This is a genomic window from Micromonospora sp. A202 (genome assembly GCF_006715105.1).
Classification (GTDB): Bacteria; Actinomycetota; Actinomycetes; order Mycobacteriales; family Micromonosporaceae; genus Micromonospora; species Micromonospora zamorensis.
In genome coordinates, this window is sequence record NZ_VFMP01000001.1 from 5,624,565 (window position 1) to 5,735,979 (window position 111,415).

At 71.7% G+C, this 111,415-nt stretch carries 110 protein-coding genes and 2 tRNA genes (2 of these 112 only partly in view); 45 read left to right on the plus strand and 67 right to left on the minus strand.

Annotation, left to right across the window (positions count from 1 at the left end):
* The 3 genes from FBZ33_RS25925 to FBZ33_RS25935 form a co-directional block, all read right to left on the minus strand.
* On the minus strand, positions 1–571 hold the 5' portion of the coding sequence (locus FBZ33_RS25925) for a zinc-binding dehydrogenase (protein WP_088950004.1). 392 nt of this gene lie to the left of the window's left edge; 571 of the gene's 963 nt are visible here — the first part of the coding sequence; the start codon lies at positions 569–571; its stop codon lies off the left edge, out of view.
* Positions 572–701: 130 nt separating this feature from the next.
* Positions 702–1,880: an NADP-dependent malic enzyme gene (locus tag FBZ33_RS25930; protein WP_141911006.1), complete on the minus strand. Its 1,179-nt coding sequence runs from the start codon at positions 1,878–1,880 to the stop codon at positions 702–704.
* A 143-nt stretch (positions 1,881–2,023) separates the two neighbouring features.
* Positions 2,024–2,389 (minus strand): S24/S26 family peptidase, encoded by a 366-nt coding sequence (locus FBZ33_RS25935; RefSeq protein WP_172862103.1) that lies wholly within the window; start codon positions 2,387–2,389, stop codon positions 2,024–2,026.
* Between the two features lie 69 nt (positions 2,390–2,458).
* Here FBZ33_RS25935 and sodN point away from each other — a divergent pair, with 69 nt between their 5' ends.
* The 3 genes from sodN to FBZ33_RS25950 are packed head-to-tail and all read left to right on the plus strand — an operon-like array spanning position 2,459 to position 3,821.
* Positions 2,459–2,863: a superoxide dismutase, Ni gene (sodN, locus tag FBZ33_RS25940; protein ID WP_099848348.1), complete on the plus strand. Its 405-nt coding sequence runs from the start codon at positions 2,459–2,461 to the stop codon at positions 2,861–2,863.
* Positions 2,860–3,381, plus strand: a complete 522-nt coding sequence (locus FBZ33_RS25945; protein WP_141911007.1) for a GNAT family N-acetyltransferase — start codon at positions 2,860–2,862, stop codon at positions 3,379–3,381. Before sodN ends, FBZ33_RS25945 begins: the two co-directional genes overlap by 4 nt.
* 32 nt (positions 3,382–3,413) lie before the next feature.
* The gene (locus FBZ33_RS25950; RefSeq protein ID WP_099848352.1) at positions 3,414–3,821 is read left to right on the plus strand and encodes an ATP-binding protein; all 408 of its coding nucleotides are present in this window, start codon (positions 3,414–3,416) and stop codon (positions 3,819–3,821) included.
* A 21-nt stretch (positions 3,822–3,842) separates the two neighbouring features.
* Here the strand turns inward: FBZ33_RS25950 and FBZ33_RS25955 are convergent, their stop codons facing one another.
* On the minus strand, positions 3,843–4,232 hold the full coding sequence (locus FBZ33_RS25955) for a hypothetical protein (protein WP_088950010.1): 390 nt from the start codon (positions 4,230–4,232) through the stop codon (positions 3,843–3,845).
* A gap of 43 nt (positions 4,233–4,275) precedes the next feature.
* On the opposite strand from FBZ33_RS25955, the gene FBZ33_RS25960 reads away from it, so the two are divergent.
* Both FBZ33_RS25960 and FBZ33_RS25965 read left to right on the plus strand, forming a co-directional pair.
* Positions 4,276–5,226, plus strand: coding sequence for a diacylglycerol kinase family protein (locus FBZ33_RS25960; RefSeq protein ID WP_088950011.1), 951 nt, complete (start codon positions 4,276–4,278; stop codon positions 5,224–5,226).
* Between the two features lie 448 nt (positions 5,227–5,674).
* Positions 5,675–5,932, plus strand: a complete 258-nt coding sequence (locus tag FBZ33_RS25965; protein ID WP_088950012.1) for a WhiB family transcriptional regulator — start codon at positions 5,675–5,677, stop codon at positions 5,930–5,932.
* Positions 5,933–6,017: 85 nt separating this feature from the next.
* Here FBZ33_RS25965 and FBZ33_RS25970 read toward each other — a convergent pair whose 3' ends face one another.
* The 5 genes from FBZ33_RS25970 to FBZ33_RS25985 all read right to left on the minus strand — a co-directional run bounded on the left by FBZ33_RS25970 (position 6,018) and on the right by FBZ33_RS25985 (position 10,644).
* Positions 6,018–6,830 carry a sirohydrochlorin chelatase gene (locus FBZ33_RS25970; RefSeq protein ID WP_370453045.1) on the minus strand — a complete coding sequence of 271 codons (813 nt, stop codon included), beginning with the start codon at positions 6,828–6,830 and terminating at the stop codon, positions 6,018–6,020.
* Positions 6,812–7,573 carry a phosphoadenylyl-sulfate reductase gene (locus tag FBZ33_RS25975; RefSeq protein ID WP_088950013.1) on the minus strand — a complete coding sequence of 254 codons (762 nt, stop codon included), beginning with the start codon at positions 7,571–7,573 and terminating at the stop codon, positions 6,812–6,814. The genes FBZ33_RS25970 and FBZ33_RS25975 overlap by 19 nt, the downstream gene beginning before the upstream one ends.
* On the minus strand, positions 7,570–7,731 hold the full coding sequence (locus FBZ33_RS32960) for a hypothetical protein (RefSeq protein WP_185755415.1): 162 nt from the start codon (positions 7,729–7,731) through the stop codon (positions 7,570–7,572). The genes FBZ33_RS25975 and FBZ33_RS32960 overlap by 4 nt, the downstream gene beginning before the upstream one ends.
* The gene (locus tag FBZ33_RS25980) at positions 7,728–9,440 is read right to left on the minus strand and encodes a nitrite/sulfite reductase (RefSeq protein WP_099848354.1); all 1,713 of its coding nucleotides are present in this window, start codon (positions 9,438–9,440) and stop codon (positions 7,728–7,730) included. Before FBZ33_RS25980 ends, FBZ33_RS32960 begins: the two co-directional genes overlap by 4 nt.
* Before the next feature lie 292 nt (positions 9,441–9,732).
* Entirely contained in the window at positions 9,733–10,644 is a 912-nt protein-coding gene (locus FBZ33_RS25985; protein WP_141911008.1) for an ArsR family transcriptional regulator, read from the minus strand.
* Between the two features lie 62 nt (positions 10,645–10,706).
* On the opposite strand from FBZ33_RS25985, the gene FBZ33_RS25990 reads away from it, so the two are divergent.
* Both FBZ33_RS25990 and FBZ33_RS25995 read left to right on the plus strand, forming a co-directional pair.
* Positions 10,707–11,732 (plus strand): aldo/keto reductase family protein, encoded by a 1,026-nt coding sequence (locus FBZ33_RS25990; protein WP_141911009.1) that lies wholly within the window; start codon positions 10,707–10,709, stop codon positions 11,730–11,732.
* Between the two features lie 36 nt (positions 11,733–11,768).
* On the plus strand, positions 11,769–13,277 hold the full coding sequence (locus FBZ33_RS25995; RefSeq protein ID WP_255509044.1) for a glycosyltransferase family 39 protein: 1,509 nt from the start codon (positions 11,769–11,771) through the stop codon (positions 13,275–13,277).
* 26 nt (positions 13,278–13,303) lie between these two features.
* On the opposite strand, the gene FBZ33_RS26000 is transcribed toward FBZ33_RS25995, so the two are convergent.
* On the minus strand, positions 13,304–14,896 hold the full coding sequence (locus FBZ33_RS26000) for a PAS domain-containing sensor histidine kinase (protein ID WP_088950015.1): 1,593 nt from the start codon (positions 14,894–14,896) through the stop codon (positions 13,304–13,306).
* Between the two features lie 25 nt (positions 14,897–14,921).
* Positions 14,922–15,953 carry an SIS domain-containing protein gene (locus FBZ33_RS26005; RefSeq protein ID WP_088950016.1) on the minus strand — a complete coding sequence of 344 codons (1,032 nt, stop codon included), beginning with the start codon at positions 15,951–15,953 and terminating at the stop codon, positions 14,922–14,924.
* Between the two features lie 189 nt (positions 15,954–16,142).
* On the opposite strand from FBZ33_RS26005, the gene FBZ33_RS26010 reads away from it, so the two are divergent.
* Positions 16,143–17,981 carry a tetratricopeptide repeat protein gene (locus tag FBZ33_RS26010; RefSeq protein ID WP_141911010.1) on the plus strand — a complete coding sequence of 613 codons (1,839 nt, stop codon included), beginning with the start codon at positions 16,143–16,145 and terminating at the stop codon, positions 17,979–17,981.
* Between the two features lie 74 nt (positions 17,982–18,055).
* Here the strand turns inward: FBZ33_RS26010 and FBZ33_RS26015 are convergent, their stop codons facing one another.
* The gene (locus FBZ33_RS26015; RefSeq protein ID WP_141911011.1) at positions 18,056–19,645 is read right to left on the minus strand and encodes an MDR family MFS transporter; all 1,590 of its coding nucleotides are present in this window, start codon (positions 19,643–19,645) and stop codon (positions 18,056–18,058) included.
* Positions 19,646–19,756: 111 nt separating this feature from the next.
* On the opposite strand from FBZ33_RS26015, the gene FBZ33_RS26020 reads away from it, so the two are divergent.
* Complete coding sequence (locus FBZ33_RS26020; protein ID WP_088950019.1) at positions 19,757–20,380, plus strand: TetR/AcrR family transcriptional regulator; 624 nt, start codon at positions 19,757–19,759, stop codon at positions 20,378–20,380.
* Positions 20,381–20,392: 12 nt separating this feature from the next.
* Here the strand turns inward: FBZ33_RS26020 and FBZ33_RS26025 are convergent, their stop codons facing one another.
* Positions 20,393–20,902, minus strand: coding sequence for a GNAT family N-acetyltransferase (locus FBZ33_RS26025; RefSeq protein ID WP_088950020.1), 510 nt, complete (start codon positions 20,900–20,902; stop codon positions 20,393–20,395).
* On the minus strand, positions 20,899–21,114 hold the full coding sequence (locus tag FBZ33_RS26030) for a biotin/lipoyl-binding carrier protein (RefSeq protein ID WP_088950021.1): 216 nt from the start codon (positions 21,112–21,114) through the stop codon (positions 20,899–20,901). The genes FBZ33_RS26025 and FBZ33_RS26030 overlap by 4 nt, the downstream gene beginning before the upstream one ends.
* Before the next feature lie 189 nt (positions 21,115–21,303).
* Between FBZ33_RS26030 and FBZ33_RS33820 the strand changes: the two genes are divergently transcribed.
* A complete protein-coding gene (locus tag FBZ33_RS33820; RefSeq protein ID WP_370453046.1) occupies positions 21,304–21,417 on the plus strand; it encodes a 50S ribosomal protein bL37 in 114 nt (37 codons plus the stop codon).
* 121 nt (positions 21,418–21,538) lie between these two features.
* On the opposite strand, the gene rsrA is transcribed toward FBZ33_RS33820, so the two are convergent.
* From rsrA to FBZ33_RS26055, 5 genes are all read right to left on the minus strand, one after another.
* Complete coding sequence (gene rsrA / locus FBZ33_RS26035; RefSeq protein ID WP_088950022.1) at positions 21,539–21,826, minus strand: mycothiol system anti-sigma-R factor; 288 nt, start codon at positions 21,824–21,826, stop codon at positions 21,539–21,541.
* A gap of 1 nt (position 21,827) precedes the next feature.
* Positions 21,828–22,652, minus strand: a complete 825-nt coding sequence (locus FBZ33_RS26040) for a sigma-70 family RNA polymerase sigma factor (protein WP_141911012.1) — start codon at positions 22,650–22,652, stop codon at positions 21,828–21,830.
* 226 nt (positions 22,653–22,878) lie between these two features.
* The gene (locus FBZ33_RS26045; RefSeq protein ID WP_141911013.1) at positions 22,879–23,496 is read right to left on the minus strand and encodes an alpha/beta family hydrolase; all 618 of its coding nucleotides are present in this window, start codon (positions 23,494–23,496) and stop codon (positions 22,879–22,881) included.
* Positions 23,497–23,548: 52 nt separating this feature from the next.
* Positions 23,549–23,941, minus strand: a complete 393-nt coding sequence (locus tag FBZ33_RS26050) for a WhiB family transcriptional regulator (protein ID WP_088951995.1) — start codon at positions 23,939–23,941, stop codon at positions 23,549–23,551.
* Between the two features lie 197 nt (positions 23,942–24,138).
* Positions 24,139–24,849, minus strand: a complete 711-nt coding sequence (locus tag FBZ33_RS26055) for an SOS response-associated peptidase (RefSeq protein ID WP_141911014.1) — start codon at positions 24,847–24,849, stop codon at positions 24,139–24,141.
* A 104-nt stretch (positions 24,850–24,953) separates the two neighbouring features.
* On the opposite strand from FBZ33_RS26055, the gene aroA reads away from it, so the two are divergent.
* The 4 genes from aroA (at position 24,954) to FBZ33_RS26075 (ending at position 29,148) form a co-directional block, all read left to right on the plus strand.
* Complete coding sequence (gene aroA / locus FBZ33_RS26060; protein ID WP_141911015.1) at positions 24,954–26,255, plus strand: 3-phosphoshikimate 1-carboxyvinyltransferase; 1,302 nt, start codon at positions 24,954–24,956, stop codon at positions 26,253–26,255.
* 136 nt (positions 26,256–26,391) lie between these two features.
* Positions 26,392–27,387 carry a ribosome small subunit-dependent GTPase A gene (gene rsgA / locus FBZ33_RS26065; protein ID WP_141911016.1) on the plus strand — a complete coding sequence of 332 codons (996 nt, stop codon included), beginning with the start codon at positions 26,392–26,394 and terminating at the stop codon, positions 27,385–27,387.
* Between the two features lie 28 nt (positions 27,388–27,415).
* The gene (gene hisN / locus FBZ33_RS26070) at positions 27,416–28,234 is read left to right on the plus strand and encodes a histidinol-phosphatase (RefSeq protein WP_099848376.1); all 819 of its coding nucleotides are present in this window, start codon (positions 27,416–27,418) and stop codon (positions 28,232–28,234) included.
* 59 nt (positions 28,235–28,293) lie between these two features.
* The gene (locus FBZ33_RS26075; protein ID WP_370453106.1) at positions 28,294–29,148 is read left to right on the plus strand and encodes a hypothetical protein; all 855 of its coding nucleotides are present in this window, start codon (positions 28,294–28,296) and stop codon (positions 29,146–29,148) included.
* Positions 29,149–29,173: 25 nt separating this feature from the next.
* On the opposite strand, the gene FBZ33_RS26080 is transcribed toward FBZ33_RS26075, so the two are convergent.
* Positions 29,174–30,373: a glycosyltransferase gene (locus FBZ33_RS26080; protein ID WP_141911017.1), complete on the minus strand. Its 1,200-nt coding sequence runs from the start codon at positions 30,371–30,373 to the stop codon at positions 29,174–29,176.
* Positions 30,374–30,596: 223 nt separating this feature from the next.
* Between FBZ33_RS26080 and FBZ33_RS26085 the strand changes: the two genes are divergently transcribed.
* From FBZ33_RS26085 to FBZ33_RS26095, 3 genes are all read left to right on the plus strand, one after another.
* Positions 30,597–31,595 (plus strand): SDR family oxidoreductase, encoded by a 999-nt coding sequence (locus FBZ33_RS26085; RefSeq protein WP_185755416.1) that lies wholly within the window; start codon positions 30,597–30,599, stop codon positions 31,593–31,595.
* 59 nt (positions 31,596–31,654) lie between these two features.
* A complete protein-coding gene (locus FBZ33_RS26090; protein ID WP_255509045.1) occupies positions 31,655–32,395 on the plus strand; it encodes an ATP-binding protein in 741 nt (246 codons plus the stop codon).
* Positions 32,396–32,484: 89 nt separating this feature from the next.
* Positions 32,485–33,057 carry a DUF5709 domain-containing protein gene (locus FBZ33_RS26095; protein ID WP_141911020.1) on the plus strand — a complete coding sequence of 191 codons (573 nt, stop codon included), beginning with the start codon at positions 32,485–32,487 and terminating at the stop codon, positions 33,055–33,057.
* A gap of 6 nt (positions 33,058–33,063) precedes the next feature.
* Here the strand turns inward: FBZ33_RS26095 and FBZ33_RS26100 are convergent, their stop codons facing one another.
* The gene (locus FBZ33_RS26100; protein ID WP_141912955.1) at positions 33,064–33,717 is read right to left on the minus strand and encodes a response regulator transcription factor; all 654 of its coding nucleotides are present in this window, start codon (positions 33,715–33,717) and stop codon (positions 33,064–33,066) included.
* A 14-nt stretch (positions 33,718–33,731) separates the two neighbouring features.
* Entirely contained in the window at positions 33,732–34,874 is a 1,143-nt protein-coding gene (gene macS / locus FBZ33_RS26105; protein ID WP_141911021.1) for a MacS family sensor histidine kinase, read from the minus strand.
* Between the two features lie 119 nt (positions 34,875–34,993).
* Here macS and FBZ33_RS26110 point away from each other — a divergent pair, with 119 nt between their 5' ends.
* Positions 34,994–35,449, plus strand: coding sequence for an ATP-binding protein (locus FBZ33_RS26110; protein WP_141911022.1), 456 nt, complete (start codon positions 34,994–34,996; stop codon positions 35,447–35,449).
* A 96-nt stretch (positions 35,450–35,545) separates the two neighbouring features.
* Here the strand turns inward: FBZ33_RS26110 and FBZ33_RS26115 are convergent, their stop codons facing one another.
* On the minus strand, positions 35,546–36,484 hold the full coding sequence (locus FBZ33_RS26115) for a ribose-phosphate pyrophosphokinase (RefSeq protein ID WP_141911023.1): 939 nt from the start codon (positions 36,482–36,484) through the stop codon (positions 35,546–35,548).
* A 101-nt stretch (positions 36,485–36,585) separates the two neighbouring features.
* On the opposite strand from FBZ33_RS26115, the gene glpK reads away from it, so the two are divergent.
* Entirely contained in the window at positions 36,586–38,070 is a 1,485-nt protein-coding gene (gene glpK / locus FBZ33_RS26120; protein WP_141911024.1) for a glycerol kinase GlpK, read from the plus strand.
* Positions 38,071–38,085: 15 nt separating this feature from the next.
* Here the strand turns inward: glpK and FBZ33_RS26125 are convergent, their stop codons facing one another.
* Complete coding sequence (locus tag FBZ33_RS26125) at positions 38,086–38,919, minus strand: phosphoribosylaminoimidazolesuccinocarboxamide synthase (RefSeq protein ID WP_088950037.1); 834 nt, start codon at positions 38,917–38,919, stop codon at positions 38,086–38,088.
* A gap of 138 nt (positions 38,920–39,057) precedes the next feature.
* Here FBZ33_RS26125 and FBZ33_RS26130 point away from each other — a divergent pair, with 138 nt between their 5' ends.
* Entirely contained in the window at positions 39,058–40,389 is a 1,332-nt protein-coding gene (locus FBZ33_RS26130) for an ABC transporter substrate-binding protein (RefSeq protein ID WP_255509046.1), read from the plus strand.
* 56 nt (positions 40,390–40,445) lie between these two features.
* Here the strand turns inward: FBZ33_RS26130 and FBZ33_RS26135 are convergent, their stop codons facing one another.
* From FBZ33_RS26135 to FBZ33_RS26160, 5 genes are all read right to left on the minus strand, one after another.
* Positions 40,446–40,694 (minus strand): hypothetical protein, encoded by a 249-nt coding sequence (locus FBZ33_RS26135; protein WP_141911026.1) that lies wholly within the window; start codon positions 40,692–40,694, stop codon positions 40,446–40,448.
* Between the two features lie 204 nt (positions 40,695–40,898).
* Positions 40,899–40,972, minus strand: a tRNA-Met gene (locus FBZ33_RS26140).
* A 123-nt stretch (positions 40,973–41,095) separates the two neighbouring features.
* Positions 41,096–41,169, minus strand: a tRNA-Met gene (locus FBZ33_RS26145).
* Positions 41,170–41,540: 371 nt separating this feature from the next.
* Positions 41,541–44,531, minus strand: coding sequence for a UPF0182 family protein (locus FBZ33_RS26155; protein ID WP_141911027.1), 2,991 nt, complete (start codon positions 44,529–44,531; stop codon positions 41,541–41,543).
* A 96-nt stretch (positions 44,532–44,627) separates the two neighbouring features.
* Positions 44,628–45,641, minus strand: a complete 1,014-nt coding sequence (locus FBZ33_RS26160) for a PDZ domain-containing protein (RefSeq protein ID WP_172862105.1) — start codon at positions 45,639–45,641, stop codon at positions 44,628–44,630.
* Between the two features lie 114 nt (positions 45,642–45,755).
* On the opposite strand from FBZ33_RS26160, the gene FBZ33_RS26165 reads away from it, so the two are divergent.
* The gene (locus FBZ33_RS26165; RefSeq protein ID WP_185755417.1) at positions 45,756–47,045 is read left to right on the plus strand and encodes a zinc-dependent metalloprotease; all 1,290 of its coding nucleotides are present in this window, start codon (positions 45,756–45,758) and stop codon (positions 47,043–47,045) included.
* Positions 47,046–47,177: 132 nt separating this feature from the next.
* On the opposite strand, the gene FBZ33_RS26170 is transcribed toward FBZ33_RS26165, so the two are convergent.
* Positions 47,178–47,786 carry a hypothetical protein gene (locus FBZ33_RS26170; protein WP_141911028.1) on the minus strand — a complete coding sequence of 203 codons (609 nt, stop codon included), beginning with the start codon at positions 47,784–47,786 and terminating at the stop codon, positions 47,178–47,180.
* A gap of 303 nt (positions 47,787–48,089) precedes the next feature.
* Complete coding sequence (locus FBZ33_RS26175; RefSeq protein ID WP_099848410.1) at positions 48,090–48,620, minus strand: M48 family metallopeptidase; 531 nt, start codon at positions 48,618–48,620, stop codon at positions 48,090–48,092.
* A 512-nt stretch (positions 48,621–49,132) separates the two neighbouring features.
* Here FBZ33_RS26175 and FBZ33_RS32965 point away from each other — a divergent pair.
* The 3 genes from FBZ33_RS32965 (at position 49,133) to FBZ33_RS26185 (ending at position 51,974) form a co-directional block, all read left to right on the plus strand.
* Positions 49,133–49,303 (plus strand): DUF5679 domain-containing protein, encoded by a 171-nt coding sequence (locus FBZ33_RS32965; protein ID WP_167457767.1) that lies wholly within the window; start codon positions 49,133–49,135, stop codon positions 49,301–49,303.
* A gap of 215 nt (positions 49,304–49,518) precedes the next feature.
* Positions 49,519–50,631 (plus strand): TOMM precursor leader peptide-binding protein, encoded by a 1,113-nt coding sequence (locus FBZ33_RS26180; RefSeq protein WP_141911029.1) that lies wholly within the window; start codon positions 49,519–49,521, stop codon positions 50,629–50,631.
* The gene (locus FBZ33_RS26185) at positions 50,628–51,974 is read left to right on the plus strand and encodes an AarF/ABC1/UbiB kinase family protein (RefSeq protein WP_099848412.1); all 1,347 of its coding nucleotides are present in this window, start codon (positions 50,628–50,630) and stop codon (positions 51,972–51,974) included. The genes FBZ33_RS26180 and FBZ33_RS26185 overlap by 4 nt, the downstream gene beginning before the upstream one ends.
* 293 nt (positions 51,975–52,267) lie before the next feature.
* On the opposite strand, the gene FBZ33_RS26195 is transcribed toward FBZ33_RS26185, so the two are convergent.
* The 3 genes from FBZ33_RS26195 to FBZ33_RS26205 all read right to left on the minus strand — a co-directional run bounded on the left by FBZ33_RS26195 (position 52,268) and on the right by FBZ33_RS26205 (position 55,307).
* Entirely contained in the window at positions 52,268–52,633 is a 366-nt protein-coding gene (locus FBZ33_RS26195; RefSeq protein WP_088950048.1) for a WhiB family transcriptional regulator, read from the minus strand.
* A 131-nt stretch (positions 52,634–52,764) separates the two neighbouring features.
* The gene (locus FBZ33_RS26200) at positions 52,765–52,980 is read right to left on the minus strand and encodes a hypothetical protein (protein WP_185755526.1); all 216 of its coding nucleotides are present in this window, start codon (positions 52,978–52,980) and stop codon (positions 52,765–52,767) included.
* 155 nt (positions 52,981–53,135) lie between these two features.
* Positions 53,136–55,307, minus strand: coding sequence for an ATP-dependent DNA helicase UvrD2 (locus tag FBZ33_RS26205; RefSeq protein WP_141911031.1), 2,172 nt, complete (start codon positions 55,305–55,307; stop codon positions 53,136–53,138).
* 92 nt (positions 55,308–55,399) lie between these two features.
* On the opposite strand from FBZ33_RS26205, the gene FBZ33_RS26210 reads away from it, so the two are divergent.
* Positions 55,400–55,642: a mycoredoxin gene (locus FBZ33_RS26210; protein ID WP_141911032.1), complete on the plus strand. Its 243-nt coding sequence runs from the start codon at positions 55,400–55,402 to the stop codon at positions 55,640–55,642.
* Positions 55,643–55,710: 68 nt separating this feature from the next.
* Here FBZ33_RS26210 and FBZ33_RS26215 read toward each other — a convergent pair whose 3' ends face one another.
* Complete coding sequence (locus FBZ33_RS26215; RefSeq protein ID WP_141911033.1) at positions 55,711–57,003, minus strand: MFS transporter; 1,293 nt, start codon at positions 57,001–57,003, stop codon at positions 55,711–55,713.
* A 216-nt stretch (positions 57,004–57,219) separates the two neighbouring features.
* On the opposite strand from FBZ33_RS26215, the gene FBZ33_RS26220 reads away from it, so the two are divergent.
* From FBZ33_RS26220 to FBZ33_RS26230, 3 genes are all read left to right on the plus strand, one after another.
* On the plus strand, positions 57,220–58,200 hold the full coding sequence (locus FBZ33_RS26220) for a helix-turn-helix transcriptional regulator (RefSeq protein ID WP_141911034.1): 981 nt from the start codon (positions 57,220–57,222) through the stop codon (positions 58,198–58,200).
* 78 nt (positions 58,201–58,278) lie between these two features.
* Positions 58,279–58,518, plus strand: coding sequence for a DUF397 domain-containing protein (locus tag FBZ33_RS26225; RefSeq protein ID WP_088950053.1), 240 nt, complete (start codon positions 58,279–58,281; stop codon positions 58,516–58,518).
* 213 nt (positions 58,519–58,731) lie between these two features.
* Positions 58,732–59,007, plus strand: coding sequence for a hypothetical protein (locus FBZ33_RS26230; RefSeq protein WP_141911035.1), 276 nt, complete (start codon positions 58,732–58,734; stop codon positions 59,005–59,007).
* A gap of 128 nt (positions 59,008–59,135) precedes the next feature.
* On the opposite strand, the gene nudC is transcribed toward FBZ33_RS26230, so the two are convergent.
* The 3 genes from nudC to FBZ33_RS26245 form a co-directional block, all read right to left on the minus strand.
* Positions 59,136–60,095, minus strand: coding sequence for an NAD(+) diphosphatase (nudC, locus tag FBZ33_RS26235; protein ID WP_141911036.1), 960 nt, complete (start codon positions 60,093–60,095; stop codon positions 59,136–59,138).
* Between the two features lie 76 nt (positions 60,096–60,171).
* On the minus strand, positions 60,172–61,515 hold the full coding sequence (locus tag FBZ33_RS26240; protein WP_141911037.1) for a pitrilysin family protein: 1,344 nt from the start codon (positions 61,513–61,515) through the stop codon (positions 60,172–60,174).
* Positions 61,516–61,570: 55 nt separating this feature from the next.
* Positions 61,571–62,881 (minus strand): pitrilysin family protein, encoded by a 1,311-nt coding sequence (locus FBZ33_RS26245; protein ID WP_141911038.1) that lies wholly within the window; start codon positions 62,879–62,881, stop codon positions 61,571–61,573.
* Between the two features lie 152 nt (positions 62,882–63,033).
* Between FBZ33_RS26245 and FBZ33_RS26250 the strand changes: the two genes are divergently transcribed.
* Entirely contained in the window at positions 63,034–63,333 is a 300-nt protein-coding gene (locus FBZ33_RS26250; protein WP_185755418.1) for a hypothetical protein, read from the plus strand.
* Positions 63,334–63,364: 31 nt separating this feature from the next.
* On the opposite strand, the gene FBZ33_RS26255 is transcribed toward FBZ33_RS26250, so the two are convergent.
* Positions 63,365–64,480, minus strand: coding sequence for an LLM class flavin-dependent oxidoreductase (locus FBZ33_RS26255; RefSeq protein ID WP_141911039.1), 1,116 nt, complete (start codon positions 64,478–64,480; stop codon positions 63,365–63,367).
* A gap of 173 nt (positions 64,481–64,653) precedes the next feature.
* Between FBZ33_RS26255 and FBZ33_RS26260 the strand changes: the two genes are divergently transcribed.
* From FBZ33_RS26260 to FBZ33_RS26275, 4 genes are read left to right on the plus strand one after another with little or no spacing between them, the layout of a single operon-like run.
* Positions 64,654–65,718 carry an ABC transporter substrate-binding protein gene (locus FBZ33_RS26260; RefSeq protein ID WP_141911040.1) on the plus strand — a complete coding sequence of 355 codons (1,065 nt, stop codon included), beginning with the start codon at positions 64,654–64,656 and terminating at the stop codon, positions 65,716–65,718.
* Positions 65,715–66,494 (plus strand): ABC transporter ATP-binding protein, encoded by a 780-nt coding sequence (locus tag FBZ33_RS26265; RefSeq protein ID WP_141911041.1) that lies wholly within the window; start codon positions 65,715–65,717, stop codon positions 66,492–66,494. Before FBZ33_RS26260 ends, FBZ33_RS26265 begins: the two co-directional genes overlap by 4 nt.
* Positions 66,484–67,368, plus strand: coding sequence for an ABC transporter permease (locus tag FBZ33_RS26270; protein WP_141911042.1), 885 nt, complete (start codon positions 66,484–66,486; stop codon positions 67,366–67,368). The genes FBZ33_RS26265 and FBZ33_RS26270 overlap by 11 nt, the downstream gene beginning before the upstream one ends.
* Before the next feature lie 3 nt (positions 67,369–67,371).
* Positions 67,372–67,824: an Rrf2 family transcriptional regulator gene (locus FBZ33_RS26275; RefSeq protein WP_141911043.1), complete on the plus strand. Its 453-nt coding sequence runs from the start codon at positions 67,372–67,374 to the stop codon at positions 67,822–67,824.
* 108 nt (positions 67,825–67,932) lie between these two features.
* On the opposite strand, the gene FBZ33_RS26280 is transcribed toward FBZ33_RS26275, so the two are convergent.
* The 8 genes from FBZ33_RS26280 to dapE form a co-directional block, all read right to left on the minus strand.
* Positions 67,933–68,133, minus strand: coding sequence for a hypothetical protein (locus FBZ33_RS26280; protein ID WP_088950064.1), 201 nt, complete (start codon positions 68,131–68,133; stop codon positions 67,933–67,935).
* A gap of 201 nt (positions 68,134–68,334) precedes the next feature.
* On the minus strand, positions 68,335–69,651 hold the full coding sequence (locus FBZ33_RS26285) for a DEAD/DEAH box helicase (RefSeq protein ID WP_141911044.1): 1,317 nt from the start codon (positions 69,649–69,651) through the stop codon (positions 68,335–68,337).
* A gap of 223 nt (positions 69,652–69,874) precedes the next feature.
* A complete protein-coding gene (locus tag FBZ33_RS26290) occupies positions 69,875–70,078 on the minus strand; it encodes a cold-shock protein (RefSeq protein WP_007464836.1) in 204 nt (67 codons plus the stop codon).
* 226 nt (positions 70,079–70,304) lie between these two features.
* Positions 70,305–73,709, minus strand: coding sequence for an ATP-dependent helicase (locus FBZ33_RS26295; protein WP_141911045.1), 3,405 nt, complete (start codon positions 73,707–73,709; stop codon positions 70,305–70,307).
* Positions 73,706–77,287: an ATP-dependent DNA helicase gene (locus FBZ33_RS26300; protein WP_141911046.1), complete on the minus strand. Its 3,582-nt coding sequence runs from the start codon at positions 77,285–77,287 to the stop codon at positions 73,706–73,708. The genes FBZ33_RS26295 and FBZ33_RS26300 overlap by 4 nt, the downstream gene beginning before the upstream one ends.
* A 189-nt stretch (positions 77,288–77,476) precedes the next feature.
* Positions 77,477–78,022, minus strand: a complete 546-nt coding sequence (locus tag FBZ33_RS26305) for a TIGR00730 family Rossman fold protein (RefSeq protein WP_088950067.1) — start codon at positions 78,020–78,022, stop codon at positions 77,477–77,479.
* Positions 78,022–78,885 carry a TIGR00730 family Rossman fold protein gene (locus FBZ33_RS26310; RefSeq protein WP_099848436.1) on the minus strand — a complete coding sequence of 288 codons (864 nt, stop codon included), beginning with the start codon at positions 78,883–78,885 and terminating at the stop codon, positions 78,022–78,024. The genes FBZ33_RS26305 and FBZ33_RS26310 overlap by 1 nt, the downstream gene beginning before the upstream one ends.
* 387 nt (positions 78,886–79,272) lie before the next feature.
* Positions 79,273–80,346: a succinyl-diaminopimelate desuccinylase gene (dapE, locus tag FBZ33_RS26315; RefSeq protein ID WP_141911047.1), complete on the minus strand. Its 1,074-nt coding sequence runs from the start codon at positions 80,344–80,346 to the stop codon at positions 79,273–79,275.
* 78 nt (positions 80,347–80,424) lie between these two features.
* Between dapE and dapD the strand changes: the two genes are divergently transcribed.
* Positions 80,425–81,384 carry a 2,3,4,5-tetrahydropyridine-2,6-dicarboxylate N-succinyltransferase gene (gene dapD / locus FBZ33_RS26320; protein WP_141911048.1) on the plus strand — a complete coding sequence of 320 codons (960 nt, stop codon included), beginning with the start codon at positions 80,425–80,427 and terminating at the stop codon, positions 81,382–81,384.
* 51 nt (positions 81,385–81,435) lie between these two features.
* On the opposite strand, the gene FBZ33_RS26325 is transcribed toward dapD, so the two are convergent.
* Positions 81,436–84,795 carry a S8 family serine peptidase gene (locus FBZ33_RS26325; protein ID WP_141911049.1) on the minus strand — a complete coding sequence of 1,120 codons (3,360 nt, stop codon included), beginning with the start codon at positions 84,793–84,795 and terminating at the stop codon, positions 81,436–81,438.
* A 137-nt stretch (positions 84,796–84,932) separates the two neighbouring features.
* On the opposite strand from FBZ33_RS26325, the gene FBZ33_RS26330 reads away from it, so the two are divergent.
* A complete protein-coding gene (locus FBZ33_RS26330) occupies positions 84,933–85,490 on the plus strand; it encodes a sugar O-acetyltransferase (RefSeq protein ID WP_141911050.1) in 558 nt (185 codons plus the stop codon).
* A 66-nt stretch (positions 85,491–85,556) separates the two neighbouring features.
* Here FBZ33_RS26330 and FBZ33_RS26335 read toward each other — a convergent pair whose 3' ends face one another.
* From FBZ33_RS26335 to fdxA, 5 genes are read right to left on the minus strand one after another with little or no spacing between them, the layout of a single operon-like run.
* Positions 85,557–86,204, minus strand: a complete 648-nt coding sequence (locus tag FBZ33_RS26335; RefSeq protein ID WP_141911051.1) for a nucleoside/nucleotide kinase family protein — start codon at positions 86,202–86,204, stop codon at positions 85,557–85,559.
* Entirely contained in the window at positions 86,204–86,854 is a 651-nt protein-coding gene (locus FBZ33_RS26340; protein WP_141911052.1) for an SIMPL domain-containing protein, read from the minus strand. Before FBZ33_RS26340 ends, FBZ33_RS26335 begins: the two co-directional genes overlap by 1 nt.
* A 10-nt stretch (positions 86,855–86,864) precedes the next feature.
* Entirely contained in the window at positions 86,865–87,893 is a 1,029-nt protein-coding gene (locus FBZ33_RS26345; RefSeq protein WP_141911053.1) for a prephenate dehydrogenase/arogenate dehydrogenase family protein, read from the minus strand.
* Positions 87,894–87,909: 16 nt separating this feature from the next.
* Entirely contained in the window at positions 87,910–89,016 is a 1,107-nt protein-coding gene (gene dapC, locus FBZ33_RS26350) for a succinyldiaminopimelate transaminase (RefSeq protein ID WP_141912961.1), read from the minus strand.
* Entirely contained in the window at positions 89,013–89,339 is a 327-nt protein-coding gene (gene fdxA, locus FBZ33_RS26355) for a ferredoxin (protein WP_091422126.1), read from the minus strand. The genes dapC and fdxA overlap by 4 nt, the downstream gene beginning before the upstream one ends.
* A 79-nt stretch (positions 89,340–89,418) precedes the next feature.
* Here fdxA and FBZ33_RS26360 point away from each other — a divergent pair, with 79 nt between their 5' ends.
* Entirely contained in the window at positions 89,419–90,510 is a 1,092-nt protein-coding gene (locus tag FBZ33_RS26360) for an N-acetyltransferase (RefSeq protein WP_141911054.1), read from the plus strand.
* 263 nt (positions 90,511–90,773) lie between these two features.
* On the opposite strand, the gene FBZ33_RS26365 is transcribed toward FBZ33_RS26360, so the two are convergent.
* From FBZ33_RS26365 to mshB, 3 genes are all read right to left on the minus strand, one after another.
* The gene (locus tag FBZ33_RS26365; RefSeq protein WP_099848448.1) at positions 90,774–91,238 is read right to left on the minus strand and encodes a hypothetical protein; all 465 of its coding nucleotides are present in this window, start codon (positions 91,236–91,238) and stop codon (positions 90,774–90,776) included.
* Between the two features lie 82 nt (positions 91,239–91,320).
* On the minus strand, positions 91,321–91,755 hold the full coding sequence (locus FBZ33_RS26370) for a hypothetical protein (RefSeq protein ID WP_141911055.1): 435 nt from the start codon (positions 91,753–91,755) through the stop codon (positions 91,321–91,323).
* Between the two features lie 17 nt (positions 91,756–91,772).
* On the minus strand, positions 91,773–92,699 hold the full coding sequence (gene mshB / locus FBZ33_RS26375) for an N-acetyl-1-D-myo-inositol-2-amino-2-deoxy-alpha-D-glucopyranoside deacetylase (protein ID WP_088950075.1): 927 nt from the start codon (positions 92,697–92,699) through the stop codon (positions 91,773–91,775).
* An 86-nt stretch (positions 92,700–92,785) separates the two neighbouring features.
* On the opposite strand from mshB, the gene FBZ33_RS26380 reads away from it, so the two are divergent.
* Positions 92,786–94,930, plus strand: coding sequence for a prolyl oligopeptidase family serine peptidase (locus tag FBZ33_RS26380; protein ID WP_141911056.1), 2,145 nt, complete (start codon positions 92,786–92,788; stop codon positions 94,928–94,930).
* Between the two features lie 377 nt (positions 94,931–95,307).
* Here FBZ33_RS26380 and FBZ33_RS26385 read toward each other — a convergent pair whose 3' ends face one another.
* The 3 genes from FBZ33_RS26385 to FBZ33_RS26395 form a co-directional block, all read right to left on the minus strand.
* Complete coding sequence (locus FBZ33_RS26385) at positions 95,308–95,682, minus strand: DUF805 domain-containing protein (protein WP_141911057.1); 375 nt, start codon at positions 95,680–95,682, stop codon at positions 95,308–95,310.
* Positions 95,683–95,821: 139 nt separating this feature from the next.
* Complete coding sequence (locus tag FBZ33_RS26390; RefSeq protein ID WP_141911058.1) at positions 95,822–96,025, minus strand: DUF6188 family protein; 204 nt, start codon at positions 96,023–96,025, stop codon at positions 95,822–95,824.
* 174 nt (positions 96,026–96,199) lie between these two features.
* Complete coding sequence (locus tag FBZ33_RS26395; RefSeq protein WP_141911059.1) at positions 96,200–96,598, minus strand: helix-turn-helix domain-containing protein; 399 nt, start codon at positions 96,596–96,598, stop codon at positions 96,200–96,202.
* Positions 96,599–96,703: 105 nt separating this feature from the next.
* Here FBZ33_RS26395 and FBZ33_RS26400 point away from each other — a divergent pair, with 105 nt between their 5' ends.
* A complete protein-coding gene (locus FBZ33_RS26400; protein WP_141911060.1) occupies positions 96,704–97,606 on the plus strand; it encodes an NADP-dependent oxidoreductase in 903 nt (300 codons plus the stop codon).
* 31 nt (positions 97,607–97,637) lie between these two features.
* Here the strand turns inward: FBZ33_RS26400 and FBZ33_RS26405 are convergent, their stop codons facing one another.
* Positions 97,638–98,810, minus strand: a complete 1,173-nt coding sequence (locus tag FBZ33_RS26405; RefSeq protein ID WP_255509047.1) for a helix-turn-helix domain-containing protein — start codon at positions 98,808–98,810, stop codon at positions 97,638–97,640.
* A complete protein-coding gene (locus FBZ33_RS26410) occupies positions 98,800–98,964 on the minus strand; it encodes a hypothetical protein (protein WP_185755551.1) in 165 nt (54 codons plus the stop codon). The genes FBZ33_RS26405 and FBZ33_RS26410 overlap by 11 nt, the downstream gene beginning before the upstream one ends.
* A gap of 152 nt (positions 98,965–99,116) precedes the next feature.
* Here FBZ33_RS26410 and FBZ33_RS26415 point away from each other — a divergent pair, with 152 nt between their 5' ends.
* A complete protein-coding gene (locus FBZ33_RS26415) occupies positions 99,117–99,899 on the plus strand; it encodes a helix-turn-helix domain-containing protein (RefSeq protein WP_370453047.1) in 783 nt (260 codons plus the stop codon).
* Between the two features lie 86 nt (positions 99,900–99,985).
* Positions 99,986–100,453, plus strand: coding sequence for a nuclear transport factor 2 family protein (locus FBZ33_RS26420; RefSeq protein ID WP_141911063.1), 468 nt, complete (start codon positions 99,986–99,988; stop codon positions 100,451–100,453).
* An 11-nt stretch (positions 100,454–100,464) separates the two neighbouring features.
* Here FBZ33_RS26420 and FBZ33_RS26425 read toward each other — a convergent pair whose 3' ends face one another.
* A complete protein-coding gene (locus FBZ33_RS26425) occupies positions 100,465–101,004 on the minus strand; it encodes a GNAT family N-acetyltransferase (RefSeq protein WP_141911064.1) in 540 nt (179 codons plus the stop codon).
* Positions 101,005–101,296: 292 nt separating this feature from the next.
* Here FBZ33_RS26425 and FBZ33_RS26435 point away from each other — a divergent pair, with 292 nt between their 5' ends.
* Together FBZ33_RS26435 and FBZ33_RS26440 are read left to right on the plus strand one after the other, a co-directional pair.
* The gene (locus tag FBZ33_RS26435; RefSeq protein ID WP_141911066.1) at positions 101,297–101,545 is read left to right on the plus strand and encodes a type II toxin-antitoxin system Phd/YefM family antitoxin; all 249 of its coding nucleotides are present in this window, start codon (positions 101,297–101,299) and stop codon (positions 101,543–101,545) included.
* Positions 101,542–101,925 carry a PIN domain-containing protein gene (locus tag FBZ33_RS26440; RefSeq protein WP_141911067.1) on the plus strand — a complete coding sequence of 128 codons (384 nt, stop codon included), beginning with the start codon at positions 101,542–101,544 and terminating at the stop codon, positions 101,923–101,925. Before FBZ33_RS26435 ends, FBZ33_RS26440 begins: the two co-directional genes overlap by 4 nt.
* A 122-nt stretch (positions 101,926–102,047) precedes the next feature.
* Here the strand turns inward: FBZ33_RS26440 and FBZ33_RS26445 are convergent, their stop codons facing one another.
* The 5 genes from FBZ33_RS26445 to FBZ33_RS26465 all read right to left on the minus strand — a co-directional run bounded on the left by FBZ33_RS26445 (position 102,048) and on the right by FBZ33_RS26465 (position 107,992).
* On the minus strand, positions 102,048–103,790 hold the full coding sequence (locus FBZ33_RS26445; protein WP_141911068.1) for an ABC transporter substrate-binding protein: 1,743 nt from the start codon (positions 103,788–103,790) through the stop codon (positions 102,048–102,050).
* A 146-nt stretch (positions 103,791–103,936) separates the two neighbouring features.
* Positions 103,937–104,923 (minus strand): ABC transporter permease, encoded by a 987-nt coding sequence (locus FBZ33_RS26450; RefSeq protein WP_088950090.1) that lies wholly within the window; start codon positions 104,921–104,923, stop codon positions 103,937–103,939.
* Between the two features lie 11 nt (positions 104,924–104,934).
* Positions 104,935–105,942, minus strand: coding sequence for an ABC transporter permease (locus tag FBZ33_RS26455; protein ID WP_099848476.1), 1,008 nt, complete (start codon positions 105,940–105,942; stop codon positions 104,935–104,937).
* Positions 105,939–106,940, minus strand: a complete 1,002-nt coding sequence (locus FBZ33_RS26460) for an ABC transporter ATP-binding protein (RefSeq protein WP_141911069.1) — start codon at positions 106,938–106,940, stop codon at positions 105,939–105,941. The genes FBZ33_RS26455 and FBZ33_RS26460 overlap by 4 nt, the downstream gene beginning before the upstream one ends.
* Positions 106,937–107,992, minus strand: coding sequence for an ABC transporter ATP-binding protein (locus FBZ33_RS26465; protein ID WP_185755529.1), 1,056 nt, complete (start codon positions 107,990–107,992; stop codon positions 106,937–106,939). Before FBZ33_RS26465 ends, FBZ33_RS26460 begins: the two co-directional genes overlap by 4 nt.
* A 277-nt stretch (positions 107,993–108,269) precedes the next feature.
* Here FBZ33_RS26465 and FBZ33_RS26470 point away from each other — a divergent pair, with 277 nt between their 5' ends.
* The 3 genes in view from FBZ33_RS26470 to FBZ33_RS26480 are tightly spaced (at most 33 nt apart) and all read left to right on the plus strand, a layout consistent with a single transcriptional unit that may run on beyond the window.
* On the plus strand, positions 108,270–108,818 hold the full coding sequence (locus FBZ33_RS26470) for a Uma2 family endonuclease (RefSeq protein ID WP_099856703.1): 549 nt from the start codon (positions 108,270–108,272) through the stop codon (positions 108,816–108,818).
* A 33-nt stretch (positions 108,819–108,851) separates the two neighbouring features.
* The gene (locus FBZ33_RS26475) at positions 108,852–110,288 is read left to right on the plus strand and encodes a TldD/PmbA family protein (protein ID WP_141911071.1); all 1,437 of its coding nucleotides are present in this window, start codon (positions 108,852–108,854) and stop codon (positions 110,286–110,288) included.
* On the plus strand, positions 110,285–111,415 hold the 5' portion of the coding sequence (locus tag FBZ33_RS26480; protein ID WP_141911072.1) for a TldD/PmbA family protein. Its footprint extends 267 nt past the window's final position; 1,131 of the gene's 1,398 nt are visible here — the first part of the coding sequence; its start codon is at positions 110,285–110,287; its stop codon lies beyond the right edge, outside the window. Before FBZ33_RS26475 ends, FBZ33_RS26480 begins: the two co-directional genes overlap by 4 nt.

Consider the following 111,415-nt stretch of genomic DNA (forward strand, 5'->3'; position numbering starts at 1 on the left):
GCTTGGCGGCGTCGCGGCTGGTCGCGTACACCCGCTTGCCCATCGCGACAGCGAGCGCGACGGCCGCGGTGGCGACGCCACCTCCCGCCCCCTGCACCAGCACGCTGTCGGCGTCCGCGACACGGCCCTTGGTGGTCAGCATCCGCCACGCGGTCAGCCAGGCCGTGGGCAGGCACGCCGCGTCGGTCGCCGACATGCCGTCGGGCAGCGGGATCAGGTTCGACCGGGGTACGGCGACCCGCTCGGCGAGCGTCCCGGCGAAGTGCTCGGAGAGGATGGAGACCCCGCGCGGGTCACCGGGGGTGACGACCACCGGGTACACGACCACCGGGCGTCCCTCCGGGTCCAGCCCGACCGCGTCGCAGCCGAGGATCATCGGCAGCTGGGCCTCGGTGAGGCCCACCCCGCGCAATGACCAGAGGTCGTGGTGGTTGAGCGAGGTGGCGCGCAACTGCACGGTCACCCAGTCGTCGGCCGGGTGGGTCGGCTCGGGCTGCTCACCGACAGTGAGCGCGGTGAGCGGGTCGGCGTCGTTGAAGCGGGAGGCGAAGGCAGCACGCATGATCGGCACGGTAACAAGCTGAGCGCCCGTTAAGAAGCCGTGCGCACAGGCCGGCGGCGCATGCTGCGCCGAAGCGCCCCCGGCCCATGCGTGCGCACACACCGGCGGCGCATGCTGCGCTCCCCCGGCCCGTGCGTCCTCAGCGGCGGGCGACGCCGTCGCGGCGGGCTGCCTCGGCGACCGCCTCGGCCACGGCCGGCGCGACGCGCGGGTCGAGCGGAGACGGGACGATCGCGTCGACGGTCAGCGACTCGGCCACCACGCCGGCGATGGCGTCCGCGGCGGCGACCTTCATCGCCTCGGTGATCCGGGTGGCGCCGGCGTCGAGCGCGCCGCGGAACACCCCGGGGAAGGCCAGCACGTTGTTGATCTGGTTGGGGTAGTCACTGCGCCCGGTGGCGACCACCGCGACGTGCCGGGCCGCCACCTCGGGGTGCACCTCCGGGGTCGGGTTGGCCAGTGCGAACACGATCCCGTCGGGTGCCATGCCGGCCACCGCGCTCTCGGGGATCTGCCCACCGGAGACCCCGATCAGCACGTCCGCGCCGCGCAGCGCCTCGGTGATGTCGCCGTGGCGACCGTCGGCGTTGGTGCTCGCCGCCAGCTCGGCCTTGGTGCCGGTCAGCTCGGTGCGGTGCCGGCCGATGATCCCCTTGGAGTCGCAGACCACCACCTGGTCGGGGTTGACGCCCCCGGCGATCAGCATCTTCGTCACGGCCACCCCGGCCGCGCCCGCACCGCTCACCGCGACCCGCAGGTCACCCAGCTTGCGGTTGAGCAGAGTGGCAGCGTTGCGCAGCGCGGCGAGCACCACGATCGCGGTGCCGTGCTGGTCGTCGTGGAAGACCGGGATGTCCAGCGCCTCGTCGAGCCGGCGCTCCACCTCGAAGCAGCGCGGCGCACTGATGTCCTCCAGGTTGATCCCGCCGAACGACGGGGCCAGCGCCCGCACCACGGCGACGATCTCGTCCACGTCCTGGGTGTCCAGACAGATCGGCACCGCGTCCACCCCGCCGAACTGCTTGAACAGCACCGCCTTGCCCTCCATCACCGGCAGCGCCGCGCGGGGGCCGATGTTGCCGAGCCCGAGCACCGCCGAGCCGTCGGTGACCACCGCGACGGCGTGCGCCGCCCAGGTGTAGTCGTCGGCCAGGTCGGGGTCGGCGGCGATCGCCTCACACACCCGGGCCACCCCCGGGGTGTACGCCAGGGAGAGGTCTTCCCGGCTGGTGAGCGGCACGGTCGAGGCGACGGCCATCTTGCCGCCCCGGTGCAGCAGGAAGACGGGATCAGCGGGGTCCACGGTGGACGAAGACATGGTGGTGACTCCAGTATCTGTCGAGCAGACGGGGCGGCCGGCCCTGCCGCGAGGTGGGCGGCGAGCGGTGGCACGCTGTGCGGGGGGTCACCCGGGCACTTTCCGAGCATAGTGTCGGCACTGCCCGTCGGATGTGAGCAGGGTCATATCCGACGACGAGGAACCCTCCCCGGACGCGGCCAGTAACGGGCCACCACCCGCCCCCGCACGTCGGCCACCCCGTACGCCCGGGAGTCGTCGGTGATCAGGTCGTTGTCCCCGTGCAGCCACCAGCCGCCGTCCTGCGGCCGGACCGCGCGCTTCACCACCAGCAGCTCGGGACGGGTCCGGAAGACCGCGACCACCACGTCCCCGGGTCGGATCGGGCGGCCACCGGGGCGTACCAGCACCGCGTCGCCGTGGCGCAGCGTCGGTGCCATGGACGGTCCGGTCACCAGAACGGCGGTGAGCGGTCTCCGCAAGCGGGCCGCCTCACCCGGGTGATCGGTGCCCACTGGTTTCACCTCCACCCGGTTCGGGGAGCATTCCCAGGAGTAATGTCGCCTTTGATCATCGCAAACTTCCCATGGAGGATCCCGATGCGACTTCCGCGCATCCTTGCGCCCCGCGTCACCGCGAGCGCTCACTGCGACCTGCCGTGCGGTGTCTACGATCCGGCTCAGGCTCGGATCGAGGCCGAATCGGTCAAAATGATCTGCGAGAAGTACCAGGCGAACACCGACCCGGAGTTCCGCACCCGCGCCATCATCATCAAGGAGCAGCGCGCCGAGCTGGTCAAGCACCACCTGTGGGTGCTCTGGACCGACTACTTCAAGGCGCCGCACTTCGAGAAGTACCCGAACCTGCACACCCTGTTCAACGAGGCCACCAAGCTCGCCGGCGCCGGTGGCGTCAAGGGCAGCCTCGACCCGGCCACCGCCGACAAGCTGCTCGGGAAGATCGACGAGATCTCGAAGATCTTCTGGGAGACCAAGAAGGCGTGACCACCCCGGTCATCCCGACGATCCGGCCGGTACGTCCCGAGGACGTACCGGCCGTCGTCGCCATGGTGCACGAGCTGGCGGAGTACGAACGTGCCCCGGAGCAGTGCCACCTGAGCGTCGACCAACTGACCTCGGCCCTGTTCGCGACTGTTCCAGCGCTCTTCGGGCACGTCGCGTTGGACGAGCGCGACGAGCCGATCGGCTTCGCGCTGTGGTTCCTCAACTTCTCCACCTGGGCCGGGGTGCACGGCATCTACCTGGAAGATCTCTACGTCCGGCCGGCCGCTCGCGGCTCCGGGGCCGGTCGGCTGCTGCTCGCCACCCTGGCCGACATCTGCGTACGACGCGGATACCGGCGACTGGAGTGGTGGATGATCAACTGGAACCCGGCCGCCGGGTTCTACGCCTCGATCGGGGCCGAGCAGATGAGCGAGTGGGTCCCCTACCGACTCAGCGGGGACGCCCTGAGCCGGTTGGCCGGCCAGGCCACCAACGTCGGCACGCGTACGGGCGACTGACCGGGTAGAGTCCCCGACCGGGGGGATGAGGCGTGACTCAACTGACTGGCCAGGCAGCAACCGACGACGACGTGGTGCACCTCACGGTGCCCGCCGACGGCGGTTACCTCGGCGTGCTCCGCACCGCCACCGCCGGTCTGGCGGCCCGGTTGCAGTTCGCGCTCGACGAGATCGAGGATCTCCGGATCGCGGTCGATGAGGCGTGCGCCATGCTGCTCGCCATTGCCACCCGCGACGCCGAGCTGGAGTGCCGCTTCGCGGTCACCGAGGACGCGCTGACCGTCGAGGTGACAGTGCCGACCGTGCGGGGCGCCACGCTGCCCGGCGAGTCGTCCTTCGCCTGGAAGGTGCTCACCGCGCTGACCACCTCGGCATCGGCCACGGCCGCCGACGGTCGGGCCACGATCGCGCTGCTCACCCGCCGCTCCGGCAGTTACTGACCGACCCGACCGAGCCGGCAGTCACTCGAAGCCGAGCGCCCGGGTCGTCGGAGGGCTGACCAGCAGCCAGCCCACGCCCAAGCCGAGCGCCATCAACGGCACACCCAGCCAGGCCAGCCCGGCCTGAATCATGAACCACCCGATCGGCAGCAGCATGAGCTGGAGCACGATCGCGGGGGCCCGTGCGCCCGCCTGGAGGCGCAGCAGGGCCCGGCCCAGCGCCCAGAGCACCACCGCAGCCCCGATGGCGAACACCGTCACCAGCAGCGCCGACAGCAGATCGGTGGTGGTGGCCGTGAGGTCGGCCCAGATCAGCCACACGGCGATCAACCCGACGACGGCGGCCTCCGCCCACAGCAGCCGGACCGCCCAGCGGAGCGTGACGGGAAACGGGGCCGAGTCGATGGTCACGCGCGCCACGATACCCGGGCTTTCGGGAGGTACAGTGCCGCCCATGCGGGCCGTCCTGGTGGTCAATCCAAAGGCCACCACCACCAGCGAACGCAGCCGGGACGTGCTTGTCCGGGCGCTGCGCAGCGAAGTCGATCTCAGCGTGCGCTACACCCGCCGACGCGGGCACGCCATGGCGTTGGCCCGGGAGGCCGCCGCGGAGGGGGTCGACCTGGTCGTCACCCTGGGTGGCGACGGCACGGTGAACGAGGTGGTGAACGGCCTGATGACGGCCGACCCGCCGACCGGTGCCGACGACGCCCCGATGGCCGAGCGACTGCCGGCGCTGGCGACCGTTCCGGGCGGATCCACCAATGTCTTCGCCCGCGCCGTGGGTCTGCCCCGGGAGTGGCCGGAGGCGACCAGCATGATCCTGGAAGGGCTGCGGCTGGGTCGGAGCCGGACGGTCGGGCTGGGCCTTGCGGACGACCGCTACTTCACCTTCTGCGCCGGGTTCGGCCTGGACGCCGCGGTGATCCACCGGGTGGAGCAGGCCCGGCGCAAGGGGCGGGTGTCCACGCCGTCGCTCTACCTGCGCTCGATCATGAACCAGTATTTCTTCGCCTCGGACCGCCGGCATCCCGCGATCACGTTGGAGCGCCCAGGCGAGCAGGCGGAGGCGGAGCTGGCCACCGTCATCATCCAGAACACGGCGCCGTGGACGTACCTGGGCGACCGGGAGGTCAACCCGAACCCGTCCGCGTCGTTCGACCTCGGGCTCGATGTGCTGGCACTGCGTCAGCTCCGGGTGGCTAGCACAACACGGACAGTGACGCAGTTCCTGGGTCGGCAGCCTGATCCACGGGGTCGGCAGGTGTTACGACTCCATGACACGGCGGAGTTCACCCTGCTCTCCAGTCGTCCGCAGGCGTTCCAGCTGGACGGCGACTATCTCGGCGAACGGGAAAAAGTCAGATTCACCTCCGTTCCCGCCGCACTGAGAGTAATCTGCTAGGTCTCGGGTACTGCCGTAGGTCGACACGGTGACCGCAGCCACACCGGCCGATCACCGCCACACCGAGGGGCAGGTGCCGGAAATGTCAGCAATGTCACGCGGACTGTACTATATTGATCCTCGACTGTGGCACGGCGGGTAACCAGGAAAGCACTGGAACCCGGACAAATGGGTTGTGGGCTTGCTCACCGCCCGGAGTTTTTCCGAGCGTCACCCTTGACATCACGAGCGTTCGTGAAAGTATTCACAAGCGAACTTGAGTTACCGGGACATTGCCTGGATATGCTCGTCAGGTTGAGCTGTTCCAGCAGGTCCCCGGCACTAACTGCCTGCTCACGCACTGCCGAATGGTCGGACGCTAACTGTCACCATCGGCACGCGGATGCATATAGGAAAAGCACGACCAAGCAATTGTTGCCACCCATCCAGAATGAGGAGTGTTGCCGCCATGGACTGGCGTCACCATAGTGTCTGCCGCGACGAGGACCCGGAGCTGTTCTTCCCGATCGGGACGTCCGGACCGGCTCTCCTGCAGGTCGAGCAGGCAAAGGCCGTCTGCAGGCGCTGCTCCGTGACCGACCAGTGCCTGCAGTGGGCACTCGAGTCTGGTCAGGACGCTGGCGTCTGGGGCGGAATGAGCGAGGAGGAGCGGCGCGCTGTCAAGCGGCGCGGCGGTCTCCGGGTGCTGCGCGCTCACTCCGCCTGATCCCCAACACACAGCTGTACGCCCCGGTGGGTTCGCCCACCGGGGCGTTCCGCTGTCCGACGCAGGATCACCGCGCCGACACAGGTCACCCGATCGGCGTGACCATCGGCCGGCAGGGCCGGTCGTCGACCCGGCGCAGCACCAACTCGACCAGCTCCGGCGCGTCGGTCAACGGCGCGGCGACCGACACGGCGCCGGCCGCCCGGGCCGCCTCGGCCACCACATCATGGAAGAGGCCCGGCGCCAGGAAGTACGCGCACACCGCGACCCGACGCGCGCCGGCCGCCCGCAGCCGGGACACCGCCACGCCGGCCGCCGGCGGAGCCGCCGAGGCGTACGCCACCCGGCAGGGCACCCCGAACTCCACAGCGAGCGCGTCCGCGACCTGGCCCACCGAGCGACGCGCCCGCGCGTCCCGAGTGCCAGCGGCGGCCAGCACCAACGCGTCGAAGCGGCCCGGGTCCGCCTCACCGAGCCTGCGGCGCAGCCCGCCCAGCAGCCCGGCATCGACAGTGCCGTCCGCCGGGCCGAGCACGTCGGTCACCCGTACCGTCAGGGGTGGCCCGGCCTGCGCCGCCGCGGCGACCGCCGCCGGAATGTCCACCCGATGGTGGTACGCGGCGGTCAGCAGCAGCGGCACCAGCACCGCCTGACGGTGACCGGCCAGGGCCAGGTCGCGCAGGACCGCTGTCGGCCCTGGCTCGGTGTGGTCCAGCCAACTCGCCCGGACCGGTGTGCCCGGTCGGGCCGCCGACACGGCTCGCGCGAGCGCCCGGGTGGCATCGGCCGCTCGTGGATCACGACTGCCGTGCGCGACCAGCACCACCGGAGTCACCCCGCCGGCCGCGCCAGGGCCGGTCGGGGTCGTCGTTGGCGAGGTCAGACGTGCAGCCCGCACTCGGTCTTCTCGAACATGGCCCACCGGCCGGCCCGCGCGTCCTCGCCGGCCTTCGTGCGGCGGGTGCACGGCCAGCAGCCGATCGACCCGTACCCCTGCTTGAACAGCTCGTTGACCGGCACGTTGAAGCGGGCGATGTAGGCGTCCACGTCCCGCTGCGACCACGCCGCGATCGGGTTGACCTTGACCTTGCCGCGCCGCGCGTCGAAGGTCACCACCGGCGTGTTCGCCCGGGTCGGCGACTCGTCCCGGCGCAGACCCGCCGCCCAGGCGTCGTACCCGGTCAGGGCCCGCTCCAGCGGCTCCACCTTGCGGAGCTGGCAGCAGTCGTCCGGCGACTTGTTGAACAGCCGGGGGCCGTACTGGCCGTCCTGCTGGCCGACGGTGAGCCGGGGCCGGATCGACCGGACGTTCACCGGCAGCGTCCGGGCGACCTCGTCGCGCACCCGGAGCGTCTCGGGAAAGTGCAGGCCGGTGTCGAGGAAGACCACGTCCACGCCCGGGGCCACCCGGGACACCAGGTGGGCCAGCACGGCGTCGGCCATCGAGCTGGTGACGCAGAACCGGTCGCCGAAGGTCTGCGCGGCCCAGCGGGCGATCTCCAACGCCGGGGCGCCTTCCAGGTCCCGGGCAGCCTGCTCGGCCAGGACGCGAAGCTCGTCCGGGTCGCGCCGGGCCGGATCGGTCGGCGTCGGGCCACCCGGCCCGACCAGGCGCAGGTTCGCTGCGGAGACGAGGCTCATCGGGTCACCGACCGGGAGAGCAGCCCGGAGAACTTCACCGAGAAGACCCGGGTGCAGGCGCGGCACTCCCAGGCGCCGTGCCCCGCCTCGTTCGGCCGCAGGTCCTCCTCGCCGCAGTACGGGCAGTACAGGGGTGCCGCTCGGTTCTCGCTGCTCACCGCAGTTCCTCCTCGTCGACTCTGATCACCCAGTTGGCGAACGTCTCGCCCTCGCTCCGACCGGCCAGGTAGCGACGGGCCAGCCGTTCCACGTACTCCGGAAGCTCGTCCGCGGTGGTCTTCAGGCCGCGCAGCTTGCGGCCGAAACCGGCGGTCTGACCCTGGGCCATGCCCAACCCGCCGCCCAGGTGCACCTGGAAGCCCTCCACCTGCTGCCCGTCCGGGCCGACCACCAGTTGACCCTTGAGCCCGATGTCGGCCACCTGGGTCCGTGCGCAGGCGTTCGGGCAGCCGTTGATGTGGATCGAGATGTCCGCGTCGAAGTCGCGCAGCCGCTGCTCCAGCCGGGCCACCAACTCCTCACCGCGGGCCTTCGTCTCGACGATGGCCAACTTGCAGTACTCGATGCCGGTGCACGCCATGGTGCCGCGCCGCCAGGCCGACGGCCGGGCCTCCAGACCGATCCCGCGCAGCGCGTCGACCAGCGACTCCGTCCGCTCCGACGGCACGTCGAGCACCAGCAGCTTCTGGTACGGGGTGAGCCGCACCCGGTCGCTGCCGTGCGCCTCCACCACGTCGGCCAGTTGGGCGAGCTGCGTGCCGGAGACCCGCCCGACCACCGGTGCGGCGCCCACGTAGTGCCGCCCGTCGGCCTGTTCGTGCACGCCCACGTGGTCGATCGGCTTCGACGGCAGGGTCGGCGCCGGACCGTCGAGCAACGTGCGACCGAGGTAGTCCTTCTCCAGGACCTCGCGGAACCGCTCCACACCCCAGTCGGCCACCAGGAACTTCAGCCGGGCCCGGTTGCGCAGCCGGCGGTAGCCGTAGTCGCGGAAGATCCCCACCACACCGGCCCACACGTCCGGAATCTCGGCCATCGGCACCCAGACGCCGAGCCGCTGGGCGAGCATCGGGTTGGTGGAGAGACCACCGCCCACCCAGACGTCGAAGCCGGGGCCGTGCTCGGGGTGGTCGACACCGAGGAAGGCGATGTCGTTCGACTCGTACGGGGTGTCGACCAGCCAGGAGATCGACGTCTTGAACTTGCGGGGCAGGTTGGAGAACTGCTTGTCGCCGACGTACCGGGCGACGATCTCGTCGACCGCCGGGGTCGGGTCGAGCAGCTCGTCGCGGGCGACCCCGGCGACCGGGCTGCCCAGCACGATCCGCGGGCAGTCGCCGCACGCCTCGGTGGTCTGCAGGCCGACCGACTCCAGCCGGCGCCAGATCTCCGGCATGTCCTCGACGCGGATCCAGTGGTACTGGATGTTCTGCCGGTCGGTGATGTCGGCGGTGTCCCGCGCGAACTCCCGGGAGATGTCCGCGATCACCCGCAGCTGGGCCAGGCTGAGCTGGCCGCCGTCGATGCGGACCCGGAGCATGAAGAACTCGTCCTCCAGCTCGTGCGGCTCCAGCACGGCGGTGCGCCCGCCGTCGATGCCCGCCTTGCGCTGGGTGTAGAGGCCCCACCAGCGGAACCGGCCGCGCAGATCCTGCGGGTCGATGGAGGCGAAGCCGCGGTGCGCGTAGATGGTTTCGATCCGGGCCCGGACGTTGAGCGGGTCGTCGTCCTTCTTGATCCGCTCGTTGGGGTTGAGGGGCTCGCGGTGGCCGAGCGCCCATTGACCCTCACCCCGGGGCCGGCGCGGCGCCCGGGCCGGGCGGGTCGTCGGGTCCTCGGATCGGGCCGGCGTGCTGCTGACCGCCATCGCGGCGTCCTCCGTTGTCTGCTGTGCCTCGGGGCACGCGGGGCGCGGCGGCCGACCCGGCGAAGCGGGCGGGACAACGGTGTCTGAGACAGCCGGCGCGGAGCGCGCCCGAGACGGATTGGTCGGGCGTCGTCAGTAGGCCGGACAGATCGCGCTGCGCACGCGGCCGTAATCGACGTGGCGACGAGCCACGAAGCGGCGGACGACTGCGGCGGTCATGGGGCTCATGCTGCCACACCCCATGGGGGCCGGCCAATGTCCGCGTGCTGGATCCCACATCACGGGCCGGGGGTCAGCCGACCAGCTGGTCACCGAGGATAGTTCGGGCATAACGCACCACCCGCCCCTGTCGTACGCCGACGATCAGCCCGTTGTCCCGCAGCGTGGTGAGGTGGTGCGACGCCGTCGCCGGCGCGAGACCCAGCATCGCGGCCAGCTCGCCGGTGCTCAGCGGCGAGTCGAGCAGGGATAGCGCCGCCGCCCGGGTACCGCCCAGCAGGGCGCCCAGCGCCGCTCTGGGCGCCGGCGAATCCCACAGCCCACCCAACCCGACGGGCGGATAGCAGAGGGCGGGCCCGGCATCGCCCTCCATGATCGCGTGCACCGTCGGCCCGGAGAACGCGGTGGGCAGCAGCGTCCACGGGCGCCCGTCCAGGTCGGCCGGCAGGGTCGTGCCGACGGCAACCCGCAGCGCAGCGCCGTCCCACCGGATCAACGGGTGCACCTCGCGCAGCAGGGTGCGTCCGCCCTGCTCGGCGGCGAGCAGCGTCCGCCGCCGAATGTCGGCCAGCGCGAGCGCCCGCAGCCGGGGCCAGTCCGGTGCGATCAGCAGAGTGAAGTACCGGTGGAGCTGCGCGACCAGCTCGTCCGGGGCCAGCCGGGGTGCGCCGGCCCGCTCCAGTTGCCGGCGCACCCTGGACGGGTGGGTGCCGGCGACCGCCCGCAACTCGGCGGCGAGGTTCGGCGCCACCCCGATCGGGGTGAGGAAATCCGGCACGTAACCGTTGGACGACCTGAGCACCGCCAACAGCGGTTCCAGGCCGGCATCCGGCAGCAGCCGCTCCGCGCGTTCCCGCCACGGACGGTGCATCCAGTACTTCGCCGGCTTGCGTAACGCCCAGGAGCTGGCCACCAACTCGGCCAGGGGCGAGTGCACGAACCGGACCCGGCTCAGGTCGTCGGGCGAGAACCGAACCTCGATCACCCACGGATTCGACCACGTTCGAACGGTTCGGCGACAGCGCGGGGCGGCCCGACGATCCTCGTATGGAGTACAGGCAACTGGGCCGGTCGGGCCTGCGCGTCAGCGCGGTCGCGTACGGCAACTGGGTCACCCACGGCAACCAGCTCGACGACGACGCGGCGGCCGCGTGCGTGGCCGCGGCCCTGGACGCGGGCATCACCACGTTCGACACCGCCGACCGGTACGCCCAGGGGCGGGCCGAGGAGTCGTTGGGCAAGGCGCTGAGCGGCGTCCGGCGCAGCTCGATCGAGCTGTGCACGAAGGTGTGCCTGCCGGTCGGGCCGGGGGCCAACGACGCCGGGCTGTCCCGCAAGCACATCATCGAGGGCTGTCACGCCTCACTGAGCCGGCTGGGCACCGACTACCTCGACCTCTATCAGGCGCACCGGTACGACGCCAGCGTGCCGCTGGAGGAGACGATGCTCGCCTTCGCCGACCTGGTCCGCCAGGGCAAGGTGCTCTACGTCGGCGCCTCCGAGTGGACCGCCCCGCAGCTGCGCGCGGGCCTGCGGCTCGCCGCCGAGCTGCACATCCCGTTCATCGCCAACCAGCCGCAGTACTCAATGCTGTGGCGGGTGGTGGAGGCCGAGGTGTCGCCCGCCTGCGCCGATCTCGGTCTGGGTCAGCTCGCCTGGTCGCCACTCGCGATGGGCGTGCTGACCGGTCGGTACGAACCTGGCCGACGTCCGCCCGCAGGTTCCCGGGCCGCCGACGGTTTTGGTGGCTCGTTCATCGCCCGCTACTCCTCGGATCTGCTGCTCTCCCGGGTACGCCGGCTCCGACCGATCGCCGAGGCCGCCGGCTGCACGATGGCCCAGTTGGCGGTGGCGTGGGTGCTGCGCCGGCCGACCGTGGCGGGCGCGATCGTCGGCGCGTCCCGGCCCGAGCAGCTCGCCGAGACGGCCAAGGCCGCCACGGTACGGCTCGACGACGAGCTGATGGCTCGGATCGACGCCGTGCTCGACGAACTGGTGGAGCGCGATCCGGCGAAGACCGCCCGGCCGAACGATGTGATGCCCGCCTGGCGCCCACCACCTGCGGCCGGCTGACGCCCACGAGGGGGGTGGCCGTGGCAGGCTCGGACCGTGGGGCAATTGTCCGAGAGGTCGGCTGGGACGGCGTGGGAGCACCTGCGCCGTCTGCCGGTCTGGCTCCCCCCGGCGCTGTTGACCCTGGCGGTGACCCTGACCGGGCTCGGCTCGGCCCAGCTGTGGCGCGACGAACTGGCGACCTGGAGCGCGGCCACCCGGTCGCCCGGCGACCTGGCCCGACTGGCCGACACCATCGACGCTGCCACCGGGCCGTACTACCTGCTGATGCACGGCTGGACCACTGTCTTCGGCGACTCCACGATCGCCCTGCGCGCGCCGGCTGTGCTGGCGATGACAGTGGCCGCCGGGCTGCTCGCGGTGCTCGGCGCACGGCTCGTCGACCGGCGCGGCGGCCTCTTCGCGGGGCTGCTGTTCGCGGTGCTCCCCGGCACCTCCCGCTACGGTCAGGAGGCCCGCCCGTACGCGCTGGCCACCATGCTCGCGGTGCTCGCCACAGTGCTGCTGGTGACCGCGCTGCGCCGGCCGAGCTGGGCCCGGTGGGCCGGCTACGCCGCCGCGGTGGTCGCTCTCGGGCTCATCCACCTGATCGCGCTCACGCTGCTCGCCGCCCACGCGCTGGTCGTCCTCATCGCCTGGTGGCGCGGCCCGGCTGCGGCCGGGGTCGCCACCCCGGCGCACCTCGACGCCGAACGCGACCGACGGGTGTGGCGGTGGCTGGTCGCCGTGGTGCCGGTCGCGCTGCTGGCCGGCCCGCTGCTGGTCAAGGCCCGGACCCAGCAGTCCCGGCAGTTGAACTGGGTCAACCTGGCGCGGTTGGACGACCTCACCGCGCTGCCCGGCGGGGTGGCCCAGAGCAGCGTGGTGGGCGGCCTGCTGGTCGGGGTCGCGGCGCTGGGTGCGGCCCGACTCGGGCGACGCGCACTGCTGCCGGTCAGCGCGGTGTTGCTGCCCGTACTGCTGCTCTTCGCCGCCGGCACTGTCGTACCGCTGTGGGTGCCCCGGTACCTGGTCTTCGTGGTGCCCTTCGCGTGCCTGCTGGCGGGCGCGGCGCTGGCCGCGGTGGCCGCTCCGGCCGCGCTCGTCGTGGTGGTGCTGGCCGGGCTGCTCGGCCTACCCGACCAGGCCGCGCTGCGGCGGACCCACGAGTGGCCGCGCAGCGCGCCGGTGGACTACGCGGGCGCGGCGCGGGTGATCGGCGACGGTCAACGGCCGGGCGACGCGGTGGTCTACTCGCCCCGGCACAGCTGGCTCTTCCTCGATCTCGGCATCGAGTACCAGCTCGGCGACCCGCCACGCGACGTGCTGGTCACCGAGGACGAGGTCCGCCGCGGCGATCTGTGGGCCGCCGAGTGCCCGCGGCCGGCGCAGTGCCTGGCCGGCACCTCCAGGGTGTGGTTGGTCGTCGCCGGCCGGCACGCCGAGCCGCTGGCAGCCGTGCCGGGCGCCAAGGGCGACGCGCTCCGCGCGCAGTTCACCGTCACCCAGGTCTGGCAGCGCCCCGGCCTCACCGTCGCCCTGCTGACCAGCCGCCCCGACCGCTGACCGGACCACCCCGGGCAGGCCGGCGGTCAGGCCTGTGAGCGGCCGTCGTGGGCGTTGCGAGCCAGCGGGACGACCAGCACGGCCTCGGTGCCGCCGTTGGCGCCGGCCCGCAGCTCGATGGTGCCGCGCAGTTCGCCGGTGACCAGGGCCCGGACGATCTGGAGACCGAGCCGGCTGGCGCGCTCCGCGTCGAAGCCCGGTGGCAGCCCGCGCCCGTTGTCGGCCACCGAGACGTGCAGCATCTTGCGGAACCGGTGCGCCGAGACGACCACCTCGGGTCGCAGCGACGGGTCGACCTCGGGAGCGGCGACCGGCACCATGCCCGAGGCGGCAGGTACGGGAGGCTCCTCCGCCTCGTCGGCCGGCGGAAAGCCGTGCTCGACGGCGTTGAGCAGCAACTCGTTGAGGACCATCACCAGCGAGGTGGCGATCTCCGCCGGCAGCACGCCGAAGCTGCCCCGCCGTCGCATGCCGACGCTCACCTCGGTCGCCGCGACCTCCGTCGCCGCGCTGGCCACCCGGTCGACGATGCCGTCGAACTCGACCGCCTCGTCGCTGGACATGGAGAGCGTCTCGTGCACCAGGGCGATGGACGCGACCCGCCGGACCGACTCCTCCAGCGCGACCCGGGCCTCCGGCATGGACACCCGGCGGGCCTGCAGCCGCAGCAGCGCGGCGACGGTCTGGAGGTTGTTCTTCACCCGGTGGTGGATCTCCCGGATGGTGGCGTCCTTGGTGATCAGGGCTCGGTCCCGGCGACGGACCTCGGTGATGTCCCGCACGAGCACCAGCGCGCCGATCGGCACGCCGGCGGGCATCAGCGGCAGTGCTCGGGTGAGCATCGTGGCACCGCGGGCGTCGATCTCCCGTCGGGGTGGCGCCTCACCGCGCAGCGCGGCCAGGATGCCGTTCGAGGCCTCGGTGCCGTCCAGCGGGTCACCGGCCAGCCGGCGGTGCAGCGCGGCCAGGTCTTCGCCCACCAGGTGGGAGGCGTAGCCCAGTCGGCGGTACGCGGACTGCGCGTTCGGGCTGGCGTAGGTGACCTTGCCGCCGGCATCGAGCCGGACCAGGCCGTCGCCGACCCGGGGCGCGGAGGTGGTCTCGCCCGGATGCCGGGGCGGCGGGAAGGTGCCGTCCGCGATCATCTGCGCCAGGTCGTCGGCGGTGGTCAGGTAGTTGAGTTCCAACTGGCTGGGGGTGCGCGCGGTGGAGAGGTTGGTGTCCCGCCCCACCACGGCGATCACCTCACCGGCCTCCCCCTCGGCGGTCCGCAGCCGGACCGGGATCGCCTCGTGCCGGGCCGGCACGTCGCCGTACCAGACCGGGTCGCCCTCCCGCCAGATCCGGCCCTGGGAGTACGCGACGCCCAGGTGGGCCACCTCCGGCCCGCCAACGATGCGCCCCACCTGGTCGTCCTGGTAGGCGGTGGGTGCGGTGGTCGGCCGGACCTGGGCGACGCAGAGGAACGTGCCGTCGGCGTCGACCGGCACCCAGAGCAGCAGGTCAGCGAAGGACAGATCGGAGAGCAGCTGCCAGTCGCCGGCGATCCGGTGGAGGTGGTCGATGTCGGCCGGACGGAGGTGGGTGTGCTCCTCGGCGAGGTCGCGCAGCGTGGACACGGTGACCAGGGTGCCACGCCGCGCCTCACATCGTCGCGGTGACCTTCTTCAACCCGCGCGGCGCGTCCGGGTCCTCACCTCGGGTCAGCGCCAGGGCCAGCGCCAACCGCTGCAACGGCAGGATGTCCAGCAGTGGGGCGTACCGCTCGTCGACCTCGGGAACGGCCAGCCGGGTGGCGCCCGGCACCTCGGCGGAGCCGACCACCACGACGTCGGCGCGGCGTTCGCCGAGGCGGGGCAGAACCTCGCCCATCGACCGTCCACCCGGACCGGAACCGACGACCGCGAGCACCGGGACCTCCGGGTCGGTCATCGCGAGCGGGCCGTGCAGCAGGTCGGCGCCGGAGAAGGCGAGCGCCGGCAGGTACGACGTCTCCATCAGCTTCAGCGCGGCCTCCCGGGCGGTCGGGTAGGCGTACCCCCGCCCGGTGGTGACCAGTTGCCGGGCGAAGCGGTAGCGGGGCGCGAGCCGGGCCGGGGTGTCGTCGGCCAGGGTGCGGGCGGCCAGCTCGGGCAGCGCGTCGAGCGCCTCCCGCTCGGCCGTCGGGAGCACGCCGTCGCCGGCCCGGATTCCCTCCACGAGCATCAGCAGAGCGAGCAGCTCGGCGGTGTACGTCTTGGTGGCGGCGACCGCCCGCTCGTGCCCGGCGGCGATGTCGACGCTCAGCTCGGCGACCTCGACCAGCGGCGAGTCGGGGGCGTTGGTCACCGCGAGGGTCAGTGCCCCGGAGGCGCGGGCGGCGCGCAGCACCTCGGCGAGGTCGGGCGAACCGCCGCTCTGGCTGACCCCGACGACCAGCGCGTCGGACAGGTCGGGGCGGGCCCCGAACAGGGTGACCGCGCTGGGCGAGGCGAGCCCGGCGGGCAGGCCGAGACGGATCTCGGTGAGGTACGCCCCGTAGAGGGCCGCGTGGTCCGAGGTGCCCCGGGCGGTGAAGACGACGTGCCGCGGGCGGCGTTCGGCGATGATCGCCGCCACCCGGGCGATCTCGGCGGCGTTGGCGGTCGAGAGCAGGCGGGCGTAGCCAGCCGGCTGCTCATCGATGTCGGCGGCCATGCCGGCCCCTGCACGAGTCACGAAAACCCCTCCCCTGCGCGATTGCCGCGCGATTCTTGCTCAGTCTTGCACTTTTAACCGTATCTCAGCAATCGAACGAGCAGGACTGCGCAGGTGATCACCAGTTGATCTCAACATCAACTACGCTGGGAGCGCTGCATCCGCCTGGCCCAGCGACGAGAGGACGACGTGCCCGAGGGAACGGACGATCCCGCACTCTCCGCGACGGAGGAGCTGGCGCTCGCCCGGCTGGCACTCGACGAGGGCGACCTGCACCACGCCGCGGGGCACCTAGCCGGCGCGCTGGCGCGAGCACCCACCCTGCCGGAGGTGCACGAGACGCTGACCCGACTCGCCGCGGCGAGCGGTGGCGGCCTCGACCTCTTCCCGATCAACCACCACACCTTCGTGGGGGCGGTCGTCGCCCGCGCCCACCTGCTCGCCACCGCCGGCCGCCCCGCCGAAGGGCTGGAGCTGCTGGCCGCGGCGACCGCGTACTCACCCGGCAGCCCGTGGGCCGGCGTCCCCTGGGTCACCGCGCCCGAACTGGTCGAACGGCTGGACCCGGACCACCTCGCCCGCGTCCTCATGCAGGTCTGCGCGGCGCTGTCCGACCCGGTGCCCCGGGTCGGTCGGGGCGCCCTGACGCCGTACCTCACGCTGGCCCGCAACGCGGTCACCGTGCACCCCGAGCACGGTCTGCTGCTGGGCGCGGCGTCCGCGCTGGCCCGGCGTCTCGGCGAAGTCGCCCTCGCCGTCCGCTGGGCCACCCGAGGCGTACGCGCACAACCCTCGAAGATGGGCGAGGTCTGGCTCGGGTACGCGTACCGCAGCGCGGGCCGGACCCGCGAAGGCCTCGCGGCCCTCGGTCGGGCCGTCGAGCTGGACCCCGACGACCTGGCGATCTACGCGGACATCGCCGGCACCCTGGCCGACATCGGCCGCCTCGACGAGGCACTGGAGTGGACCGAGCGGGCGCTCGCGCGCGACCCGTCTTTCGACTGCGCCGTGCACACCGCACACCGCCTGCGGCACCTGCGCGACGGCGACCTGGCCCACCTGGTGGCGCTCGCGGACTTCGTCCGCGACCACCCCGACGACAGCCACGAGCACGGCGACCTGGCCCAGTGCTGCCGCGCGCGGCCCTGGCTCGGCCAACTGACTCCGGCCGGCGGTCCACTGGTGGACGCGATGCGCCAGGCGGTGGCCGACGACGACAACGGTCTCGGCGGCGCCGTACGCCTGCCCGTCGCCGCTCCGCCGAGCGCCGTCCGGACGGCGACGTCCACCGCGCCCGGGCTCCGGATCGAGGTCGTCGGGGGCGCGCAGGAGCCGGACCCGCGCGAGCCCCGGCGGGCGTCCGCCCAACGGTTGTGGCGCTACGCGGACGACGTGCCCACGCCCGCGCTGCCGGCGCCCTCGGCGACAGCGGTCGAACGGATCGGGCAGGTCGCACACCCGGCGTGGCCGCACCCACCGGCGGCGTACGACGCCGCGGTGGGCCTGGCCGGCCTCGACGTGACCGACCTGCTCGGTCTGCTGGTGCACCCGCCGGCCGCACCGGCCAACGCGGTGGGTCGGCTGCTGGCCGCCCACGACCCGTCGGTCTGGGTTCGTGGTGTGCAGGTGTGGGCCTGCCTGGGGCTGCTGCACCACCGCACCGACGAGCCGTGGGAGGGCTCGACCCGCCGCCGCGTGCTGCTCGACCTGATCTGGGGTGTCGAGGACTGGGTCACCGAGGCGGCGCTGTTCGCCCTGGTCACCGCGGCCTGGGTGGATCCCTCGGTGCGGTCGGACGTGGCGCGGGTGGTGGCGGAGCGGCTCGCCGACGCGGCCGCCGTGGCACGGACCCGACCGGTCCCGATCGCCGCCTCGCTGGCCCACCTGGCACTTGCCGCCCCGGATCTGGACCCTGCCACCGCGGCACTGGCCGGCGAACTGCTCGGCCCGCTCTCCCCCCAGGTCCCCCGCCCCCGCAACCCGCTACGCCGCCTCTGGCAACTACTGCGCGGCGCACGCACCCGTTAGGCGCACGGTCGCGGGAAAAGGCGCGCCGCGCCGGCCCGGACGGGACGACGCGGCGCGCGGTGAGGATGTCAGGGTCAGGCGACCGGGGCCGCCTTGCCGAGAGCGACCTCGGCCTCCTCCTCCGGAGTGGCCTGCGGCGGCGCCTCGTTGGCGGTCCGCAGCGGGATCTCCTTGATGAACCAGGCGAGCACCGGGATCACGATGGTGAACAGCACCGCCCAGAGAAAGACGTGCGAGATCGCGTCGGAGAGGCCGCCGAGCACCATGTCACGGGCCTGGGCGGGCAGGTCCTTGAGCTTCTCCAGATCCATTCCCGAGCCGCCGGACTCGCCGCCGAAGGCCCGGCCGCCCTCGGAGCTGGCCAGCCGGTTGGCGAAGATCGCGCCGAACAGCGAGATGCCGAACGAGCCGCCGATCGACCGGAAGAAGGTCGCCGCGCCACTGGCCGCGCCGAGGTCCTTCTGCTCCACGCTGTTCTGCGCGATCAGCATGGACGTCTGCATGAGGAAGCCCATGCCGACGCCGAGCACGACCATGTACAGCGAGGACATCAGCTTGCTGGTATCGGTGTCGAGCATGGACAGCAGAGCCATGCCCGCTGTCATCACGACACCACCGATGATCGGGTACGCCCGGTACCTGCCGTTGCGGGTGATCGCCCGCCCGATGACCAGCGAGACCACCAGCATGCCGAACATCAGGGGCAGCAACAGCAGACCGCTGTTGGTCGCCGACGTCCCCTGCACGGTCTGCTGGTAGAGCGGCAGGAAGTTCATCGCGCCGAACATCGCGAAGCCGAGCAGGAAGCCGATCACCGAGATCAACGCGAAGTTGCGGTTGGCGAAGAGCGCCAACGGCAGGATCGGCTCCTGGACGCGGCGTTCCACCAGGCCGAACGCCACCAGCGCGAGCACGGCCAGGACGGCCAGGCCGAAGATCTGCGGCGACGTCCAGTCGTACTCGTTGCCGCCCCAGGTGGTGATGAGCACGATCGCGGTGATGCCGACCGAGAGCAGACCAGCGCCGAGCCAGTCGATCCGGTGCTCGGTGCGGTACTTCGGCAGGTGCATGGTGGTCATCAGCACGAGCAGCGCGATCCCGCCCAGCGGCAGGTTCACGTAGAACGCCCAGCGCCAGGACAGGTGGTCGGTGATGAAGCCACCGGCAAGCGGACCGGCGACCATGGCGATGGCCATGATGCCGGCGATCATGCCCTGGTAGCGCCCACGCTCGCGGGGCGGAACCAGGTCACCGATGATCGCCATGACGCCGACCATGAGGCCACCGGCGCCGAGGCCCTGCACGGCCCGGAAGGCGATCAGCTGGACCATGCCGTCCTGCGGGCCGCCGAGCATGCCGGAGCCGGCCATGCCGCAGAGTGCGGAGCCGACGAGGAAGACGACCACCGAGGTCAGGAAGACCGACTTGCGGCCGTAGAGGTCACCGAGCTTGCCCCAGATCGGGGTGGAGACGGTGGTGCCCAGGACGTACGCGGTAACCACCCAGGTGAAGTGGTTGAGCCCGCCGAACTCGCCGACGATCCGCGGTAACGCGGTGCTGACGATCATGTTGTCGAGCATCGCGAGCATCATCGCGATCATCAGCCCGAACAGCACGACCCTGATGTTGTTGGGTCGCACGCCGGCCTGGGTTGCCTGAGTCATGGGTAAGCTCCCCCCGAAGATTGCCACACTTACTTGCCGCCCGGCTAGTCACCTTACTAGCCGCACGGTAAGTTCGGTACAAGCAACGGTCAAGCCAATTGGAGGGCACGCGTGAGGGAGAGCACAGGCGGGACGCGGGACCGGATCAAGGCCGTCGCGCTCGAGCTCTTCACCGAGCAGGGGTACGAGAAGACCTCGCTCCGGGAGATCGCCGAGCGTCTCAACGTCACCAAGGCGGCGCTCTATTACCACTTCAAGAGCAAGGACGACATCGTCGCCAGCTTCGTCGAGGACCGGCTGGAGCAGATGGACGCCCTCAACGCCTGGGCGGCGACGCAGCCGGCCACCCTGGCCACCCGGCGCGAGCTGATCACCCGCTACGCCGACACGATGTTCGGCGGCGACCAGCCGTCCGTGATGCGCTTCTTCGAGCAGAACCAGACAGTGCTCAAGAGCCTCGCCTCCGGCCAGCAGATGCGCGGCCGGATGATGCAGCTCGCCAGCGCCCTCTGCCGGGGCGACGACTCCCCCGCCGCCCAGCTGCGCGCCGCACTGTCACTGTTCGCCGTGCACACGAGTTGGTTCGCCGTACGGGCACCGGGCATCACCAACGAGGAGCGTCGCCGGCTCGCGTTGGAGGTGGCCGACGAGCTGCTCGGCGCGATCGGCGCGGGTGCCTCAGCGGAGCCCGACGAGAGTGCGGCGGAGGCCACCTCGGGCAGCCCGCGCGGCTGATCGGTCGGCGGTTCAGCCGCGGGTGAGGGCCAGTCGCAGGCCGAGCAGGTCCACGCCCGCCGCCGGCGCCCAGTCCTTCTCCGGCGCGCGGACGAAGCCGAGCCGTGAGTAGAGCCGGTGCGCCGAATCGGCCATCCCGGCCCGGACGCAGATCACCAGCGCCGTGCAACCCAGCTCCACAGCACGCGCCACGCATGCCTGCGCCAACGCCGCGCCGACGCCCCGACCCTGGGCACCCGGGTCGACCGCGAGCATCCGGAACTCCGCCTCGCCCGGCCCGGACAGCTCGGCGAACGGCGTGCCCGGCAGCACGAAGGTCACCGAGCCCAGCACCGCATCGGTCACCTCGTCGACCGCGACCAGCACCTCACCGCTGGCAGCCCGGCTCGACACGTCGGCCAGCACCTCGCCGTACCCGTGTTCGCCCTTGAGCTGCCCGTCCGCCTCGTACGCGGCCACTGTCAGCCGGGCCACCGCCGGGAAGTCGGCCGGCTCGGCAGGGCGAACCCGCAAGCCGGTCAAGCGATCACCGCGATGAGGTCACCGTCCTGCACGACGTCGCCCTCGTTCACGGCGAGCTGCTGGATCACACCATCGGACTCGGCGATGACCGGGATCTCCATCTTCATCGACTCGAGGATCACCAGGGTGTCGCCCTCGGCCACCGTGTCACCTGCCGTGGCGACGACCTTCCAGACGTTCGCCACCATCTCGGCGCGGATCTCCTCGGCCATGTCCGGGCCCTCCCTCATCGCGATGTGTCTGCCGTCGTATCCAATCATGCGTCGCCCGGTGGTGGGCGCGCAGCGGCACGGCCGGGATGGCACGCCCCGCCCTGGGGAAGGCGGCGGGTGTCGACCGCACTACCATCAGCGGGTCGGACCCGACGCCGGACCGCCGGTGGGTGCACTGGCGCCGAGGTCGTGCGCAGGACGGATCCGACCCATCACGAGGAGGTCAGCATGGCGAAGAAGTCCCGGAAGAAGAAGGCTCGTAAGAAGAACGCCGCCAACCACGGCAAGCGTCCCAACTCCTGAACGCGTCGACGGGCCCACGGCCCGTCACCGCTCAGCCCGACCCGGCCGACGCCGGGTACACCGGTGGCCCGGGTCGACATCGACCCGGGCCACCGGTCTTGAAGCTGTGCCGCGCCGACGCTCAGTCGGCCAACTCTCGGGATTCAGTGGTCTCGAAGACCACCAGCTCGGTGAGCTTGACCCGCAGCCGCTCGCGCAGCTCGTCCGGCGCTGTCTCGTTGCCGCAGCAACGAGCCACCAACGCCCGCACCTCCTGCTCCAGCCCGTACTCGCGCAGGCAGGGCCCGCACTCGTCCAAGTGGTGCCGGATCAGCGAGCGCCGCTCGTCGGCGCACTCCAGATCCAGGTAGAGGTAGACCTCCGCGAGCACTTCGCGGCAATCCGTCTCGTGCGGCTCCCCACAGCTCACGTCACACCTCCCGGCCGGCAGCGGCGTTCGAGCCCTTCGCCGAGCGGGCCGCACTGAAGCCCCGCTCCCCGGCGTAGCGCTCGAGCAGCTTCCGCAGATTACGACGGCCCCGGTGCAGACGCGACATCACGGTGCCGATCGGCGTGCCCATGATGTCCGCGACCTCCTTGTAGGAGAAGCCCTCGACATCGGTCAGGTAGACGGCCAGGCGGAACTCCTCCGGCAGCTGCTGGAGGGCCTCCTTCACGTCGCTGTCCGGCAGCCGGTCCAGTGCCTCCGTCTCGGCGGAGCGCAGCCCACTGGAGGTGTGCGACTCGGCCTCGGCGAGCTGCCAGTCGGTGATCTCCTCGGTGGGCGCCTGGATCGGCTGGCGCTGCCGCTTGCGGTAGGAGTTGATGTAGGTGTTGGTCAGGATCCGGTAGAGCCAGGCCTTCAGGTTCGTGCCCTGCTCGAACTGGTGGAAGGCGGCGTACGCCTTCAGGTAGGTCTCCTGAACCAGGTCCTCGGCATCCGCCGGGTTGCGCGTCATCCGCAGCCCAGCAGCGTAGAGCTGATCGACGAATGGCATCGCGTCCCGTTCGAACCGGGCCCTGCGCTCGTCCGTCTTCTCGGTGGTCAACCGCACATCCCCTCGCGTCGGATGCTTTCCCGCCGAGGATACGCGCACGGACCTGCCCGCAGATTCACTTCCGGCCGGTGTGCCCGTGCTCACCACACCCGCCCCGCCCGGTCCCGCCGTCGCCGGCCACTCCGGCCCATCCAGCAGCTGCTTCAGCTGCCGGGCGTCCCGTTCGTCCCGTTCCAGGCTCCGTGTCTCGGTCGGCACCGGTCACCCCCCTCGCAGAAAAGTCGTCCAGGGTTGGTAACGCGAGATGACCACTGGGGCATTCCACCCGGCCCTCCCGTTCCTGGTCCCGGCCCCGACGGCGGCCGGCGCTGGGACCAGGAAGGGCCTGGGAGGACTGGTGCCGTCGGTCCGGATCGGGCCGGTGCCACCATCGGATGCAACGACCCTCGCCCGGCACCGGAAACGGTCGGGCGGGCGAGCCGGGTCAGTCGGCCGTCCAGCCCCGGGCCCGTAGCCAGTCCCGGACGACGCCCGCGGTGCCGGCCGGGTCCCGCCGGAGGTCGTGCGTCTCCCCGGGGCGGCTCACCACCTGCACGGCCGGCGACGGCTCCGGCGTCCCGAACGGGTCCCGGTCGCCGTTGACGACCAGCGTCGGCAGGCCGGTGGCCAGTTCGGCGGCACGCGAACGCTCCGGCCGCCCGGGCGGGTGCAGCGGAAAGGCCAGTGCGACCACACCGACCGCCCCCACCGCGCCCGCCGTCCGGCAGGCGACCCGCGCGCCGCTGGAACGACCGCCGACCAGCACCGACGGCACGTCGGCGTGCCGGTCGCGCAGCACGGCGAGCACCGCCGTCCACGCCTCGTCGAGATGACCCGCCGGTGCCGGGGCACGTCGACCCGCGACCCGGTAGGGCTGGGTCACCCGGACCACCGCCAGGCCGGCCTCGACCGACGCGTCGCGTACCGCGAGCAGGTCGGGCGCGTCGATGCTGCCGCCCGCTCCGTGCCCGAGCACGAGCAGAGCGGTGGCAGGGCGGTCCGGCAGGTCGGTGGTGATCCCCGCCGGACCGCGCGGAGTGTCGATCTCGTCGCTGGTTGGCACCGACCCATTCTGCGCCGCCTGGCAGACGACGCGTGACGGACCGGGCCGTTGGTCAGCTCAGCGGAACCAGGGTGAGCAGCCGGTCCCGTACCGGCGGGCCGGGATCGTCGACGGCGTCCGGGTCCGGCTCGACCTCGCCACGCCAGGCGACCAGCATCGCCCGCCGCTCGCGGGGCGTGGTCGCACCCCACACACCGTGGCAGTCACCGACGTCGAGGGCCCAGGCCAGACAGGACCCCTGCACGTCGCAGCCGCGGCACAGCGCGACAGCGGCGTCCGCCGGCTCGTTCGGTGCCGGAAAGAATGTCTCCGGATCGACGCTCTGACAGGTGCCTCTGGTGCGCCATGCATCGTCCTGTTGCCGTTCCCGCACCGCTCGCAGCAGTCGCGGATCTCGCCGCGCCGCAGCCACCTCGTGCGGGCGGGGCATACGCGCTCGTGTCAATCCACCCACCTCCCCCGTGGGACCGGCAAAAACGGTGGACGTCATCCGCCCCGTGCGAATCGACAGCCACTACCGGCGCTGTGTTCTATCGCACTTCGCAACATCGGGACAAGGGTCTGCCGGGAACATGACTGAACAGCCAGGAGACGAATCGCGCGCAACCCTGTCAAATCGGCGCCTGACAATGCGCGGCGGCGTCAGAACAGGGTCAGCTCCTGCGGTGTCACCGTCGGCGGCACCGACACGCGGGCGATCAGCTGTGGCCCGTCGTTGCGAACGTCGCCCACCGCCGCCCCCACCGGTCGGATCTCCAACCCCGCCAGCCGCTCCGCCGACGCCGGAACGAGCAACCGCTCCGGCTCGTCGGTCGGCGCCAGCCACGACGACCAACGCTCGGGCGGCAACAGCACCGGCATCCGGTCGTGCACCTCGGCCAGATCGCCGAGCGCCGCGGTGGTCAGCACGCTGAAGGTGAGCCGGGAGTCGGCACCGGACTCCCAGACCGACCAGATGCCGGCCAGGGCGAGAACCGAGCCGTCGGTGGGAGTCATGTAGTAGGCCTGTCGCCGGCCGTCGGGCTGACGGACCCACTCGTACCAGCCATCGGCCGGGACCAGGCAGCGGCGGCGGGCGAACGACCCGGCGTACGCCCGGCTGGTGGCCACCGTCTCCGCTCGCGCGTTGATCATGCGGGCGGCCCCGGCGGCGGAACGGGACCAGTGCGGCAACAGACCCCAGCGACCGACACAGAGACTGCGATGTCCCTCCGGGCTCACCCGGACCAGGGGCACCCGGTCGGTCGGCGCGACGTTGTGGTCCGGACGGACCACGCCCTCGGTGTCGTCGGACGACTCGAACAGCGCGCCGAGCTCGCCGGAGCTCCGGGTCGTCGCGTACCTGCCGCACATGGGCCACACGCTAACGCGTCGGAGGCCCCGTCGGCTGTCCCGCCAACCGGGAGTACGACCCGCCGGGCCACACTATCCACCAGCCGGCACGGCAGAATGTAACCGTGGGGAACCTGACAGCGACCCGGCCGCCGCAGCCGTGGACCGCACCGACCGCGTCCGACCCGGTGGCGGCGACGCTGCGCCTGCCCGGTTCCAAGTCGATGACCGCACGCGCCCTGGTGCTCAGCGCACTGGCCGCCGGCCCGTCGACGCTGGCCGGGCCGCTCCGCGCCCGCGACACCGAGTTGATGGCCGCCGGCCTGCGCGCGATGGGCGCGCACGTGTCGATCAGCGACGACGAGCAGTGGCTGGTCCGACCGCACCCGCTGGTCGGCCCCGCGCACGTGGACGTGGGCCTGGCCGGCACCGTGATGCGGTTCGTGCCGCCGGTGGCCGGGCTGGCCGACGGGCAGGTCACCTTCGACGGCGACCCCTACGTCCGCACCCGACCGCTCGGTCCGCTGATCGAGGCACTGCGGTCGCTGGCTGTCCGCATCGACGTCACCGGCTCGGGCAGCCTGCCGCTGACAGTGCTCGGCACCGGCCGGGTCACCGGCGGTGAGGTGGTGATCGACGCGTCCGCCTCCAGCCAGCTCGTCTCCGGGTTGCTGCTGGCCGCCCCGCGCTTCGACAGGGGCGTCGTGGTGCGCCACGTCGGCCCGCCGGTGCCGTCCGCGCCGCATCTCCGGATGACGGTGCAGATGCTGAGGGCAGCCGGCGCGGCCGTCGACGACAGCACGCCCGACGTCTGGACCGTCGAGCCCGGCCCCCTCACCGGGCGCGGCTGGGAGATCGAGCCAGACCTCTCCGGAGCGGTGCCGTTCTTCGCCGCGGCCCTGGTCACCGGCGGCGAGGTGACCCTGCAGGGCTGGCCGCGCAGCAGCTCGCAGCCGGTCGAGCAGCTCCGCTCGCTGCTCCAGCGAATGGGCGGCGAGGTCACCCTCTCCACCAGCGGGCTGACCGTCCGGGGCACCGGCGTGGTGCACGGCCTGACCGCCGACCTCTCCGACGTCAGTGAGCTGACCCCGGCGCTGACCGCGCTCGCTATGCTGGCCGACTCGCCGTCGGTGTTCACCGGCGTCGGGCACATCCGTGGCCACGAGACCGACCGGCTGACCGCGCTCGCGCGCGAGTTCACCGCACTCGGGGCGGACGTCACCGAGTCGCCGGACGGGCTGGAGATCCGGCCCCGGCCACTGCGCGGCGGGGTGTTCCGCACCTACCACGACCACCGGATGGCGCACGCCGCAGCGGTGACCGGTCTCGCCGTGCCCGGCATCGAGGTCGACGACGTGGGGTGTACCTCCAAGACCATGCCCGAGTTCCCGGCACTATGGTCAGCGATGGTGACCGGCAAGAGCTGACGCGAGAAGAGGACAGGTCCTGGCGACCAAACGGCGCGAGTACGACGAGGACGACGTACGGGTACGGCCCGGAAAGTCGTCGCGCCCGCGTACGCGCACCCGACCCCAGCACTCCGACGCCGTCGACGGGTTCGTCATCGCCGTCGACCGCGGGCGCTACACCTGCGTTCTGTCCGGAGCCGAGCGCGGCGTGGTCGGGGCCGAGCTGCCCACGGTCACCGCGATGCGGGCCCGCGAGCTGGGCCGCAAGTCGGTGGTGGTGGGTGACCGGGTCAGCCTGGTCGGGGACACGTCCGGCGCGGAGGGCGCCCTGGCCCGCATCGTCCGGATCGCCGAGCGACGCTCGGTGCTGCGCCGCACCGCCGACGACGACGAGACCACCGCCGAGGGTCGACTGGAACGGGTGGTGGTGGCCAACGCCGATCAGTTGGTGATCGTCAGCGCGCTGGCTGACCCACCGCCGCGCACCGGGTTCATCGACCGCTGCCTGGTGGCCGCGTACGACGCGGACGTCGAGCCGCTGCTCTGCCTCACCAAGGCCGACCTGGCCGGGCCGGAGGAGGTGCTGGGCTACTACACCGAGCTGGAGCTGCCGTACGTGCTCAACCGCCCCGACTCCGACCTGTCCGCGCTGCGCGCGCTGCTGAGCGGCAAGGTGTCGGTGCTGGTCGGACACTCCGGGGTGGGCAAGTCGACGCTGGTCAATCGCCTCGTCCCGGACGCGCTGCGCGCGGTCGGTGTGGTCAGCGCGATTGGCCGTGGGCGGCACACCTCCACCAGCGCGGTGGCGCTGCGGCTGCCACCGGTGCCCGGCGTCGACACCGACCCCGGCTGGATCATCGACACCCCCGGCATCCGCAGCTTCGGTCTGGCCCACGTCTCGGCCGACAGCCTGCTGCATGGCTTCCCGGATCTGGTCGAGGGCACCGTCGACTGCCCGCCCAACTGTCAGCACACGACCGACGAGGCCGCCTGTGGGCTGGACGCCTGGGTGGCCGCCGGCAAGGCCGACCCGCGCCGGTTGGCGTCGTACCGCCGGTTGCTCGCCTCCCGCGCCGGCGAGGGTGACTCGCGCGGCGAGAGCGACCAGCGCGGGCCCGGCGAGGGTGACCGGCGCGGCCCCGACGAGTGAGTCGGCGGGCGTCGGCTAGGTTGCCGGGATGACCGGGTACGCCGACGACCTCGCCCTCGCCCACCTGCTCGCCGACCGGGCCGACGCCATCTCCACAGCCCGGTTCCGCGCGCTCGACCTGCGGGTCGAGGCGAAGCCCGACCTGACCCCGGTCTCCGACGCGGACACCGCCGTGGAGCGGGAGATCCGTGGCCTGCTGGCCGAGCACCGGCCGGCGGACGGGCTGCTCGGTGAGGAGTACGGCGCCGGGCCGTCCACCGACCCGGACGGCCGCCGGTGGATCATCGACCCGATCGACGGCACCAAGAACTTCGTCCGGGGCGTGCCGGTCTGGGCCACCCTGATCGCGCTCTACGACGGCGACCGGCCAGCGGTCGGCGTGGTGTCCGCCCCGGCGCTGGGGCGGCGCTGGTGGGCCAGCGCGGGCGCGGGCGCGTACGCCGGTCACGGCCCGGCCGCCGGCGAGCGGATCGGGGTTTCCGCGGTGCGGGACATCGCGGACGCCAGCTTCTGCTACTCGTCACTCGACGGCTGGGAGCGCGCCGGTCGGCTCGACGCGATGCTGGATCTGATGCGGGCCACCTGGCGCAGTCGGGCGTACGGCGACTTCTACGGCTACATGCTGCTGGCCGAGGGCGCACTGGACGTGATGGTCGAGCCGGAACTGTCCCTGTGGGACGTGGCGGCGCTGGTCCCGATCATCACCGAGGCGGGTGGCACGGTCACGGATCTGTTCGGTCGACCGGCCCCGGCCGGCGCGCCGGGCACCGACAGCAGTGTGGTGGCCACCAACGGTGTGCTGCACCGCGACATCCTCACCAGGCTCGATCGCCCAGCCGAGCGCTGACCCCCGGCAACCTCTATCCTCGCCAGGTGGTCTCCTCCGGCTGGTGTTTTCTCGCGACGATGATCGTCGCGTACGGCTTCGCCAACCTTCTCCAGTCGGTGGCGGCGGCCCGCACCACGGTTCACCACACCTTCGATCCGGGCCTGCTGCTCCGCCTCGCCGGGCACCGGACGTACCTGATCGGTCTGGGCTGCCAGATCGGCGGTTTCGTGTTCGCCTTCCTGGCCCGCCGGGACCTTCCGCTGTTCCTCGTGCAGGCCAGCGTCGCGGCCGGGCTCGGGGTGACAGCCATCCTCGGTGTGCTGGTGCTGAAGTGGCGACTACCGGCGGCGGAGGTGGTGCTGCTGGCGCTGCTCTTCGCCGGGATCACCGCCCTGGTGCTGTCTGCCCGCCCGGCGCCGTCGAAGCAGCTCGGCACCGCCGGCTCGATCGCCCTGCTGGTGGCGCTCGGTGTCATCGCGGTGCTCGGGGTCTTCGCCGTCCGGCTGCACGGGGCGCAAGGTTCGGTGGCCCTCGGCTCGCTGGCCGGGTTGGCGTTCAGCTCGGCCGCGGTCGCGGCCCGGCCACTGGCATCCGCGTCGTCCGCCGAGGCGTTCCTCGCCCACCCGCTGTTCTACCTGCTGATCGCCCACTCGATCGTCGGTCAGCTGCTGCTCGGCCTGGCCATGCAGCGCGGCTCGACGACCGCCGCGGTCGCCGCGATGGACGCCGCCGGTGCGGTGCCGGCCGCGATCGTCGGCCTGCTGCTGCTCAACGACAAGATCTGGCCGGGCCGGGAGTGGCTGGCGGCGGTCGGTTTCCTGGTCACCCTGGCCGCGGTGATCGGGCTGACCCGGTACGCGCAGCCGCAGCAGCAGCGCCCGGCGACGCGCCGTCGTGACCGGGCCATGGTCGCGGCGACCCGTCCCGGCTGACCGACCGGGCCGCCCGACCTGCCGCTCAGGCCTCGACCGGCTTGCGGCGGCTCACCACCCGCTCGTAGAGGCGCTCCAGCGCACCGGCGGTCCGCTCCCAGGTGTAGCTGCTGCGGACCCGGTCCACCGCGGCGTGCCCGTACGCGAAACGACCGGCGTTGTCGGCGAGCAGCCGACGAATCGAGACCGCGAGTGCCCGCACGTCGCCGGGGGGCACGAGCTTGCCGGTGACCTCGTCGACGACGGCGTCGGCCAGGCCACCCATCGCGTAGCCGATCACCGGCACGCCGCAGGCCATCGCCTCCAGCGAGACCCGCCCCGCCGAGGAGTAGTGCGGGGTGCAGGCGACCACGTCCGCCGACCGGTACCAGGTGGCCATCTGGTCGTGCGGCACCGCCCCGACGAGCCGCACCTGGTCGACGACGCCGGCCTGCTCGGCCAGCTCGCGCAGCCGTCGTGCCTCGGCGTGGTTGGCCAGTTGGTCCGCCGGTGGCCCACCGGCGATCACCAGCTCGGCGTTGCCGACCAGCCGCATTGCCCGGATCAGGTCCTCCTGCCCGTGCCCCGCGGACAGCGAGCCGACCGAGAGGATGCGGGCCCGCTGCTCGCGTGGTGCCGCCTCGCCGTCGGGATGGAACTGCTCGATGTCCACCCCCGGGGGCACGAGGGCCACCGAGCTGCGTTGCAGACCCATCCGGGTCAGCTCGTCGACCTCGTCGTTCGACTGCGCCACAGCGATGTCCACAGCGCGGGTCAGCGCGCGTTCCAGTGTGATCCGCTCCCCCGGCCCGTCGTAGCGGCCGCCCAGGTGGCGCAACTGCTCGATGCCGAGTGAGTGGAACGTCTGCACCACCGGAATGTCGGTCTCGCGAACGGCGTGCGCGGCGGCCAGGCCCCCGACCCAGTAGTGCCCGTGCACCACCTCGGGCCGCCAGGCACCGGCCCACTCGTCGGTCAACCAGCGGCCGAACTCCGTCACGTACCGGATCAGCTCGGCGGTGGGCAGTGGGGTGGGCGGGCCAGCGGGCACCTGGTGCACCTGGTAGCCGTCGACGGTGACCGTCGCCGGCAGGCCGGGATCGTCCCGGCGCTCGTAGAGCCGTACGTCGTGGCCTCGTTCGGCCAACTCGGCGGCAACCCGCGCAACGTGCTGTCGGGTGCCGACCGGTGGGCCGTCGGCGTGGCGGTACGAACTGGCGTGCGCGCAGACGAGGCCGACGCGCATGGGTCACCTCCCTGCGATCTTTCCTCGGCAGTGGTCCTCCCGGTCAGAGCGTCCCATTAACCCCGCGACCCGGAGTCGAAACCTGGCAGATCAGGAAGAGTCCCCCCGAGTGCCACCGACACTTGCGGCACAGCAATCACAAGCGGCACAGGCAGCCAAGTTCGACGATGATCGACAAGCTCTGAGTGGTATGACCTGGCCCGGGCGGGGGTACCGCTCAAGAATGCCGCTGACCCGCACCCTCGACGATTCGACCGTGGTGATCACCGGCGCTTCCAGCGGGATCGGCACGGCGACCGCGTATGCCCTGGCCCGCCGGGGTGCCGCCGTCGTGCTGGCCGCCCGCAGCGAGCCGGCCCTACGGCAGGTCGCGCAGCGCTGCCGGGAGTTGGGCGGCCAGGCGCTGGTCGTACCGACCGATGTGACCGATCTGGAGTCGGTGCAACGACTGGCCGAGCGGGCGGCGGCCGAGTTCGGCCAGATCGACGCCTGGGTGAACAACGCCGCGGTGAGCGCGGTGGGCCTGTTCGACGAGATCCCGGTCGCCGAGTTCCGGCGGGTGCTGGAGGTCAACCTGCTCGGAGCGGTGCACGGCATCAAGGCTGCCCTGCCCCACCTGGGGGCGGCCGGTGGCGGTGTCCTGGTCAACAACGCCTCGGTGCTGGCCGAGGTGGCCATGCCGTACCAGTCGGCGTACAACGCCAGCAAGCACGGCATCCGAGGGCTCGCCGACACGGTCCGGCAGGAGCTGCGGGTCACCGGCCGTGGTCAGATCTCGGTCTGCACCGTGCTGCCGGCCACCATCGACACCCCGTTCTTCCGGCACACGGCCAACCACACCGGCCGGGAGTTGCTGCCACCACCTCCGATCTACCCGCCGGAGGTGGTCGCCGAGACCATCGTCCGGCTGCTGCGCCGGCCCCGCCGGGAGGCGTACGCCGGTGGCGCGGCCCGGCTGATCGGCCTGCAGTGGCGGCTGGCGCCCGCGTTGGTGGAACGCACCCTCGGCTGGTACCTCCAGCGGACCCAGTTCGGTCCGGGCGCCCGGGTGGACAGCAGCGGCAACGTGTTCCACGCCGACGCCCAGGCCCGCCGGGACGGCGGCTGGAACGGCCGACGGCGTCAGTTGGTGCGGATGACCGCCGCGTTCGGTCTCGCCGCAGCCGGCACCGCTGTCGGCACCATGGCCGCGATCAACCGTCGATCCCGGTCGGTCCGCTGATGACCGGCCTCGACCGCCCGAATGCGCGAACGGTGACCGGCGCGCACAATGAGGCGATCATGTCGAACTGTCTCGTGGAGATCGACGAGTCGTCGGCGGTGGTCCGGCTGACCGGTGTGCTCGACGCCGCCGGAGCCGAGGCGGTACGCGGCGCGCTGCTCGCCAGACTCGCGGACCGGCCGGGCCCGGTGGTGGCCGACGTGACCGGGCTGCGCGTCCTCGATGAGGTCGGTCGGGGCGTCTTCGCCGAGGTTCGCCGGGAGGTGGCCGACTGGCCCGCCGCGGATCTGCTGCTGTGTGACCCTGCGGTCGACGGGCCCACCCCCCCGGACCCCGCGCTCGCTGGCGTGCCCGCCTTTCCGACGCTCGACCGCGCGCTGGCCGCGGTCGCGGCGACGCCGCTGGCGGCGGTGCTCACCGCCGACCTGGGCCCGACGGTGGGAGCCGCCCGGCAGGCCCGCGAGCTGGTCACCACCGGCTGCCAACGCTGGGGCATGCCGATGCTGGTCGACCCGGCCTGCATCGCGCTCACCGAGATGGTGAACAACGTGGTGGCACACGCCCGGACCCCGATGACCGTTCGGCTCGCTCCGCAGGACAGCACCCTGCACCTGGCGGTCCGCGACCACTCCTCGCGTCTGCCGACGTTCGCCGGGCTGTCCCCGCCGAACCGGGCCGGCGGCCGCGGCCTGCTGCTGATCGACACGGTGGCCCGCCGCTGGGGCAGCAGCGCGATACCGGACGGCAAGGTCGTCTGGTGCGTCCTGCACCCGGACGACGAGGTCGCCCACCTCGGCTGACGGGGCGTTTCGCCGCCGGTGCCGGTTTCGCCACCGCACAGCCTGCGCTGCTCCGGTTATGGCGGGAGGGCAGCGGGTAGTGATCAGACATGCGCGACAACGAGTACCCGACCCCCGTGTCCGACACCGAGGCGCAAGGCCTGCCCGACACCGCCGATGACGACTCGACCGCCAACGACGACGTCCTCACCGGGCGCGAGGCGGACGGCCCGGACCCGGCCCAACTGCCCGGCGACCGTACGCCGGTGGCGGTGGACCGGTTCGGGACGACCGCCGAGGAGCAGCTCGACGGTGAGTCGTTGGACTACAAGCTCGCCCGGGAGGTCTACGAGCGCCCGGCCGACGACCCGCTGGCCGGGACGATCGACCCGAAGATCGCCTTCGAGGCGGACAATCTGGAAGCCGCGGCGGAGGCCCAGCTGGACGCCGACGTGATGGATCCGGGGCCCACCTCGGACCCGAACTCACCGGTCTCCCTCTACGACCACGGTCAGCTCGGCACCGTGGCCGACGCCACCGTCGGCCGGCTGGTCGAGCCGGACGAGGGGGCGCACACCGACCAGGAGACCGACTCGGTGGCGTACGACGCCGGTTCGGCTGGCGGCGGGGCGACCGCCGAGGAGTTGGCCATGCACGAGACGGAGCCGCCGCGCTCGGTCTGACCGGGGTCAGTCGTCCAGGCCACGTTCGATGGCGTACCGGGTCAGTTCGACCCGGTTGTGCAGTTGCAGCTTGCCCAGGGTGTTCTGCACGTGGTTCTGCACCGTGCGGTGCGACAGCCCGAGCCGCTGCGCGATCTGCTTGTACGACAGCCCTCTCGCCACCTGCCGCAGCACCTCCGTCTCCCGCTCGGTGAGCCGGGGCGCTGCGGACTGCGCACCGCCGGCAGGGTCGGCCGGCTGCCCCGGCCGGGCGGCCAGCCGGCGGTACTCGCCGAGGACGAGCCCGGCCAGGCCGGGGGTGAAGACCGCCTCGCCGGCCGCGGTGCGGCGGACCGCGTCGAGGAACTCGGCGGGCGCTGTGGACTTCACCAGGTAACCGGTGGCCCCTGCCTTGACCGCGTCCAGCACGCTCTGCTGTTCGCCGCTGGCGCTGAGCATCAGCACCCGCACGTCGGGCAGTGCCGCGCGCAGACCCAGGATCACCTCTACGCCGGAGATGTCCGGTAGTTGCAGGTCGAGGACGACCACGTCGGGCCGGGCTGCGGCGGCCACCCGTACGGCCTGCCGGCCCTCGCCGCTGGTCGCCACCACCAGGAAGCCCGCCTCCGTGAGGTCGCGGGCCACCCCCTCCCGCCACATCGGATGGTCGTCGACCACCATCACCCGGGTCGGGGTCACCGCTGTGCCCTCGGCACTGTCAGCTCGATCTCGGTGCCGGCGTCGGGGGCGGACACGATCCGAACCGTCCCGCCCACGTCGGCCACCCGACCCCGAATCGACTGGCTCACGCCGAGCCGACCCTGTGCGGCCGCCTCGGTCAACCGGCCTTCCGGGATGCCCGGCCCCTCGTCGCGGATCGACACGGTCACCGTCGCCCCCTCATCCTCGATCAACACCCAGGCCCGCCCGCTGGCGTGCCGCCCCACGTTGTCCAGGGCCGCGCCGGTCGCGGCGGCCAACTCCCCCGCCACCCGGCGAGGCAGCGGCACCGGGGTGGCCGGGGCGGAGAGCACCACCGCCGCCGAGGCGTACCGGCCGAGCAGGGTCCGCAGGTCCACCGCCGCCGCCTCGGTGCCGTCGGGGAGCACGGCAGCGCTCGCCGGGCTGGTGCCGGCGATCAGTGCCCGCAACGCGGCCTCCTGCTCGCCGGCCAACCGGGCCAGCTCGCCCGCCTCACCGGGCAGGTCGGCACCCCGCCGCTGCACCATCGCCAGCACCTGGAGCACCGAGTCGTGGATGCCCCGGGCCAGCCGCTCCCGCTCCCGGGTGGCGGCCTCCAACTCCACAGCGCGTTGCAGCCGTTCCTCGGCGCTCGCCGCGAGCCGGGCCACGTGCCCGACCACCACCCCGGCGAGCAGCATCAGGATGACCCCGGTGAACGAGGACTGGCCGATCCGCTCCCGGGTGGTCAGGTCCGCGCCGGCGACCAGCAGTGCGGCGACCGTGCCCCGCCGCCGACCACCGGAGACGGCCCAGGCCAGCACCGGGCCGGCCATCCAGGCGACCCCCATGGTGGGTACGCCGGTGGCGAGCGCCGCCCGACCGACCACCCACGGGGTGGCCAGCACGATGGCGAGCACCACCCCGAGGTCGGCCAGCAGCAGCGGCCAGCGCCGCCAGGCCGGCCGGGCGTATCCGACCGCGGTCGCCGCGGTCCAGGCCGCCATCACCAGGGTCAGGGCGCCGACGGCGTACGGGTGGTCATACCGGTCGGCGTCGCGCACCGCGAGCACGCAGACGTATGCCAGGGACGCCAGCCGGAACACCGCCAGCGCACGCCACAGCGGCACCTCGAATCCACCCGGCGGCGACGGCATGGCGGTCAGGATGCCATAACCCGTCCACCGCACGGCGAGCAGCGAGTGCGGTTCGGGAAACCCTGACGTACGGTGGAAAAGCCGCGAAATACTCCGAGATCCGCCGCCGGGACGGGCCCATGACGAACGCAGATCCGCACGCACCGCGTACGGTTGTGCCCATCGAACCTGCCCTCCTGATCGCCGAGGCCTTCGACCAGGCCCAGGTGACCGAGATTCGACACTCGGTCACCTCATGCGCGCATGCCTGCGGACTCACCGGCCAACGGTTGGACGACTTCGTGCTCGCGATCAACGAGTTGATCACCAATGCGGTCCGACACGGCGGCGGGCGCGGATGGTTGCGCCTCTGGCACGAGTCCAGCCTGCTGGTCTGCGAGGTGGCCGACCACGGGCACGGGATCAGCCCGCTGCGGCTGGGCGACCGCAGTCGGCCGGCCCCGGACACCGCCGGTGGGTGGGGCCTCTGGCTGGCCCGCGAGCTGACCGACGCCATGGAGGTCGTCTCCAGCTCCGCCGGCACCACCGTCCGGATCACCGCTGGCCTCGTCAGCCACGACCGCACCACGCGCTGATCTTCCGCAGCCGCTCCCCGCGGCTGCAATCTGCGACTGCGGGGAGCGGCTGCGGGGAGCGGCTTGCGGCAGCGGAGGACGGCTTGCGGCTGCGGCTCAGGCGAACAGCGCCGAGACGGACTCCCCGTTGTGGATCCGGCGCATCGCCTCGGACAGGGCGGGCGCCACCGACAGGACCTGCAACTTCGGCACCCGCTTGGCGTCCGCGATGGGCACCGTGTTGGTGCAGACGATCTCCAGGACGCCCTCCTGGTCGCTGAGCCGCTGGAGGGCGTCGCCGGAGAACAGCCCGTGCGTGCACGCCAGCCGGATCGACCGGACCTTCAGGCCCCGCAGATGCTCCATCAACTCGACAACAGTGCTGCCCTTGGCGATCTCGTCGTCCAGCACGATGACGTCCCGGTCGGCCACCTCGCCGATCACCGCGCTGATCTTGACCAGGTCGTCACTGAACCGCTGCTTCGCGCCGGCCGCGACCGGTGTGCCGAGCAACCGGGCGAAGGCCGCCGCCTCCTTGGCGTTGCCGAGGTCGGGTGAGACCACCACGGTGTTGCTCAGGTCGTAGCGCTGGAAGTGGGTGGCCAGCTCCCGCAGCGCGTGCAGGTGATCCACCGGGACGCTGAAGAAGCCGTGCACCTGCGGCGAGTGCAGGGTCATCGCGAGCACCCGGTCCGCGCCGGCCGACACGAGCAGATCGGCGACGAGCCGGGCGCCGATCGAGATCCGCGGGGCGTCCTTCTTGTCGGAGCGGGCGTACGCGTAGTGCGGCAGCACCACAGTGATCCGGCCGGCCGAGGCGCCCCGCGCCGCGTCGATCATCAGCAGCAGCTCGACCAGATTCTCCTGCACGGGCGGCACCAGCGGCTGGATCAGGAAGACGTCCCGCTCCCGGCAGTTGGCCTGCAACTGCACTTCCAGACAGTCGTTCGCGAATCGGGAGACCCGCACCGGATGCAGCGGCACCCCGAGGTGGGCACAGATCTCGGCGGCCAGGTCGGGATGGGCAGTTCCACTGAAAACGGCGATGTCGCGCACGTTCGCACATCGTAGGCGACCCGGGCGGCGGCCTTCGGCGGCGGGCCGAAACCGGCCGTGACGCCTGTCGCACCGAACGCCGGTCCGGGTACGGTGCTGCGGTGACCCCCCAGTACGTCGCCGCCATCGACCAGGGCACCACCTCCTCGCGGTGCCTCGTCTTCGACTCCGCCGGGGACATCGTCGCCGTTGCCCAGCGCGAACACCGGCAGATCTTCCCCCAACCAGGCTGGGTGGAACACGACGCCGAAGAGATCTGGGACAACGTCCAGCAGGTGGTCTCCGAGGCGCTGCGGTCCGCCGGCACCGACCTGGCCGGCCTGGCCGCCGTCGGCATCACCAACCAGCGGGAGACCACCCTCGTCTGGGACCGGGCCACCGGTCGCCCGGTGGCCAATGCCATCGTCTGGCAGGACACCCGGACCGGGCCGCTGCTGCGCGAGCTGGCCTCGGCGTACGGCGAGGAGCGGTTCCGGGCCCGCACCGGCCTGCCGTTGGCCACCTACTTCGCCGGCCCGAAACTGCGCTGGCTGCTGGACGAGGTCGACGGCCTGCGCGAGCGCGCGGAGCGCGGCGAGGTGCTCTTCGGCACCATGGACAGCTGGCTGATCTGGAAGCTGACCGGGGAGCACGTCACCGACGTGACCAACGCCAGCCGGACCATGCTCATGGACCTCACCACCCTCGACTGGGCTCCGGACCTGCTGGACGCGATGGGCGTCCCGGCGGCGATGCTGCCGGAGATCCGCTGCTCCGCCGAGGTGTACGGCACCGCCACCGGCGTGCTCGCCGGGGTGCCGGTGGCCAGCGCGCTCGGAGACCAGCAGGCCGCCCTGTTCGGGCAGACCTGCTTCCAGCCGGGCGAGGCGAAGTGCACCTACGGCACCGGGAGCTTCCTGCTGCTCAACACCGGCGCCACCCCGGTCCCGTCCACGCACGGCCTGCTCACCACGGTCGCCTACCAGATCAAGGGGCAACCGCCGGCGTACGCCCTGGAGGGCGCGATCGCGGTCACCGGCTCGTTGGTGCAGTGGCTGCGCGACAACCTCGGGCTGATCTCCACGGCCGCGGAGGTGGAGGATTTGGCCCGCACCGTGGACGACAACGGCGGCTGCTACGTGGTGCCCGCGTTCTCCGGGCTGTTCGCCCCGCACTGGCGCACCGACGCCCGTGGGGTTATCGCCGGTCTGACCGGTTACATCACCAAAGGGCACCTGGCGCGGGCCGCGCTGGAGGCGTCGGCCTGGCAGACCCGCGAGGTGGTCGACGCGATGGATGCCGACTCCGACGTGGCACTGCGCCGGCTCCGGGTGGACGGCGGGATGACCGCCAACGGTCTGCTCATGCAGTTCCTCGCCGATGTGCTCGACGTGCCGGTGGTTCGGTCCCGGATCACCGAGACCACCTGTCTGGGTGCCGCGTACGCGGCCGGCCTGGCGGTCGGCTTCTGGCCGGATCTGGCCACCCTGCGGGCGAAGTGGCGCTCCGATGCCCAGTGGGAGTCCACCATGGCCCCGGAGCTGCGCGACCGGGAGCTGCACAACTGGCGCAAGGCCGTGCAGCGCACCCTCGACTGGGTGGAGTGACCGCCGACGCGGCTGTCACTCCCAGCGGTTGCCGGTGAGCTTCTCGTACACCTCGATGTAGCGGGCGCGGGTCGCCTCGACGACCTCGTCGGGCACGTCCGGCGCGGGGGCCTGCTTGTTCCAGCCGCTGCCGGTGGCCCAGTCCCGCACGTACTGCTTGTCGTAGGAGAACTGCACACGGCCCGGCTGGTACGACTCGGCGGGCCAGAACCGCGACGAGTCGGAGGTGAGCAGTTCGTCGGCGAGGACCAGGGTGCCGTCCGGTGCCCAACCCAGCTCGAGCTTGGTGTCGGCGATCAGGATGCCCCGGTCGGCGGCCAGCTCGGCGCCGCGACGGTAGACGTCGAGGGTGATCTGCCGCAGCCGCTCGGCGGTGGCCTCGCCCACCTTGTCCACCACGTCGTCGTACGTGATCGGCTCGTCGTGCTCACCCATCGGCGCCTTGCTCGACGGTGTGAAGATCGGCTCGGGCAGGATCGACGCCTCGCCGAGCCCTCGGGGCAGGGTTATGCCGGACACGGCGCCGGTCTGCTCGTACTCCCGCAGGCCGCCGCCGGTGAGGTAACCCCGGGCCACGCACTCGACCGGGACCATGTCCAGCCGCTGGCAGCGGATCGCCCGCCCGGCGAACTCGGCGGGCACGTCGGTTGCCGAGATGACGTGGTTCGGCACCAGGTCGGCGAGCTGCTCGAACCACCAGAGCGAGAGCGCGGTGAGCAGGCGACCCTTGTCCGGGATCGGCGTCGGCAGCGCCACGTCGTAGATCGAGATGCGGTCGGAGGCGACCAGGATCAGGTCGTCGCCGTCCGCGTAGACGTCCCGAACCTTGCCCGAGTGCAGAAGTTCCACGCGCCCTAGTACACCATGCGACATCGGAAGGCCTGATTCGACCACCCACGCCGGGGGTGACCGGACGGACGTTGACACCTTCGTGCGCTGCCTGCGTGAATGGTCCGACCGCCGCCCTCGCAGGTCCAGGAGACCCCCGTGCCCGTTGTTCGACCCCCGTTCGACCGCCTCGGCGCCGACCCGGGCCGGCGCCGACTGCTGACCGCGGCGCTCGGCGCACCTCTGCTCGCCTCCGGTGGGCTGGCCGGGTGCAGCGACGACGCCGCCACCTCGACCCAGGACGGGCCGGTCGAGCTGTCGGTCTTCTGGTGGGGCGGTCCCAGGCGGGCGGCGCTCACCGAGAAGGTCCTGCGGCTCTACTCGGAGCGCAACCCCCAGGTCACCTTCCGGGTCACCTGGCAGGGCGCCGACGGCTACTACGAGCGCCTGGCCACCCAGGCGGCCGGCGGCAACGTACCGGACCTGGTCCAGATCGACGACGCCATGCTGACCGAGTACGCCCAACGCCAGATCATCCTCGACCTCACCGACCGGGTCGCCGACCACAGTTTGGATCTGCGGGGCCTGCCGGAGGGGCTGATCCGCTACGGCACGGTGGAGGGGCAGACGATGGCGGTGGCCGGCGGGCAGACCCACGCGGGTGTGGTCTTCAACCGGGAGTTGTTGCGGGAGCTGCAGGTGCCGGAACCGCGCGCCGGGATGAGCTGGGCCGAGTACATCTCCTGGGCGGAAGAGGTCACCGAGGCCAGCGACGGCCAGGTGGCCGGCACCATGGACGGCTCCGGTGACTACCGGGCGCTCTGGCTCTGGTTGCGGTCACAGGGCGGCGAGCTCTACCGGGGTAAGCAGCTCGGTTTCGGCGTGGAACAGCTGATCTCCTGGTTCGAGCTGTGGCAGCGGGCCCGCAGGGCGCGGGCCACGCCGGGTGCGGCGCTGGTCGAGCAGGCCGACAGCGGTGAGCCGTCCCGGCAACTGGTGGTGACCGGGTTGACCGCCGCGTCGTTCGCGTGGTCCCACCAACTGCCCGAGTTGCAGCGGCTCACCGGGGCCGAGCTGGGCATTGTCGGCTTGCCGGGGCCGACCGGTGCGCAGTGGGCGCGCGCCTCGATGTTCTGGGCCGCGTTCCGGGGCACCCGCCACCCGGACACCGTCACCGACGTGATCAATTTCCTGACCACGAATGGCGAGGCCGGCACCGTCCTCGGCCACGAACGCGGTCTGAACGCCAGTCTCGCCGTCCGCCGCTACGCCGAGGGCAGCATCACCGATCCGGCCCAGCAGCGGGCCGCCGCGTTCGGCGCGGCCATCGCCGACCAGCTCGGGCCGGCCCCGGTGCCGCCCCCGAAGGGGCACGCGAAGGTGCGGACCCTGCTGGTCGCCACCGCGGAGAGCATCCGCGTCAAGCGGACCGGCACGCGGGCGGCCGCCTCACGTTTCATCGCGCAGGCCAACGCCGCCCTGGCGGCGTGACGACCGGAGGTCGGCCCACGGCCCGCCGCCGTGGACCGACCTGACCGGCTGCCGGGTCAGCGCGGCGGGCCGCCGCGGCGGTTGCGCATCAGACGCAGCACGAGGAACACGACGATCGCGACCACCACCAGGCAGCAGAGCAGCGGAAGGATCCCGAAGCCGCCGCGACCCCGACGCCGGGCGGCTTCCACCACCAGCTCGCCGGTGCCCGTGGACGCCCAGGCCGCGACGGGCACGAAGACCGCCAGAACGGCCGCACCGAGGACCGCGCTGAGTCGGCCCCACCACTTACCGAATGAAGACATACGCCCATCCTCGCCGAAGGACGCAACACCGGCACGTCGGTCCACGCCGAATCACGGAACTGAGATCTTTCCGGCCTGAGGTAGCACCCGCGAGGGGCCGGTGCCTGCGAGGTGCCGGCCCTCCGGGAGTCGCTCCTCCCCGCTGAGGCGCCAAACAAGTCCGGCCCCCACATTGTGGGGGCCGGACTCATGTCATTTCATTTGTAGCGGGGACAGGATTTGAACCTGCGACCTCTGGGTTATGAGCCCAGCGAGCTACCGAGCTGCTCCACCCCGCGTCGACTGGTTAAGACTAACCCATGCGTCCCGGCGATGATCAGCGGGGGTCACCAACCGCTGCGGCCGACACCGCAGAATGTCGAAAGCCCGCCTCCGGCGAACCGGAGACGGGCTTTCTGTCGTAGCGGGGACAGGATTTGAACCTGCGACCTCTGGGTTATGAGCCCAGCGAGCTACCGAGCTGCTCCACCCCGCGTCGGCTCGCTAACCGTAGCGCACCACCCCCGGCCCCCGCAAAACGACATCCGAATCCGCCGGATCGCGACCCGGCCACCGAGGTCAGCCGAGCCAGACCTTCACGGCGGTGACCGCATAGCCGTACCGCACCATCCGCCGCACCGTGCCGCGGTAGAAGTCATCGAAGCTCTCCGCGTCCCTCACGACTGCTCCCCCTCATCCCACCCCGTTGCAAATGAGGACGGCGAACAGGTGCCGCAGGTTGCGGCCCGACCGCACCTGTCGGTGAGGTGACAGACAGTGACACCACCGGACACGACGGAGCCCCCGCCGTCCGGACCGGTGGGTCCGACGACGAGGGCTCCGAGACGTGCTCCCGGCTGTGGTGGATCAGCCGCCGGGGCTCGGCGACGGGCCACCACTGGCAGTGCCGGCGGCCTGCTGCGCCTGCTGGAACGCGGTGAGCGCCTCGTCCAAGGCCTTCAGCGCACGCCCGTACCGCTCGAAGTCACCGGACGTCTGCGCCGACCGGACCTCGGTGATCGCGGTCTGCACCCGGTCCGCGGCGACGGCCAGGTCACCGGTCGGCGGCGGGATGCTGGCGCTCGGCGTCGGCGCCGGCGTGGCGGTCCCGCTGGGCGTCGGCGTCGGCGTCGGCGTCGTGGGGTTGCCCCCGGTGGTCGGAGGCGGCGACGTGCCCTGCCCGGCCTTCTTACCCTGCTCGACCAGCTGCTTGATGCCGTCGTTGATGTTGTCGGCCAGCGCCACGAAGGAGCCACCGTCACCGTAGGAGAGCAGCACCTTCTGCAACAGCGGGTACGCGTCCTGCTGGTTGCTCTTCACGTAGACCGGCTCGACGTAGAGCATGCCGTCGGCGAAGGGCAACGACAGCAGGTTGCCGTACTGCACCTGGGCCTGGTTGCTGGAGAGCAGGTTGAGCTGCTGGCGGATGTTCGCGTTGTTGGTCATCTGCTGGTGCACCTGCACCGGGCCCGAGATCCGGGTCTGGTCCGGCAACTCCAGCACCTGCAGGCGGGGCTTCCCCTCGACGTACGACCCGGAGATCAGCGCGGCGAGGTTCTGCCGGCCGTTCGGGGTGACCGCCGAGGTGAGCTGGAACCGCGGGCTCTCCTGCCCAGGGAACTGCGTGAACAGGTAGTACGGAGGCTGCTTCTGGCCGCTGTCCGGGGCGTCCGGCACGTTGGGCACCTGCCAGAAGTCCTGAGCGGAGTAGAAGTCACCCGGGTTGGTCACGTGGAACTTGGTGAGCAGGTTGCGCTGCACCTTGAACATGTCCGCCGGGTAGCGCAGATGCTCGGTCAGCTCGACCGGGATATCCGCCTTCGGCAGCACCAGGTCACCACCGAACGCCTTGTTCCACGCCTTGAGCACCGGGTCGGTGTCGTCGTACTCGTAGAGCTTCACGGTGCCGTCGTACGCGTCGACGGTGGCCTTCACCGAGTTGCGCATGTAGTTGACGTCCTCCCGGGCCAGCTGGAAGGTGCCCCGGTTCGTCAACTCGTCGGTGGTCTCGGTCTGGAGGTTGACCTTCTCGGCGTACGGGTAGGTGGCCGCCGTGGTGTAGCCGTCGACGATCCACTGCACCCGACCGTCGACAACCGCCGGGTACGGGTCGCCGTCCAGCGTGAGGAACGGCGCGACCTTCTCCACCCGGTCGCGCGGGTTACGCACGTAGAGCAGCTTGGAGTCCTTGTTGACCGCCTCGGACAGCAGGAAGTTCGACTCCTGCTCCTTGATGGCGTACAGCAGCCGCCGGGCGAAGGAGCCGATCTCCACGCCGCCCTCACCGGTGTAGGTGTAGGACTCGCCGCCACCCTCACCGACCGGCCGGTCGAACTCGGCCTTCTTGTTCGGGTCGGACTGCCCGACGATCGCGTAGTCGTCGGCCGCCATCCGCTCGCCGTAGTAGATCCGCGGCTGCTTGGCCGGGATCTGCTCGGTCTGCGAGGAGCACGCCTCCTGGGTCTTCTCGCCCAGGAAGCCGGAGACGAAGAACGGCTGCCCGCCGCAGACCACCTGGTTCGCCGGGGCGGCCACCAGCCCGTACCCGTGGGTGTAGACGGTGTGCCGGTTGATCCAGGTGTTCTGCTGGTCGGTCAGCTCGCCGTAGTTGATCTCCCGGACGCCGACCACGTAGTCGGAGACGTTCCCGTTCACCCCGTACCGGTCGATGTCCAGCTTGGGGCCGAAGTCGTAGAAGCCACGCACCTGCTGGAGCTGGGTGTACGTCTCGCTGACCAGCTGCGGGTCGAGCAGACGCACGTTCGACACCACCGAGGTGTCGGTGGCCAGGTTCGCCGGTGGGGTGAGGTTGTTCGCCGCGTACGGGGTCGTCTCGGTGACCCCCAACCCGAACGCCGCTCGTGTCGCGTCGATGCTGCGCTGGATGTACGGCGCTTCCTTGTCCTTGGCGCTCGGCTTGACCTCGAAGGTCTGCACGGCCCAGGGGTAGATGCCGCCGATGGCCACCGCGGACACACCGAGCAGCGCCAGCGAGATCCCCGGCCAGACCAGGTTCCGCATCCAGGCGTTGGAGAAGACGATGATCGCGATCGCCACCACGATCGAGATGTAGGCCAGGATCTCCTTCGCCGGCAGCAGCGCGTTGACGTCGGCGTAGCCGGCGCCGTACAACTTGGCGCCCTCGTTGTACTCCAGCAGCATCGCCCGCCGGTCCAGCACGTACGCGACGGCCTTCAACAGCACGAAGACCGCGACCAGGCTGCTCAGGTGCGCGCGGGCGGCGTTGCTCATCCGGTCACCGACGCCCTGCAGGCGGACCCCGCCGAAGAGGTAGTGCACCGCCAGCGCGCCGATCACCGCCAGCACCACAGCGGTGAAGGCGACGCCGAGCAGGTAACGCCAGAACGGCAGCTGGAAGACGTAGAAGCCGATGTCCACCCCGAACTCCGGGTCCTTGATCCCGAAGTCACCGCCGTTGCGGAAGAGCAGCCACTGGTTCCACCGGTTCTGCGCGGAGAGGCCGGCGAAGAGCCCGACCACAGCGGCGGTCAACGCGATCCAGGTGCCCAACCGCGGGCTGAGCACCATCCGGTAGCGCTCCAGCGTCGCCTGCTCCACCGAGTGCGGACGCAGCCGCGGACGCAACCGGTAGGCCAGCCACAGGTTGCCACCGACGATCACCGCCATGCCGAGACCGACGGCCAGGAAGAGCACCAGCCGGGTGAGCAGGACACCGGTGAAGACCTCGGTGTAGCGCACCTCGTCGAACCAGAGCCAGTCGGTCCACGCCTGAACACCCCACCCGAGCAGGGTGAAGAGCACGAACACCCCAACCAGGACAGCGATGGTGACGCGCCCGCGCCGGCTCATCCTCGGAAGGGGGCTGCTGCTACGCATTACCACTGTTGGCTCCGCACGCTCGATGTGATCGGCTCCGACCAGGCACCCAGAGTACGGGGTGTTCCTGAGCGTGTCGGGGCACGGTCACACCGGTCAGCAACGCGTCGGCTGACCACCCGCGCGCAACGCCTCCAGAGCGGTCATCGCCTCGTCCAACGAACCCACCCGCAGCAGGGGCAGACCCGGCTGCGGATTGCGGACCGCCTCGGCGCAGTTGTCCGCCGGCACGAGGAACACCTTGGCCCCGGCGCGCTTGGCGCCGACCAGCTTCTGGGCGATCCCGCCGATCGGGCCGACGGTGCCCTCGTCGTCGATGGTGCCGGTGCCGGCGATGATCTGACCGCCGGTGAGGTCGGCCGGGGTCAGCTTGTCCACGATCCCCAGGGCGAACATCAGACCGGCGCTCGGCCCACCGATGTCCTCCAGGTCGATGCCGAGGGTGAACGGGTGCGGCTGCTGCTGGTCGATCTCGACGCCGATCCGCGGCCGACCGTCCTGCTCCTGGCTGGTCACTTTCACCGTGGCGGGCACGCCGTCCCGGGTGTAGCCGATGGTCAACGCCGTCCCGGCCGGCTTGGCCCGGACCAGTTCGGTGACCTTCGCGGCCACCGGCACCGGCTGACCGTCGACGGAGGTGATCACGTCGCCAGCCTTCAACTCGCCGGCGGCCGGCCCGTCACCGGACACCGTCTTGATCACCACCTGCACCGGAAAGCCCAACTCCCGCAGCGCGGCGGTCTCCGCGCTGGTCTGGGACGCCTTGAAGTCCTCGGCGTTGCGCTGCTCGACCTGCTCCGTCGACTCCCCCGGCGGGTAGACCAGCTCGCGCGGCACCACCGCCTCGTCGTCGGAGAACCAACCCGCGATCGCCCCCCGCAACCGCACCGTGGGCTGCACACCCACCGTGGTCAACCGCAACTGACCGGCGGAGGTCGAGGTCTCCCGCCCGGTGACCTGGATGACCTCCTTGCCGTCGGCCGTACCCAGGGTGTTGACCGTCGGCCCCGGGCCCAGCACCACGTACGGGATCGGAACCCGGAGCACCCCGATGCTCAGCAGGGCGGTGAACAGGGCACCGAGCAGGACCGTCAGGCCACGACGTCTCATGCCGCAGAGCGTACCGACCGACTGGACGCCTCCTGCCGGATGCGCACGCGACTTCGCCCTCAGCGCAACGCCAGCGGCGGCGACCTGGGGCGCGGCCCGCGTACCGTAGACGTCGTGCCTGATATTCCGTTCGGTTTCGCGCTCCCGGGTGGTCAACCACCAGACCCCAACGATCCCGCGCAGATGCAGCAGTTCATGTCGCAGTTGCAGCACCTGCTCTCCGCGCCGGGCAGCGGGCCGGTCAACTGGGACCTGGCCCGGCAGGTAGCAGCCAGCCAGCTCGCGGCCGCCGGCGACCCGGCGGTGTCACCGTATGAGCGCAACGCCGTCGAGGAGGCGCTGCGCCTGGCCGACCTGTGGTTGGAGCCCGCCTCGGCGTGGCCGTCCGGCATCCAGTCCCCGGTCGCCTGGAACCGCAATGAGTGGATCTTCAAGACGCTGGACGTGTGGCGCAAGCTGTGCGACCCGGTGGCCAGCCGCATGGTCGGCGCGATGGGCGACCTGGTGCCACCGGAGGCCCGCGCCCAACTCGGCCCGATGCAGTCGATGGTGGCGTCCCTCGGCGGCGCACTCTTCGGCGGTCAGCTGGGCCAGGCCCTCGGTTCGCTCGCCGCGGAGGTGCTCTCAGCCGGCGACATCGGGCTGCCGCTCGGCCCGGCCGGCACGGCCGCGCTGATCCCGGCCAACATCCGGGCGTACGGCGAGGGCCTGGAGCTTCCCGAGGACGAGGTCCGCCTCTACGTGGCGCTGCGTGAGGCCGCCCACCAGCGGCTGTTCCAGCACGTCCCGTGGCTGCGCGGTCACGTGCTCAGCGCAGTCGAGATGTACGCCTCGGGCATCCGGGTCAACCGGGAAGCGATCGAGGAGGCGATGGGCCGGGTCGACCCGACCGACCCGGAGTCGATGCAGGCGATCGCCCTGGAGGGCATCTTCACACCGGAGGACACTCCGGCGCAGAAGGCATCACTGGCCCGGCTGGAGACCGCACTCGCCCTGGTCGAGGGCTGGGTCTGCCACGTCGTGGACAGCGCCGCCAGCGACCGGCTGCCCAACGTCGTCCGGCTCGGTGAGGCGTTCCGCCGTCGCCGTGCCGCCGGTGGCCCCGCCGAGCAGACCTTCGCCGCACTCGTCGGCCTGGAGCTGCGCCCACGGCGCCTTCGCGAGGCCGCGGCACTCTGGGCGGCGCTCACCCAGCACCGTGGCATCGAGGGCCGCGACGCCGTGTGGGGCCACCCGGACCTGCTCCCGTCGGACGACGACTTCGCCGACCCGGTCGCCTTCGCGATGAACGACATGGACCTCAGCGAGCTGGACAGCTTCGACTTCACCGCTCCCGGTGGGGTGGAGGAGAAGTCCCCGGGCCAGGCCGACGAGACCGACGGCGAGGACGACACCAAGTCCTGAAACCTGGGTCGCGATGCCCTGGGGCCGTGATGGTTGAAGCCGGGTGCCCGCGCTGCTCGACGGCGGGCGCCCAGCGTGCAGGTGGCCCTGGATGGGCAGCAGGTGACGGCCCTCGGGCGGGAAGTGCGCCGGTCAGGCGGGGCGGCCCGAGCCGGAGAGCAGGGCGCGGGTCGCCTCCCAACCCTCGAAGGCCGGATCCAGCGTGGCCAGGTCGGCCGGGCCGCGCAGTCGCCGCCAGCCGGCGGTGACCGCCACGTCCCCCGGTCGAGGGGCACCGGAACGAACGTCCGTCGGCGTTGCCGTGTCCAGGTTCAGCGGGGGTAGCCAACCCGGCACGGGCAGCCGCACAGCCACCCCGAGCAGGCCCGGACCGCCGCCGTCGACCGGAGCCACCGCGACGGGTCGGGTGGTGAGCGGGCGCAGCAGCTTGCCGACAGTCAGCGCGGGCAGGTCAGGCACGTCCCCGACCAGCACCGCCGCCTGGTCGTAGCCCTCCAGCGCGGCGAACACGGCGTTCGGCGTCGGCTCGGCGACCTCGTAGACCGCGGTGCCGGGCCAGACCAGCGCGTCCGCGAGGGCTCGGTCGGCCGGCGTGACCGCGACGGCGATCTCCACCTCGTTGAGCGTGGCGAGCAGGTCGATGACGTCTTCCGCGAGCGCCGCTCGCCATTCGGCCCGGTCGACGCCCGGCGGCGACCAGGGAACCGGTCCGAGCAACGCCACTACCACCCGTCGTGCCACCCCCCGACCCTAGCGCCCACCCCGGCCGCCCCGACCACCCGCTCACCCGCACGGCCGCGCCGCGCCGAACAGCGACCCCGCACGCCCGACCACCCCGCAGGCCCCAGCACGCCGAACGGCCGTCTCGCATGGCGCGCGCGGGCATGATCGACTCGGGTTCATGGAAGTCGCGGTGTCCGCAGGGCATCGAGAGCGCGGTTTCCAGGAAGGCGAGTCGATCTAGGCCGACCGCGCTCTCAAACGACGCGCGGGGCTTTCCGAAGGGCTCGGCGCGCGGCAGCCCGGAGACTCGGGGTCTCTGGATCAGGTGGGGAGCGGTGCGCAGGAGGCTGCGGCCACGCCTTCGAGGTAGCCGCGGGCGCGTTCCGCCTTCGGGTAGCGGCCGACCAACGCCCAGAACCGGGCGTTGTGGCTGGGCACGATGAGGTGCGCCAACTCGTGCAGCAGCACGTAGTCGATCACCCAGTCGGGCATTTCCTGAACGCGGTGCGAGATCCGGATGCTGCGGTCGGCAGGGGTGCAGGAGCCCCACCGGCCGTTCTGGTTGGTGACCCATCGGACGCTGGCCGGCACGGCCTTCGTGGGGTACTCGGCCAGGTAGAGGTCGATGAGCCGGCGCGCCCGGGCCAGCAGCTCGGCGTCGGAGCGGGCCAGGCGCCCCTCCCGGGCGGCGAGCCGGGCGAGCATGCGGTCGACCCACTCGCTCTCCTCGGCTCGGGAGAACTGGTCCGGGATGAGGACGACGACCCGCTCACCGTCACGGTACGCAGACACCGTGCGTCGTCGGCGCTGGCTGCGCCGCACCTCGACGACCGGCTTGCGCGTCCCCGCCATCACTGGCCCGCGCAGCCTCGGCTACGTGTCACGAAGGAAAGCTAATGCGTACTGACCAGGGGTCCGCAAGGGTCAACCACCCGACACGCGCCCAGAAAATGGTGATTGGTCGCCAGGCGTCCGGAAAATTTCTTGACGACGTCCCCGGCACGCCATCTCGTCACCCTTCGTGAAGGCCGATGGCGGTGTCACACGACGCCTCTCCACCGTAGGTGATCACCGCCTGGAAGCCGCGCCGGGGGCACTCGCACGGGTGGCTGTGAGGGTTTGGTCGGCGTGTCCCCGCCAAACTGACTTATCCGACCTATTTCGCCATGCACACTCTCGACGTCGACTTGCTCACAGTGTCGATGCACAGCTGACATGGAACTGCCCAGACCTGGGTAGGGTCCGCGAACCAGCGGTCACGAAGGTGGCCGCGGAGTGAGACCCAGCGCCGGCGCCCCGTGTGGCCCGCCGCCGGGCACCCCGCCGGGACGGCATTGACCGGCGGACGAGACGAGGAGGGCACCGTGGCCGACCAGGCCCAGACGACCTACAACGGTTACTGCGTCAAGTGCAAGGAGAAGCGGGACTTCGAGGGACACGTCGAGGTCTCGAAGACCGGAATGAACATGGCCAAGGGCAAGTGTCCGGTTTGCGGGACAACAGTGAACCGCATCCTGGGCAAGGCCAAGGTCTGACCGTACGGGTGACGGGGGCGGGGTGGCCGGTGGTCACCCCGCCCCGTTGCCGTCTCAGGCGGTCGGCAGGTCGTCGACGGCCTGTCGGGTGACCGACAGCCTCGTCGGCAGCCTGTGGAAAACCCGGCAAAGCCTGTGGACAACGCTGGACAGCGGCCTGGGCGCCTGTGGACAACGATCGACCGAACGCGAAGTCACGGTCACGGTTGGTGACCATGAGTCGCACCGTACTGCCCCGTCCCACCCTGCTGCCCGGCCTCAACCGGCTCTGGCGGGACCGGCACACCCTCCAGCTCGGCGTCGGCCCGGGGCCCGCCGTGCTGCTGGAGCTGGCCAATCCCCGAGCCGCCCATCTGCTCGACCTGCTCGACGGCACCCGCAGCGAACGCTCTGTCCTGACGCAGGCGGCCACCGTCCGGGTCACCGCCGACGAGGCACGTGCGCTGCTCGACGCCCTGCGTACGGCCGGCCTGCTGGTGCCCGCGCACAGCCTGCTCCCCCGTGACCTGGCCGGCCCGGTCCGCGCCCGGCTGGCGGCGGAGGCCGGCGCGCTGGCCCTGGCCGCCGCTCGACTGCCCGGCACCCCCGCACAGATCCTGCGCCGGCGGCGGACCACCCGGGTCGTGCTCACCGGCGCCGGGGCGCTCGGCGGACCGCTGACGGTGGCGTTGGCCCAGGCCGGCGTCGGGCAGGTGATCCCCCACCTCACCGGCCCGGTCCGCCCCGTCGACCTGGTCGGCACGGGCATCCCCGCCACCGAGCTGGGTCACCCGCTGGCACCGGCTGTGCGGGCGGCGGTCAACCGCGTCGCACCGGGCACCGGCACCCAGCGGGGCCGGTCGACCCGGGTGGACCTGGTGATCCAGCTCGGCACGGACCGGCCACCCGCGCTGGTGGCCGCCGGTCTGGCCCAACGCCGGCAGCCACACCTGCTGGTCACGCTGCGCGAGGGCGTACCGGTCGTCGGGCCGCTGGTCCGCCCACCGGCCGGGCCCTGCCTGCACTGCGTCGAGCTGCACCGGGCCGACCGCGACCCGGACTGGCCGCGGCTCGCCGCCCAGCTCGCCGCCACCGACCCGGTCGCCGCCGGCGCGACCAGCACGCTGCTGGCAGCCATCGGGTACGCGCTGGCCGAGGCGCTGACGCAGCTCGACGGCGGTCAGCCGGAGACCCTCGGTGGGGCCATGGAGATCACCGACGCGGGCCGCTTCCGCCGCCGGGGCTGGCCGCCACACCCGGCGTGCGGGTGCTCGCGAGGTCGAGTGTCCGCACCAGCCCGGCCGCAGAGCAGCAGCGGAGCCCTCCGGTCGGTAACAATGACCGTGTGACCGACATACCGCGCCGCGCCGTGTCCCGCACCGCCAAGCTCGCCGCCCTGCCGCTCGGCTTCGCCGGCCGGACCGTTCTCGGCATGGGAAAGCGCGTCACCGGGCTCGCCTCCGACGTGATCTCTGCGGAGATCCAGCAGCGCACCGCCGAGCAGCTGTTCAGCGTGTTGGGCCAGCTCAAGGGTGGGGCGATGAAGTTCGGCCAGGCGCTGTCGGTCTTCGAGGCGGCACTGCCGGAGGAGATCGCCGCGCCCTACCGCCAGGCGCTCACGAAGCTCCAGGAGGCGGCGCCGCCGCTACCGATCGCCAGCGTGCACAAGGTGCTGGCCGAGCAGCTCGGCCCCGACTGGCGGGACCTGTTCGTCGAGTTCAACGACACCCCGGCCGCCGCCGCCAGCATCGGCCAGGTGCACCGGGCACGGTGGCGGGAGCCGGGGTTCGACGAGTCCGGCGCACCGAACAGCCGCGACGTGGCGGTCAAGATCCAATATCCGGGCGCAGGTGAAGCGCTGCTCTCCGACCTCAAGCAGCTCTCCCGGCTGGGCGGGATGTTCCGGGCCATCCAACCCGGTCTGGACGTCAAGCCGCTCCTGGTCGAGCTGCGCGAGCGGATCACCGAGGAACTGGACTACGAGCTGGAGGCCGAGTCGCAGCGCGCCTTCGCGGCCGCGTACGCCGACGACCCGGAGATCTACATCCCGCAGGTGATCAACGCGGCACCCCGGGTGCTGGTCACCGAGTGGGTGACGGGCACCCCGTTGGCCGACATCATCCGCGAGGGCACCGAGGAGGAGCGGGACGAGGCGGGCCGGCTGATGGCCACCCTGCACCTCTCCGCTCCGCAGCGGGCCGGGTTGCTGCACGCCGACCCGCACCCGGGAAACTTCCGGCTGCTGCCCGACGGCCGACTCGGGGTGATCGATTTCGGCGCGGTGGCCCGGATGCCGGAGGGAACGCCGGAGCCGATCGGTCGCATCGCCGCGATGGCGCTGCGCGGCGACGCCGACGAGGTGGTGGCGGGGCTGCGCTCGGAGGGGTTCATCGGCGCCACCGAGCAGATCGACGCCGAGGGGGTGCTCGACTTCATCCGTCCGATGCTGGAGCCCATCGCGGCGGACGGGTTCCGGTTCACCAGGGCCTGGCTGCGGGCCGAGGCGGGTCGACTCGCCAGCCCGCGCTCCCCCACGTACCAGCTGAGCAGGCAGCTCAACCTGCCGCCGTCGTACCTGCTGATCCACCGGGTGACGCTCGGCTCGATCGGAATTCTCTGCCAGTTGGAGGCGAAGGCTCCGTACCGCAGCATCCTGGAGCGTTGGCTGCCCGGCTTCGCCCCGGTCGCCTGAGGACGTCCAGAAGGGCGGGTGCCGGTCGGCACCCGCCCTTCTGTGTGCGGTGGTACTAGAGAACGCCCAGGTCGCGTGCCGTCTGGTTGCGGCTGTTCATGGCGACGGTACGGGCGGATCGGGTTGCCTCAGTGCTCGTGGTGGTACGACCGGCCTGAGGCCGGCGCATTCGAGCCCGGGACAACGCTTCGTGGAGTAGTTGCATCTCGAAGGCTCCACTCGGGACGTTGAACATCGTCTTCTCACTCACTGCCGGTGTGACACCGGCGTAGTTGGTACGGATCGGGAACACGTCAGGCTGCCAGCCGGACCGCGCCACGCACCTCGGACAGCCCACTGGCCGCCAGGCGCGCCTCGGCCTCGACCCGAAGCTCGGCGTCACGAGCGACGTCCTCCTTACGCGGACGGCCACGGGGCCGCTTACGCGGGACGACCGCGCCACGCTCGAAGATCTCGCCGCCCCAGACGCCCCACGGCTCCGCTCGCTCAACGGCTCCGGCCAGGCATTCGACACGCAGCGGGCAGTCCCCGCAGAGCGACTTGGCCAGCTCGAGCTCGGTGGGCGAGTCGGAGAACCACAGGTCAGGGTCGAACTTCCGGCAGGGCAGGTTCGCCTCCATCTCGATGCTCATGTCGAGTGGGGCCAACGCCAGACTCATCTCCCGGTCACCTCTCTCTCACATTCGATCTCGTGGATCGCATTCCGACGTACTTACGGCGGGCAAAAAACTGAGGCCGCGGATCCCGGTAAGCGGGTTCCGCGGCCTCGAGGTGAGCCGGTGTCTGATGGTCAGACCGGTTTACCTCGAGGTGGAACGCCGCGGACATCCATGCGCTTCTTGGCGACCTGGATGCCATTGCCCGTGAAGCCACTGGTCCCCTCGACTCCGACTGGTGCGAGGGTCAGGCTCAGCTCGGTCTGAACCTGGTGCACCTGCGGAACCGACGGTCGTGCAGCCGTGAGGGCCACCCGGACAGCCGACAGCGGAGCGTGGACAGACGGCATCGCCGCCAGACGCTCATAGGTGAAGATCTCCACGGGACCCACCTCCCTCACGTTCCTCGGATCGACTGGACCAACCCCCGTGAGCAGCCGGAATGGCGCCGCTCGCGTGGTGTGTCCTGAGGCTATTCCTCGCGCCGGGGCGAGGGCAAACGAATTTACGACGAGATTTCGAAAGTTTTCTCAGGGCAGACATCGTCCACACCAGCGCCCCCCACCAGCGCCAGCACCGACTCCCCGTAGAGGCCCAGCTTGCGGGGGCCGATACCGGCGATGGCGATCAGTTCCTCCGACCGCTCGGGCCGCCGCTCGGCCAGCGCGATCAGCGTCGCGTCGGTGAACACCACGTAGGCGGGGACCTTCTGCGCCCCGGCCACCCGCTGCCGCCACTCGCGCAGCCGTTCGTGCAGCTCATCGTCGATGTCGGACGGGCAGGTGGGGCACCGACCCAGCTTGCGGTCCGGGCCGGCGAGGAGGGTGGCGCCGCAGATCCGGCAGGAGACGATCTGGGTTCGACGCCGCTCGGTGCGTTTGGCCGCCGGACCGGCGCCGCCGCCGGACGCCCGTTCGGTGCCGCCGGAGCGGTCCAGCTGGGGCAGGAACCGCGACGGCCGCCGGGCCCGTCCGCCCGGCGAGCGTGCTGCGGCGTACGACAGCCAGAGCCACTGCCGCGCTCGGGTGATCCCGACGTAGAGCAGCCGACGCTCCTCCTCGACCTGCTCGACGGTCTTGGCATACGTGGTGGGCATGGTGCCCTCGGCGAGGCCGACCAGGAAGACCGCGTCCCACTCCAGCCCCTTGGCGGAGTGCAGCGAGGCGAGGGTCACCCCGTCCACAGTCGGTACGTGCTGCTGGGCGGCCCGGCGGGCGAGCTCCTCGGTGAAGTCGGTGAGCGTGACGGGACGTTCCACCGACGCGGCCTCGCCGATCGGCACCACCTCGGGGCTGGCCGCGTACTCCTCGGAGAGCTGGACCAGCGCGGACAGCGCCTCCCACCGCTCGCGGGCGGCGCCACCGGCCGGGGGTGCGTCCGGGGCCCAGCCGACCGCGGTGAGCGCCTCGACGACGGCGGCCGGCAGCGGCGTCTCCCCGGGGATCGAGCGGGTGGCGGCGCGAAGCGCGACCATCGCCTGGCGTACCTCGGTCCGCTCGAAGAAGCGCTCGGCGCCCTGCACGACGTACGGCACCGCGGCCTCGGTGAGCGCCTTCTCGTACGCCTCGGACTGCGCGTTGACCCGGAACAGCACGGCGATCTCCTTCGCCGGCGTGCCCGCGTCGATCAGGGCGCGGCAGCGCGCGGCGACCGCGTTCGCCTCGGCCGGCTCGTCGGTGAAGATCCGCAGATCCGGCTCGGGGCCGGGTGGGCGCTGCCCGCTCAGCTCCAGCCGCAACCGCGCCTCGGTGCCCCGGGCCTGGGAGATCACCGCGTTGGCCAGCCCAACCACCTGCGGGGTGGAGCGGTAGTCGCGGACCAGCCGGACCACCGTGGCGTTGCGGTGCCGGCGGGGGAAGTCGACCAGGTACGCCGAGGTGGCCCCGGTGAACGAGTAGATCGTCTGGCTGGCGTCGCCGACCACGGTCAGGTCGTTGCGGCCGGCCAGCCAGGCGTCCAGCAACCGCTGCTGGAGTGGGTTGACGTCCTGGTACTCGTCGACCACGAAGTGCCGGTACTGGGTGCGGATCTGCTCGCCGACGTCCGGGTGCTCCTCGATGCCCCACACCGCGGCACGCAGCATGTCCTCGAAGTCGATCACGCCGTTCGAGCGTTTGAGCTGCTCGTACGCGGTGAACACCTCGGCCACCTTCGCCGGCTCGTGCGGTGTGTCGCGCAGCGCCCGGGCGGCGGCCACCACGTAGTCCGTCGGCTCGACCAGCGACGACTTGGCCCACTCGATCTCGCCGGCCAGGTCGCGCGCGGCGGCCCGGTCGGTGCGCAGGCCGACCCGGGCCGCGGCGAGGGTGACCAGCCGCACCTTGCTGTCCAGCAGCTCGGGCATGGCCCGGCCGGACAGCAGGCGGGGCGCGAAGTACCGCACCTGCCGCAACGCAGCGGCGTGGAAGGTCCGCGCCTGGACACCGTGCGCCCCGAGCAGAGTGAGACGGTGTCGCATCTCGGCGGCGGCACGGGCGGTGAAGGTGACCGCGAGCACGTGCCGGGGGGATATCTCACCGGAGAGTGCCCGGTGGGCGATCCGGGAGGTGATCGCCCTGGTCTTGCCGGTGCCGGCGCCGGCAAGGATGCAGACCGGGCCGGCGGGCGCGGTCACCGCGGAGCGCTGCTCAGGGTCCAGCCCGGCGAGCACGTGTTCCGACGCTGAGTGAACCGCCACAACCAGGAATCATCTCAGCTCCCCTCAGCGTTGCAGCGAACAGCCTCGGCTTGATCCGCAAGCCGCGGCCGGAGGAGTTGGAGGATCCGACCATGTTGACGATGTATTCCACCCCCTGGTGCGGCTACTGCCACCGGCTGAAGTCGCAGCTCGACCGGGAGGGCATCGGTTACGAGGTGGTCGACATCGAGGAGGACCCGAAGGCCGCGGAGTTCGTGATGAGCGTCAACGGCGGCAACCAGACGGTGCCGACCCTGCGCTTCGACGACGGCAGCGCCCTGACGAATCCCTCGATCACCCAGGTCAAGCAGCACCTGGAGACCCTCACCGCCTGACCGGCCAGATGACCGTCGACGAGCGGCCGCCCCACTCGGGGCGGCCGCTCGTCGTGTTCCGAGGTCGGTCATCGTGGCGGCGGAAGGTGGGTGCCGGTCGCCAGCGGCCGGTCGGCGTCCTCTGCCGGTCGCCGGGGTGCCGGGAGCACCGGGAGGGCCGGCGTGGGCGGGCGGGTGCCGGGCGGCGCGCTCAGGTGCCGGCCCCGCCAGAGGTAGCCACCGGCGATCAGCGTGGCCACCCCGACCAGCGCGAAGAGCAGCCGGTAGTCCAGGAACCCGACCAGCAGGGCGCCCGCCCCGATGGAGAACGCCTGCGGGCCGCTGACCACCGCCTGCGTGGCCGCGGCGACCCGGCCGACCAGCGTGGGCGGGGTCCGACGCTGGATCAGCGTGTGCAGCCCGACCATCGTCAGCGGGAGCGAAACGCCGGCCAGCAGCACCGCCGCAAACCCGAGCCGGATGTCGGGGTACGCGAGCGCGAGCGCGGCCGGGGAGAAGAACGCGACACCGGCGGCCAGTGTGCCGACCTCACCGAGCCTGCGGACCAGCGCCGGTGAGCAGAGCCCGCCGAGCAGCCCGCCCACGCCCTGCACGGTGACCAGCACGCCCACGAACGCGGCGTCCCGGTTCAACCCCTGGTCGACGTACGCGAAGATGAGCGACTCGCTGAAGCCCATCACCAGTGATCCCAGCCCGTAGCCGAGCAGTGCCCGGCGCAGGGCCGGCTCGCCGGCCAGGTGCCGCAGGCCCGCGCCCAGCTCGGCTGGCCAGCGCAGCCGCACGGGCGGTGGCGCCTGTTGCGGAGTGGGTAGGGCGGTGACCACCGCTGCGGCGGTCAGAAATCCGACGATCCCGATCCCGGCCAGCGCCCACCCACCGAGCGCCGCGTAGAGCGCCGCGCCGGCCAGCGGGCCGATCAGCCGCATCCCCTGCCGTACGGTCTGGAGCAGGCCGTTCGCCTCGGCCAGCAGCTCGACCGGCACCATCTCCCGGATCAACCCGCTGAGCGCCGCGCCGAGCGTGATGGACGACAGCCCGTAGAGGGCGGCCACCAGGTAGACGATCCAGACGTCGCCCGCGTGCCGGACGGCGAACAACGGGGTGAGCAGGGCGGCGGTGAGCACGTTCGCGGCCAGGAAGAACGGCCGTCGCGGGTACCGGTCGACGAACCAGCCGACCAGCGGTGCCAGCATCATCGGCGCGATGACGGCGAAGATCGTGGCACCGGCCAGCCCGTTCGAGCCGGTCAGATCCTTGACCCAGATGGCGAGCGCGAGCAGCAGGATCGACTCGGCGGTCATGCTGGCCAGCAGACCGCCGAAGAGCAGGCGGAAGTCGGGTCGGCGCAGGATCGTGCGCATGGGTCCCTCCGGCGGGATGGCCTGCCCGGCTGGGCGAGGTCGACGTGGGCCGCGACCGCGGGTCCGTCATCGCCCGGCATTCCCGTGGTCCGATTTTTGCAGGACACGCCCCCGCCGGAACCTCCGACACCGGTCGCGCCGTCCATACTGACCGTGGGGGGCGAATTTCATACAGTTACCGTCGCGCCAGCGGCGGTCGACGGGAAAGAGGACACTGTGCCTCCTGCCGCACCCAGCCCGATCCTGCGTCGTCGCCGATTGGGCGTCGAGCTGCGCCGCCTGCGTGAGGCCGCGGGCCTCACCGGCGACCAGGTGATCGAGCGTATCGGTTGGGCCTCCGCGTCCAAACTGTCCCGCCTGGAGAACGGCCGCAGCCGACCGGACCCGCAGGACGTCGGCGACCTGTTGGATCTCTACGGCGTCGACCAGGCGGTGCACGACGAGTTGCTCGGCATCACCGGCGAGGCCGGCGACATGCGCGGCTGGCTGAAGAACTTCCCGGTGATGACGCAGCAGCAGCGCAGTTGGGCCGAGCTGGAGGCGGGCTGCGCCGAGATCTCCGAGTACAACCCGGTGCTGGTGCCCGGCCTGTTGCAGACCCCGGGCTACGCCCAGGTCCGGATCGTCTCCGCCCGGCAGGTGGGCGCGGGCGCTGGCGAGCCCGAGCCCGACGACGAGCCGGAGACCGAGGTGCAGGCGCGGATGGCCCGTCAGTCGTTGCTGACCCGTGAGCCGCACGCGCCCCGCTACACCGCCGTGCTGGAGGAGGCCGCTCTCGGCCGCCGCGCCGGGCCGCCCGAGGTGCTGCACGAACAACTGCTCCAGCTCTGTGAGCTGGCCCTGCTGCCGAACGTGACGCTGCACGTGCTGCCTCGCGACACCCAGATCGGCAATTGGTACCTCCCGCCGACCGCGTTCTCGGTCTACCGGTTCGCCGATCCCCTCGATCCGGAGACATTGGCCATCGAAGGTGGCTTCACCGACGTCATGTCGACCGAGGCAATCACGCTAAATCGCTATAAAGTGGTGTTCGAGTGGCTATGCACGTCGGCACTAAACGCCGAGGACACCCTCTCCTGGCTGATCGAGTCAACGGGACGGCTGACCGAGGCGGCGCCCCCATCCACAGTGGCGTTCGGGCCGGCAACGGCGCCGACCCAGCGCCGCCGGGCCTCGGGGCGGCTGACCGATCGGTGATCCACGGGGGACCGACCCTCCGTCGGGGCGTGCGGCACCACTCGTCCCATCGGATCGCTTCACATCAGGAGCAGAACCATGAACGACATCCGTAACACGCCGTCCGTCTCCGCTCACTCGCTGGCGGATGCCCCGTGGCGTACCAGCACACGCAGCCAGACCTCCAACTGCGTGGAGGTCGCCCCACTCAACGCCGGCCCGTCGGCGGTCGCCCTGCGCGACAGCAAGGACCGAGGCGGCCCGGTGCTGCTGTTCAACCGCGCTGGGTGGCTCGGTTTCATCACCGGAGCCAAGAAGGGCCAGTTCGATCTGAACTGATCCGGTGACAGGTACGGGGCCGTCGGCGCACTGCCGGCGGCCCCGTCGCTGTACGCGCCCCTCCACCCCACTGAGCTGCATCGGCCGATCGGACGACGCTCCGAACTGATAGGCGCGTTTCAGTTGCTGGGACGAACACGGGGCGTAACATGGCCCTCGGATACGTGGAACTTCCACACTGGCTTATCCACCGCGGCTCATCCGGAGACCCTCATGCGGTTCCTGATCGTTCGCACCGAAATCCGCGCCGTCGCCGACGGGGACATCGCCGCTGCCTGGGCAGACGGCCACCGACTCCGCGACGAGACGACCACCCCCGAGCCACGACGGCAGACCGTGCACGCCGAGGACCGGGACGCCGCACTGCTGCTGGCCCGCGCTCTGGCCACTGTCGGCGCGGTCCGCGCCGGCAAGCAACGGGTCAAGGTCGTACCGCTGATCGAGCCCCGCGCGGCCTTCCGACACAGACCGGGCCGCAACGGCACCTGACTCGACAAGACGTCCGTCGTGGTCGGATCGGCTCCCCCGCCGCGTTTATCGCACCCACCGACCACGACGGCCCGTGTTCCCGGCCCGTGACCGCCGCGGCAACGGCGGCCACGGGTCGGGACCGTGCTTCACCTGTCGGCGTCCACCCAGCCGTCCAGCCACCGGTGGATGAGGAACAGCGCGATCGACGACGGCGGCGGCAGGATCAGCTGGGCACCGTCACCCACGTCCACCGTCCGCCCGGCCAGCGCCGCCCCGATCTCCAAGCGCGAGAACCACCGGGCGTACGCGATCTCGGAGGGATCGACCCGCACCGGATCGTCCGGGTTCGCGGTGGCCAGGAAACCCAGCATCAGCGAGCCGGGGAACGGCCACGCCTGGCTGCCCACGTACCCGATGCGCTCGACCCCGATGCCCACCTCCTCGCGGACCTCGCGCAGCACGGCGGCCTCCGCCGACTCGCCGGGCTCGACGTAGCCGGCCAGGCAGGAATAGCGCCGGCCGCCCGGGGTGCCCGGCCAACCGGCGTTGTTGCCGAGCAGGCAGCGACCGTCCGGGCCGTCCACACCGTCGTGCACCAGCACGATCATTGCCGGGTCGGTACGCGGCCAGATCCGCCCACCGTTGCGGTCCACCCGGGACCAGCCCGCCTCGTCCATCGCGGTCGGCGCCCCGGTGCTCGTCGAGTAACCGTGCCGGGTGTGCCAGTTGAGCAGCGCCAACGCCGTGGTGAAGATGCCGGCCTCCCGGTCGGCCAGCAGGTGGCCCACCTCGCGCAGGTTGACCGCGCGGGTCCCCGGCAACGCCGGCAGCGGCGCGTCGACCGCGAAGACCGGCACCCCGTCCGGTTCGACACCGAGGAACATCGCCGTCGACTCGGACCCGGCCGGCACGTCGGCCGCACCGAACAGCACCAACACCGGTGGCGACGTGTCGGTGCGGGCCAACGTGCGACCCTCGTCGGTCGAGTCGAGCAGTAGCACCCGGCCACGCAGCCACGCCTCGGTCAGCCACTGCGAGTCGCCCCGCCGGTGGGCAGCCCGATCCAGCGTGGACCGCGCCAACGGCGGCGCCGCCTCCCCACTCACGCCAGCGCTCCGCTTCGCTCCACGCCGCCGTGAGACGGCCCACTGCTGAGCCCCATGGCTCGCTCGCTGCGCTCGCTCACAGCTTGGACTCGGTCTGGACCGGAGTCAGCGCGGCGAGGCCCGGGGTGACCCGCTCGGCGTCACCGAGCACCACGATGGCCGCCCGTGCCGGTGCCAGGTACCGGGCGCCGGCACGCGCGACATCGTCGATGCTCGCCTTCGCCAACCTCGCCGCATACTCGGCGAGGAAGTCGAGACGCAGCCCGTTGCCCGCGTACGCGCTGGTCAACGCCGCCAACCCGGCCTGGGTGGACATGCCGAGCTGGAGAGTGCCCAGGGCGTACTGACGGGCCTGCTCCAACTCCTCGGGCTTCGGTGGCAGCGACGCCAACCGGCCCAACTCGTACGTCGTCTCCAGCAGCGCCGGCCCGGTGACCTCGGTGGCCACCTCGGCGGAGGCCACCAGGACCGACCCGGCCACCGAGTGCTCGATCCCCGAGTGCGGGCCGTACGTGTAGCCCTTGTCCTCCCGGATGTTCTCCACCCAACGGGAGGAGAAGTAACCGCCGAAGATCAGGTTGGCCAGTTGCAGCGGGGCGTGGTCGGGGTCGGTGCGGGACACGGCCGGAAGCGCGATCCGCAGCGAGGACTGCACCGAGCCCGGCCGGTCGACCAGCAGCAGTGGGCCCGGCTCCAGCGGCGGCGTCGCCGGCAGCTCGGCCACACGCCCGGCGCCGGCCCAACCGCCGAGCGCCCGCTCGGCGGCGTCCAGTGCCTTCTCCGGCTGCACGTCACCGACCAGCACCAACTGCGCGCCGGCCGGGTGGACCCGCTCCGCGTGCAGGGTGCGCAACGCCGCCGGTCGGACGGCGCGGATCTGGCCCGGCTCCGGGGTCTGCGTCGCGTACGGGTGCCGGCCGTAGATCCGCTTCAGCAGCGCCTCCCGGGCCAGGTGCGCCGGCTGACTCTGCGCCACCTGGATCCGGTCGACCAGTCGGTCCCGTTCGGTGGCCACCTCGTCACTCGGGTAGCTGGCGCTGGTCAGTACCTCGGCCAGCAGCTCCAGCATCCGGTCCAGGCCGGTGACCAGCCCGGCGCCCGAGAGCATCAGCCGGTCCGGGTCGACGCCTGCGGAGAGCCCGCCACCCACCTTCTGCAACTCGGCGGCGAGCTGCACGCTCGTCATCGACTCGGTGCCGGAGAGCATCGTCTGCGAGAGCATCGCGCCGCGAGCCAGGTGCACCCGACCGAACGGAACCCAGAGCCGCAACTCGACCAGCGGCACGGCGGGCCGGCGTACGGCGATCACGGTGAGACCGTTGCGCAGCGTACGTTCGGCCTGCTTGGGCACCTTGAGCTTGCGGGTCGGCCCCAGCGGCGGCAGCGTACGCGGCCCGACGGGAGCGGTGGTCGTAGTCACTGTGCCACCTTCGTTCGCGACTGCGGGGCTCGCAAAACCGGCTCACTCCTCGCGCTCACCGGGCGCCTCCGGCAATGACCTCGATGGCGGCCCGGCGCTCCGGCCGCAGAGTGGCCGCGGCGGCCCGGACCTGGTCCTCGGTGACGTCGCCGACCAGCCGGGGCAACTCGTTGAGCAGGCCCGGTTCGCCGCGTTGCTGCTCCAGCACGGCCATCCGCAGCGCCCGGCCGAGAACCGCGTCGGTGTCCCGCAGCAGATGGGTCGCCATCCGGGCCTGGGTGCGGGCCAGCTCACCGTCGGTCAGCCCGTCGGTGGCCAGCCGGTCCAACTCCTCGTCCATGGTGCGCAGCACCTTGTCCACGTCGCCCCCGGGTGGGAGATGCGCCTGCAACAGCAGCGCTGTGGGGTCGCGGACGTCGAACGGGTCACCCATGAAACCGAGGTATCCGCCGAGGCTGGTCACCGTGCGGTCGCGCTGCACCAGCCGCTCGACCAGCCGCGACGCGTCGCCGTCGGTGAGCACCTCGGCCAGCACCACGTACGGCAGGTAGCCGGCGAAGTCGGTGACCGGGTCGGGCACGCGCCAGGCGCTGGCCACCGCCGGCAGCGGCGCCAGGGCATCGGTGTACGAGGTGCGCCGCTCGGCGGTCAGCTCGGGCTCGGTGAAGTCGGGCCGTTTCGGCGCCGGTCGGGCTGGCACGTCACCGAAGTGCCGGGTGACCAGCTCGGTCGCCTCGGCCACGTCGATGTCGCCGCTGACGGCGAGGACCGCGTTGCCGCTGGCGTAGTAGCGGCGGAAGAAGTCCGCCGCGTCGGCGACGGTCGCCGACTCCAGGTCGTCGAAGGAGCCGTAGCCGTCGTGCGCGTTCGGGAAGGTGTCGAACATGACCGGCGGCAGGGTCAGCCAGGGGAAGCCGCCGTACGGCCGGTTGAGGACGTTGACCCGGATCTCCTCCTTGACCACGTCGACCTGGTTGCGCAGGTTCTCCTCGGTCAGTCGGGGGCCACGCATCCGGTCCGCCTCCAGGAACAGCGCGCGTTCCAGCGCGTTGCTCGGCAGCGTCTCGAAGTAGTCGGTGTAGTCCAGGTGGGTGGAGCCGTTGAAGGTGCCACCAGCGCCCTGCACGTGCCGGAAGTGGGCCAGCTTCTCCAGGTTTTCCGAACCCTGGAACATGAGGTGCTCGAAGAGATGGGCGAAGCCCGTGCGCCCCTCCGGCTCCGAGCGGATGCCGACGTCGTAGACCACCGCCACCCCGATCACCGGGGCACTGCGATCAGGGGTGAGCACCACCCGCAGGCCGTTGTCGAGGGTGAACCGCTCGACCGGATACTTCGTCGCTGGAATTCTGGATCTCCGCGCCGCCACGGGATCGACCCTAGCGCGTCGACACCCCCGCCACCCGCGACCTCCCGGAGCCGCCGCCACCGCGAGGGTGAGACGGCGGGTGTGTCGGGCGCTGGGGTGACATCCGGGACCGGTGGGAAGCGGGCGACCGGCCGTGCGGGGACAATGGGGAGATGAAACGAGAGACACGCCTGATGCGGTTGACCGGGGCGCGCGCGAGCGGCGCGGCGGCGACGGGCGCGGCGGCGACCGGCGCGCGGGCTACCGGCGCGGCGGCGACCGGCGCGCGGGCTGTGGGAGCGGCGTCGTTCGGCGCCCTCGCCGTGGGGGCGGTGGCCGTCGGGGCCGTGGCCGTCGGGGCGCTGGTCATCGGGCGGCTGGCGATCCGCCGGGCGGTCGTGCGGGAGCTGCGCGTCGGCCGGTTGGAGATCGACGAGCTGGTGGTGCACAGCCGACCCACCGCCGAGGGATAACCCGCGCCGGCGCGACCACGTCGAGCGAGGCTTACCGCGCCCCCACGCGCCGTTCATCGCCCGCCGCGTGATGCCGCTCGGGTGTCGGGCGGACACGGGGCAGCACCTCGGCGCCGACCCGCTCGGCCTCCTCCCGGTGCGGCCAGCCGGAGAGGACGAACTCGTCGACGCCGAGTGCCGCGTACTCGTCGATGCGGGCCGCCACCTCGGCGTAGCTGCCGACCAGCGCGGTGCCTGCGCCCTCGCGGACCAGGCCGACGCCGGCCCAGAGGTTCGGCGCGACGGTGAGCCCGTCGGTGCGACCGGCGTTGAGCGCGGCCATCCGGGCCTGACCCACCGAGTCCATCCGGCGGAACCTGGCCTGTGCGGCGGCGATCCGCTCGGGACTCATCCCGGCCAGCAGCCGGTCGGCCTCCGCCCACGCCTCGGCGCCGGTGGGTCGGGCGATGACGTGCAGCCGCAGACCGGTGCGCAGGGTGCGGCCCTGCTCGGCGGCGAGCGCCCGGACCTGGGCGACCCGGGCGGCGATCGACGTCGGCGGTTCGCCCCACATCAGGTACACGTCGGCCTGTCGGGCGGCCACCGTCTCGGCGGCCGGGGACGCGCCGCCGAAGTAGACCGGCGGTGGCTCGGCGAGCGGGGTGGCCAGGCCGCCCTGGTCGACCCGGTAGTGCCTCCCGGCGTAGTCGAAGGGCCGGCCGGCCCAGGCGCGGCGGAGCACCTCGATGAACTCGCCGGTGCGCGCGTAGCGGTCGTCGTGCCCGAGGAAGTCGCCGTACGCCCGCTGCTCGGCCGGGTCGCCGGCGGTGACGATGTTGAGCGACAGCCGGCCACCGGAGACGGCCTGGAACGCCTCGGCCTGTTGGGCGATGAGGGTGGGCAGCGCGAAGCCGGCCCGAACGGCGACCAGCATGCCGAGCCGCTCGGTGTGCTGGGCGACCGCCGCGCAGACGATCCACGGGTCGGGGCAGCCGGCGCCCACGGGCGTGAGCACGGCGGTGAAGCCGTGCGTCTCGGCGGCCCGGCCGACCTCGGCCAGGTAGGCCACGGTGGCGGCCCGGTCGTGCCGGGCGGCGCCCGCGGTGACGGTGGCGGCACCGACCTGGTCGCCGTCGCCGGAGGTGGGCAGGAACCAGTGGAAGCTCATCGCGAATTCGCCTCTCTGCCGATCACCGTGTCCGGTTTAACCTAGCAAGCTGGTAGGAAATGCCGACATAACTGAGACGCGTCATCCCGCCATGTGGATGGGTCTTGACGCTGACCGCGGCCTGGCCCAGTCTTCCTACCAACTAAGTAGGAATACTGCGGATTGGATGGACGATGAGACGGCTTCCCATGCGCCGGTTGGTCACCCTGGCCACTCTCGCCGCCCTCGGTGCGGCGACCCTGGGCAGCACCGCCGCGTGCGGCGACGACAGCGAGGGCACGGGCGGCAGCTCCGGCCCGGTGACGCTGCGCCTCGGCTACTTCCCCAACATCACGCACGCGCCGGCCGTCGTCGGCGTGGAGAAGGGCATCTTCGCCGAGAAGCTCGGCGCCGACGTCAAGCTGGACCCGAAGACCTTCAACGCCGGCCCGGCCGCCATCGAGGCCGTCTTCTCCGGGGCGCTGGACGCCACCTACATCGGTCCGAACCCGACAGTGAACGCCTTCTCCAAGTCCAAGGGTGAGGCCGTCCGGGTCATCTCCGGCGCGGCCTCCGGCGGCGTGGCGCTGGTGGTCAAGCCCGGCATCGCCGGCGCGCAGGACCTGAAGGGCAAGAAGATCGCAACCCCGCAGCTGGGCAACACCCAGGACGTGGCGATCCGCTACTGGCTCAAGCAGCAGGGTCTGACCACCACCAAGGAGGGTGGCGGCGACGTCAAGATCGTCCCGCAGGAGAACGCCCAGACGGTTGAGACGTTCAACAGCGGCGCGATCGACGGTGCCTGGGTGCCTGAGCCGTTCGTCTCCCGCCTGGTCAACGCCGGCGGCAAGGTGCTCGTCGACGAGCGCGACCTGTGGCCGGACAAGAAGTTCGTCATCACCAACCTGCTGGTCAGCACGAAGTTCCTCAAGGCACACCCGGACGTGGTGCAGAAGCTGGTCGACGGTCAGGTGGCCGCGAACGAGTTCGTCAACACCAAGCCCGAGGAAGCTCAGCAGGCCATCTCCGAGGCGATCGGCAAGATCACCGGAAAGCCGCTGGACCTGAAGCTCATCAAGCAGGCGTGGCCGACGTTGGAATTCACCAACGACCCGATCGCGACCTCGCTCAAGGCCGGCCTCGACCACGCCGTCGAGGTCAAGCTGACCGAACCGGTCGACCTCAAGGGCCTGTACGACCTGAAGTACCTCAACAACGCACTCAAGGCGGCCGGCAAGCCCGAGGTCGTCCAGCCATGACGTCGACCACGACGACGCCGGAGAGCGCGACCACAGCGGTCGCGCTCTCCGGCGTGACAAAGGTGTACGGGCGCGGGGCGAACGCCGTCCTGGCCCTGGACGGTGTGTCGCTGGACGTAGCTCCCGGCGAGTTCGTCTGCCTGGTCGGCGCGTCCGGTTGCGGCAAGAGCACCCTGCTCAACCTGGTCGCCGGGCTGGACCAGCCCAGCGGCGGGCAGATCACCCTGGCTGGCGAGGCCAACCCGGGCCTGATGTTCCAGGAGCCGGCGCTGTTTCCGTGGCTGACCGTCGACGGCAACGTCGAGGTGCCACTGAAGCTGCGCCGGCTGCCGCGGACCGAGCGGCGCAAGCGGGTGGCCGAACTGCTACGGACGGTGCACCTGGCCGACTTCGGCCGCAAGCGCCCGCACGAGCTCTCCGGGGGGATGCGGCAGCGGGTCGCGCTGGCCCGCACCCTGGCCCTGGACACTCCGGTGCTGCTGATGGACGAGCCGTTCGGTGCGCTGGACGCGATGACCCGGGACATCCTGCACGACGAGTTGGAACGCATCTGGTCCGAGCGCAAGCTCTCGGTGCTCTTCGTGACGCACAACGTCCGCGAGGCGGCCCGGCTGGCCGACCGGATCATCCTGCTCTCCAGCCGACCCGGTCGGATCATCTACTCCACCGAGGTGAACATCCCGCGCCCTCGTCGGATCGACTCCCCCGAGGTCGCCGCCATCGCCGCCGACGTCACCGAGCGGCTCCGTACGGAGGTGGGCCGCCATGGCCAGTGACACCCTCACCAGTTCGGCGCGTACCGACGCGGAGATCTCCGGCCTCGACGCGCTGGAGATCGCCGGCCGGGACAAGGAGGTCTCCCGGGGCGCCCGGATCTGGGCGGCCACCTGGCCCAAGCTCGCCGCGCTGGCCATCGCCATCGGAATCTGGCAGGCAGTGGTCTGGACCGGCTGGAAGGAGCCGTGGGCCCTGCCCGGCCCGGGGCCGGTCTTCGCCGACCTCGCCGACTACTTCATGAGTCAGGCGCTCTGGGACGGGCTGGCCACCACGGCACGACGTGCGGTTTTCGGCTTTGCCGCCGCAGTAGTCGTCGGACTACTGCTCGGCCTCGGCGTCTCTCGGTCGAAGGTGCTCCGCGCAGCCATCGGGTCCATGATCACGGCGCTGCAGACGATGCCGTCGATTGCCTGGTTCCCCCTGGCAATCCTGCTGTTCAACCTCAGCGAACAGGCGATCTTCTTCGTGGTGGTGCTCGGTGCCGCGCCGTCCATCGCCAATGGTGTCATCCATGGCGTGGACTACGTCCCGCCGCTGCTGAAGCGCGCCGGCCGCAACCTGGGTGCCCGAGGTCTCAACCTGTACCGATACGTCATCGCGCCCGCCGCGCTGCCCGCGATCGTCGCCGGCCTCAAGCAGGGCTGGGCCTTTGCGTGGCGCAGTCTGATGGCCGGTGAACTGCTCGTGGTCATCGCCGCGCGGACGTCGATCGGCGCTCAGCTCACCTACGCCAGGGATTTCTCGGATGCGGAACGGCTGATGGCCGTCATGATCGTTATCCTGGTCGTCGGCATAGTGGTGGACGCCGCGTTCGGCGCGGCGGACAAGGCCATCCGGCGTCGCTGGGGCGTACTCGACCAGGCGGGCAACTGACCGGTGTACGTCTCCGCGCGCAGCGACTACGCGCTCCGGGCGATGCTCGCCGTCGCCGCCGCCGGTGGTGGCGGTGACGGCGACCGGGTCGGTGAGTTGGTGAAGGCGGCCAGCCTGGCCGAGGTGCAGGACATCCCGCTCAGCTTCCTGCAGGGCATCCTGCTCGACCTGCGCCGGGCCGGTCTGCTGCACAGCCATCGCGGCGCCGACGGCGGGTACGCGCTGACCCGCCCACCCGACGAGATCACCGTCGGCGACGTGCTGCGTGCGGTCGGCGGCTCGCTCACGACGGTCCGCGGTCTGCCGGCCGATCGGGCCGGCTATCACGGAGTGGCCGCCGGCCTCACCGACGTCTGGCTGGCGGTGCACGGGGCGATCGCCACGGTGGTCGACAGCACCACCCTGGCCGACCTGCTCACCCGCAACTCGACCGACCACGCCCCCACCACCTCGTGAAACGACGGAGGTGATGTGGTCGGGTCTGTGCCCCGCCGACCCGACCACATCTCGTACCGATCCTGACCGGGCCTGCCCCTCCGCCGGCACCGGTCGGCCGGTCGCTGCTCAACCCACGTGGGCGACCGCCGGGCCGGAGCCCTGGTCGCCAGGGCCGTGCAGCTCCACCAGACCGGCGGGAGCGTTACCCGCCGGGGTGGCGTGCCAGGGTGCGAAGGCCGCAACCATGGCGAGCAACAGCCCGGCGAGCGCGACCGCGACCACCAGGATCAGTTCGCGTAGTGCACCCGAGCCGGCTTCGCCCGCCATGGTCACCCCTCCCGTGCCGGGCCCCCCGCCCGGCTTTCCCCCGGTGGTCAGCCTTGACCACGGTCAGCCATGACGCAGTCGGCCAGCCGACCGAGCAGAGGCTGATTACCGACTCAGAAGTCTGGCCGGCCAGGGCCGAAGACAGACCGACCCGCCTCGCCGAAGCGGGGCGGGTCGGTCGGTTGGTCGAGGCGCGGAAGATCAGACGGTACGGGGGCGGCGCGGACGGCGGGACCGACCCGACGCCCGGTGCGTGGGGCGGGCGCCGCCATCGGTGGCAGTGCCACCGGCACCGCGTCCCCCACGAGCGGCGGGCGCCGGAGGCGCGACGATGGTCACCGGCACCCCGGACGGCTCACGCGCACCGGTGACCCGGGCCAACGCCTCGCCATCGGAGCGCACCTGGACCGACTCGGGCCGGATGCCGGCGGTGGCCATCAGTCGGGACATGTCCCGACGCTGCTCGGGCAGGACCAGGGTGACCACAGAGCCGGACTCGCCGGCCCGGGCGGTACGGCCGCCCCGGTGCAGGTAGTCCTTCGCCTCGGTCGGCGGGTCCACGTTGACGACCATGTCCAGGCCGTCCACGTGAATGCCCCGAGCCGCGACGTCGGTGGCGACCAGAGCGGTCACCTGGCCGTTGCGGAACTGCTCCAGGATCCGGGTGCGCTGCGGCTGGGACTTTCCGCCGTGCAGTGCGGCCGCGCGTACGCCCTTGGACAGCAGCTGACGGGCAAGGCGGTCGGCGCGGTGCTTGGTGCCCATGAACAGGATGGTGCGGCCCTCACGGGCGGCGATCCGGGTCAACGCGTCGGGCTTGTCCAGGGCGTCGACGTGCAGCACGTGGTGGGTCATCGCCGTCACGGTGGCGGTGCCCGGGTCGACCGAGTGGGTGACCGGGTTGCTCAGGAAGCGGCGGACCAGCCGGTCCACACCGCCGTCCAGAGTGGCGGAGAAGAGCATCCGCTGGCCCTGCGGCGCGACCTGCTCCAGCAGCTTGGTGACCTGCGGCAGGAAGCCCATGTCGGCCATCTGGTCGGCCTCGTCCAGCACGGTGATCTCGACCTGGTCGAGCCGGGCGTCGCCGCGGTTGATCAGGTCGTGCAGCCGGCCGGGGGTGGCGACAACCACCTCGGCGCCAGCGCGCAGAGCGTCGGCCTGCCGCTGCAACGACAGCCCGCCGACGACGGTGGTGCAGCGCAGCCCGACAGCGCGGGCGTACGGGGCGAGCGCGGTGGTGACCTGCTGGGCCAGCTCACGGGTCGGCACCAGCACCAGGGCGAGCGGGCGACCCGGCCGGGCCTTACGGCCGGCGGTGCGGGACAGCAGCGCAAGCCCGAAGGCGAGGGTCTTGCCGGAGCCGGTACGACCCCGGCCCAGCACGTCGCGGCCGGCGAGCGAGTCGGGCAGCGTCGCCGACTGGATCGGGAACGGCTCGTTGATGCCCTGCGCGGTCAACGCGGTGAGCAGCGCCGGTGCCAGCCCGGTATGAGCGAAAGAAGGAATAACTGTGGTCATGCGGGAGCCTTCCTCGACGCGGCACGTGTCGAGGGAGGGCGCCGAAGTCGGCGCTGTCACCGGCGGCAAAAAGGCAGCCAGGACTCACAAGCACGAACCGATTGGAGTACGGGCCGGCCCGCCACCGGGCCGTCACCTGCGGAGGCAGGCGACGGCGAGGCGGGCCGGTCCCGTCACCGTCACACCCGGAGGGCGCGACAGGTACTGCTGGCCGATCCGAAGATCAGAGCGGGCGGATGTTCTCCGCCTGCGGGCCCTTCTGGCCCTGGGTCACCTCGAACTCGACCCGCTGGTTCTCGTCCAGGCTCCGGTAGCCGGAGGACTGGATCGCCGAGAAGTGGGCGAAGACGTCAGCGCCGCCGCCGTCGGGGGTGATGAAGCCGAAGCCCTTGTCAGCGTTGAACCACTTCACGGTGCCAATAGCCATGTGTTTCGTCTCCTTGACGGAACGTCGGACTCGCACTTGTTGCGTGCCCGAAGAGGAGCGCTCCGCGCGGGGATGCGCGAATCGCCTGTCGCTTCTGGTCGCCCCGCCCGGAGAACTCCGGACACAACAAAGAGCGCCTGGGGCCACAATCCCGCCAGGCGCACACAGAGTCTCTGGTAACCAAAACTGCAACCCGGTCAACGTATCATGGTTTTCCCGCCAGCGGTCAAGCTTGGGCGGAATCTTCGGGCAACTGGGCGATCATGGCCGTGAGCCCCGTCACATCCAGCAGATCGGCGGGCCGAACCGTCACGCCGTGCCGGACGTAGTGGAAGGCCGCGCCCACCCGGTCGACCGGCACACCAGCCAGCTCCGCCCAGGCCAACCGGTACACCGCCAACTGCACGGCGGCCACGTCCGCCGCCGGCCCGGTCGGCTGCGCGCCGGTCTTCCAGTCGACCACGTCGAACCGCCCACCCGGCCGGGCGAAGACCGCGTCCATCCGCCCCCGCACCACCACTCCGGCGATCACTGTGGCGAACGGCACCTCCACCTCCACCGGTGACCGGTCGGCCCACTCGCTGGCCAGGAACCGCTCCTGCAACTCGACCAGCGCCTCGTCGGGCGCGGCATCCGCGTCGGCCGCACCGGGCAACTCGTCCAGGTCCAGCAGGCGGTCGGCGCCGAAGCGCTGCTCCAACCAGGCATGGAACGCGGTGCCCCGACGGGCGTACGGGTTGGGCTCGGTCGGCACCGGACGGCGCAGCGTACGGGCCAGCCCGGCCGGGTCACGCCGCAACGCCACCAGCTGGGTGACGCTCAACTGCCCGGGCAGGGCCACCTCGACCGCACCGGAGAGCCTGGTCAGCTCGGCCCGTTCGGCCAGCAGCAGATCCGCCTCGCGCTGCCAGCGCGCCACCTCCGGGTCCACCTCCGGCTCGACGGTCACCAGCGGCCCGTCCAGCACCGAGCCGACCGGCCCGGCGACCACCGAGGCCGGCCCGTCGGTCATCAGGCGGCGCACCAACCCGGCCGCCTCGGCCAGTGCCGGTCGGCGACCGCCCAACGGGTCGGCCGGCCACTCCGCGCGGAGCACCACCTCGGCCGTCGGGTTCGTCGCATCCGGGGTCGGCTCGGGCGCCCACACGTCGATCAGGTGCCCCGGTCCGCCGTCGAGGCAGGCGTCGTACACCTCACGCAGGAAGACCGACGGACCTCGTGGCCGCTTCGTGCCCTCCCCCCACCAGTAGCCGGAGCAGAGCAGCAGCCGGCGCGGCCGGGTGACCGCCACGTACGTCAGCCGGCGTTCCTCCCGCTCGTCGTGGGCCCGCCAGGCGTCGGTGAAGTCGGTCACCGCCCGGGCGACCGCCCGCTGGTCGGCCGCCTCGTCGAGCGCCAGCTCGGGCAACCCGTCGGCGTCGCCGCGCAGCGGGAACGGCAGCACCCCGAGCCCACCCAACCAGTGGTCGGAGTTGCGGACCGGACCCGGCCACAGCCCACGGCTCAGCCCGGCCACGGCCACCACGTCCCACTCCAGGCCCTTGGCGGCGTGCGCGGTGACCACCTGCACCGCGCCCTCCACCACCTCGACCTCGCCCGGCGCCAGACCGCGCTCCTCGTCCTCGGCCGCGGCCAGGTAGGACAGGAAGCCGGAGAGCGTCGCCCCCGGGGTCTCCCCGCTGAAGCGGGCCGCCACGTCCCCCAGGGCGTCCAGGTGACCCCGGGCCAGGCCCGCGTCGCCGGCGCCGTCCCGGCCGGCCCGGACCGCGACCTCCACGTCCAGGCCGATGGTCCGCTCGATGTCCGCGATCAGGTCCGGCAGTGCCTGGTCCAGCCGGTAGCGCAGCAGCGCCAACTCCAGCCCGTACGCGCGTAGCCGCGCGAAGCCCTCCGCCGAGTACGCCTGCGCCGGGCCGAGATCGGCCAGCGCCTCCACCAGGGTCGCCTCGTCCAGCAGGTCGGGGCTGATCTCCGAGGTGTCGTCGGCGGCAACCTGTCGTCGGGCGTTGGCGATGGCCCGGGCCCGCTTGTGCAACGCCACCAGGTCACGCGGCCCGATCCGCCAACGGGCGCCGGTGAGCAACCGCAGCAACGCGGCACCGTCGGTCGGGTCGGCCAGCACCCGCAGCGTGCAGACCACGTCGCGTACCTCGGGGGTGTCCAGCAGGCCACCCAGCCCGACAACCTCGACCGGGAGACCGCGCTCCCGCAGTGCCGACTCGATCGCCGGGATCTGGCTGCGGACGCGCACCAGCACTGCCGTCGTCGGGCGTTGCGCCACCGGGATGTGCTCGGGGGCCGCGCCCGGCAGCCGGGCCGCCCCACGCCAGGCCGCGAGCACGCTGTCGGCGATCCAGTCGGCCTCGTCGGCGTACGTGGGCAGCATCGCGCAGTGCACAGTGCCGCCGGCCGCGCCGCCGGGGCTGCGGTGTGGGATCGGGTCCCGGACGGTCAGCGCGGAGCGCAGCTCCGGCACCTGGGCACCCGCCGCACGCAGTGGTGTGGACAGCGCGTTCGCCACCCGGAGGATCTCGGGGCGGTTGCGCCAGCTCGTGGTGAGCCCGAGCGCCTGGGCGGGCTGACCGTCGGCGCGGGCGAACTCGGTGGGGAACCGGTCCAGTGTGCCCGCGCTGGCCCCCCGCCAGCCGTAGATGGACTGGCACGGGTCCCCCACCGCCGTCACCGGGTGCCCGCCACCGAACAACGCGTTGAGCAGCACCACCTGGGCGTGGCTGGTGTCCTGGTACTCGTCGAGCAGCACCACCCGGAAACGGTCCCGCTCGATCTGACCGACCCCCGGGTGGTCCCGGGCCACCCGGGCCGCCCGGGCGAGCTGGTCGGCGAAGTCCATCGCCTCGAAGTCCTCCTTGCGCCGGGCGTACGCCCGCACCAGCGGCAGCAGGCGCAGCCGGGTCTGCTGGAGGGTGAGCGCCTTGCGCACGTCGGCGTACACCCGGCCCGGCCGGGACTGCACCTCGGCGAAGAACCGGCCGGTCCAGGCCGCCAGCTGGTCCGGCGCGACCAGGTGCTCGTCCAGCTCACCGGCGAGCGCCAGCACCGCGTCGGTGATGGTGCTCGGCATCCGGTCCACCTCGGACATGTCACCGTCGTAGTTGCGCACCAGCAGGTCGACCAACTGCCAGCGGGAGGCCTCGGTGAGCAGCCGGGTGGACGGCTCGTAACCGGCCCGCAGCCCGTGCTCGGTGACGATCCGCCCCGCGTAGGAGTGGTACGTGGAGACGGTGGGTTCACCGGCGAGCGGGTCGTCCAGCGGGTCCCGACCCTGTCGGCCGACGCGGCGGATCAGCTGGTCGAGCCGGGTCCGTACCCGGTGGGCCAGCTCGCCGGCCGCCTTCCGGGTGAAGGTCAGCCCGAGGATCTGCTCGGGGCGCACGTACGAGTTGGCCACCAACCAGACCACCCGCGCGGCCATCGTCTCGGTCTTGCCGGACCCGGCGCCCGCGACCACCAGCAACGGCTCCACCGGGGCGGCGATGATCGCGGCCTGCTCCCGGGTGGGCGCCGGCAACCGCAGCAGCTTGGCCAGCTCGACCGGTGTGTAGCGGGGGCCGGAGTCCGCCAGCCGGGGCGTCGGCGCGGGGCCCGCGCCGAACAGGGTGGGCTGGGTCATGGGGTCTCCGGACGTCGCACGGTTGGCGGCTCGACCACCTGGCGCCCCTGCCCGGAGACCGGGCAGCTGGTCCGCACCGGGCAGACCCGGCACTTCGAGTTGGCCACCGCGGCGAACGTCGCGGCTGCCATCGTATCGGCGGTCCGCCGGACCAGCGCGGTCGCCCAGCCGGCCGCCGGCCCCTCACCGGGCGCCGGCTGATTCTGCTCCCGGGCGTCCTTGGCGGAGGTGCCGAGCTGCACCAGCGCAGCACCTCCCGACTCGTCTCCGAACTCGGCGAACGCCCCCGCCTCCACCGCCGCCTGGTAGGCGCCGAGCTGCGGATGCTCGGCAAGCTCGGCGCCGGTGACAGCTGTCGACTTGCCGGTCTTCAGGTCGATCACCACGAGCCGCCCGGCCTCGTCGACCTCCAGCCGGTCCACCCGACCGGTCAGGTCGACCGGCCGGTTCGGGTCGTCCAGGCGGACGGCGAACTCGTGCTCGATCGCGAGCAGCCGACGCGGGTTGGTGGCCAGCCAGCGCAGCAGCTTGTCGACCATCGCCTCGGCGCGTTCACGCTCCGGCCCGGCCATCCACCGGGCCGCCAGCTCGATCGCGTCGAACCGCGCGGCCACGTAGTCGAGCAGCGCGCCCCGGTCGGCGCTGGCGTCCTCGGCGAGCATCGCGGCGGCGTGGACCAGGTTGCCCACGCCCTGCGCCGTGCTGGTCGGGCCGCTGCCACCGTGCCGTTCCAGCAGCCACCGCAGGCTGCACCGCAGGGCGCTCTCCATCGCCGACGGGGTGACCCGCACCGGCTTGCCCTCGTCGACCAGCGGCCGGTCGTCGGAGAGGCCGCGCAACCCCCACCAGTCGTCGGGGTGCGCGCCGGGGACACCGGCGGCGGCGAGCCGCGCCAGCTCGGCCGCCGCGGCGCGCCGCCGGGCCGCGGGGGCAGCCGGGTCGGTGATGGCGGTACGCAGCTCGGCGACCAGCGCCGGCAGGGTGAGCGCCCGGGGTGGACGGGTGACCGGCAGTGCGCCAGGGCGGTCCGGCTCGCCGTCCCCGTCCTCTCCCGTCGCGCCAGTGGGGTCGGCGGGCGGCGGGCCGGTGCGCGGCCCGGGTGGCGCGGTGGGCGGGGTGGGTGGACCGGGTGGCGGGGTGGGTGGTGCGGTCGGGCCCAGCTCGTGCAGGAACCGGCTCGGCTGTTCCTCGTGGTCGTCACCGCCGACTGCGGCCGATGCCACGGCACTGACCAGCAGTCGGTGCCGGGCCCGGCTGATGGCCACATGGAAGAGCCGGCGTTCCTCGTCCAGCAACGCCGAGGTCTGACCCACCACGTTCGCCACGGCTGCGCCGCCGGCCGATCGACCCGCCAACACGTCGACGAGGCGCTCGGAGCCGAGCAGGCTGCCGCGCAGTCGCAGGTCCGGCCAGATGCCCTCCTGCACGCCGGCCACCGCGACCAGGTCCCATTCCAGGCCCTTCGCGGCGTGCGCGGTGAGCAGGCGCACCGCCGCGCCCCGGTCGGCGGTCGGGGCGATGGTGTCGGCCGGCAGGTCCTGAGCGAGCACGTGGTCGAGGAAGACCTCGGTGCGGGCACCGGGCAGTCGGTCGGTGAACCGTGCCGCCGCGTCGAAGAGCACCAGCACGGCGTCCAGGTCACGGTCGGCCGCCTCGGCCCGCCGCCGCCGGGCCAGGTCTCCCTCGCCGGCCGCCGGCCGCCCCTGGATGATCGCGCCCGCCCAACGCTCGGCGAGACCACTGGCGTCCCAGACCGCCCAGAGCACGTCCTCGGCGGTCGCCCCTGGTTGGGCGGCGGCATCCCGTGCGGTGGCCAGCAGCCCGGCCACCGCCTGCGCCGGCTCCGCCCAGCGCCGGTCGATGTCGGCCAGCTCCGTCGGGTCGCGCAACGCCTCGACGATCAGCTCCCCGGAGGGGCGTCGGTCACCGCCGGCCAGCGCGAGCGCACGCAGGCCCTGCCGCAGCCGCCGCTCGGCCAGCGGGTCGGCTCCGCCCAGCGGCGAGTGCAGCAGCGCGACCGCCGCCTCCTCGTCCAGGCGGTCTGGTTCGAGCGCGCAGCGCAGCAGGAGCAGCAGCGGCGCGACCGCCGGTTGCAGGTGCAGGGGCAGGTCCTCGCCGTGCACCACAGTGGGTACGCCGGCAGCGTGCAGTGCCCGCCGCAGGGTGGGCAACTGCAACGCGGTGGACCGCACCAGCACCGCCATCCGCGACCACGGCACGCCGTCGAGCAGGTGGGCCGAGCGCAGCGCGTGGGCCAGCCAGGCCGCCTCGCTGGTCGCCGAGCGGAACGTGTGCACCTCGACCACCCCGGGCGGCGCGTCCGGCAGCGGGTGCAGCCGCCGGTGCGCCGCCGGGCCGCGCAGCCGGCGACCCAGCCGGGCGATCGCCGCGAGCAGACCCGGCCCGGCCCGGTACGACGTGGTCAGCAGCACCTGTGCGGCCGGCGCCCCGGAGGCGGTCCGGAAGCGGTGCGGGAAGGTGGCCACCCCGGCCGGGTCGGCGCCCCGGAAGGCGTACGTGGAGGAATCCGGGTCGGCGAACGCGACAAGTGACTTGCCTCCGCCCGCGATGACCGAGAGCAGCTCCACCTGGGCGGGGTCGGTGTCCGCCAGCTCGTCGAGGTAGACGTGGGTGAGGCGGCGACGCTCGGCGGCCAGCAGCTCCTCGTCGTCGCGCAGCAGCCCGGTGGCCGCCCGGACCAGCTCGGCCGGGTCGTACGCGATGGAGCCCCGGTTGCTGACGTCCCGCAGCGCGAGCACTGCCACGTACTCCCGGAGGAAGCGGGCGGCGGCCGGCCAGTCCTCGCGGCCGAGCTTCTCGCCCAGCCGGGCCAGGTCGACAGGGCCCACGCCCCGCTCGGCGGCGCGCATGAGCAGGTCGCGCAGCTGACCGGCGAACGCCCGGGTGCGCAGGGCGGGACGCAGGTCGGTCGGCCAACCGACCGGGTCGTCCTCGGGCTCCTCACCCACCACGTTCAGCAGCTCGCGGATGATCAGATCCTGCTCGGGGCCGGTGAGCAGCCGGGGTGAGGGCTCACCCCGTTCTGCGGCGGCTCGGCGGAGCAACCCGAAGGCGTACGCCGGGAAGGTGCGCACCAGCGGCTCGCGCAGCACCCGGTGGCCGTCCTGGGCGATCCGGGCCTCGATGCGCTGGCGTAGCGCGGTCGCGCCTCGGCGGCCGAAGGTCAGCACCAGGATGTGTTCGGGGTCGACCCCCTCGGCCACCCGGGCGGCGACCGCCTCGACGAGCGTGCTGGTCTTGCCGGTGCCCGGACCGCCGAGCACGAGCATCGGCCCGTCGGTGTGCCCGACCACCTCGGCCTGCACCGGATCGACCCGCCAACCGCCGCCGCCGGCCAGCTCGCGCCCGGCCGCCAGCTCAGACCCGGCCACACCTGCCGACCCGGCGACCGACTCAGGCCGCGCCCCGCGCTCAGGCCCACCCGTGCGCTCTGGCCCACCCGACTCGCCGACACCGCCCCTGGGCGCGCTGCCGGCGGGCACGGAAGCGCCGGAAGGCGCTGCCCCGTCCCCCCGCGCCGGCCCCCCGGACCGCCGCACCAACCGGTACGCCTGCATCAGCTCATCCCATCAGACCCGTACGACACCCACCCCAACCCACCCAACCCCCACCCTCCCACCCAACCCCACCCCATCCACCTCCGTCGATCATGACGTTAGCGGCGCGACACGCCGACGGCGGTGACGCCAACGTCATGATCAACCGGTTGAGGACGCCCGGGCCGGGGGGTGGGGGCAGGGCGGGAGTCAGGTTAGGCGGGACTCTAGGGCGTTCAGGGCTTCGGGGACCGTGGTGGTCACTGTCAGGAGGTTGCGGCCGGCGGGTTTGAGGAAGTTCTGATCGGCCAGGGCGTCGAGCCAGTCCAGCAGGGGGCGGTAGAACCCGTCGGTGTCGATCAGCACCATCGGCTTGGTGTGCAGGGCGAGGGTTGCGGTGGTCCAGACCTCGAACAGCTCGTCCAGGGTGCCCAGCCCGCCGGGCAGGGTGAGGAACGCGTCCGACTTCTCGATCATCAGGGTCTTGCGGCTGTCCATCGAGTCGGTCACCAGCAGCTCGTCCGAGGCCAGGTCGGCGACCTCCAGATCGACCAGCGACTGTGGGATCACCCCGACGGTGCGCCCACCGGCGGATCGGGCACCGTCGGCCAGCGCGCCCATCATGCCGACGCAGCCGCCACCACTGACCAGCGTGTGCCCGCGCCGGGCCAGCTCCGCGCCGGTCTCGGCGGCCAGGTCCAACCAACGCTGGTCGAGGGTGCGGGACGAGGCGCAGAAGACGCAGATCGCCGCCATCAGTTGTCCCGTGGCTGGTCGGCGGCCTGCTCGGCGGCGGCCTGCTGGTCGGCGCCGGTGCGGGCGACGGCCTCGTCACGGACCGCTTCCTGCTCGACGGAGAGCGCGGCCTCCGCCTCGACGATGTGCCGGACCGCGGCGTTGACGTCATCGGTGAGACAGATCAGTTCCAGGTCGACCGGGCCGATCTTGCCGTCGGCGGCCATCGTGTCGCGCATCCAGTCGAGCAGCCCCTGCCAGTACGCGACCCCCATCAGCACGACCGGGAACCGGGTCACCTTGCCGGTCTGCACCAGCGTGAGCGACTCGAACAGCTCGTCCATCGTTCCGAAGCCACCGGGCAGCACGACGAACGCCTGCGCGTACTTCACGAACATGGTCTTGCGGGCGAAGAAGTAGCGGAAGTCGATGGCGAGGTCGACCCACTCGTTGATGCCCTGCTCGAACGGAAGCTCGATGCCGAGCCCGACGGAGAGCCCACCGGCCTCGCTGGCACCGCGGTTGGCGGCCTCCATCACCCCCGGCCCACCCCCGGTGATCACCGCGTAGCCGGCCCGGGCCAGCGCGCCGCCCAACTGCTCGGCCAGCTGGCACTCCGCGCTGTCCGGTCCGCTGCGGGCGGAGCCGAACACGCTGACCGCCGGCGGCAGGTCGGCGAGGGTGTCGAAGCCTTCGACGAACTCGGAGAGGATGCGCAGCGCACGCCAGGCGTCCTTGGTCTTCCAGTCGCCCCGCCCACGTGAATCCAGCAACCGCTGGTCGGCGGTGCTGCTCGGAATCGACCCTCTGCGCAGTGTGACAGCGCCCCGGTGCCGCTCCTGTCCCGGACCGCGACCGGCCTCCCGCCCGTTGTTCTGGCTCATGGGGCAACCGTAGTGGAGCGACACCGGCCGGGTGTGCGGGGCGGGGACGCCGAGAAATAGTTCGGGATCATGGGCAACTATTCGGCTCCCCCGTACGTCTTACTATTCACATACCGGGTATGCCCGGGCGCGCGCCTTCGGGGGAGGAGACAGCGTGATCAGCAACAACGAGATGATCCGGATCCGTCGCCAGATGCAGCGACGGATCCGAGACGTGGTGGCCGAGCGCCGCCGCACCCGCGACCAGGATCCGACCCCCGTCTCCCCCACAACCCCCGCACCACCCGGAGCTGATCAAGAGGTTTGCGTCGCCGACAACGGGCCAGGCTGACGCAAACCTCTTGATCACCGGCAGAGCGCCAGCAGGCGCGAGACGGGGCGGCCGGGTCAGGCTGCTGCCAGCCAGCGGTGCAGGGTTGCCGCGCCGTCGCGGATCTTGCTGATCTCGACGTGCTCGTCGGGGTGGTGGGCGAGATTCGGGTCGCCGGGGCCGAAGTTCAGCGCCGGGATGCCCATGGCCGCGAACCGGGCCACGTCCGTCCAGCCCAGCTTGCCGATCGGCGCGGCACCGACCGCCGCCAGGAACTCCTTCGCCGGGGCCGCCTCCAGCCCGGGGGCAGCGCCCGGCGCGGTGTCGGTCACCACCACCTCGAAGCCGGCGAACACCTCTCGCAGGTGCGCCTCCGCCTCGGCCGGGCTGCGGTCCGGGGCGAACCGGTAGTTGACCTCGACCTCACAGTGGTCGGGGACCACGTTGCCGGCGACCCCACCGTTGATCCGCACCGCGTTCATGCCCTCGCGGTAGTCGCAGCCGTCGATGGTGACCCGCCGCGCCTCGTACGTCTGGAGCCGCCGCAGCACCTCACCAGCGGCGTGGATGGCGTTCACCCCGTGCCAGGAGCGCGCCGAGTGGGCGCGTACACCGGTCGTGGTGACCACCGAGCGCATGGTGCCCTGACAGCCCGCCTCGACGATGCCGTACGTCGGCTCCAGCAGCACCGCGAAGTCCGCCTCCAGCCACTCCGGGAACGCCTGGGCGACGAGGTTGAGCCCGTTGTACCGCGACTCGATCTCCTCGGCCTCATAGAAGAAGTACGTCACGTCGTAGCGCGGGTTGGGCAGCGTCACCGCCAGGTGCAGCGCGTACGCGGTGCCGGACTTCATGTCGGAGGTGCCGCAGCCGTACATCAGGTCGCCACGCATGGTCGACGGGAAGTTGTTGTTCAGGGGCACCGTGTCGAGGTGCCCGGCCAACACGACACGCTGCGACCGACCGAGGTCGGTGCGCGCCATCACCGTGTTGCCGTGTCGGTGGGTGGTCAGGTGCGGTACGCCCCGCAGCACCTCTTCGACACAGTCGGCGATCGCCTTCTCGTTGAGGGACACGGACTCTATGTCGACCAGAGCGCGGGTCAGCTGCACCGGATCGGCGAGGACCTCGGGGGTCAGCGGGTTCTCCATGAATCGCACGGTACCTTCAGGTCTGTCAGCGCGAGGAGCGAGCCGAGGTCAGCTCGGCCGTGACCGAGAGGTGTAACAGTGACGTCCGCAGATTCCGCCTGGGGCATCGGCCTGGCCACGGTCACCGCCGACGAGCAGGTGCTCGACACCTGGTACCCGACCGGCAAGCTGGGCCTGGGTGAGCTGCCGCTGGTCTCCGGCGAGGACAAGGCGGACGTGCTCGACCTGCCGCCGGCCGCGCTCGGTGACCGGTCGCTGCCCGGTCTGCGTACCGTCCAGGTGGTCACCGTGATCGGCTCGCTGGACGACCCGATCAAGGACGCCTCCGACGCGTACCTCCGGTTGCACCTGCTCTCGCACCGCCTGGTGCGACCCAACCAGCTCAACCTCGACGGCATCTTCGGCAAGCTGGCCAACGTGGCCTGGACGTCCGCCGGGCCGTGCCCGCCGGAGCGGGTGGACGAGCTGCGGGTGATCGAGCGCGCGGCCGGCCGGCACCTGTCCGTGTACGGGGTGGACAAGTTCCCCCGGATGACGGACTACGTGGTGCCCTCCGGTGTGCGGATCGCAGACGCCGACCGGGTCCGTCTCGGCGCGCACCTGGCCGCCGGCACCACGGTGATGCACGAGGGCTTCGTCAACTTCAACGCCGGCACCGTGGGCACCTCGATGGTGGAGGGGCGCATCGTGCAGGGCGTGCTGGTCGGCGACGGTTCCGACGTCGGCGGCGGCGCCTCGATCATGGGCACCCTCTCCGGTGGCGGCACCGAGAAGGTGAGCATCGGCGAGCGCAGCCTGATCGGCGCGAACGCCGGTGTCGGCATCTCGCTCGGCGACGACTGCGTGGTCGAGGCGGGCTGCTACATCACCGCCGCGTCGAAGATCACCCTGCCGGACGGCCGGGTGGTCAAGGCCCGGGAGTTGTCCGGCGTCGACGGCCTGTTGTTCTGGCGCAACTCCGTGAACGGCGCGTTGGAGGCCCGGCCGCGCACCGGCCGGGGCATCGAGCTGAACGCCGCCCTGCACGCCAACGACTGACGGACCCGCCGGGTCCGCGGCACTCGGCCGCGGACCCGGACGGGGTACGCCTCAGCGCAACCGGTACGCCTGGATGATCCGTTGGGACACCGTGTTGCCGGCGGTGTCCCGGGCGGTGGCCCGCAGCGACACGTAGCCGGCACCGGCCGGATGCCGCAACACTGCCGACCAGCCGTCGGCCGAGGTGCGGACCAGCTTCGCCTTGCCCCAGGTCTTCCCACCGTCGTAGGAGACGTCGACGGTGAGCTTCTCCACCCGGGCGGTCGGAGCGCCGGGCTGCCGCTGCACCTGGACCGGTACGACGAAGCCCTGCCCGGCCGGAGCGCTGTTGTCGACCCGCAACGGCGGCGCGAAGCGCACCGCCGACAGGGGCAGTCGGGCCGGCGTCTCACCGGCGACGTGCCTCGACCGGAAGGTCCAGCTGGACTCCACCTCGGTGCTCAGGTCGGTGAAGCTCCGCTTCGCCGACGTGACGAGCCGGTAGTCCGCCGCGCCCGGTGGCACGGCGAACTCTCCGGAGCCGGCGTACTCACTCTCACCGACCAGCTTGCCGTTGCGCCACAGCGTGGTGTGCTCGCTGTCGGTCAGCGAGGCGCCCGGGTGCCCGGCCGCGTCGCTGAACATCGGCACGCCGACCAGGATGGTGTCGCCGACCCGGCTGACGCTCTGTTCCGGCCAGCGCGGTTTCGGGAAGGACGGCGAGTACGGCGCCTGGTTCCAGATCTCCTGCACCGTCCGCCCGGCCCGGTAGGCGGTGGGGACGGAGAAGAGCGCCGCCTGCACGTTCAACCAGCCTTCCTCGTCCCGCTTTCCGAAGTCGATCTCGGACTCCCACTGCACACCCTTGGTGTTGTAGTACTCGACCCGCTGGCCGGGCACGGCGGTGGGGAGGATCAGGGCGGAGCCGCCGACGTTGTACTCCAGCACGGGGAACACGATCCGCTCGGCCACCATGCCCGGGTAGTCACCACGGAACCGGTGCACGACGGTGGCCAGGTCCCGTCGGGTGTAGTCGCGGACGAACCCCGTGGGCATCCGGCCGGGGACCGCTTCGGCCAGCGCGTACAGGTACGGGCTGTTGGCCGTTTCCGCCGGGGTCCACTGGCTGCTGACGGTGGCGACGAACTTGTCGGCGGGGACCGGCTTGCCGATCTGACCGCTGGTCAGGCCGGTGAACGTCTCCGCCCAGAGCCCGACGCCGTACCCACTGCCGTCGTCGGCGGTGAAGTTGCCGCTGAGGTCGATCAGTTGCGGGACGGCGGTCCGGTCCGGCACTGTCGTTCGTACCGGCTTGGCCCGGCGAGCGTCCACGACGATGCGGGTGTCCCGCTCGATGGTCAGCACGGGCTGCATCAACAGGGACATCCCGGGCTGCTCATCGTCCGGTCCGGGCTCGAAGACGAGACCGCTCAGGCCGTAGTGGCCCTTGGGCACCCGAACGGTGGCCACCCCGTCGGAACTGACGAGGTTCCAGGAGCCATAGGTGTCCATCCCGAGCAGGAGGGTCCAGTGGTCCGCGGTGCGCGCGCCGGCGCGGTTCAGGTGCTCCACGGTGAGCGTGTAGCTCTCCACCTCCCGGTTCACGGCCAGCGGGGTGACCGCGACCGCCGCACCGGACCGGGCCACGATCCGCCCGGTCCAGTAACCGTCGGCGTCGCCGAGCCGGGTGTCCGTGGTGACGGTCGTGGCGGCAGTGCCGCCCGCCGGCACGGTGAGTTGGTTGGCGCCCAGGACGAACAGGCCGGCCGGTAGCGCGCGGCCGCCGGGGCCGGCGCCCTCGATGCTCAGGTCCACGGTGACCGGGGCCGGACCGTCGTTGCGCCAGGTCACCGTGCGGGTGATCGGGGTGTCGTCACCGTGCGGCCAGAGCGTACGCCCGAACGAGACGCTCACCGGGTCGCTGGTGATCTGTTGGGTGATCGCGTGTGCGACGTCGACCCGCCCGGCACCCTGCTGGTACGCGGTCTGGTCCGGGTGTGGCTTGGCTGCCGCCATCAGGGTGGCCTTGAGCCGGTCGGCCCGCCATCCCGGGTGCTGCTGGGCCAGCAGCGCGGCCGACCCGGCCACGTGCGGGGTGGCCATCGAGGTGCCGGAGAGGGTGACGTAGCGGTCCCCCACCGGGTCGCCGATGACGCCGTTGGCGGACCGCGCGGCGACGATGTCGACGCCCGGCGCCGTGATGTCCGGCTTCAACGCGTCGTCGCCGACTCGCGGCCCTCGGCTGGAGAAGTCGGCCAACTCGTCGTCGCGGTCCACAGCACCCACAGCGAGCCCGGCGTCGGCGCTGGCCGGTGAGCCGACCGAACCGTCCGAGCCGTCGTTGCCGGCGGCGAGGACGAACAGCGTGCCGGTCTGCGCGGTCAGGGTCTGCACGGCCTCCTCGACCGGGTCGACCTCCGGGGTGTCCCAGCCGCTGAGGCTCATGTTGACCACTGCGGCCTTCTTCTCCACTGCGGCCCACTGCATGCCGGCGAGGATCGCCGAGTCGGTGCAGCCCGCGTCCTCACAGACCTTGCCGTCCAGCAGCGTCGCGTCCGGCGCCACACCCCGGTACTTGCCGCCGGAGGCGGCGCCGGTGCCCGCGATGGTCGAGGCCACGTGGGTGCCGTGGCCGACCGTGTCCCGGGCGTCGGCGACCTCGGTGAAGTTGCGCGCCTCGGCCACCTTGCCGGCCAGGTCCGGGTGGGTCGCGTCGACGCCGGTGTCCAGCACCGCGACGGACACTCCCGCGCCGGTGAAACCGGCCGCCCAGGCCGCGGGCGCGCCGATCTGCGGCACGCTGTGGTCGAGGGTCACCCGCCGATGGCCGTCCAGCCAGATCCGCTCGACGCCCCCCGCCGCGTCGAGCCGGGCCTCAGCGGGACCGGTGGTGACCGTCTCCCAGACCGCGTCGAGGGAAGACTTGTCGCTGCTCAGGGCGGCGCCGCCGATCACCGGCAGGTCGCGGGTCACCCTCGTGCCGGGAAGAGCGGCCGTGGCACGCCGGGCGGCGCCCGTCGAGCCGTACGCCACCAGCAGCGGCAGGGTCTTGCGGTGGGCGTCGTCGTAACCCGCCTCGACCAGGCCGGTGACGTCGAAGAGTCGCCGGTCCACCCGGCCCGAACGCAGCAACGGCAGCGCGTCCGTCGGTGTCACAGTGAGTCGACCGCGCTCGCGCCGAACCAGGAACTGCACGTCCTCGCGGCCGGGACCGCGCCGGACCGAGGCGCCCGAGGCGGTGACGGTGACCCGGTCACCGGTGATCAGCGTGACGGTGACCGAGCGGTTGGCGGTGGGTCCACCCGGAGTGGACTGTTGGTCGGTGCCACCCGGTGGGGCGGGCACGGCGGCTGCGGCTGAGACGGGAGCCGGCGCGGAGAGCGCAAGCGTGAACACGAGGCCGAGGGCGGCCAATCTTCTTCCCTGGTGCAACGGATCCTCCTCGTCAAGCGTCTTGATGGATGAGAGTCACATTGACAACCCAGAATTGCATACTGGGTATGCAGAATGAAGTCCTAAAAATGACGGACCCGCCACGAGCCGACGAACCGGGCCGGCATGATCGGGCGGTGACCTCCATGAAGGACAAGATGCTCGCTGGCGATCCATACATCGCTGACGATCCCGAGATCATCGCCGACCTGGACCGCGCCGCCCGACTGATGGAACGCTTCAACACCAGTCCCGCGGCCGATCCACAGGCCCGGATCGCGGCACTGGGTGAACTCCTCGGCGAACTGGGCGAGGACACCTGGATCCGCCCGCCGTTCTACTGCGACTACGGCTGGCAGACCCGCATCGGGCCCCGCAGCTTCGTCAACTACCAGTGCGTCTTCCTCGACGTCGCACCGATCACCATCGGTGCCGACGTCCAGATCGGACCGAACGTCCAACTGCTGACCCCGACGCATCCGGTCGAGCCCGGTCCGCGACGGGACAAGTGGGAGGCCGCCAAGCCGATCACCATCGGCGACAACGTGTGGCTCGGCGGTGGTGCGACCGTGCTGGCCGGCGTGACGATCGGCGCGAACACCGTCGTCGGCGCGGGCGCGGTGGTCACCCGGGACCTACCGGCCAACGTGGTCGCGGTCGGCAACCCGGCCCGGCCAGTCCGCGAACTGGACTGACTGCGGCGGCCCTCGACGGGCCGGTCAAGCCGAGTCCGGCCCGGACGCTCAGGCCGCGCCGACCGGTCAGGCCGCCGGGGGCTCCGACAGGCGGACCACCAGATCGGCCCGGTCGGCGGTGGGGATGATGAGGGCCGCGTTCGACTCGTCGCTGCCCAACGCCCAGGCCCGCGCCTGCTCCGGTGATCGACCGTACGCCTCGTGCCGGGCCGTCAACCGGCGCTGGCGCAGCTCGGCGTCCAGGTCCAGGAACCACGCCTCGTGCAGCAGCGGCCGGATCTCCTGCCACGGGTAGTCCGGCAGGAGCAGGTAGTTGCCCTCGGTCACCACCAGCCGCACCGACGGCGGCACCTCGATCGCCCCGGCCACCGGTTCCTCCAGCTCACGCCGGAACTCCGGCGCGTAGACCGAGGTCGGCTCCAGGCGGTGTAACCGGCGCAGCATCGAGACGTACCCGTTGGCGTCGAAGGTGTCCGCCGCGCCCTTGCGGTCGGCGCGACCCAGCCGGTCCAGCTGCGACTGGGCCAGGTGGAAGCCGTCCATCGGCACCAGGCGGGCGGTCGGCCCGACCTCGCGCACGATCAACTCGGCCAGCGTGGACTTCCCGGCACCCGGTGCCCCGGCAATGCCGAGCAGTTGCCGTGGGCCCGCCTCGGCCAGCACCAACGCCCGTCCCACCAGATCGTCGACGGACAGCACCTCGGCCGGCGGCATCAGTCGAGAACCGGATCGCTGATGGTGAACCGTGCCTGCACCGCCGCCTGCACGGTCTGCGGCTGCGGGTCCAGCTCAAGCTCCGGCGGGCCACCACCCGCGCCGCCACCCCCGGCGAACGCCGCCCGGGCGAACATCGGCCGGTCGGCCGGGCCGGTGTCGGACAGCTCGATCAGAGCGGTGACCCGGGCGCCGAGCGCCTCCGCGTACTCCCGGGCCCGCAGCAGAGCGTCGCGGATCGCGGCGTGTCGCGCCTCGCGGTGCACGAGGCTGTCCGGACGAAGCTCCCACCAGGGACCGCTCACCGAGACCTGGTCCTGGTCGGCCAGCCGGAGCATCAGCTCACCGAGGGCGGTGAAGTCGGTGACCGTGACCGTCGTGGTGACGCTGCCAAGCCATCCCACCACACGCTCGCCGGAGCGCTTGGTCTGCGGCCGGACCCACAGGTCCCCGGTCTCCCGCCGGGCCACCGCCGGCTCGGAACCGTCCAACAGCACCCGGACGGCGGCGGCCCGCTCGGCGAGCTGCGTCAACGTCGCCTCCCGGTCCCGACCACGGGCCGTCACCGTGACCGCGAACCGGGCGAGCTCGGGCGGCACCTCCCGGGTCACCTCCCCGCGCACCTGCACCACCGGGCCGTCCATCGCCATGCCTGTCAGCCTAGTCAGCCACGGGAAGCCACGCGGTGTAGGAAACCGTCCCGGAGCCGACCTGACACCCGGTCAGGTGCCCGCCGACGTCGCCCAACCCGCGCAGCCAGGTCACCTCGACGTCGTGGTCGCCGTCGACAGCGAACTCCCGGGTCTGACCGGCCAACCGCCGACCCGACAGCGCCGACCGGGCCGCTCTCGCCTCCGCGTACCGGGCGATGAGCGCTGGCGCGTCGTCGGCCCGCAGGGCAGCGGCCAGCCCGTCCAGGAAGGCGCGGACCTCGTCCAACTCGTGCAGGACCCGGTCGCGGTTGCCGAGCAGCATGTTCGCGGTCCGCTCCGCCGGTGTGCCGGCGACCCGCGTGCCGTCGGAGAAACTGCCCGCCGCCAGCGTGAGCACCGCGTCGCGCAGCGGCGCCCGCTGCGTCGCCCCGGCCAGCGCGCCGGCCAGCAGGTGCGGCACGTGCGAGGCGAGCGCGGCCGCCGAGTCGTGCGCCGACGCGGACATCGGCACGACCCGGGCCTCGAACAGCTCCACCAGCAGCCCGGTCAGCCAGCGGAAGGCGTCGGTCGCGGTGCCCGGCGCCGGGCAGAGCACCCAGGCGGCACCCGCCAGCAGGGTCGGCGAGGCGGCGGTCAGACCGGCGGACTCCGCACCGGCCATCGGATGCCCGGGGACGAACCGGTCGGTGAGCCCGAGTCGGTCGGCCGCCGCGGCCACCGCGACCTTGGTGCTGCCGACGTCGGTGAGCACACAGCCGGGCGCGGTCAGCTCGGCCACCAGGGCCAGGGTGCCCGCAAGAGTGGGCAACGGGCCGCAGAGGAACACCACGTCCCGCCCGGCCACGGCCTGCTCGATGGTGGCCGGGGCGACCACTCCCCGGTCCTGGGCCCGCTCCCGGGTAGTCGGGTCGGGATCCCATCCGACGACGTCCAGGCCGGCCTCGGCCAGGCGTAACAGCGCCGAGCCGCCGATCAGGCCAGTACCGATCACCGCCGCCCGCACCCCGGCGTACCGCCCGGTCGTGCCGTCGGTCATCGCCGGCCGCCCGGGGTCAGGCCCGCAGCCGGCCGGCGACCGCCGCGACATGCTCGTCGGACTCGGTCAGCGCAACGCGGACGTGCTGCCCGGCGGTGGGGCCGTAGAAGATGCCGGCGGCGACCAGGATGCCCCGCCGAGCCAGCCAGTCGACCGTGTCCCAGCAGTCCTCACCTCGGCTGAGCCAGAGGTAGAGACCCGCCTCGGAATGCTCGACGGTGAACCCGGCACCGGTGAACGCGGCCGCGAGCACCTCTCGCCGGGCGCGGTAGCGCTCCCGCTGCTCGTCGGCGTGTCGCTCGTCCTCCAGTGCCGCCACCATCGCCGCCTGCACGGGTGCGGGCACGATCATGCCGGCGTGCTTGCGGACCTTCAGCAGCTCCGCGACGAGCGCCGGGTCACCGGCGACGAAACCGGCCCGGTAGCCGGCCAGGTTGGAACGCTTGGACAGCGAGTGCACAGCGAGCACCCCGGCGTAACTGCCGCCGCTGACCTGCGGGGACAGCACCGAGACAGGCTCGGCCGACCAGCCCAGCGGCAGGTAGCACTCGTCGCTGGCGACCACCGCGCCGCGTTCCCGCGCCCAGTCGACCACCTTCTTGAGGTGCGCCGCGGGCAGCACCCGGCCGGTCGGGTTGCCGGGCGAGTTGACCCAGACCAACCGGACCCGCGAGGTCGGCCCGACCGAGGTGAGCGAGTCGGTACGAACAACGGTGGCACCGGCCAGCCGGGCCCCGTCCTCGTAGGTGGGGTACGCGATCGACGGCACCACCACCACGTCACCCGGGCCGATGCCGAGCAGGGTGGGCAGCCAGGCGACCAGCTCCTTCGAGCCGATGGTCGGCAGCACGCCGAGACCGTCGACGCCGGCGCCACAGGCTCGGGACACCCACGCCGCGATGGCGGCCCGCAGTGCCGGCGTGCCGGCGGTCAGCGGGTAACCGGGAGCGTCGGACGCGTCAGCCAACGCCCGCCGGATCACCTCGGGCACCGGGTCGACCGGCGTACCCATGGAGAGGTTGATCAGGCCCTCCGGATGCGCCGCGGCCAGGGTGGCCGCGGCGTCCAGGGTGTCCCAGGTGAACTCGGGCAGCCGCGACGAGACCGGCGCGTGCCGGTTCAGTGGCCCTCGCCGCGCGGCGGCTGCGCGGCGACGAAGGTGGCGTCCTTCTCCACCTTGCCGATCTTCGAGGCACCACCGGGCGAGCCCAGCTCCTCGAAGAACTCGTAGTTGGCGCCGGTGTAGTCCTTCCACTGCTCCGGGACGTCGTCCTCGTAGAAGATCGCCTCCACGGGGCAGACGGGCTCACAGGCACCACAGTCGACGCACTCGTCGGGGTGGATGTAGAGCATCCGATTGCCCTCGTAAATGCAGTCGACCGGGCACTCCTCGATGCATGCCTTGTCGAGCACATCCACGCACGGCTCGGCGATGATGTAGGTCACCGGTCTTCTCCTCCGCAAGACACGTCGCGATCTCCCGCGACGGTAAGAGCCTAGTATCTCGCCGGGGAGGGGGTCGATCGTGCTCCGACAGCAGGATGTGGGACACCGGATCGTGGTTCGCCGGATTGTGGGGATTCGCGAAGGTCGGCCGCTATTCTCCGATGCTCTCGGCGAGCTGGTGGAGCTGAGCGAGACTCATCTCACGCTGGCCACGGCGCACGGCCCGCTGCGAGTCCCGGTGACACAGGTCCACCGCGCCAAGCGGGTGCCACCGACCCGTCGGCCGACCGCGGCAGCAGTGGTGGCGCTGGAACGCGCCGCCGACGAGGCCTGGCCGGCACCGACGCGGGGCCGCATCGGTGACTGGCTGCTCCGCTCGGCGGACGGCTGGACCGGACGAGCCAACTCCGCGCTGCCGATCGGCGACCCGGACCGCCCGTTGGCCGCCGCCGTGGACGAGGTCGAGCGCTGGTACGCAGAGCAGGGCCAACCCGCGATGATCAACACGCCGCTCCCACTCGCCGCACCGGTGGGCACCGAGCTGGACGCCCGTGGCTGGACCGCCCGCCCGCCGACACTGGTGCAGACCGCGCCACTCCCCCTGCCTGCGCCGTCGTCCGTCGACACCCCACCCGCTGCCGGGCGCGTCGACCTGGCCGGCGGACAGGCCAGCGCCGCTGGCGGGCAGGCCGGCGCGGCTGGTGGCCAGGCTGGCGCCGCTGGTGGGCAGGCCGGCGCCGCTGGCGGGCAGGCCGGCCGGTGGGAAAGTGTGGTCGTTGAGCTGGCCACCGCGCCGAGCGAGGGGTGGCTGGCCGTGGCCGCCGGCCGCAAGGGCGGCCTGCCGGACGCCGCCCGGCACGTGCTCACCGCCGTGGACCAGGTCCGCTTCGCCCACGGGCACGTCGACGGCACGCTGGTGGCGGTCGGCCGGGCCACGGTGACCGGCCAGGGGCGCTGGTTGGGCCTCAGCCTGATCGAGGTGTCACCGGAGGCCCGCCGGCAGGGGTTGGCCCGCCAGGTGATCGACGAGCTGGCCGCCTGGGGCGTGTCCGCCGGTGCGACGCGCGCGTTCCTCCAGGTCGAGCAGCACAACACCGCGGCGGTCGCGCTCTACCAGCGGCTCGGCTTCGTCACTCACCACACCTACCTGACCCGGGTCGCCCCGCACTGAGCCCAACCACCCCTGGCGGCTCGACAGACTCGCCCATCGACTCGGCCTTGCTGATCCACTCGGCTTTCAGGAAGTCGCGGCATCCACACGCCCCGGACACCGCGACTTCACGAAACGCGAGTCGATCACGGCCCCGGACACCGCGATTTCACGGAACCCGAGTCGATCAAGGCGCGCACACCGGACCGGCCTGGCAGGCGGACACCTGCCCGGCCGTACGCCTGACTGATCGACCGGCTGTCAGGCGGCGCGTGGCGGCAGGGTCAGCGGCGTACGACGCGGCGGGGCTTCGCGGCCTTGACCTCGGCGTACCGCTTGAGCTGTTGCGAGCGGTAGTCACGTCCGAGTGCGGTGAGCAGCAGGTAACCGACCAGCACCCCGGCGCCCGCAGCGAGCAGGTAGAGCCAGATCTGGGCGAAGAACGTCGCCGCACCGCCCGCGAACGGGTTGTGACCGACCAGCAGGGGCCCGACCAGCACGGTCAACAGCATCGCGACCAGTACGACGAGGGCCATGTCGGCTCCCCAGCCCGCCAGTGGCCGACGACGAGCCCAGCGGAAGGCGACCACGGCCAGGATCAGCCCGATCACCGCGAACATCGCCAGTGACACCCGGTCGGCTGCGGTGTCGTCACCCTCGAAACCGAACCGGATGATCAGTCGGGCGACCACGTTGACCGCGAACAGTGCTGCAACGAGCACCCCGACGTCACGCCACCGTCTGTCCATCGCAGGACCTCCTGCCGTACGCCCCGTCGCGGGGCCCGCATCTCTGGCAGGAATATTTACCACCCCTACCTGGGTGGCGTCATCAGCCGCCGAGCGTGTGTGGCGGGGCGAGGATCTGCCGGAAGCCCATCACCGCGAAGGTCATGGCACCGGCGACGATCATCGCCAGGCCGACCCAGTTGTCGCCGGACAGCAGGAGGTCGCCTTCGGTGGTCCGGATGGCGCCCACCGCCATCAACGCGAACCACGGCACCGCCGGCAGTGCGACAGCCCACCTGCGGCCCACCGCCTCGTACGCGAACCAGCTCAGCACGATGTTGGCGCCGACCGCGAGAACGGCCGACACGCCGATCAGCTGCCCACCGACGCGGACCGTGGCGAGCAGCAGCTCCAGCACCCCGGTCACCACTCCGGCGATCACCACGACGATCGCGCCGACCAGCCGCAGGCCCAGGTCCAGCAGTCGCGGCGGCGGCCCCGCCGGAGGCGGGGTGTCCTGATCGTCCACGACCGTCATCGACGCGGCGGGCACTGTCACCGGAGACCAGCCGCCGCGACCGGAGACCGGTCCGGGGCGGTCTCCTCGGGCAGCCCGGCGAAGAGGTCGTCCTCCCAGCCGTACGGCCCGGCGCCCGGGCCCTTCTCGCCGACGGCGAGGGTGAAGAACTCCACGCCCATGAACTCGCCGCCGAAGTTGCCGGCGATCGAGTAGAGCCACGAGTTGGCCGGGATCTGGGTGGCGTGCGCCCGCATCGCGGTTTCCTTGGCCAGGTGCTGGTCGGTGCCGTCGATGCGGGCGGCGATCTGGGCGTCCGGGGTGCCGAAGGGCAGGTCGGCGATGTCCTCGATGCCGCCGAACGGGTTGTCGGCGGACTCGGCGAAGTGAGCCATGCCGGCCTCCAGCACGCTGAGCGGCATGGCCGTCCAGTAGACCTTGAGCGGGGCGCAGCCCTCGGCGGCGGCCAGCTCGACGGCACGCATCGCCACCCGGTGCGCCTGGATGTGGTCGGGGTGGCCGTAGAAGCCGTTCGGGTCGTACGTGACCAGCACCTGCGGGCGTACCTCTCGCATGATCTCCACAAGATGCCCGGCGGCCTCGTCGAGGTCGGCCTGCCAGAAGGCGCGGGGGTGGTCATTGGTCGCGAGCCCCATCATCCCGGAGTCGCGGTAGCGGCCGGCGCCGCCGAGGAAGCGGTGGTCGCTGACGCCGAGCGCGGCGCACGCGGCGGCCAGCTCGGCGATCCGGTACCCGCCGAGCTGGTCGGCCTCGGCGGCGGCGAGCTGGGCCAGCGCGGGCACGTGGATCTCGCCCTCCTCGCCGAGGGTGCAGGTCACCAGCGTGACGTGCGCGCCGTTCGCGACGTAGTGGGCCATCGTCGAGCCGGTGCCGATCGACTCGTCGTCGGGGTGCGCGTGGACCAGCAGCAGGCGGCGGTCGGGCAGCATCGTCACGACGGTCACTCTAACCGGCGTTCTGCTCCGGCCGACGTGGACGCGTCCGCCCAGGTCGGCCACATCACCTCCGGTCCGGCTCTACGATTTGGTCTGTGGACTTTCCGGAGCTGGCCGCCCGCACACGCCGGTTCAGCCACGGCGCGCCACGCGCTGTCTCCGTGGCTGACGACGGCTCCCGAGTGATCTTTCTGCGCTCCGCGGGGCCGGAGGACCCAGCGGACGCGCTCTGGCTGCTGGACGTGGCCACCGCCGAGGAGCGCCTGGTCGCCGACCCGGCAACGCTGCTCGGCGAGGGCGGGGACGTCCGGTCACTCTCCCCCGGTGAGCGCGCGCTACGGGAGCGGCTGCGGCTGAGCGCCGCGGGCATCGGCTCGTACGCGTTGGACGCCCCCGGTCGGGTCGCTGTCTTCGCGCTGGCGGGGCGGCTGTTCCGGGCCGATCTGGTGCACGGCGACGTGGTCGAGGTGGCCACCGTCGGCCCGGTGCTCGACCCCCGTCCGGACCCGACCGGGCAACGGCTGGCGTACGTGACCGACGCGGCCGAGGGTGTCCGCCGGGGTGAGCTGCGGGTGATCGAGGCCGACGGCACCGACACCCTGCTGGCCGGTGAGGACGCCGGGGTGAGCTGGGGCCTGGCCGAGCACATCGCGGCGGAGGAGTTCGGCCGGTACCGGGGCTACTGGTGGGCGCCGGACGGGCGCATGGTGCTCGCCGCCCGGGTCGACGAGTCCCGCCTGGAACGCTGGCACCTGCACGACCCGGCCCAGCCGGCCAGTCCGCCGACCGCCGTCGCGTACCCCCGGGCTGGTGGGCCGAACGCCGAGGTCAGCCTGCACCTGCTGGACCTGGACGACGGCTGGGTCGACGTGCACTGGGACCGGGAGACTTACCCGTACCTGACCGCCGTCAGCTGGGCCGAGGGCAGCCCGTTGATCACGGTGCTGCGCCGCTCGCAGCAGCACGGGCTGGTCCTGGCGGTGGACCCGCGCACCGGCGAGACGCAGGTGCACGCGGAGCTGGCCGACCCGCGCTGGGTGGAGCCGATCGCCGGCACCCCGGCGCACCTGCCGGACGGCCGGGTGCTGGTTGGCGGGGAGTTGGCACACGACGGGTACGACGCACGGTGCCTGTTCGCCGACGGCACCCTGCTCACCCCGCCGTCGCTGTACGTACGGCGGGTGGTGGGTCGGCTGGCTGCGGCCAGCGGCCCGGCGGACCTGCTGGTGGAGGCGAGCGACGGCGAGCCGAGCGAGCGGCACCTGTTCCGGGTCCGCACCACCATCGGCGGTGGGGTGGACGCGCGTCGGCTCACCACCGACTCGGGCTGGTACACGGCCGCCGTGAGCGGGGACGTGCTGGCGATCGGTGTCGCGTCGCTGGACCATGCCGGGGTGCGCTGGACGGTGCGTCGCGGCGGTCAGGAGATCGCTGAGCTGCGGTCGTTCGCCGCGACTCCCCCGTACTCTCCGCTGCCGTTGCTGGAACGGGTGACCGACCGGCGGCTGCCGGCGGCGGTCCTCTACCCGGACAACCACGTGACGGGCCGGCGGCTGCCGGTGCTGCTGGACATCTACGGCGGCCCAGGGCACCAGGAGGTCGTGGCGGCGCGGGCCGCGTGGTTGGAGCGGCAGTGGTGGGCCGACGCCGGGTTCGCGGTGGTCACCATCGACAACCGGGGTACGCCGGGAGTGGCCCCGTCGTTCGAGAAGGCGATCCACCGTCGGGTGGCCGACGTGATCCTGACCGACCAGATCGACGCGCTGACCGCACTCGCCGGCAAGCACCCCGACCTGGACCTGGATCGGGTGGGGGTGCGGGGCTGGTCGTTCGGCGGGTGGCTGGCCGGGTTGGCGGTGCTGCGCCACCCGGAACTGTTCAAATGCGGCATCGCGGGCGCCCCGGTGACCGACTGGGCGCTCTACGACACCGCGTACACCGAGCGTTATCTGGGGTTGCCGGAGGACGGCACGGACGTCTACGCGCACCATTCGCTGGTCGAGATGGCCGCCGAACCGGTCACCGGCCCGGACCAGGCCCGCCCGTTGCTGCTGGTGCACGGTCTGGCCGATGACAACGTGGTGGCGGCGCACACGCTGCGGCTCTCCGCGGCCCTGCTGAGCGCCGGCCGCCCGCACGCCGTGCTGCCGTTGACCGGTGCCACGCACATGGCCGCGAACGGCACCGCCGAGCGTCTGCTGCCTCTGGAGCTGGACTTCCTCCGCACCCACCTGCTGTGAACGCCTTGATCACCAACGCTCCGTGAAGGCAGGAATCGGGAAGGGTGCGGCGTCGGGTCGGACGTGCTCATCGAACCGGTCGGGGTCCTAGCACTCCCCGCCGGCTGAGGTTCGACTGAAATAGCCACCGTGTTCGACAGCTCGAACGGCGGCCGTCGCAGCAGGAGAGAATTGGTCGAGAAGGCCGCCGCCCTCGCAGGTCCATTCGCGCAGGCACGACCATTGGAGACGCCTTCCGGTTCTTGGCTGCCGAGCGTAGGGAATCTAGGCCTACGCCCAGCGGCGGAGAACGGAAGCAGTCCCCTTCCGACAGCGCTGCCGGAAGGGGACCAACCTGCCCGATCTTGAATCCGCGGACGTTACAACGCGGACAGCGGTCAGCTCTTGGGGCTAGGGCCGAAACGGTTCGCGCCGTGCGTGCTGTCCGACACAAAGAACACGATGAGGACGATGGCGCCCACGAGCGGCACCAGGCCGATCAGCACCCACCATCCCGTCCGGTCGGTGTCGTGCAGGCGTCGCACCGCGACCGCCAGCGTCGGCAGCAGCAGCGCCAGGTTGACAACGAGACCGATAAAACCGGTCGTGGAGCCGTTCTCGAAGGTCAGTCCCAACGCGCTGTCCAGGATGGCCGCGACGATGCCGACAATGACTGCGAACAAGGCGAACCACCAGTACTCAGACCGGCGGGCGCGGCCCGTGAAGCCGACGTACTGACTAAAGACGGACTTGACTGCGGCAATGAAGGACACAACTATCTCCGGTCGATCGAGGGGTTCTCAAGGTCATCGCGAAGGCAGCCAAGCAGGTCGATGAGTCGGGGTCAATGGCCAAGCAGCCAAAGCGCAGTGGCCGCAGCGCCCACAATCGGTCCGACCAATGAGGCAAGCGCTACCAGCAAGCGAGGACACCACCGGGTACGGCGACGAAAAGGAAGCGCCGTGACGTCGACGGCAGCTCGCCCGCGACGGTGAACGCCTCGTATCGGTCGTCCGGCTCGACGAGGAGGACCGCATCGCCGGTGAAAGTCAGGTTCAGCGGACCGCCCTTGCAGATTTCGGCGCCGGTGACCTTTGCTTGGTAATGGTCGAGCAATGGTGCCAGAGCCCAGCAGCCACTTGCCACTGCGCCCGGTCAGCCCAGAAATTCGACGTGGGCGTGGGCCGTCTGGCGGGCCGTCGAGGTGCCATTCACGGCCCGGCCCCTAGCCGTCGCCAGCGACAATCTGGCGGGCCCTGCGCCAGCTGCGACAGCGCCCTGCCCGCGCGTTCAGGGGCGCGCGTCGAATTCAACCCGGGCGTCGAAGACGCGGTCCATGTGCGTCTCCGCCCAGTTCTTGATCGCGATCATGACCGGGAACAGCTCATGGCCGAGCGGGGTGAGCGCGTAGTCGACGCGGACCGGCACCGAGGCCGTGACAGTGCGGGTGACCAGGCCGTCGCGTTCCAGGGTGCGCAGGGTCTGGGTGAGCATCTTCTGGCTGACGCCGGCGATGCGGCGGGCGAGCTCGCCGTGCCGCTGCGGACCGTCGACGAGCGCTGGGATCACCAACGCGACCCACTTGTCGGTGAGCCTGCTCAACAGTTCACGGGTGGGGCACTGTTCCAGGAACGCGTCGTAGTCGCGTTTGGCCTGCTCACGACGTTGCTCCGCACTCGTCGTCGCCATGCCGCCTCCTCTGGGTGCCCTAGGCACTTCACGGTACCTACTTACTGACAGTGCCGATGATTCGTACGGTCGTGGTGATCACGAAATCCCACGAAGGAGTCGGCGATGCGCGCAGTCAGCTATGCAGAGTTCGGAGGGCCGGAGGTCCTGCACGTGGCCGAGGTGCCGGTGCCCGAGCCCGGGCCGGGGCAGGTCCGGGTGCGGGTCGCGGCGTCGGTCGTCCATCCGGTCGATCTGATGGTCCGCTCCGGTCGGTTCCCGGCCCCGTTGCCGACCGGTCTGCCGTACACGCCCGGCTGGGACGTTGCCGGCAGCGTCGACGCGGTCGGCCCGTCGGTCGAGGAGTTCAGGATCGACGACGAGGTCATCGGCTTCTCGCCGTGGCTGCAAACCACTGTCGGCGCCCACGCGGAGTACGTACTCCTCGACGCCGCCTGGCTGACCTCCGCGCCCGCCGGCGTCCCCGCGACCGAATCGGCGACCCTGCCGACCAATGGCCTCGCCGCCGCCCAGGCCCTCGACCTGCTCGCGCTCCCCGCGGGTTCGACAGTGCTCGTCACCGGTGCCGCCGGGCAGGTCGGTGGGTTCGTCCTGGCGCTGGCCCGGGCGACCGGTCTGCACGCCACGGGACTCGCCGGACCCGACGACCGCGATTTCATCGAGTCGCTGGGCGCGGCGTTCCTGTCGCGCGACGACGATCCGACGGGGACGTTCGACGCGGTCATCGACCTGGCGGTGATCGGCTCCTCGCTGCTGGACCTCGTCCGGGACAGCGGCGGTTACGTGGCCGCGTCACCCCCACTTCGCCCGGAGCCGGTGCGGGGAATCCGGACCTTCGCGCTGGAGGTGCTACCGGACGGATCCCGGCTGGGCGAGCTGGTCAAACTAGTCACCAGCGGCGACATCCCGCTCCGGGTAGCTGGCGTGTACCCCTTCGCCGACGCGGCGGCCGCCCATGACCGGCTGGCCCGAGGTGGCGTACGCGGCGGCGTGGTGCTCGTTCCGTGATTGGCGCAATGCCGTAGGTTAACCGCCCTTTTCACAGCACCCCGAGGCCGATGGCGAGCTGGGTGATCGTCGGTGGGGCGTCCGGGTCGCGGGCGGCCTGGGCAACCACGTCCCGGACGGCTGGCCGCTCGCGGATCTCGGCGGGTGCGAGGCGTTCGGCACGCAACAGGACCCGGGCCGCATTGGCGGGGTCGTCCGTCTGGAGGTAGGCGCGCGCCGCGTCGATCAGGTGCGCGGCGCGGTGCTCGACCGGCAGCCCTCGCCACCCCTCCCACCCGATCGCCTTCTCGTGTCGGGCGACCGCCTGCGGCCCGTCACCCACCTCCACCGCGGCGGCGACCCGCGCCAGCTCGACGGCCGTCGGACCGAACGCCGTCCGGTGATGGTCGTGGCCGTCGCCCACCTGAGCGGCCAGCTCGGCGGCCTCGTCCAGCAGCTCACCGACCACCCTGTCGTCACCGGCCCTGGCCGCGATCAGAGCGGCCTGCACGAGCAGCGATCCACGCAGCGACAATTCCTCCGGTTTGCCAGGAGCAATCTGGGAAGCGGCGGCCAGCAGCACCGGCCCTGCCCGCGCCGACGCGCGCAGCACCTGACCCAACTGCACCGCCGCGCAGGCCAGCAGCACCGGGTCACCGGCAGCGGCGGACATCGCCCGATCAGCAGCCAACCAGGCGAGGCTCCCCTCGTCCAGCTTGACCAGCAGCGCAGCCGTCACCCGATATGCCTCCACCACCGCTGCCCGAGCAGCCACCGGGTCCTGTGTGTGGGCGCGATGAACCTCGGTCACCAACGTGGGCAGCAGCTCGACCAGACGCGGGTACCGCGCGTGCTGGTAGGTCATCCACGCGTGCCGCACCTCCCGAGCCAACCGATCGGGCGACATCACCTCCCGGTCCGTCGGGCGACCAAAAGCCATTTCGTACGCCGACAGCGCCGCCCGAATCCGGGCGACGCCCCCGCGCTGCTCGGCCACCCCAACAGGCTGGACATCACGACCGAGCAGCGCAGAGACGTCGACCCTCAGCACCGCCGCGATGTCCCGGATGGTCGACACCCGTTCCAGGGAACGGACCCCACGCTCGACCTTGTCCACCCAGCTCTTCGACTTGCCCAACCGATCGGCGAACGACTGCTGCGACAACCTTCGCCGCACCCGTAGGTATGCCACGCGTCGACCGATCGGCACCGGGTCACCGCCCATCGCGCCACCGCCGATCCGGCAACGCCCGAGTCGTCTCCTGCGCCGGTATCCGCTCCGCCTCGGCCTGCGCGAGCAACCGGCGCTTGGCTTCTTCCCGTTCGGCGGCGTCGATCTGCTCGCCACGGTTGACCGGCTCTTCGTCAGAACTGGGCATCATCACCTCCGCTGCTGGGCGCATCGGCAGGCTCGGCCGTCGCGTGCCGTCCACAATGACGCCTTGTTGTCTCCGGGCGCGACGGCACAGCCTCCGGCATACCGGGCACATTAGGGGCGACATTAAGACGACACATCGCTATTGTGGCCAACATGAATGCCCCGAACACCGCCCTCCGCGCGGTCCGCACCGGGATGCGCATGAGCCAGGACGACTTCGCCCGCGCGCTCCAGGCGGCTGGCCGCCGCGTCGGTGAGCCCAACGACGCCAACAAGAGACTCGTCCAACGCTGGGAATCCGGCGGGATCGCCGCACCGCGGCCGGTGTACGCCCGTGCCCTGGAGGTCGTCACCGGCCTGCCGGTCTCGCTGCTCGGCTTCGCCGCGATACCCAATGGCCAGGTCGTCGATGACCAACACGGCGGGCACGACCTGGCCTCACCCATGTCCAGCCTGGCCACGCCAACGCCAAAGCCACTCGCTGTTCAGGGGTCGTACGAGGGCGTCTGGCTCAGCAGATACCAATTCCACTCCAGCAGCCGGGGAGATTCGTTCGCCGGGCAGCACTTCGTGGTCGTACTCCAGCACGGTGACCGGCTGACTGTGCGCAGCCTGCCCGGCTCGGCGGCATCGTCGCTGTCGATGGATCTAACCCTGGACGGTGCCGTGGTCACCGGCACGTGGGTGGAGCAGACCGATCCCGCCGGCTACTACCGGGGAGCCCGATACCACGGCGCAATCCAACTACTTGTCGAACCCACCGGCCGACGGATGGCCGGGAAGTGGGTCGGGTTCGGCAAGGACATGGACGTCAACACCGGCCCCTGGGAGCTGACCTTCCGGGATGCTTCCACGTCCAAGGCGACGCTCGACCGGTACAACACGTCGCCCGACGAAAGCGCTTCGGGGCAGTCAGATGAGGGCTGGGGTCGCTAGGGTGCCGTCGATGGCGTGCCGGCTATTCCCGGACGCGGTCCTCGGCACGCCCCACGTGACATCCACCGATTCGAAGGAAGCCCGGCATGAGTAGCCCACGCGAAACCTTCCTCCGGCTGGTGAACGGTGTCTGCGCCGGTCCGTACGAAGGCCTGGCTGACCTATATGCCGAACAGACCCATGTCACGCATCCGTTCCACCCGCTCAACCCGCCTCCGCTGCGCAGCCGCGCTGAGCTGCACGAGCACTTCACCGCGCCCCCTCCGGTCGCCCGGACGCTGAACCGTAAGCCGGTAGACGTGACGATTCATGAAACGGCCGACCCGGAGGTGATTGTCGCCGAGTTCGCCTATCAGGGGCGGGTCAACGAGACAGGCGAGGCGTTCACGGTGCCGTGTGTCTTCGTGATGCGCATCCGCGACGGGCTCATCATCGAGTCGCGCGACTACATCGACCACATCTCCACTGCGCGGGCCTGGGGTCAACTCGACAGTCTGCTGACCGCGCTTCGTCCGCGGCAAAGCACCACAATCGAAGGCGCAGCCCAGCCCTGATCCACGGCCGACTACGGCGTCCAGTCGCGCCGCAGCAGACCGTAGATCACCATGTCTTTGAAGCCGTCGCCATCGTACTCGCGCTCCCGCTGGGTGCCTTCGTGCGTGAAGCCGCAGGTCTCCGCGGTCCGCCGCATGGCGGTGTTGCTGGCCAGCGTCTCCAGTTCCAGACGGCGGAGGTTGCGGTTGCGGAAACCGTACCGGCAGAGCAGTTGGATCACCTCGGTCCCGTACCCCTGGCCACGCGCCTCGGGTAGCAGCGAGATGCCGAGGTGGGCGTACTGGTTGAACGCGTTGATCCCCCACAGCGAGCCGCCACCGAGGAACGTGCCGTCGGCCGTGGTTTCGGCCAACAGCGACACCTCGGCCTGGCCGTCGGGCGGCTCGGTGACCTGCTTCTCCAGTCGGGCCCGGACCTGGCCGACGTGGCGCGGCAGGAACGGCTCGCCGTCTGTGATCAGGTGCAGCTCGGGATCGCCGTAGAGGCGGAGCATGTTCGGCGCGTCGTCGGGCGTGGGCGGGCGCAGTCGGATCCGGTCGGTGGCGAACATGCCGCGACGCTAACAGCCGGCCTGGAGATCCACGACCGGATAAGCGTCGTCGCGCAGGTCGCTGAGGGTGGCGGCGAGCCGGGCCGCGAGGCCGCGTCGGCCAGCGTGAGTTCCGCGATCAGCGCGGCCGCGGTGAGGGCACGCGTCAGCTCGGCTTCGTCGAGCGCGCGTAGCAGTACAACTGATCTTGCTTGAGCTGCGAGGCCCTCGGCGGCCCCCGGCCCCCGGCGCGAGGCCAGAGCGAGAGCCGACGACCTCCGACAGTGGTAGCACAAGTGCTACAGTAGGGCGTATGCATGAAGTCGGGTTGCGGGAGATGCGGCAGAACGCCAGCGATCTGGTGCGCAGGGCGCAAGCGGGTGAACGCGTGACGATCACTGTCGCCGGCCGACCGGCAGCCGTACTCGGCCCGGTCAGTCCTCGAACCTGGCGCGAATGGGACGATCTCGCCGGCGTGTTTGACCAACCCACCGACCCAGGATGGGCAGCCGATCGGGACCTCCTCGACGATGCCGTCACCGATCCGTGGGTTGAGCGGTGAGCCGCGGGATCCTCGACACCAGCGTCCTCATCGCTACCGACGTGACCCCGATTCCGGGTGAATTGGCCATCAGCGTCGCCAGCCTCGCCGAACTTCAGTTCGGTGTCCTGGTCGCGAAGACCGCCGAGGCGAGAGCCCTCCGTCTGGCGCGGTTGAGCGCGATCCAACGCCGATTTGATCCGCTTCCCATCGACGATGCCATCACCGACAGCTACGCGCGACTGGCTGCCCGCGTCGTCGAGATCGGCCGTCAGCCACGAGCCAGGGTGATGGACCTGCTCATCGCCGCAACCGCGCATGCTCATGACGCCGCCATCTACACCCGCAATGCCGATGACCTCGCCGGTCTCGAAGACCTCATCACGATCCATTCAATCTGACAGCGTCCCGCCGATCTGGCCAGATGAAACGGCAGGGCCGCACCAAGTGACCCGTCCGGCAGAAACAGAAAGTCCCCTCCCCGACGGCGTTGTCGGGAGGGGACCCCTGTCTGCGGTGTGAGTTACGGCTTGACGTGCGCGTTCACGAACGACGGGTAGCCGAAGACGCTGGAGATGAAGATCCCGCCGGCCTTGGACCCGTGCACGTTGTAGGCCACGTCGACGTAGAACGGCACCACCGGCGCGTGCTCCTTCATGATCCGCTCGTCGAGCTTGGCCCACTCCGGTCCCTGGTCGGCCGGGGGCAGGGCCAGGATGCGGTCCATCTCGGTGTTGATCGCCGGGTCGTTGAAGTAGGACTGGTTGCTGTTGCCCTCGGCCTTGATGGTGCGGCCGTCGTAGAGCACCGGCAGGATCGACGCCCCGCTGGGCCAGTCCGCCGCCCAGTTACCGATGTACAGGTCCCAGGGGTTGTTCTTCTTCTTGATCTCGTCGAGCTTCGCGTCGTCCGAGATGTTCCGGACGGTGATCTTGAAGCCGGCCCGCTCCAGGTTCGCCTTGAGCTGGGCACCCTGCTGCTGCTCGGTCGAGTTGTCGGCGACACCGAGAACCAGCTCCGGCGTCTTGCCGCCGAGCAGCTCCTTGACCTTGTCCAGGTTGCCGTTTGCGCCCGCCGGGTACGCGTCGTACGCCTTGTAGCCGATGGTGGCCGGCGGCATCAGCGTGGTCAGCGGCGCTGCGACGGTCTGACCGCCGAGCGCCTTGATCATGCCTTCGCGATCGATGGCGTAGTTGAGCGCCTGACGCACCTTCAGGTCGGTGACCCGCTGGTTGTTGATGACGAGCTGGTTGGCGCTCGGAGTCGGCGAGAGGAGCGTCCGCGACTTGAGCGACGCGTCCCCGGCAACCTTGGCGACCAGCGAGGCGGGCACGGTGTTGAAGGCGAGCGCGCTCTGGTCGGCGCCGTTGTCGGCGATCACCCGGTTGTTGGCGGCGTCCGCGGTCGGGCCGAAGCTCCAGACGAACTGGTCCGGGTACTGGTGGCGGACCGGGTCGGTGTTCGGGTCCCAGTTGGGGTTGCGGTCCAGGGTGATCTGCACGCCGACCTGGTTCTTGGCGACCTTGTACGGGCCGGACGAGAACGGCTGCTTGTCCAGGTCGACGCCGGTGTCCTTGTCGGCGGGCAGCGGCGCGGTGGTCGGCAGCGAGACCGCGAACGGCAGGTCACAGCGGGGCTTGGCGAACTCGAAGCGCAGAGTCTTTGCGTCCGGCGTGCTCAGGCCCGGCGGCAGCGACGTCTTGTTCTTCTTGAAGTCCCACTTGGTGTCGAACTGCGGAGTGTCGGCCAGCCACTCCTGGATGTAGGTCGGGCCGCCGGAGAGGTCCGGGTCGAAGGAGCGGGCGATGCCGTACGCGATCTCCTTGGAGGTGATCGGCCGGCCGTCCTCGAACTTCACCCCGTCCTTGACGGTGAATTCCCAGACCTTGCAGTCGTTGTTGACGTTCTTGCCCGGCGTCTCGGCCAGGTCGCCCACCAGGACCAGGCCGCCCTTGCCGTCGTCCTTCCAGGTGGTCAGGTAGCGGGACCAGAGGGGGTTCGCCATCAGACCGGCGAACGAGTACGTCCGCTGCGGGTCGAGGTGGGAGATCGGCGACTCCCGGATGACGCTGAAGACGCCGCCCTTCGCAGCGCCGCTCACCTCGGCCGCCGGCCCCTGCGAGTCCTTGGGGTCGGTCGCGATGACCCCGGTCTGCTTCCGGTCAGTGTTCACCGTGGTGCCCTCGCCCGTGTTCTCCGAGCACGCACCCAATGCCACAACCAGAGCGATCGCGCCGCCTGCGGCAGCCACCACGCGTGGTCTCATGAAGTACCCCCTTCACCCATGTGCCGTGCGGTTTCGTCGGGGCGAGAACCGCCGACGTCCCGAGGATCGTAAGGAAGAAAACCTACGAGTTGTGTAACAGTTGTCGATAAATTTTGCCATCGGTGCGTATAGCGGACACCCGGCCGTCAGCGCAACCGCACCCGTGGGTCGATGGCCGCGTAGAGCAGGTCCACCAGCACGTTCGCCAGCACCACGAAGACGGCCGCGATCAGCACCGTGGCCATGATCGTGGGCAGGTCACCCGAGCGCACCGCGTCCACCGCCGTACGCCCCAACCCCTGGATGCCGAACGTCGTCTCGGTGATCACCGTGCCGCCCAGCGCCCCGCCCACGTCCAGCCCGGCGATGGTCACCACCGGGGTGATCGCCGCGCGCAGCGCGTGTCTCCCGTACACCTTGGGTTTGGCCAGGCCCTTGGCCCGCGCGGTCCGGACGAAGTCCTCGGACAGCGTCTCCAACATCTGCGCGCGGGACAGCCGGGCGTAGATCGCCGAGAAGAGGAAGGCCAGCGCCACCCAGGCGAGCACCAGCCCACTGGCCCACTTCGCCGGATTGTCGAAGAGGGACGTGTAGCTCGGCACCGGCAGCAGCCGCAGGTTGTAGACGAAGACCAACAGCAGCACCGCGCCCACGAAGTAGAGCTGCAACGAGGCCCCGGTCAGCGAGAAGCCGATGGCCAGGCGGTCCAGCCAGGTGCCCCGCCGCAACGCGGAGACCATGCCGAGGCCGACCCCGAGCAGCAACCAGAGGATCGCCGCCGGGATCACGATGCTCAGCGTCACCGGCAGCACCCGGGCGATGGTGTCCGAGACGGCCTCGTTGGTGACGTACGACCAGCCCAGGCAGGGCGCGTCACACCGGCCACCCTGGGCGCTGCCCAGGTCGCGACCGGTGACGATGCCCTTCATGTAGCCGGCGTACTGGCTGACCAGGGGGTCGTTCAGGCCCAGGTCGTCGCGGACCCGCTCCAACCGCTCCGGGTTGCAGTTCTTCGAGCAGATGCTGCTGACCGGGTCGCGCGGCAGGGCGAAGAACATCAGGAAGGTCAACACGCTCACCGCGAAGAGGGTCAGCGTGGCGGAGAAGAGTCGCTTGAGCAGAAATCGCGCCATGATTTTGACCCCTACCGGGACGACTTCGGGTCGAGCGCGTCACGCAACGCGTCGCCGAAGAGGTTGAAGGCGAACACCAGCGCGAAGATCATGATGCCCGGGAAGAACACGTACGCCGGGTCGGTCTGGAGGAAGTCCAGACTGTCGTAGATCATCCGGCCGAAGCTCGGGGTCTCGTCGCTGAGACCGACACCGATGAACGACAGCGCGGCCTCGCTGGTGATGAACTGCGGCACCGCCAGGGAGAACGACACCAGGATCGGCGCCCAGATGTTGGGCAGCAGCTGCCGGAAGAGCATGTGCCCCAGCCCGGCCCCGCTGGCCCTGGCCGCCTCCACGAACTCCCGCTCGCGCAGCGCGATCACCTGCCCGCGAACCAGCCGGGCCGTGCTGGTCCAGCCGAAGATGGCGAAGACGGCGATCAGCACGCCCACCCCGAAGGCGGACGACACCTGCCCCCGCTCACCGTAGAAGCGCAGCGTGACGGTGGGGGTGAGCGCCAGCGCGATGATCAGGAAGGGCATGGCCAGGGTCAGGTCCGTGATCCAGTTGATCACCGCGTCGAGCCAGCCGCCGAGGTAGCCGGCGAGCGCGCCCAGCACGACCCCGATGGTCGCGGTGATCAGCGCCGCCGCGAACGCGATGAACAGCGACGTCCGCAACCCGTAGATCAACCGGATGAAGATGTCCCGACCCAGGTTCGGCTCCAGGCCGAACCAGTGGTCCCCGGTGACACCGCCGGCGTAGCCCAGTGGCATGCCGAAACCGTCCAGCAGGTTCTGGAACTGCTCCCGCGGCCCGATCCCGTAGGCCATCTCGATCAGCGGGGCGGCCAACCCCAACACCATGAAGAAGACCAGGAGTACGCCGCTGACCACGGCCGTCCGGTCACGACGCAGTCGCATCCAGGCCAGCTGACCGGGTGAGCGGCCGACGACGCCCTTCGCGGCGGGCGTGGTCGCGTCCGGGTCGGACTCGATCTCGGCCAGCGCCAGACCCTCCACCGGGGACAGGCTCACGACGGCACCTCCTCGAAGATCGGAGCCGCCACCTCGGGGAAGTGGCACGCGGTGGCCTGCCGACCACCGTCGCGCGGCACCAGCGCCGGCTCCTCGGCGGCGCAGACGTCCTGCGCCTTCCAGCAGCGGGTGCGGAACCGGCAGCCCGACGGCGGGTCGAGCGGGGTCGGCACGTCACCGGTCAACCGGATCCGACCCGCCGGGCCGAGCTGGGTGACGTCCGGGATCGCCGAGAGCAGCGCCCGGGTGTACGGGTGCTGGGGTCGTTCGTAGATGTCCGCCCGGTCGCCGATCTCCACGATCCGACCCAGGTACATGACCGCGACCCGCTGGCTGAAGTGCCGGATCACCGCCAGGTCGTGCGCGATGAACACGAACGCCAGGCCCAGCTCCCGTTGCAGGTTGCGCAGCAGGTTGACCACCTGCGCCTGGATCGAGACATCCAGCGCGGAGACCGGCTCGTCGGCGACGATCAGCTTCGGCCGCAGGGCCAGCGCGCGGGCGATGCCGATGCGCTGACGTTGACCACCGGAGAACTCGTGCGGGTACCGGTTGTAGTGCTCCGGGTTCAACCCGACCAGCTCCAGCAACTCCTGCACCCGGGCCTTCACGCCACCCGGCGGCTTGATGCCGTTGACCTGCAACGGCATCGCCACGATCCGGCCCACGGTGTGCCGGGGGTTCAACGAGGCGTACGGGTCCTGGAAGATGATCTGGAGTTCCTGACGCAGCGGACGCAGCTCCCGCCGGCCGGCGTGCGTGATGTCCCGCCCGTCGAACTCGATGCTGCCGCTCGTCGGCTCCAGCAGCCGCACCAGCATCCGACCGGTGGTCGTCTTGCCACAGCCCGACTCCCCCACCAACCCGAGCGTCTCGCCGGGTCGCACGTCGAAGTCGAGGCCGTCCACCGCCCGCACCAGGCCGGTTGCGCGCAGCCCCTGGCGTACCGGGAAGTGCTTGGTCAGCCCGCGCACCCGCAACAGTGGTTCGTCGGTCATCGGGCCACCCCCACGGATGCGACGTCCTCGGCGTAGAACGCGGCCCGCTCCTCCGCGCTCAGGTGGCAGGCGACCAGGTGGCCGTCCGCCCCGGCCGCTCGCAGCTCGGGCACCTCGCTGCGGGAGCGGCTGCCGGCGCGGTCCGCGTACCGACAGCGGGGGTGGAACGCGCAGCCGGACGGCAGGTTGATCAGGCTGGGCGGGTTGCCGGGGATCGGCACCAGGTCCGCGTCCGCGTCACCGTGCAGCGACGGCACGCTGGAGAGCAACCCCCAGGTGTACGGGTGCTGCGGCGAGCGGAGCACCTGCTCGACCGTGCCCCGCTCGATGGCGCGACCCCCGTACATGACCAGCACGTCGTCGGCGACCTGACCGACCACGCCAAGGTCGTGGGTGATCAGGATGATCGCGGAGTGGAACTCGGCCTGGAGGTCGGCGAGCAGGTCCAGGATCTGCGCCTGCACGGTGACGTCCAGTGCGGTGGTCGGCTCGTCGGCGATCAGCAGCGCCGGGTCGTTGACCAGGGACATCGCGATCATCGCCCGCTGGCGCATACCACCGGAGAACTCGTGCGGGTACTGGTCGAAGCGGCGCGACGGCTGGGGGATGCCCACCCGATCCAGCATGTCGACCGCCCGCTGGCGGGCCTCGCGCCGGTTGGCCTTCGGGTGGTGCACCCGGTACGCCTCGGCGATCTGCCGACCCACCGTGTAGTACGGGTGCAGCGCCGACAGTGGATCCTGGAAGATCATCGCCATGTCCCGGCCGCGCAGCCGGCGTACCTCCTCGTCGCCGAGGCCGACCACCTGACGGCCACCGACGGAGATCTCCCCGGTGATGGTGGTCCGCTTGGGGTCGTGCAGGCCCAGGATGGCCAGCGAGGTGACGCTCTTGCCGGAACCGGACTCACCCACGATGCCGAGGGTGCGGCCCCGCTCGACGGCGAACGACACGCCGTCGACCGCGCGCACCACGCCGTCCTCGGTGTCGAACCGGACCCGCAGGTCACGCACCCGCAGATAGGCATCCTCGTCGGAGCGCTGTGCCGGCACGGCGGGACGGTCGTCCGGATCGCCGGACGGCAACGGTTCCGAGCTGTCCACGGCCACCTCCCTCAGTGACGAAGGGAACTTACATGAAAGTCCCGAGGGTGAAAATAAGCTACAAAGTCGGCACGTGTCAGCGGGCCCGAGCGTAACGAGTCGGCATCGGCCGCGCACCCCCCTCACCTCGCCATCCACGCCCATTCATGCCGCGATCGCACCTTGGGTGCGACCATGGTGTCGGCAGCACCGGGAGGATTCCCGCCGGCACGAGGTGGAGGTGACGATGACCGCGGCGGTGTTCAACCACGAAGGCCCGTGGACCGAAGAGGAGTACCTCGCCCTCGGCGAGACGCAGCAACGCGTCGAACTCTTCGACGGGAGCCTCCACGTGACCCCAGCCCCCACCCCTCGACACCAGAACATCTCCGGCGAACTACGCGCAGTGCTACGAGCCCCGGTGCGCGAAGCCGGCCTGCACGTCTTGGAAGCGGTGAACGTCCGCCTCAGGCCCGGCCGGATCCCGATCCCCGATCTTGTTATCACCGGTCCGATCGACTTCGACGAACTCAACGTCGAGGCGGGTGACGTGCGGCTGGTTTGCGAGATCATCTCGCCGAGCAACGCCTCGACCGACAAAGTCCTCAAGATGCACTACTACGCGGCCGCCGGCATCGAGTGGTATCTCCTGGTGGAGCAGGACAGTGGAACCATGCATCTGTACCAGCGGCGGGGCGGTCACTACACCGAGCAGTCCGTAACCAGACCGGGCGATCTGCTGGTGCTTACCGAGCCGGTGAAGGCCACGATCCGGCCGGAGGACCTCGTCCCCTGACGGGTGTCGGTCGGCTGGCCTAGGGTCGGTCGCATGACCGAATTCGACGCGGCCAGTGCCGCCGTCCAGGCCGCCCTCGACGCGGGCGCCCGGTACGCCGACGCGCGGGTGATGCACCGCCGCTACGAGTCGATGACCGCGCGCAACGGCGACGTGGAGGAGCTGACCCAGGACGAGAGCATCGGCATCGGTGTCCGGGCACTTGTCGGTGCGAGTTGGGGCTTCTACGCCGTACCCGATCTATCCGACGCCGCCGCCCGCGACGCAGGCCGGCGCGCGACGCGGACGGCCATGGCGAGCGCGCGGGTGCCAGGCCCGCCTGTCGGCCTGGTTCCGGCGGAGGCGGTCACCGCGAGCTGGGCCTCCGGCTGCCAGATCGACCCGCTCGGGGTGCCCCTGTCGGACAAGGGTGACCTGCTGGTCGGCGCGACCCGCACGATGGCCGAGCACGGCGCCGACCTGGCCGAGGGCCTCTACCAGGTCTGGGACACCGCGAAGTGGTTCGTCTCCAGTGAGGGCCACCGGATCGACCAGCGGATCCGCGAGTGCGGCGGCGGCATCTCCGCCACCTCCATCGGTGACGGCGAGACGCAGCGCCGGTCCTGGCCGAGCTACCGGGGGCAGTACGGCACCACGGGATGGGAGCTGGTCGAGTCGCTCGACCTGGCCGCGCACGCCGCGCAGATCGCCGAGGAGTCCCGGGCGCTGCTGACCGCGCCGCTCTGCCCCGCGGGCGAGACCGATCTGATCCTCGGCGGCGAGCAGTTGGCCCTCCAGATCCACGAGTCGGTCGGGCACGCCATCGAGTTGGACCGGATCCTCGGCTGGGAGGCGGCGTTCGCCGGCACGTCCTGGCTGGACCTGGCGCAGCTCGGCTCGCTGCGCTACGGCTCCGAGCTGATGAACATCACCATCGACCCCACGATCCCCGGCGCGCTGGGCAGCTTCGGCTTCGACGACGAGGGTTCCCCGGCGGTCAAGCGGGACGCGGTGCGCGACGGTCGCTGGGTGGGGGTGCTCGCCGGCCGGGACTCCGCCGCCATGGCCAACCTCGACTACGGCGGCAGCGTACGGGCCGACGGGTGGGCCCGACTGCCGATGGTGCGGATGACCAACGTCGGTCTGGAACCGGGCCCGCACACCCTGGAGGAGATCATCGCGGCCACCGACGACGGCGTGCTGATGGACCTCAACCGGTCCTGGTCGATCGACGACAAGCGGCTCAACTTCCAGTTCGGCTGCGAGGTCGGCTGGGAGATCAAGAAGGGGCGGCGGGGGCGGATGCTGCGCAATCCCACGTACACCGGGATCGGCCCGCTCTTCTGGCGCTCGATGGACATGCTCTCCAGTGAGACGGTCTCCTGGGGCACGCCCAACTGCGGCAAGGGCCAGCCCGGCCAGATCGGCCACACCGGCCACCCGGCCGCGCCGGCCCGGTTCCGCAACGTCCGGGTGGGGGTTTCAGCATGACCGAGTTGGAGCTGGCCGGGCAGGTCGTCGAGCTGGTTCGGCGTCTCGGCGGTCCGGCCGCGCAGGCCGATGCGGTGGTGACCCGGGCGGACCTGGCGCTGACCCGGTTCGCCAACTCGGCCATCCACCAGAACGTCGCGGAGTCGACAGTCGGGGTCCGGCTGCGGCTGCACATCGACGGTCGGACCGCCGCCGGCAGCGGCAGCGTGGTCACCGCCGACGGGCTGCACGCGCTCGTGGAGCGCACCCTGGCGGCGGCGCGCCTCTGCCCGCCGGACCCGGGCTGGCCGGGGCTGGTCGCACCGACGCCCGTGCCGGCCGCGCCGCCCGTCGACGAGGCGACCGCGTACGCCGAGCCGGACCAGCGGGCCGACCGGGTTGGTGCGTTCGTGGCCGCCGCCGGTGGCCTCAGCACCGCCGGCTACTGCCGCACCGCGCACCGCTCGTCGGCGTTCGCCAACTCGGCCGGGCACACGGCTTCCGGCCGATCGGCGGAGGCGGCGATGGACGGCATCGCGCGCAGCGACGGCGCGGACGGGGTGGCCCGGTTCGCCAGCGACCGGCTCTCCAACCTCGACGGTGCCGAGCTGGGCGCGCACGCCGCGGCGAAGGCGCAGGCGGCGGCCGACCCGGTGGAGCTGCCGCCGGGGCGTTACGAGGTGGTGTTCGAGCCGGCCGCCGTGGCGGACCTGTTGCAGAACCTGTCCTGGTATGGCTTCAACGGCAAGCGGTACGCCGAGCGGCAGTCCTTCGCCGAGCCGGGGGCGGCCCAGTTCGACCGGGCGGTGACCCTGGTGGACGACCCGCTGGGCGCGTCCGGCCTGCCGTTCGACGCGGAGGGCACCGCGCGAGGGGCGCTGACCCTGGTCGAGGCGGGCACCACCCGGGCGGTCGCCCACGATCGGCGGACGGCGGCCGAGGCGGGTGCGCAGTCCACCGGGCACGCGGTCGCGGGTGGCGCCACCTGGGGCCCGATGGCCCGCAACCTGCGGCTGTCCGGCGCGACGGCCGGCCCGGCCAGCGCGACCGGTCGGAGCACCACCGGCGCGGCGGCCGGGGCGGTCGTCGACGCGGACACCGCCGCGCTCGTCGCCGGCGTACGCCGTGGGCTGCTGGTCAGCGACCTC

Excerpts from the sequence above, each read along its gene's own strand:
- FBZ33_RS25930 (WP_141911006.1), bottom strand. The coding sequence starts at position 1,880 with ATGTCTTCGTCCACCGTGGACCCCGCTGATCCCGTCTTCCTGCTGCAC.
- sodN (WP_099848348.1), top strand. The coding sequence starts at position 2,459 with ATGCGACTTCCGCGCATCCTTGCGCCCCGCGTCACCGCGAGCGCTCAC.
- FBZ33_RS25960 (WP_088950011.1), top strand. The coding sequence starts at position 4,276 with ATGCGGGCCGTCCTGGTGGTCAATCCAAAGGCCACCACCACCAGCGAA.
- FBZ33_RS25965 (WP_088950012.1), top strand. The coding sequence starts at position 5,675 with ATGGACTGGCGTCACCATAGTGTCTGCCGCGACGAGGACCCGGAGCTG.
- FBZ33_RS25975 (WP_088950013.1), bottom strand. The coding sequence starts at position 7,573 with ATGAGCCTCGTCTCCGCAGCGAACCTGCGCCTGGTCGGGCCGGGTGGC.
- FBZ33_RS25980 (WP_099848354.1), bottom strand. The coding sequence starts at position 9,440 with ATGGCGGTCAGCAGCACGCCGGCCCGATCCGAGGACCCGACGACCCGC.
- FBZ33_RS25990 (WP_141911009.1), top strand. The coding sequence starts at position 10,707 with ATGGAGTACAGGCAACTGGGCCGGTCGGGCCTGCGCGTCAGCGCGGTC.
- FBZ33_RS26005 (WP_088950016.1), bottom strand. The coding sequence starts at position 15,953 with ATGGCCGCCGACATCGATGAGCAGCCGGCTGGCTACGCCCGCCTGCTC.
- FBZ33_RS26015 (WP_141911011.1), bottom strand. The coding sequence starts at position 19,645 with ATGACTCAGGCAACCCAGGCCGGCGTGCGACCCAACAACATCAGGGTC.
- FBZ33_RS26030 (WP_088950021.1), bottom strand. The coding sequence starts at position 21,114 with ATGGCCGAGGAGATCCGCGCCGAGATGGTGGCGAACGTCTGGAAGGTC.
- FBZ33_RS26055 (WP_141911014.1), bottom strand. The coding sequence starts at position 24,849 with ATGTGCGGCAGGTACGCGACGACCCGGAGCTCCGGCGAGCTCGGCGCG.
- hisN (WP_099848376.1), top strand. The coding sequence starts at position 27,416 with ATGACCGGGTACGCCGACGACCTCGCCCTCGCCCACCTGCTCGCCGAC.
- FBZ33_RS26075 (WP_370453106.1), top strand. The coding sequence starts at position 28,294 with ATGATCGTCGCGTACGGCTTCGCCAACCTTCTCCAGTCGGTGGCGGCG.
- FBZ33_RS26080 (WP_141911017.1), bottom strand. The coding sequence starts at position 30,373 with ATGCGCGTCGGCCTCGTCTGCGCGCACGCCAGTTCGTACCGCCACGCC.
- FBZ33_RS26085 (WP_185755416.1), top strand. The coding sequence starts at position 30,597 with ATGCCGCTGACCCGCACCCTCGACGATTCGACCGTGGTGATCACCGGC.
- FBZ33_RS26090 (WP_255509045.1), top strand. The coding sequence starts at position 31,655 with ATGTCGAACTGTCTCGTGGAGATCGACGAGTCGTCGGCGGTGGTCCGG.
- FBZ33_RS26095 (WP_141911020.1), top strand. The coding sequence starts at position 32,485 with ATGCGCGACAACGAGTACCCGACCCCCGTGTCCGACACCGAGGCGCAA.
- FBZ33_RS26100 (WP_141912955.1), bottom strand. The coding sequence starts at position 33,717 with ATGGTGGTCGACGACCATCCGATGTGGCGGGAGGGGGTGGCCCGCGAC.
- macS (WP_141911021.1), bottom strand. The coding sequence starts at position 34,874 with ATGCCGTCGCCGCCGGGTGGATTCGAGGTGCCGCTGTGGCGTGCGCTG.
- FBZ33_RS26110 (WP_141911022.1), top strand. The coding sequence starts at position 34,994 with ATGACGAACGCAGATCCGCACGCACCGCGTACGGTTGTGCCCATCGAA.
- FBZ33_RS26135 (WP_141911026.1), bottom strand. The coding sequence starts at position 40,694 with ATGTCTTCATTCGGTAAGTGGTGGGGCCGACTCAGCGCGGTCCTCGGT.
- FBZ33_RS26155 (WP_141911027.1), bottom strand. The coding sequence starts at position 44,531 with ATGCGTAGCAGCAGCCCCCTTCCGAGGATGAGCCGGCGCGGGCGCGTC.
- FBZ33_RS26160 (WP_172862105.1), bottom strand. The coding sequence starts at position 45,641 with ATGAGACGTCGTGGCCTGACGGTCCTGCTCGGTGCCCTGTTCACCGCC.
- FBZ33_RS26175 (WP_099848410.1), bottom strand. The coding sequence starts at position 48,620 with ATGGCGGGGACGCGCAAGCCGGTCGTCGAGGTGCGGCGCAGCCAGCGC.
- FBZ33_RS26180 (WP_141911029.1), top strand. The coding sequence starts at position 49,519 with ATGAGTCGCACCGTACTGCCCCGTCCCACCCTGCTGCCCGGCCTCAAC.
- FBZ33_RS26195 (WP_088950048.1), bottom strand. The coding sequence starts at position 52,633 with ATGAGTCTGGCGTTGGCCCCACTCGACATGAGCATCGAGATGGAGGCG.
- FBZ33_RS26200 (WP_185755526.1), bottom strand. The coding sequence starts at position 52,980 with ATGCCGTCTGTCCACGCTCCGCTGTCGGCTGTCCGGGTGGCCCTCACG.
- FBZ33_RS26210 (WP_141911032.1), top strand. The coding sequence starts at position 55,400 with ATGTTGACGATGTATTCCACCCCCTGGTGCGGCTACTGCCACCGGCTG.
- FBZ33_RS26215 (WP_141911033.1), bottom strand. The coding sequence starts at position 57,003 with ATGCGCACGATCCTGCGCCGACCCGACTTCCGCCTGCTCTTCGGCGGT.
- FBZ33_RS26225 (WP_088950053.1), top strand. The coding sequence starts at position 58,279 with ATGAACGACATCCGTAACACGCCGTCCGTCTCCGCTCACTCGCTGGCG.
- FBZ33_RS26230 (WP_141911035.1), top strand. The coding sequence starts at position 58,732 with ATGCGGTTCCTGATCGTTCGCACCGAAATCCGCGCCGTCGCCGACGGG.
- FBZ33_RS26250 (WP_185755418.1), top strand. The coding sequence starts at position 63,034 with ATGAAACGAGAGACACGCCTGATGCGGTTGACCGGGGCGCGCGCGAGC.
- FBZ33_RS26255 (WP_141911039.1), bottom strand. The coding sequence starts at position 64,480 with ATGAGCTTCCACTGGTTCCTGCCCACCTCCGGCGACGGCGACCAGGTC.
- FBZ33_RS26260 (WP_141911040.1), top strand. The coding sequence starts at position 64,654 with ATGAGACGGCTTCCCATGCGCCGGTTGGTCACCCTGGCCACTCTCGCC.
- FBZ33_RS26265 (WP_141911041.1), top strand. The coding sequence starts at position 65,715 with ATGACGTCGACCACGACGACGCCGGAGAGCGCGACCACAGCGGTCGCG.
- FBZ33_RS26270 (WP_141911042.1), top strand. The coding sequence starts at position 66,484 with ATGGCCAGTGACACCCTCACCAGTTCGGCGCGTACCGACGCGGAGATC.
- FBZ33_RS26280 (WP_088950064.1), bottom strand. The coding sequence starts at position 68,133 with ATGGCGGGCGAAGCCGGCTCGGGTGCACTACGCGAACTGATCCTGGTG.
- FBZ33_RS26285 (WP_141911044.1), bottom strand. The coding sequence starts at position 69,651 with ATGACCACAGTTATTCCTTCTTTCGCTCATACCGGGCTGGCACCGGCG.
- FBZ33_RS26290 (WP_007464836.1), bottom strand. The coding sequence starts at position 70,078 with ATGGCTATTGGCACCGTGAAGTGGTTCAACGCTGACAAGGGCTTCGGC.
- FBZ33_RS26295 (WP_141911045.1), bottom strand. The coding sequence starts at position 73,709 with ATGACCCAGCCCACCCTGTTCGGCGCGGGCCCCGCGCCGACGCCCCGG.
- FBZ33_RS26300 (WP_141911046.1), bottom strand. The coding sequence starts at position 77,287 with ATGCAGGCGTACCGGTTGGTGCGGCGGTCCGGGGGGCCGGCGCGGGGG.
- FBZ33_RS26305 (WP_088950067.1), bottom strand. The coding sequence starts at position 78,022 with ATGGCGGCGATCTGCGTCTTCTGCGCCTCGTCCCGCACCCTCGACCAG.
- FBZ33_RS26310 (WP_099848436.1), bottom strand. The coding sequence starts at position 78,885 with ATGAGCCAGAACAACGGGCGGGAGGCCGGTCGCGGTCCGGGACAGGAG.
- dapE (WP_141911047.1), bottom strand. The coding sequence starts at position 80,346 with ATGGAGAACCCGCTGACCCCCGAGGTCCTCGCCGATCCGGTGCAGCTG.
- FBZ33_RS26335 (WP_141911051.1), bottom strand. The coding sequence starts at position 86,204 with ATGCCGCCGGCCGAGGTGCTGTCCGTCGACGATCTGGTGGGACGGGCG.
- FBZ33_RS26340 (WP_141911052.1), bottom strand. The coding sequence starts at position 86,854 with ATGGCGATGGACGGCCCGGTGGTGCAGGTGCGCGGGGAGGTGACCCGG.
- FBZ33_RS26345 (WP_141911053.1), bottom strand. The coding sequence starts at position 87,893 with ATGACCGACGGCACGACCGGGCGGTACGCCGGGGTGCGGGCGGCGGTG.
- FBZ33_RS26365 (WP_099848448.1), bottom strand. The coding sequence starts at position 91,238 with ATGGACAGACGGTGGCGTGACGTCGGGGTGCTCGTTGCAGCACTGTTC.
- FBZ33_RS26370 (WP_141911055.1), bottom strand. The coding sequence starts at position 91,755 with ATGACGGTCGTGGACGATCAGGACACCCCGCCTCCGGCGGGGCCGCCG.
- FBZ33_RS26395 (WP_141911059.1), bottom strand. The coding sequence starts at position 96,598 with ATGGCGACGACGAGTGCGGAGCAACGTCGTGAGCAGGCCAAACGCGAC.
- FBZ33_RS26400 (WP_141911060.1), top strand. The coding sequence starts at position 96,704 with ATGCGCGCAGTCAGCTATGCAGAGTTCGGAGGGCCGGAGGTCCTGCAC.
- FBZ33_RS26405 (WP_255509047.1), bottom strand. The coding sequence starts at position 98,810 with ATGGGCGGTGACCCGGTGCCGATCGGTCGACGCGTGGCATACCTACGG.
- FBZ33_RS26410 (WP_185755551.1), bottom strand. The coding sequence starts at position 98,964 with ATGCCCAGTTCTGACGAAGAGCCGGTCAACCGTGGCGAGCAGATCGAC.
- FBZ33_RS26415 (WP_370453047.1), top strand. The coding sequence starts at position 99,117 with ATGAATGCCCCGAACACCGCCCTCCGCGCGGTCCGCACCGGGATGCGC.
- FBZ33_RS26420 (WP_141911063.1), top strand. The coding sequence starts at position 99,986 with ATGAGTAGCCCACGCGAAACCTTCCTCCGGCTGGTGAACGGTGTCTGC.
- FBZ33_RS26425 (WP_141911064.1), bottom strand. The coding sequence starts at position 101,004 with ATGTTCGCCACCGACCGGATCCGACTGCGCCCGCCCACGCCCGACGAC.
- FBZ33_RS26435 (WP_141911066.1), top strand. The coding sequence starts at position 101,297 with ATGCATGAAGTCGGGTTGCGGGAGATGCGGCAGAACGCCAGCGATCTG.
- FBZ33_RS26445 (WP_141911068.1), bottom strand. The coding sequence starts at position 103,790 with ATGAGACCACGCGTGGTGGCTGCCGCAGGCGGCGCGATCGCTCTGGTT.
- FBZ33_RS26450 (WP_088950090.1), bottom strand. The coding sequence starts at position 104,923 with ATGGCGCGATTTCTGCTCAAGCGACTCTTCTCCGCCACGCTGACCCTC.
- FBZ33_RS26460 (WP_141911069.1), bottom strand. The coding sequence starts at position 106,940 with ATGACCGACGAACCACTGTTGCGGGTGCGCGGGCTGACCAAGCACTTC.
- FBZ33_RS26470 (WP_099856703.1), top strand. The coding sequence starts at position 108,270 with ATGACCGCGGCGGTGTTCAACCACGAAGGCCCGTGGACCGAAGAGGAG.
- FBZ33_RS26475 (WP_141911071.1), top strand. The coding sequence starts at position 108,852 with ATGACCGAATTCGACGCGGCCAGTGCCGCCGTCCAGGCCGCCCTCGAC.